The organism is Winogradskyella vincentii (genome assembly GCF_020166345.1).
Taxonomy (GTDB): Bacteria; Bacteroidota; Bacteroidia; order Flavobacteriales; family Flavobacteriaceae; genus Winogradskyella; species Winogradskyella vincentii.
In genome coordinates, this window is the sequence record NZ_JAIUJS010000010.1 from 1 (window position 1) to 90,500 (window position 90,500).

Below are 90,500 nucleotides of genomic sequence, written 5' to 3' on the forward strand. Positions count from 1 at the left end.
AGTTCAACGGCTAGCATTCCCAAAGTTTGCAGCATACGTTCTGCACCAGCTTCATTTTGTGCATAAAGCATACCTGGCATTTGCATAGGCATATCTTCGTCTGCTGGATCTAGGTGATGCATAATTACATCTACAGAACCTGTATATTCTGTACCGTCTTCTTTTACGAAGTTACCGTCAAAGCTAACAGAACTGCCATCATCTGATGTTACAGTTTCCGCATTGCCACTAGATATGGTGCCAGTAATACTAGCCTCTAACAACATAATGGTTACTTTGTTGGTTCCATTAGATGGTACCACGGCACGTGAGCCGTGGATATAGCCTTCCTTCAGGGCTTTTATATAGCCAAAACGCTCTTTAACTGTGGCATTATTAATAATAAATACACCGTTGCTGTCTGTTGTTGCGGTCTCGTTACCTATGGTAATTGTAACACCTTCAATAGGATCTTTGTCATCGTCTATAACGGTTCCCAAGAAGTTTTTGGAGACATCGTTTCCGAAGTATTCCGAAAAATTATCTGGTACGTTTTCCTGTTGTTCACCATCATTCATTGATGGGCCATCATCTTTTTGACAAGACGTAATGGTAAGAAGTGAAAACAACAGTACTAAGAAAAGATTTGGGGACTTTGTAAAGTTTTTCATGATAGTTTGTATTGATTAAGTTTATGTTCTTTGATATATAACAGCTGAACAACAAAAACTCCTACCTACTTAGAATTGTATCTATCCCAAAAAAAAGCCCTCAACAAAAATATTTTGTTGAGGGCTATCTTGTTTATTTTTAAAAATTACAGCCCGAAGGCGTCCTTTACCTTGTCTACATAGTCTAGTTTTTCCCATGTAAATAACTCTACATCCATTGTTACGGATTCTCCATTTGGTTGTTCGAAAGTCTTGCTAACTGTAACGTTTTCCCTTCCCATATGACCATATGCTGCAGTTTCACTGTACATTGGCTGGCGTAATTTAAGTCGCTTTTCTATTGCTGCTGGTCGCATGTCAAAAAGCGTAGCAACTTTTTCTGCAATCTCACCATCAGTTAAATTTAAAGGGCAAGTACCGTAAGTTTCAATAAAAATTCCCATTGGTTCAACTACACCAATAGCATAGGATACTTGTACTAAAACTTCTTCACATAAACCAGATGCTACCAAATTTTTAGCAATATGCCTAGTAGCATAAGCGGCACTTCGATCAACCTTACTTGGATCTTTACCGGAAAAAGCACCACCACCATGAGCGCCTTTGCCACCATAGGTGTCCACAATAATTTTTCTACCCGTTAATCCTGTATCACCATGTGGACCGCCAATTACAAATTTACCAGTAGGATTAATGTGATATTTAATGTCCTCAGTAAATAAGGGTTTAATATGTTCTGGCAATTTTTCAACAACTCTTGGGATTAATATATCCACCATATCCTTTCTAATTTTAGAAAGCATGGCCTCTTCATTGTCAAAATCATCGTGTTGCGTTGATATAACAATAGCTTCAATGCGTTGAGGTGTATTATCATCACTATATTCTATAGTAACTTGACTTTTAGAATCTGGTCTTAAATATGTAATCTCCTTGTTTTCTCGTCTCAGCTCTGCTAATTCCTTTAATATTAAGTGAGAAATATGAAGAGCCAAAGGCATGTAATTGTCCGTTTCATTCGTTGCATAACCAAACATCATTCCTTGGTCACCAGCACCTTGTTCTTCTTTTGCCCCTCTGTCTACACCTCGATTAATATCTTCTGATTGTTCATGGATTGCAGATATGACACCACAAGAATTTCCGTCGAACATGTATTCTCCTTTAGTGTAACCGATTTTATTAATGGTATCTCTAGCAATTTTCTGAACATCTAAATAGGTGTTAGATTTAACTTCACCTGCCAATACAACTTGCCCTGTTGTAACTAAGGTTTCGCAAGCTACTTTAGATTCTGGATCGAAAGCTAAAAAATTGTCAATTAAAGCATCACTGATTTGATCTGCGACCTTATCTGGATGTCCTTCTGATACACTCTCTGATGTAAATAAATACGCCATATATAAATTCTTATGTGTTGATTTGACGTAATTGTTCGGAAAGTTTACACTGTCTTTAGCATTTTTTCCAGAGGTTGCAATCAGTCAAATCATTCCTCTAATTTTGAAGGGCAAAAATACATATTAAAATGTAAACAGAAAACCTTAATTGCTTAAGATACTCTTAAATAAAAACAATTATTTTTACGGTCAATAACAAGTTTATGAGGCAAAGGCTTAGCTACCTTTTTATATTATATTGTTTTTTTGGTTTTTCTCAAGCAGACAAGACTTCTAATACATATTTTGATTTAAATTATTTTTCAGGCAATATTGCGCTTCATAATACCGATATACTTCATTTGATATCCGGCAGACCACAAGGTTTTATCCTTAGTTGGAATAAAAAGACATATGGAGAAGAAGCGTGGGAACAGCGATTTAATTACCCTGATTACGGTACGTCATTCATTTATCAGGATTTAGTTGATGACAGATTGGGTAATAACTTTGGGTTATATGCACATTATAATTTTTATTTTTTTAAGCGAAACCTTACCCTAAGAATTGCACAAGGATTGGCTTATACAACCAATCCCTATGATAAAATTGACAATCCCAAAAATATAGCCTTTGGCACAAGACTTTTAAGTTCAACTTACTTAATGGTTAATTATAAAAAGGAAAACCTATTCAAGCACTTTGGGGTACAAGGAGGTTTATCATTAATACACTATTCTAATGCTAATGTAAAAGCACCAAATACAAGTATAAATACCATTGCATTCAATGTAGGTGTAACGTATAATTTGGCCGAAAATGAAAAGGAATACATAGAGAATTTGGATGAGGAAAAATTTACAGAACCAATTAGATATAATCTAGCCTTTAGATCTGGGATTAACCAAAGTGATATAATAGGAAGTGGGCAATTTCCGTTTTATATTTTGTCAGCTTATGCAGATAAACGATTAAGTCATACAAGTGCTGTTCAGTTTGGGGTAGATGCATTTTTCTCAAATTTTCTTAAAGAATTAATTTATTATCAATCTGTGTCATTTCCAGAAGAAAATGTAAGTGGAGATGAGGATTATAAAAGAGTTGGGCTTTTTGTCGGACATGAGTTATTTATAAACAGAATGTCAATTGAAACACAACTTGGTTATTATGTATATTATCCATTTGATTTTGAAGGCCGAACCTATATTAGAATAGGTTTGAAAAGATATTTTGGAAATAAGTTTTTTGGAGCGATAACATTAAAATCACATGGTGCGAAGGCTGAAGCTGTAGAATTGGGTATAGGTGTTAGATTATGAAAAAAATAGTTTACATATTAAGTCTATTAGTATTCGCTTGTAATAGCGAAGATGCTAATGATTGTTTTCAAACTTCGGGTGACATTATACAGGTGGAAATTGATGTAGCCAGTTTCGATCGAATATTAGTAAATAGAGATATAGAATTAGTCATTAAGGAAGCGCCCGATTTTAAGGTAACAGTAGAAACAGGTGAAAACTTAATTAACGATGTTGAGGTTGAGGTTATTGGAGATAGATTGGTTTTGACAGATAATAATACCTGTAATTATGTTAGAGATTTTGGTATTACAAAAGTTTTTGTGGAAGCACCAAATTTAACTGAGGTTAGGAGTTCAACACAATACGATATTCTATCTGATGGTGTTTTGAATTATGATAATTTGGAATTGTATTCTGATGATTTTTTTGCTCCAGACTCATTTACAAATGGTGATTTTAGATTACAGGTTAATAGTGAAGAACTTAGAATTCTTGTGAACAATATTTCATTTCAATATATATCAGGTGAAGTAAATAAGTTGACAATAATTTATCCAGCAGGTTCTGGACGCTTTGAAGGCGAGGATCTAATCGCGCAAGATGTACAAATTAATCATAGAGGGAGTAATGATATTGTTGTCAATCCACAACAATCTTTAACTGGTCTAATTCGAGGGACAGGAAATGTAATATCTGTTAATGAGCCTCCTTTGGTCGATGTTGAAATTATTTATACTGGAGATTTAATTTTTAATTAGTCAGCTCCCTAAAGAGACTTTCTAAACTCGCATTTTTTTGATTTAACTGTAAAATCTTAAGATCATTATCATGAGCAAAATCGAAAACATGTGATCTCATGTCTTCCTCTGTAGAAAAAGTAATTTCATAAATAAAACCGTTTGGGTTTTTTACTGATTTTACCTTTGGTAATTTCAATAGAAAAGCTTCTTCAACCCTATAATCAAACTCAACAATAACAATTTGTTCTTGTCCGTCCCTCAACTCTTTGAGATATTTATCTGCAACAACTTCTCCTTTATTAATAATTATCACCCTATCGCACATTGCTTCAACCTCTTGCATAATATGTGTAGAGAGAAATACGGTTTTCTCCTTGCCGATAGACTTAATTAAATTTCTGATTTCAACGAGCTGATTAGGGTCTAATCCTGTGGTCGGTTCATCGAGTATTAAAACATCTGGGTTATGCAATAAGGCATTGGCCAATCCAACGCGTTGGCGATAACCTTTAGAAAGCTGCCCAATTTTTTTATGAGCTTCTGGTGTTAACCCTGTGAGTTCAATCACTTCATTTATTCTCGATTTTGGCGTACCGTATACATTAGCATTAAAATCTAAGTATTCTTTAACATACAAATCTGTATATAATGGATTGTGCTCTGGTAAATATCCAACACTTTGCTGCACGTTTTTCTTGTCAATACTAACATCATGACCATTTACCATCGCACTGCCTTCATTTGCATTAATATAGGTAGTTAAGATCTTCATCATAGTCGATTTTCCAGCACCATTTGGTCCTAAAAATCCAACGATTTCAGCATCTTTAACTTTAAAGGAGACATTGTTAAGTGCTTTTTGCTCTTTGTAATACTTGGATATATTAATTACTTCAATAGACATTTTTCAGTTTATTTTTTCAAAAATAGGTATTCTATAATATTGTAGCCTAAATATTGACAATTCTTTAAATCTTGGTATTAATATTCAAAAAAAATGACTCTTATTTTTATTTGTAAAAATATTAATTACTTTAGCATCAGAATTATAACAATGAATACATTTAAAACATATTATAGCTGGTTTTATTTCTTTTTTAGCAAAAGGAACGAGGCTTAGTATGTTTTATTAAAAATATAATTATGAAAGTCTCGATTTGGTCGAGACTTTTTTATTATGAGCAAACCAATAGCAATACAAGGAATTAGAGGGTCATTTCATCACGAAGTGGTTCAGCATTATTTTAATGGTAGCAATAATGTTATTGAATGTATGTCTTTTGATAGTGCTGTGGATAGTTTATTAAATGGTAAGGCGGATGATATTGTTATGGCATTAGAAAATTCTATTGCAGGATCCATATTGCCCAACTATGCTTTAATAGATAAGCACGATCTTAAAATTGTAGGAGAATATTTTTTAGATATTCAGCATAGTTTAATGGCCTTAGATGGACAATCGATTAATGATATTAAAGAGGTTCACTCTCATCCAATGGCGCTTTTGCAATGCAAAGTGTTTTTAAAAAAGCACCCACATATAAAATTAGTTGAGGCAAAGGATACTGCGGATGTTGCCAAACAAATCTCAGAGGATAAGATATTTGGTATTGCGGCTATTGCTAGTAAGAATGCCGCCTTAATGTTTGGTCTAAATGTCTTGGCAGAAAGTATTCAAACCATAAAGCATAATGAGACAAGGTTTGTAATTGTTAAACGTGAACATCCAGAAGTAAACGAAAAGATGCTCAATAAGGCTTCTTTGAAATTTATTTTAGACCATAAGCGCGGTAGTTTAGCCACCATGCTAAATGTAATGAGCGATTGCAAACTGAATTTAACCAAAATTCAATCTTTACCAAAAATAGATACACCATGGAAATATGCCTTTTTTGTAGATGTCACCTTTGAGGAATATAAAGATTATGAAAAAGCAAAATCAATAATCGCATTAATGGCTGATGATTTTAAAATTTTGGGCGAATATAAAAATGCAAGACTATGATTGAAGTAGCAGATCGATTAAAGAATGTAGAAGAATACTATTTCTCAAAAAAATTAAGAGAAGTTGCATTTTTAAAGTCCCAGGGCAAACCAATTATTAACTTAGGTATAGGTAGTCCTGATTTAGAACCACCTCATAAAGCTACCATGGTGCTTCAAGATAGTTTGTTAGATGAAGGAGCTCATAAATACCAGAGCTATCAAGGCTTACCAGAGTTAAGAACTGAAATTGCAAATTTTTATAGAAGTAGGTATAAAGTTAATCTTAGTGCACAAACAGAGGTACTCCCTCTTTTAGGAAGTAAGGAAGGTATAATGCACATCTCAATGGCATTCTTAAATCCTGGCGATGAAGTGTTAATTCCAAATCCTGGGTATCCAACATATGCAGCAGTTACCAAATTATTACAAGCAAAGCCAGTTTATTACGATTTAATTGAAGAAAATCACTGGCTACCAGATTTTATTGCATTAGAGCGTTTAGACTTAAGTAACGTTAAAATTATGTGGATCAGCTATCCACATATGCCAACTGGTGCTAAGGCAACAAATAAGTTTTATGATGAGGTAATTGCCTTTGGGAAGCGTCATGATATATTAATTGTTAATGATAATCCATACAGTTTTGTACTTAATGATAAACCAATAAGTATAATGCGTTATCGTAATGCCAAGGATGTTTGTTTAGAATTAAATTCATTGAGCAAAACCTTTAATATGGCAGGATGGAGAGTCGGCATGTTAGTTGGGAATTACGATTTTGTTCAAGCTGTACTTAAGGTTAAAAGCAATATGGATTCTGGGATGTTCTATGGTGTACAAAAAGGAGCGATTGAAGCACTCAAATGCTCTGATCTTTGGTATGTAAGTTTAAATAGTGTGTACCAACAAAGAAGAGAGTTAATCTGGAAATTGGCAACCGAATTAAACTGCACTTACGATGAGGATTCAGCGGGAATGTTTGTTTGGGCAAAATTGCCACCACATGTTAAATCTGAAGAATTCACAGATTTAATCTTAAAGGAACATTCTGTGTTTATTACACCAGGTACGGTCTTCGGTAGTAATGGAGAAGGATATATTAGATTTTCATTATGTGCCTCAGACGAAATAATTAAAGAAGCAATTGCAAGAGTGTAAAGATTATGAATAATGTTTATGTCATAGGAGTTGGGTTAATTGGAGGAAGTTTTGCTTTAGATATTAAGGCGCTGTACCCAAATTGTACTGTTTATGGTATAGACAATAATGAAGATCATATTCAACAGGCATTAGAATTAGGCGTAATAGATAAAAAAGCTACCATTACAGAATTGAACAATGCGGAAATGGTGGTGTTAGCAATTCCAGTTGATGCTACTTTGAAAGTATTACCAGAGGTATTAGATAATATTTCAGATGAAACTATTGTTTTTGATGCCGGTTCTACAAAAGAGGATATATGTTTAGAGGTAAAGAATCACCCTAAACGCAGAAATTATTTAGCGGCACATCCAATAGCTGGTACCGAGTTTTCTGGACCTAAGGCTGCTATTAAAGGACTATATAAAAATAAAACAAATATCATTTGCGAAGTAGAGGACACAGCGTTTAAGTTACAGGAAAAAGCCCTGAATTTGTTTTCAGATTTAGGCATGAGAATTCGCTATATGAATCCTAAAGCACATGATAAGCATATTGCATATGTATCACATTTATCTCATATAAGTTCTTTTATGCTAGGTAAAACAGTAATAGAAAAGGAGAAGAACGAAAGAGATATTTTTGATATGGCAGGCAGTGGATTTGAAAGTACTGTGCGATTGGCAAAAAGTTCACCAGCTATGTGGACTCCAATTTTTGAGCAGAACAAAACCAATGTAATTGAAACCTTAGATGAATATATTTCAAATTTGAAGCATTTTAAAAAGCTAATGGAAGATGAAGACTTTGAGGCAGTATATAAAGAAATGGAAGAAACAAACCACATAAAACACATATTAAACGGAATAAAATAAAATCTAGAAGAAGAGATTAACAACAAAATGGAAAACAAGAAAGAATTAAGGAATTGGTTAGACGCTTTTAACTTAGATCATCCACTAGTTATAGCAGGACCATGTAGTGCGGAAACAGAAGAACAAGTATTAAACATTGCTCATCAATTAAAGGATAGTGATGCTACCGTATATAGAGCAGGAATTTGGAAACCAAGAACGCGTCCAGGAAATTTTGAAGGTGTTGGTGCCTTAGGATTAAAGTGGCTTCAAAAAGCTAAGCAGGAAACTGGAATGATGATTACAACTGAGGTTGCTAATCCAAACCATGTGGAGCTCGCATTAAATCATGATGTAGATATTCTGTGGATTGGAGCTAGAACCACTGTAAGTCCTTTCATAGTTCAAGAGATTGCAGAAGCATTAAGAGGAACAGATAAGCCTGTTTTAATTAAAAACCCAGTAAACCCAGATTTATCTTTGTGGTTGGGAGCAGTAGAGCGTTTTTATAAGTCAGATGTAAAAAAACTTGGTGTTATTCATAGAGGGTTTTCTACTTACGAAAAAACACGTTATAGAAACAATCCAGAGTGGCAAATCGCGGTAGATTTACAAAACCGTTTTCCTGATTTACCATTAATTCTAGATCCATCACATATTGCAGGTAGACGGGATATAATATTTGATTTGAGTCAGACGGCATTAGATTTAAATTATGATGGATTAATGATAGAGACCCATCACGATCCTGATAATGCCTGGAGTGATGCTGCACAGCAAATTACACCTGAAGCGCTTATTAAATACACCGAAGATTTAAGGATAAGAAAAGAAACTGATGATGATGCTGTTTTTAACAACAAAATTAACACGCTTAGAACAAAGATTGACGTTATTGACCATCAATTAATAGAAATGTTAGGGAAAAGAATGAACGTAGCTGATGATATTGGTCAATTGAAAAAGGATCACAATGTTGCAGTTTTACAATCTAAGCGCTGGAATGAAATTTTAGGTAAAATGATTTTAGAAGGTGAAGAAAAGAATCTAAGTGAAGAATTTGTTTTACGAATGTTTAAAGCAATTCACCAAGAATCGATTAACCATCAAGAAGATATTATTAATCATTAATAATCCTAAAATAAAAGGCTCGCATTTGCGAGCCTTTTTAATGTTATTGGGTAACACGCTTAAATATATATCGAGTAACAAATATTCCCTGTCCATCACCTTTACCTGCATCGCTTTCTGAACTACTTGTAACAAATGCAAGTTCCCAACCTTCTTTGGCCATAGCAACGAGTTTTGAACTTATTACTGCGTCATTAGCCACAATGTTTTGAAATCTAATTCCGCCAAGGTTAAAAAAGTTCAATAGCTTTGTTTCTTCAAAATCCTTAACGCGAATTTCACTGCGCTTAGACTTATTTCTGCCATCTTCGTCCTTATCGCTAGAACGTTCAGAAGTGAATTCGCTATAATCTCTAGCAACATCAGACGAAATTAATCTTGACCTACCTAAACCATTTGGTACAATAGATTCAACACTTGTCACAACTTTATACTCAACTTCAGCATAAGATTTTTCATTGTTGATAAACGAAAATGAAATGAATCCAGCCAGGAGTAAGCCAATAATTAAATTTTTTTGTTTCATAATACCTAATTTAGTTTAAGCTTAAAATTAAAGACTTTTTTCTGTAATTGTTGTTTCTTTGTTATGATTAATAATAACAATGGTCGGAACGGTTTATAAATCTACGGGAAGCTGGTATACAGTTAAAACCAGAAATGGTAAGTTTTACCAATGCAGAATAAAAGGCCGTTTTAGAATTGCCGAAATTAAAAGTACAAACCCAATTGCGGTTGGCGATATTGTACAATTTGAGTTAGAGACTAAAAATAATGAAGATACAGGAGTAATTAATCGGATAGAAGAAAGAAAGAACTATATTATTCGTAAATCGGTTAATCTTTCTAAACAAACCCATATAATTGCCTCAAACATAGATCAGGTCTTTCTCTTAATAACACTTAATAATCCTCAGACATTTACAAGTTTTATCGATCGTTTTTTGGTTACAGCAGAAGCTTATTCGGTGAAAACTATTCTATTATTCAATAAAATTGATACTTATGATGAGGAAGAGCTATTGGAAGTCAAATATTTAGCGTCTTTATACCGTAAAATTGGTTACGAGTGTATTGGTATTTCTGCAACAACAGGAGAGAATGTGGATAAGGTCAAAGCCCTGATGGTTAATAAAGTGAGTATGTTTAGTGGTCATTCCGGTGTTGGAAAATCAACTCTAGTAAATGCGATTGAACCCTCTTTAGATTTAAAAACGAAGGAAATATCAGAGCAGCACATGCAAGGCCAACACACAACTACATTTGCGGAAATGTTCGACCTTAGTTTTGATGCTAAGATTATTGACACTCCTGGAATTAAAGGATTTGGTGTGGTCGATATGGATCCAGAGGAAGTCGGAGATTATTTCCCTGAATTTTTTGCATTCAAACAAGACTGTAAATTCAATAACTGTTTGCATTTAAAAGAGCCAAAATGTGCAGTGAAAGAAGCATTGGAAAACGATGAAGTGTCGTATTCTCGATATAGGAGTTATCTTCAGATTTTAGAAGGAGAAGAAGAGAATTACAGAACTGATAATTGGGATAACTTATGAGGGTAGTTGTTCAAAGAGTTTCAGAAGCTTCTGTTATAATACAAAACGAAGAGGTTGCTTCAATTGGTAATGGATTATTGGTTTTGTTAGGTGTTGTAAATGAGGATAGTGCTGAGGATATTGATTGGTTGTGTAAAAAAATAGTGAATCTTAGGATTTTTCCAGATGAAAAGGGTGTTATGAATACCTCTATTTTAGATGCTGATGGCGATATTATTGTGGTTAGTCAGTTTACATTACACGCTAGTACAAAAAAGGGTAATAGACCAAGTTATATAAAGGCCGCCAAACCAGATATTGCCATACCTTTGTATGAAAAGTTTGTCGAAAGATTAAATGCAGATATAGATAAGCCAATTCAAACCGGAGAGTTTGGAGCAGATATGAAAGTACATCTTGTAAATGATGGACCTGTTACAATAATTATTGATTCAAAAAATAGAGAATAAAATATGAATATTCAGAACGCCCAATTAGAAGTTGATAATTGGATTAAGGAACACGGAGTAAGATATTTTAACGAGCTTACTAATATGGCCCAACTGACGGAGGAAGTTGGTGAAGTAGCACGTATAATTGCTAGGCGATATGGTGAACAAAGTGAGAAAGAAAGTGATAAAGACAAGGACTTAGGAGAAGAGCTTGCTGATGTTGTTTTTGTAGTTTTATGCTTGGCCAATCAAACAGGAATAGACTTGCAAGAAGCTTTTGATAGAAAAATGGACAAAAAAGCAAAACGAGATCACGATAGGCACCATAATAATGATAAATTAAAGTAATTTTATTCCCGCAAAACGCGGGAATCTTTTTTATGGATATTCAAATTTTAAAATCATCAATAAGCAGACAATCTTCAATTGCCATTACAGGTTCTAAAAGTGAGTCTAATCGTTTGTTATTACTACAAGCATTGTATCCAGAAATTTCAATTTCAAACCTTTCTAATTCTGACGACTCAGTATTAATGCAGAAAGCTTTGCAATCAAACGATGAGGTTGTTGATATTCACCATGCAGGCACGGCGATGCGTTTTTTAACAGCATATTTTTCAACACGTGTAGGTAGAGAGACAATATTAACGGGTTCTTCACGTATGAAAGAAAGGCCTATCAGAATACTTGTAGATGCCTTAAAATCACTTGGTGCTGATATTAATTACCTAGAAAACGAAGGATACCCTCCTTTAAAAATCAATGGAAAAAACCTTTCTAAAACTAAAGTGAGTCTTAATGCTAATGTGAGTAGCCAATATATTTCTGCCTTGTTGTTAATTGCCTCAAGACTGGAGAATGGATTAGAGTTAACCTTAGATGGTAAAATCACTTCCGTGCCATATATTAAAATGACACTTGCGTTGTTAAATGAAATTGGTATTGACACAGAGTTTGAAGGAAATCAAATTTTAGTAAAACCGTTTACATCTCCACCTAAAGTTGATAATATCACCGTAGAATCCGATTGGTCATCAGCTTCATATTTTTATAGTATTATTGCCATGAGTGAAATTGGGACGCAAGTTTCATTGTCGGCATACAAGGTAAATTCATTACAAGGTGACTCAGTTTTGTCTCAAATTTATGGTCAATTTGGAGTAGAAACACAATTCGATAACAATACAGTTTTTATAAAAAAAGTAACTAATGTCTCAATCAACACAAAAATTGAGTTAGATCTGAGTAATGCGCCAGATATTGCACAAACTATTTCAGTTACGGCATTCGGACTTGGGTTAGAGTGTTCCTTATCTGGTCTTCATACCCTTAAAATTAAGGAAACAGATCGTTTAGTAGCTCTCAAGGTTGAGCTTGAAAAATTGGGAGCTGAAGTAGTAATTACGGATGCAACGTTGCATTTAAAACCATCAACTAAAATTTTCAGTGATGTTGAAATTGCTACCTACAATGATCATAGGATGGCGATGGCCTTTGCGCCGTTAGGCCTGAAAACTTCTCTAAAGGTTAAAGATGCTGATGTTGTTAGCAAGTCCTACCCTCAATTTTGGGAAGATCTAAAGACTCTAGGTTTTAATTTAAAATAAGTAGCTAATTACTTGACAAGGCCTATGTTGAGATTGTATATTTGCAACTTCAAAAAAACTAGACTTAATTTATGAAATTATCACACTTCAATTTTGACCTTCCCGAAGAATTATTAGCAGAACATCCAGCAGAGCACAGAGATGAATCTAGGCTAATGGTACTTGATAGAGAGAAGCAGACTATAGAGCATAAGCTTTTCAAAGATATTATTGATTATTTTGATGAAGGCGATGTGATGATACTTAATAACACAAAAGTATTTCCAGCACGTTTATTTGGTAATAAAGAAAAAACGGGAGCACGCATAGAAGTATTTCTTTTAAGAGAATTAAATCAAGATCAACGTTTATGGGATGTATTGGTAGATCCTGCACGTAAAATAAGAATAGGTAATAAACTTTATTTTGGTGAAGATGAAAGTCTAGTTGCTGAAGTAATAGATAATACTACTTCGAGAGGTAGAACATTACGTTTTTTATATGATGGATCTTATATGGATTTTAGAAGAAAACTTAATGAATTAGGTCAAACACCTCTACCAAAATATATTAAGAGAGATGTTGAACCTGAAGATGAGGAACGTTATCAAACTATTTTTGCTAAAAATGAAGGTGCAGTAGCAGCGCCAACAGCAGGATTACATTTTTCAAAACACCTGTTAAAGCGATTGGAGATCAAAGGTGTTGATATGGCTGAGGTTACATTGCATGTTGGTCTAGGTACTTTTAATCCAGTAGAGGTTGAGGATTTATCTAAGCACAAAATGGATAGTGAGGAAATTTCTATTGATGAAAGAGCGGCTACAATTGTTAATAGAGGAATAGAGAATAAGAAGCGTGTGTGTGCAGTTGGTACAACATCTATGAGAACAGTTGAGAGTTCGGTTTCTTCAAGTGGAAGATTAAATCCTTATGAAGGATGGACAAATAAATTCATTTTCCCGCCTTATGATTTTAGTATAGCAAATAGTATGATTACAAATTTCCATACACCAAAATCTACTTTATTAATGATGGTATCTGCATTTGCTGGTCACGACTTTATAAAAAAGGCATATGATGAAGCGGTAAAAGAAAAGTATAGATTTTACTCTTACGGAGATGCGATGCTAATTATCTAGTGATACAATATTCAATTTAAAGCCTCTTTTAGAGGCTTTTTTTATTTACGCCAAAACCAGATTACAATTAATTACTTTTGCATTATAAATGGAAACAAAGAAAAAGGACATACGTGCGTTAACGAAAGACCAGTTAAGAGATTTTTTTGTCAAGCAGGGCGATAAAGCTTTTCGTGGCAATCAGGTCTATGAATGGTTATGGCAAAAGTCTGCTCATAATTTTGAGGATATGACAAATATTTCTTTGAAGACTCGTGAGATGCTTCAAGATAATTTTGTTATTAATCATATTAAAGTAGATCAGATGCAACGCAGTTCTGATGGGACTATAAAAAATGCAGTGCGCCTTCATGATGACTTAATAGTGGAGTCTGTTTTAATACCTACACCAAGTCGTACTACAGCATGTGTGTCTTCTCAGGTAGGATGTAGTCTAGATTGTAAATTTTGTGCAACGGCAAGGTTAAAACGTATGCGCAATCTTAATCCAGATGAAATTTATGACCAAGTTGTTGCCATTGATAATGAAAGTAGACTATACTTTAATAGACCATTGAGTAATATTGTTTTCATGGGTATGGGAGAGCCTTTAATGAATTACAATAATGTCCTCAAAGCAATTGATAAAATTACCTCACCTGAAGGTTTAGGTATGTCCCCAAAACGTATTGTTGTATCTACCTCAGGAGTACCAAAAATGATTAAAAAAATGGCGGATGATGAAGTTAAATTTAAACTGGCAGTTTCGCTTCATTCTGCAATTGATGAGGTGCGTACCTCAATAATGCCTTTTAATGCTACTTTTCCACTTCATGATCTTCGAGAGGCACTACAGTATTGGTATTCTAAAACTAAAAATAGAATCACCTATGAATATGTGGTTTGGGATGGTATCAATGATAAAAGGAAAGATGTAGATGCATTAGTTGACTTTTGCAAGTTTGCACCAAGTAAAGTCAATTTAATTGAATATAATCCAATCGATGACGGTGAGTTTCAGCAGGCAGACTCAAAAGCAATAGATATGTATGTGAAAGTATTGGAGTCAAATAATATTACAGTTACCGTAAGACGCAGTAGAGGAAAAGATATTGATGCGGCTTGCGGCCAGCTAGCGAATAAGACATAAAAAAAGCGACTTTTAAAGTCGCTTTTTTATTTTATGTATTGCTATTATTTTTTAGCAACTTTAATCGTTTGGGATTTATCTCCAGACGTAATTTTAACTAAATATAATCCTTGAGGTAAACTCGACAAATTTACGCTTCTATTAACTATATCACTGTTGTTAAAGTTTGCTACTTGTTTACCTAATAGATCATATACTAATACATTATCTATCTCATTTGTAGATTTTATGCTTAATACATCATTTACTGGATTTGGAGAAACACTGAATACTTCAATTTCTTCTTCTTCTACAGATAGCGCAGTGCTAGTTGTAAAACTCCAAACAGGTCCGGCCGTTGTTCCAAAACAATTTACTGAATCTACACTCCAAAAGTATGTTGTATCTAAGGCTAATCCTGTAATAGGATCCCCACTTTCAAAATTGTCAAAAGCTTGTGTTGGAGGATTCGCGGTACCTAAATTTAATGTATAATCAGTACCTGGCACACCTGCCGCCCAAGAAAAATATACTCTATTTCCATCTACATTTACGGAAACATCTGTAGCCATGTCAGCAGGACTTGGTGAACTTGTGGCAGCTGGAGCTGAAGTTTCCGTACAAGCAGAGGTTGTAAAACTCCATACAGGTCCTTGGGTTGAGCCAGCACAATTAACAGCTGTGACATACCAGTAATAAGTTGTGTTTGGTTGCCATGTAAAGTTAATTCCTCCGCCACTATCAAATCCATTAAGTGTTCCAACATCATCACCTGAAGGTGTTTCACCTAATGAGAGATTAAAACTATCTGCAGGATCACCTGTGGTTGCAGCCATCCATTCAAAAGGACTAATATTATTGGTAGTGCCATAATTTATTTCTACACCACTAGCGCCATTTGCAGGTGTCGTTGCCATAGTTACTTGATCAGGTGCATTAACTGTACATTGGAAAACAGAAACATTATCAACATACCAAGCAACAGACCAATTACCTGTCCATCTAAATCGAACCTGAGCATTTGCAACACCTGCTAATTCGGTCGTTACATCAAGATTTATAGCTCCACCTGCATAATTGTCTGCTGAATAATTTGCCACACCAACCCAAGAAGTACCATTGAAAACTTCTACAAATCCACTTCCACCAAAATTTCCCGCAAATAAATGGTTATAAGCTAAAGTTACTGATGTTAGTGCAGAGCAATTGAATACTGGACTTTCTAATGCGGCATCTTCTGCTGTTCCGTTATTGCCATAGGCATCACTATCAAAAGCCGCATAATTTCCTATTGCTCCACCGCCTGAGTATACTAAAGTATTTCCTGCTCCCGCTAGGACAGCTTCACCTCCAGATTCTATTGTCCATATTTCGCCATTACCGGCTATATCATTATTTGTCCAACCTGCAGGAATAGAGGTTCCTGATTCAAAATCCTCGGTTAGAACAGTTTGTCCAAACATTAGACTCACATAAAAGACCAATGTGAATAATAAAGTAATTTTTTTCATAAAGTTATAAGGATTAATTAATAGAAACTAAGTTACAAATTATTTAATGTAGGAAAAGTTAAATCTTTAATAATGATAATTTTAACGATTAAGCGTGTGGTAATTTGTAATTTTACAGTTTTAGCAGAAAGTATAATTTTAGATTTGGCAAAAAGAAGTTTTCAATTAGTTAAATGAAAATCACAGAACAAATAAAGCAACCTATAGCCTATGAAATGGAGCTTTTTGAGCAAAAATTTCAACTTTCAATGGCAAGTAAGGTTGCACTTCTCAATAGAATAACTCATTACATTGTAAACAGAAAAGGAAAACAGATGAGACCTATGTTTGTATTCCTTGTCGCAAAAATGCTTAATAATGGTGAAGTTAGTGAGCGTACATATCGTGGAGCGTCAGTAATTGAGCTTATACACACAGCTACATTGGTACATGATGATGTTGTAGACGATAGTAACAGAAGACGTGGCTTTTTTTCCATCAATGCACTATGGAAAAATAAAATTGCTGTCCTTATCGGGGATTATTTATTGTCAAAAGGCTTATTGCTTTCTATAGATAATAATGATTTTGATCTGTTAAAAATTATTTCAGTTGCAGTTAGGGAAATGAGTGAGGGCGAACTATTACAGATTGAAAAGGCGAGACAACTAGATATCACAGAGGAGGTTTATTACGATATAATAAGGCAAAAAACAGCAACATTGATTGCTGCTTGTTGCAGTTTGGGAGCCGCCTCTGTAAAACCAAATACTCCTCAAGTTGATACCATGAGAAAATTTGGTGAACTTATTGGAATGGCTTTTCAAATAAAGGACGACCTCTTTGATTATGGTGAAGAAAAAATAGGTAAACCAACGGGAATTGATATTAAAGAGCAAAAAATGACATTGCCATTAATACACGTGCTAAACAATTGTAATAAAAAAGACAAGGCTTGGCTTATCAATTCTGTAAAAAATTACAATAAAGACAAAAAGAGGGTGAAACAGGTTATTGTCTTTGTAAAAGAAAATGGTGGGCTAGAATATGCTATTAAGAAAATGAAAAGTTTTCAAGAAGAGGCACTTACGTTATTGGATAGTTATCCTGATTCATCATACAAAGCTTCCCTAAAGCTAATGGTCGAGTATGTAATTGACAGAAAAAAATAATTTTTATACTACTGATAATCAGTAGTTAATAACAAATTCTCAATCTTTTTTTAATTTCAGGCAACCATTTGCATAACTATTGCGTCTTTAATAATAGAAGAGCAATCGTAAAAACCAACATGAAAGTTATACAACTTCATAAAAACGAATCTAAACTCATACATAAGGCTTCAAAAAACAATAGAGAAGCACAGCATTTATTGTATGAACTGCATGCTCCAAAAATGCTTAGTGTATGTAGATACTACATTAAGGATGTACATCAAGCGGAAGAGGTGATGTTAAATGGCTTTTTTAAGGTGTTTAAACATCTTAAATCATTTAAGAATGAAGGTAGTTTTGAAGGTTGGATTCGACGAATTATGGTTAGGGAGGCCATTTCGTTTCTTCGTACTAAAAAAAATATTGAGTTTATTGCTGAGGATGGATATTTAGAAAAGGATTATTCAAATAATATTAAAACCAATATTGAAGTTGCAGAGATACAGCAAGTAATAGACAGTTTACCAGAAGGATATAAGATGGTATTTGTAATGTATGCCATTGAAGGGTATAAGCATCATGAAATTGCAGAATTATTGAATATTTCAGAAGGCACGTCAAAATCACAATTATTCAAAGCAAGACAGATTTTGCAACAAAAGATTAAAGAATTAAATAACACTAGTTATGGCACCAATTAAATTTGAAGAACAATTAAAGGAAAAGCTTGAAAAGCGCACCTTAACACCATCGTCAGACGGTTGGGCCAATCTATCTAATAGATTAGATGCTGACGACAAGAAATCTAAAAGACCTATCTATTGGTGGTTGAGTATTGCAGCTATGCTAGTGATTATGATTGCTATAACAATCCAGGTTTTTAACAAGGATGGGGTTACTGAGATTTCGTCAGAAATCGTAAATGAAGAGTCAAATGAGATTAAGGACAATGAAGATGCTATTCTAATTAACAATGAAGATAACCAATTAGTTAGTGAAGAAGTTTCACCTAAAGAGCAAATACAGGAAGAAGAAAAAACAGAAAATTCTATTATTGATAATAATATTAAGCAATTGGTTGAAAATAAATCAGCGCCTAAAACAAAGTTGGTTTCTAATACAAAAAAGGTAGAAGTCAAAAATCTGGAATTAGAGAGTCATAAAGCTGACATTAACCAAAACATCATTAAAAATCCAGAGATTGATAAAACAGCAGTGGCAGAGGTTATTGAGAACATTAAAGAAACAAGCGCCATACAACTTGATAGAGAAGTAGACTCGTTATTAAAATTAGCGAGTAAACAACTCACAACAAACAAACTAATTAAAGAATCTAGTAAAACAGTTGATGCAAATGCTTTGCTTGAAGAGGTGCAAGATGATATGGGGCAGTCATTTAGAAGTCGTGTATTTGAAGCGCTAAAGGATAGCTATGAGACGGTAAAAACTGCAGTTGCGCAGCGTAACAATTAAAAGAGAATCAAATTAAACAATTATAATCATCAAAAATCGAACAGTTATGAACACAATTACAAGAATTTTCATCCCATTATTAGTATTAGGTATATGTGCCATATCATATGGTCAAACCAAAGAGATTGACAGTGTTAATATAGACTCAATGGAACCAGAATTGGCAAGTCAAACATATAAAAATGAACAAATAGAAAAGCTGAAAAAGCAAAAAGAAAATGTAGAAAAGCAAGAACGCGAATATCTAAAAGAAGACATTGAAAAAATAAATCAACGATTAGACTCTGGTGAGATAACCGCAGAGCAAGCAGAGAATCTAAAGAAAGAGGCGGCTGAAAAAAGAGCAGCAAATATTGCAGATAAGTTGGCTATAATTGATAAGCAGATAGCCATTTATCAAAGAACTGAAAAAGTTTATCAAGTAAGTATGCCGGGATCTGAAGACGACCAGACTATTATCAGAATTGGTGGTGATGACAATACCAGTGAGAGTTTTATTTACATAGGTAAAAAGGACGATGATAAACCAAGAAAATACGACAGAAGAACTACTGAAGATATTGTATTTGCTATTGGTTTTAATAATGCATTAATTGATGGGCAAAGCCTTGACGATTCGCCATATAAACTTGGCGGCTCAGGATTTGTGGAGCTGGGTTACGCTTGGAAAACGAGATTATTTGACAATACAAATTTCTGGAGGGTGAAATACGGATTTTCTTTTCAATGGAATAAATTTGATATGAAGGATAATATGTTTTTGGTAAATAACGATGACCAGATTGAACTGCAAGAATTTCCATTAGATTTAGATAAGGCCAAATTCCGAACTACTAATTTAGTATTTCCAATCCATTTAGAATTTGGTCCATCAAAAAAGATAGAAAGAGACAACTACTTTAGATATTCAACACGTAATCAATTAAAGATTGGGCTTGGAGGTTATGCAGGTCTTAACATTGGTAGCAGACAAAAACTTAAGTATAAGGAGGATGGAGAACGCGTAAAAGATAAGCAAAATGGAGGTTTTGAAGTAAGTGAATTTGTCTATGGGCTTAGCGGTTATTTAGCTTGGGGTGGTACAGCCTTATATGTTAAGTACGATTTAAACCCTTTGTTTAAGGATCAGACATTCGATCAGAACACCATTTCCCTTGGGTTAAGATTTGACATGGATTAAATCAAACAATATTTCAATTTTTAAGCCTTGATCTATATTAAGATTAAGGCTTTTCTGTTGAAGTTTTACTGCGCAATTGATTAAGTTGGGCTAGTTTGACATTCTATATTAATAATGATGGGGATTTAAATCTTTATTAATAATGGGAAATGATCAGACAAGTGTAAATTGTCAGTTCTTCTATCATCTACACATCGATAGCTTTTCACATCTATATTCTTAGTAAGTATATAGTCTATTTTTTTGCTAACAGGTTTTGTAGTATCGAATCCATTAAAAGTACCAATAGGGCCATATGTAGAAGATTCAGCTATTTTGGAACTCAATTTAAACTCTTTTTCTAGAAATTTAATAGGAGATTCAGATGGAAGGCAATTAAGGTCTCCCATTAAAACTATTCTTTTATTTGTCAATTGATTTTTTCTGATATAATCAATTATTAAATCTGCAGATTTTAAACGTGCATTTTCTCCTTTGTGATCAAAGTGAGTGTTAAATACATAAATAATCTGTTTCGTTGATTTTGATTTGAATTTTCCGTAAACAACAATCCTATTTAGGTCAGCATCCCAGCCTTTAGATACTCTATCAGGAGTACTAGATAGCCAAAAAATCTTTTTATCTATTAATTCATACTTATAATTGTTATAAAAAATAGGACATCCTTCGCTCTCAGTGTCTAACCCATCCCTGCCATGACCGATAAACTTGTATCGACCAAGATGGTCAGCAATAAATTTTAATTGATTTGGCATTGCTTCTTGAATACCAATAAAGTCTGGGCTATAGTATTTTAATAGTTTCACGACTCCATTTTTGCGGAGATCCCACCAGTTGTCTCCATCATTTGGAGTATCATACCGTATGTTATAGGACATAATTTTGGTTTGAGCAAAACAGCTTGAGAAGGTTAGTACTAAGCATATAGTAATAATTATGAGTCTAGAATATTTCATTTTATTAAATTACTTGTTGTTTGTCTTTAGATAATTAATTTAAAACAACTTTCTATTCATGTTTTTTTTGAATTGATTTAATCTTCGAATCTTCGAATCTTCGAATCTTCGAATCTTCGAATCTTCGAATCTTCGAATCTTTGAGGAATTACCCAGGTATTTTCTTCCTTATTAATTGTTCCACCCAATTCTTCTTTTACAACTCTGTCAACTATTATCAATCCCTTTTTAGCCATATTTTCAAAAGTGTCAATTCCATTATTTGGGAAGTTTTGTCTTGTTCTGTGGATATTAAATCGATTTGAGAATTGTCTATTGAAAGTTTTTTCTATTCCATCTTTTCCTATCATGAAACCAATTAAACCACCCCAAGTAGCGGTAGGATTGTCAGAGTCCCATCCAGCAAGAGTTCCAATCTTTATAGTACGTTTTAAATCGCCTTCACCATAAAACAAACTTACTAAGCTTGCTGCAAAGTTTATACCAGCAGCAAAGCAACCGTTACAATACAAGTTCTTTGAAGTTATATCGTATCCGTCTTGTTGTTTGACTTGATATCTATAATAAATTGAATCTCTAGTTTGTTCCCATTTAATTCCTGATTTATAAAGTTTTTGAGTGTAATCAAACATCTTTGCTGGATAAGAATTATCATCAAGAAATGCTCGGGCTTCATTTGCCATCCAGTGTATTCTCTTACTCATAGATTTTTCTGTATTTTTTTTTGATGCCAATGAATACATTGAAACATAAAACTTTGAAATATCCTCTGCTTCATTTCTTGCGGTGGTTTGAATAGGTAAATGAGCTATATTGATTGCGACATCAGGTCTTGTAGGAGAGTACAGACCAAAAATCTCAGTAGTTAATTGCGCATCTATCATTTCATAATGTTCATTGTTTGAAGGATTCCCGGTCTCAGGAGGAAGCAAACCATCCCTCATTAAATCAAATGCCTTTTGATTTGATACCCATAAATAATTTTCCTCTTCAGTTTTAATATGTTTTAACCATCCGTCACGTATTTGTTGCGCTGATAAAATATAAGTGTTATTGGTGTTGAGGAGGTATTGATACATGTATTCTATATCCGTATCATCATCCGATCCCCAAATCTTAGATTGATCTTTAAAGACAAAGTCAATAGTGTCTGAAATATCACTAGGTAATCCTTCGCCCCAAATACTAGGTAGATCGGGTTTGCCCCAGTTTGCTCTTGTGTAAAAGTCACCAGTCTTAATTTCACCTATATTACCAATTTTATCCATTTCTGTAACGAGACCGGTCCAATTGGCAATACTCTGGCCAAGCCAAAAACCATGTAATTGATCACAGTATCGAGCACGAGATAAGGAAATGTATTCTTTTTTCTTATTCGTTGAAATAGTCTGGGTTTCCTTATTCTTTATCTCAGTATTGCACGAAAAAAACACAATCAATAAAAATATTATTGTTATAAAGTTTTTCATTATCAAGGCTTATAATTTTGGATAGGATTCTATTTTATTCAATGCGCATGAGTTAAACGAAGTTCGTCGTTTTTTGGGACAAAGTCAAATAAGTTTCTATCTGCTGTTTTCAAAACAAATAGATTATCTTAAATTTACAGACTTACTAAAATCCAAACATTTGATTTCACAAAATACCATATCACAAGTTTTTGAAACTGCTCGCGTAGAAGAAGTGATTGGGGATTTTGTACAACTTAAAAAGGCTGGTAGTAATTTTAAGGGGTTAAGTCCATTTAGTGACGAACGTACACCAAGTTTTATGGTGTCACCAGTTAAGCAAATCTGGAAGGACTTTTCAACAGGTAAAGGTGGTAATGCCGTTACCTTTTTAATGGAGCATGAACATTTTACGTATCCTGAAGCTATTAAATACCTTGCTAAAAAATATAATATTGAAGTAGAGGAGACCCAGCGTACAGACGAGGAAAAGGCAAAGGCTGATGCTCGGGAAAGTTTGTACTTGGTAAGTGAATATGCCAATACCTATTTTCAGAAAATATTACATAAAACCGATCAAGGTCAGGCCATTGGGTTGAGTTATTTTAAGGAACGTGGCTTCACGGAAGAAACCATTAAGAAATTTCAACTTGGATATGCTTTAGATGAGTGGCAGGCATTTACAGATGATGCCTTAAAAAATGGTTATAGTATTGAATTCTTGGAAAAAACAGGCCTTACCATAGTAAAGGAGGAAAAACGATTCGATAGATTCAAGGGAAGGGTAATGTTCCCAATCCATAGTATGAGTGGTCGTATACTTGGTTTTGGTGGCCGAATTTTAGGTAACGATAAAAAGGCAGCAAAATATCTTAATTCTCCTGAAAGCGATATATATCATAAAAGTAAAATTCTTTATGGTCTGTATTTTGCTAAGCAGGCTATTGCTAAAGAAGATAATTGTTACTTGGTTGAAGGCTATACTGATGTTATACAATTTTATCAGACTGGGATTACCAACGTAGTGTCTTCTTCAGGTACGGCCTTAACACCAGAACAAATTAGATTAATTAACAGACTTACCAATAATATTACCGTTTTATTTGATGGTGATGCGGCAGGTATCAGGGCTTCAATAAGAGGTATTGATTTAATTTTGGAGCAAGGTATGAACGTAAAGGTCTGCACGTTCCCAGATGGTGAGGATCCGGATAGTTTTGCCAAGTCTAATACTTTAGAAGAGATTTCGAATTACCTATCTGAAAACGCCAAGGATTTTATACAGTTTAAGGCATCTTTATTAGTCAAGGAGTCTGACAATGATCCAATTAAAAAAGCCGAAACTATTCGTGAAATTGTAAATAGTATCTCAAAAATACCAGATCAGATTAAACGCGAAGTATACATTCAAGAATGTGCTCGGATAATGGATATTAGTGAAGAGGTTTTGTTCAGTACACTCGCTCAGATACATAAAAAAGATGTACAAGAAGCCAATAAGAAGTACAAACAAGAACAAAAAGCATTTGAAGTAGTAAGGAATGAGGATCAGGTTAAGGAGAAGGTAAATGTTCAATATGAATTAGAGCGAAAAATTATTGAGATTTTAATGCTTTATGGAGATAGGACAGAGCAATTTGAAGATTTAGTTTTGAAGGAAGATGAGGTTTCGGGTGATTTAATAATGGAGCCCACAATCCATGAGACTCGGGTTTTTGAAAAAATATATTTAGATCTTCAAGAAGATGAAATGATGTTTTCTAATGAAAGATTTAGGGAAATGTACTACTCAATTATAGATAAACTAAATCAAGAGAACGAATTTTCTACTAAGGACTTTATTAATCAATTAGATCAGGATTCTGCCTCAACAATAACAAGTATATTGATGGAGGACGAAAAATACAACCTTCATGATTGGCATAGAAACAATATCATTCCAAAGGAAAAACAACACACAATATCACAATTAGTGAGCCAGACCATACTAAGTCTACGCTGTTATCTAATCGATCAGAAAGTTGCAGAATATAAAGAAGATACTTTAAGAGAACAGTCAAATTCTCGAGCAATTTTAGAAGACGTTAAAGATTATGTTGGTCTTAAAATGCTTTTATCAAGAAAGCTTGGTAAGGTTATCGGAGGATACGCTACGAAGTAAGATTATGGTGTTTTGCTTGGTGAATTAAATCTACAATATTAGTTACATTCAACTTTTTAAATAATCTCGCTTTATAAGTACTTACAGTTTTTTCGTTTATATCAAGCTCTTGGGCAATTTCCTTGTTTTTTCTACCTATCGAGAGTAGTTTTAGCACTTCAACTTCTCTTGTAGATAATTTTTTAAACAACCTGCTTCTGCTTTTTCGAGTATCCTCATAGCGCAAATGTTTATCCATTTTTTCACTTAACGACACTTCGCCAGCATTTACTTTTCGCACGGCAATTTCTATTTCTTCAACACTTGCTGATTTACTTAAATAACCAGAGGCTCCTGCTTTAATTGTACTGACAGCATAAATTTCTTCAGGCTGATGACTGAAAATTAAAACTCTAACATCTTTATTTTCTTTTTTTATTGCCCTAAGTGCTGTGATGCCATTTAGTTCTGGCAAGTCAATTTCAGAAATGATAACATCAACATCATTTCGTCTAACAAATTCGAAAATTTCTATGCCACTATTTAACGTACCAACGACGTTAAAATCTGGTTTACTGTTTAAAAACAAATCGAGACCTGTTCTTACAATGGGATGACTGTCTACAATCAATATATTTACCATGATAATTGATTTTAGGTTTGGTTAGGGTAATGTCAATAAAATAAGCTAATTAAGGCCCAATATGTCAGAAGATTCGTTAAACAAAAGGTACGAAAAATAAAACATATGGTGCAATTTAATCGTTAAAATGCATAAATCACCTTAAATTAATAGGAATTTCGCAAATTGGTATAGGAATCATCTTGTGTTTGTTCATCGTATTGAAGCGTTTGTAAATCTCAAATGCTTTCTTTTGTCTACCTTCAAAATCAGAGGCTGTTTTTCCTTCATCGTCCATTTTCATAGCCCATTCTAATTCTGGGTAAGAAGCACCAATCTGGTCTTCGTCACTACGTGCATCGCCAAATAAACCATCACTTGGTGCGGCCTTCATAATGGATTCAGGTACTTCCAAATACTCGCCAATTTCATAGACTTCAGATTTTAATAAATCCGCAATAGGACTAAGGTCTACTCCACCATCACCATACTTTGTATAAAACCCTACTCCAAAATCCTCCACTTTATTACCCGTTCCAGCAACAAGCAACCCTAAAAGGCCTGCATGATAATATAACGTCGTCATCCGCAAACGTGCTCTAGTATTTGCCAAAGCCATATCTACTGTGGCTTGATTACCATCCAAACTCACTTCGGTCTTAAACTCTTCAAACACTGGTGTTAAATCCACACGAGTATCCTTTACATTTGGAAAGCGTTTTTTAAGTTGTGCAATATGTTCTTGTGCTCTGCTAACATGACTTGCAGCTTGATGAATTGGCATTTCAATACATAAAACATTTAAACCAGTTTTTGCACATAAGGTAGAGGTAACTGCTGAGTCGATTCCGCCAGAAATACCTACGACAAAACCCTTAACATTGGCATTTGTTGCATAATCCTTTAACCAATTTACAATATGATCAACTACCTTTTCTGTATGCATAATTTTTAGAATATTTTAATATAAAAGAAATGTACCTTTGCACAACAAAAATAACGGAAACGTGTTAGGATTAAAAATGTTTTACCAAATACAAATACGATTTTACATTATTTTAATAGCAACTATGTTTTTAGCGTCCTGTAATGATGATAAAAGCATTGAAAATGAAATTTCTAAGATTGAAATTGATTATACCATTGAACGTTTTGATAAAGCATTTTACAACGCCAAGTCTAAAGACTTACCAAACTTAAAACAGACGTTTCCATTCTTGTTTTCAAAACAAATACCAGATTCGATTTGGGAAAAGAGAATGAACGATACACTTCAAAAAAGTTTATTGTTAGAAGTTAATAAGAAGTTTCCAGATATAAAGGTTGTGAAAAACGAACTGACAGGACTCTTTCAACACTTAAAGTATTACGATAAAACCTTTAAGATACCGCGTGTTATTACTCTAACAAATGACGTAGCCTACAGAGATAAGACAATTGTAACTGATTCCATTACACTAATTGCTCTTGATAATTTTTTAGGTGCAGACCACGAATTTTACCAAAACATTCCAAGATACCTTGCAAGTAATATGGAGAGAGAGCAAATTGCCGTAGATATTGCAAATGGTTATGCAGAGAAATATGTTTATCAAACTAATAGAATGACGCTATTAGATGAAATGATTTATTATGGTAAACTACTATACTTTAAGGATATAGTGATTCCATTTAAATCAGATGCTGAGAAAATAGGATACACTGAAGAGCAGTTAAGTTGGGCAGAAGCTAATGAAGGCCCAATATGGAGCTATTTTGTAGAAAAAGAACTATTGTATAGTACTGATAGTAAGTTACCTGCACGTTTTATTATGGATGCGCCCTTTTCAAAATTCTATTTAGAATTAGATAGGGAATCACCTGGAAGATTAGGTCAGTATATTGGTTGGCAAATAGTTAGGGCATATGCTGATAAGACTGAATTGTCAGTATTTGATATTATGCAAACTGAACCTGAAGAAATTTTTAGAAAATCAAGATTTAAACCAAAAAAATAATGGCAAATACCTTAAAAAGTAAAATTGAACTTAATGTAGAGCTAGATGAAAATCGTGTGCCAGAAAAACTGAATTGGTCGGCACAGGATGGTGGTATTGATAATGAAGAGGCAAAGGCAATTATGCTCTCGGTTTGGGATAGCAATGCGCAAGAGACTTTAAAAATAGACTTATGGACTAAGGACATGCCTGTTGATGAGATGAAATTATTTTTTCATCAGACCTTAGTTACAATGAGCGATACCTTTATGCGTGCTACACATGATGAAAAAATGACTGCAACCATGAAAGATTTTTGCGATTATTTCGCGGAAAAATTAGAGTTAAAAAAGAATTAATTATTCTATCATTGAGTCCCTCTCAGTGTCGTAATATGGTATTGTATTGAAAGACTCAGCGCTTTCAGCATTAGCGTATTCGGGATTTATTCTTTTAAATCTCATAAACTTGCTAGTATCATAAACTTCCCAAATAGTTAAGGCATTAAACTTCCCTAAACGTGTTTTCATGTCTAACTTATTTTGAGCAATCATCTTGTCAACAACTTTTTTATCACCTATGCGATTAATTGTTCTTCCGCTGTTACCATTTTGTATTTTACAAATTATCCAATAACCAGTAACTATAGGTGCTTTTTTAGGTTCAACTTCGATGATTTTACCATTTGCAACAGCTAAACCGTCAAATGATTCATAAGACTTAGATCCTGAGTTGCTAGACAAAGTCGTATTAGATTCTTTAGTTGTTTCTAAAACTTTTGCAGTTGTTGCATCATTAATAGTATTAGTATTTATTTTGGTAGATGCTAATATGGGTTCATGTCTTAAAAGTGTAAGTATAATTAATTTATCACTTAGCTTTACTTCAGTTGTAAATCTGCCTAAAGGAATATCTTTTAGCGGAATTGAAGCCTTGTTGTTTCTTATTGAAATTCGTTTTTCAAATTTGTTATTAAAAAATGAAACAGAGAATATGGTTCTCTCCCCTTCAAGAAGTAAGGTGTCACCAGATTTGTTCAATGAATGTTTTAATTCATTAGCTCTGTAGTTTATGTTTTTTAATAACGTGGAGTTTTGACCATACATAAATGCAGTCAAAAGCAATAACAAAATTGTGTTCGTAGTTTTTTTCATAAGTAGGTGTGTTGAGGGGGCAACCTAAAGCTAAAATATTTAGCCATAGTTGAAAATTATGAGATAAAACTATATACTACATTTGTAGTTGCATCAATATGTAGATAATATGCAAAATTTAAGGTTAATTTACATCAACAGCCGATATATGGTAAAAAATAGGGTATAAAAAATTAAGGTAAATTCAGTCTTTATATTAAAATTCTCCAGAAAATGTATCAGTTAAATAATTCTCAAAATTAGGTTTTTCGGTATTCTTTAAAACGTATTTGGTCCATGCAATCCGTTCGTGATTTATTACTTCTAATTCCCATATACATGGTGCTAAACATTGCCGGAAATTTTTTCGAAATGGCTTAGATTATCGTAATCACTTTTAAAAATTAAAGTATTGAGCATGTTTTTACCAACCCACCAATTAATTAATGAGAAAATACCTTCTGTACCTGCATGTAGAATTAAAAATCCAATGTTTTCATGGTCTGAATTAAAACCATTATTGGTTTTTAGCCATTCAGACAATTGTGATTTTACATGGTCGTAGAATTTAGAGTGATTAAATTCACTTTCTTTAGAAATGGTGTAGATTTTTATTTTCCAACCATCAGTACTAATCAATTCTTTAAATTCTATGTTCCGTTTTTTGTACATTTTATTTCTACTTAATCACCCGATTAATTAATCATTTTGAAGTTCTTAGTTTGAAGAATCATAAACTACTTTACCTCCAAAGATTGTCATTGAAATCTTTGTATCTAGGATGTCTCCTTCATCTACAGTCATTAAATCTTGATTGTAAATGGTAAAATCAGCCAATTTTCCAACTGAAATGGAACCTTTTATATCTTCTTCAAAAGCACCATAAGCGGCATCTAATGTATATGATTTCAAAGCTTGCTCTCGTGTCATTTTTTGTTCAGGTTCATAACCACCTTCTGGTAAACCTTTTAGGGTTTTTCTACTCACACTTGCGTAAAAACTTGCAATTGGATTCAAAGGTTCTACAGGAACATCTGTGCCATTTACAATTGGAACACCACTTTGCAATAATGTTTGCCACATATAAGCGCCTTCTTTAATTCTTTTTTCACCAAGTCTATCGATTGCCCATGGTCTATCTGAAGACATATGTACAGCTTGCATTGCTGGGATTACATGTAATTCTGCAAATCGAGGTATGTCTTCAGGGTGTAAATGTTGAGCGTGTTCAATTCTAAATCTATGGTCCTTTGAAGACTCGGGATATTTGTTAAGTGCTATTTCATAACGATCTAAAATCTCACGATTTGCTCTATCTCCAATAGCATGTGAGCAGACTTGAAAGCCATGTACCAAACCATTTAGAGCAGTTTTCTTTACAAATTCCATAGGCAAAGTTTCATGACCGAAGTGATCTGGTCTATCTGAATATGGCTCTAATAACCATGCGCCTCTTGATCCTAATGCACCATCACAGTTGAGTTTCACAGATCTAATGGTAAAAAGATTATCTTGATCTATCATAGTTCCTTTTTCAAACCATTCATTCAATAAATCTCCATCCCAACCTGTTAACATGGCATAAATGCGTGTTTCCATTTTACCTTCAGCCTTCATTTTATTGTAGAGCTCAATGGTTTCTCTTGGGATACCTGCATCATGAAAGCTGGTAATTCCGTTTTTATGACATGCTTCAACAGCTAAATCGAAGGCCTTAATATCAGATTCTGGAGTTCTTTCAGGTATGTGCTGAGTAATCAAAGACTGAGCACGTTCATTAAATACGCCAGTTGGTTTGCCAGAAGCGTCAACTAATACTTCGCCTCCTTCAACCTCATATTCCTTAACACCATCAATTGATAAATTGATTAAACCTGCGATTTCCATTGCCTTTTCATTAGCAAAACCAGCATGACCACTGGCATGCCTTAGATAAACTGGATTGTCTGGAGAAACTTCACTCAATAAATGATGAGTTTGAAATCCATGTACTGTTTCTGCAGGCATACTGTCCCATTTACTTTGATGCCAGCCTCTACCCGTAATCCACTCACCTGGTTTTGCCAATTTTACACGTTCCGCAACAGCATCTACAATAGCTTGGTAACTTGTTGTATTCATAAGGTCAAGGTTCAGTTCATTATAACCTAAGCCCATAAAATGACCATGACCTTCTATTAAACCAGGAGTCATTGTCTTACCTTCTAAATCTATAAGTTTTGTGTCTTTACCTTTAAATTCTTCGGCTTCCTCAAGACTACCAGTAAATATAATTTTATCGTCTTTTGTTGCAATTGCTTCAACAGTAACTAATGAATCAACTGTATATATGGTTCCTCCAAAAATTAGCATTGTAGCTTTTTGTGAATTATCTTTAGAACAAGACCAAGCAATTAAACAAATAATTAATAATGAAATAGAAATTTTTCGTGTTGACATTTTTAGAATTTTTTGAGATCCTGAAGTTACGATTTTCGGAAATATAATTTGAAAATTAAATCCTTGTACTTTATCGATAATGTTCAAGATTAAATTTTAAGGCGAGTTCAATCCAATATTCTAAATCCTCATCCATATCAAAACCATCAGGTGTTATAAAAATGAACCCCTTCATTGGTCTGCCTGTGAAATCCATTGGCAGGCATTCTGGCTTTTCAATAACTTCAGAATAAGCAGACTCTCCTATTTTCAGCATTAGTAAGCTGTCTCCATATTTTTTATCACATGAGTCCCTCAACACATTTTATTGTTAACCATAAAAACCAATCCACCCATCATTTTTTTACTTAGAAATGGAACCCTTTTAGATTTAATAATATTATGCATTCTTTCTCCTATATGTTCATCATATGCCATATTATTGAATGATATAGTCTAAGTAAATAAATTAGCGTGAGGTTTTTGATTTTCTCGTTTGGTAATACGGAACAGGGTTAAAATATTGTGACGATTCTGAAGAAGAAGCATAATTTCTGTTGAGTAACTGTTCTTTCATAAATTTACTTGTGTCATAAACTTCCCATATTGTCAATTTGTTATTTCTACCTCTGGCCGTTTTGATTTCGGCTTTGTTTTGTGAAATAAGATCAGCAATTAAATCGCCTGATACTATTTTTTTAGTTTTATATGAACTATTACCTGTATTTATTTCTATTTCAATCCAATACTTTTTATTAGACCTTTCAGATGGTTTCTTTAATCTTGTATTTAGAAGTGCCGATGGGCTATAATTATATCCTCTAATGTTATTATCTGTCTGAGTAGTATTTATTTTAATATCAGTCTCTTCATTTTTAATATCTGCAAGTTGCTCTTCATTTTTAAAATTTAAATCTTCAGCTTCGGATTCATTTGGTTGTTGAGTTGATTCCGCAATTTTAATCGGTTCCGCATAGGAAGCCATGTCTTGAGGTATGTTGTCTGTTTCTATAGAAGTGATACTTATACTTTTTAAAGGAGCATCAGATAACATCATAGTTTCACCTACTGCTTCATGCCTTATTAATGTCATTATTATTCGCCTATCGCTTAAGACTACTTCTGTAATATATTTCCCTTGTGGTAAATCATTTATGGCAACCTTAGTTTTATATCTATTAATAGACATTTTTTTTTCATAAAAGCTATTGTAAATCTCAACTTGATAAATAGTCTGTTTGCTTTCTAGAAGTAATGAATCTCCATCTTGATTTAAATCATGTTTTAATTCTTTTGCTCGGAAGTTTACGTTTTTAATAAGACTAGATTTTTGGCCATAAGAGACTAAAATGCTAAACAAAAAAAGAATCACTAAAAAGTTTTTAGACATCACAATTGATCTAATGGATTAAAACAAAGCTATTGTGAGACTTGAGGGATTTTTAGCCTGATTTGAATAAATATAGAATTTCATTACCACTAAAACAAAGCATCAGTGTTTTGTTAATTGATTAATAGTTAAAGTGTGGAATAAATTAGTTGAAGTGTAAATCTAATTTGAATTAAAAAGTATCGGTTTTGATTCACTTTATTTTATAAATTAGCTTATGCGAAAAATTCTATTTGGAGTTGTAATAACACTTATTGTTTTATTTACTTTTAAATATTGCGGTAATAAAAATGAGGATAAAATAACTCTGCAAGAGAATACTTCACTCCTTGAAAAGCAGATAAAAAATATAGGCAAACTCGTAGTGACTGAAGGTCATTTTAGCGAAGTATTTACCTATAAAAATTCTCAGACTTATTTTGGTGATTTATTGGAGGCAAAAAAACAAGCAATTGTAATTGTAAATGCAGATGTTACAGTAAGCTATGATTTATCCCAGATTGAATACAGTATTGATGCTGATAAAAAAACACTTGTTATAAAAAGTGTACCAAAGGAAGAATTAAATATTAATCCAGATCTCGAATATTATGATATTCAAGCTGATTTTTTAAATCAGTTTGAAGCTAAGGATTATAATGAAATCAAGGAAATTGTCAAGAGCTCATTAATGAAAAAAATTGAGAATTCAGAATTAAAAACTAATGCTAAGAATAGATTGATAAGTGAGCTTTCTAAATTTTATATACTCACCAATTCAATGGGCTGGACTCTTCAATATAATGAGGAAACTATTAATTCAATCGAGGGACTTAACAACTTGGGTATAAAACTTTAATTTAAATAAGATTAGCTAAAAATAGCATTCCTAACTTTTGAAATTCCTCCACCATTAATGGCATCAACGCCATTTTGCTTTAGGAATCGAGTTGCACTCGAAGATCTTGCGCCACTGGCACAATATACAACTACAGGTTTATTTGTTTTCTTAATTTCGTCTACACGATAGTTTAGTTCTTGTAGAGGTATATTTAAAGCCGTTTTAATATGGTTTGTATTAAACTCCCTTTCAGTTCTTACATCTAGATAAATTGCACCTTTAGCTATATATTCTGTAAGTTGACTTGTTGATTGTCCGAATAGTGTGCTTAAAATTCCCATGTTGTAATTTTTTGTCAAATATGAGAACTTCCAAGTGCTTTGAACGTAACTAATGTTACATGAGGGATTTATAAAAAATAATTTTCACTTAATTTCGCTAATGAAATGAAGAATAAAATAGAATCTCGAAAAGAGGAAATCATAAGGGTAGCTGCTAAACTTTTTAAGGAAAAAGGATATAGTGCAGTTACGATGCGAGATATTGCAAAAACTATGGGTATTAAAGCAGCCAGTCTGTATAACCATATAAATTCCAAGCAAGATATTCTTAAGGCTATTATCATTTCTCTTGCTGAAAAATTCACGGCTGGTATGCTAGAAATTAAAGGTTCCGGCGAATCTTGTATCAATAAATTAAAAGCCATTATTAAGCTTCATGTAACATTATCTAGTCAGAATATTTATGGAATGGCATCTCTAAACAACGATTGGATGCATTTAGAGGAACAAATGCCTTACTACATTAAGTTGCGATCAGAGTATGAGGATGATTTTAAGAATATTCTAGAGCATGGTATTGGTGAGGGTGAGCTAATAAATGTAAAACCAGATGTAATGATGTTTTCCATTCTAACAACACTACGTTCACTCTATTTATGGATACCAAAAAAAGAGGATATTGATCTCAATGATCTAACAGAAAATCTAAGCCAGATTTTACTAGATGGTATTAACAAATAGTTTAGATATTATTTTTTAACTTTGTTCACTAACTAACAGTTGTTAGTTAAAATTTAGAACAAAGTTTATGGCTCAGTTTTATAATTTAAAAATCAAGGATATTTATAAAGAAACAGATGATTGTTCTGTTCTTACAATTGATGTTCCAGATGCATTAAAAAATGAATTTTCTTTTCATCAAGGACAGCATCTTACCTTAAAAGCAGATATTAATGGAGAAGATGTGCGAAGGTCATACTCATTATGTTCCAGCCCTGTAGAGGATAAGTGGCAGGTTGCCGTCAAGCAAATACTTGGTGGTAAGTTTTCTACCTATGTAAATGAAAGTCTAGATGCTGGTCAAAATATTGAAGTGATGGCTCCAAGTGGTACATTTGGAGTTGATATAGATGAAGTAGCTTCAAAAAACTACTTGTTCTTTGCTGCAGGTAGTGGGATTACACCAATTATATCAATGATTAAAACCCACTTAAAAAGAGAGCCAAATTCAACTTGTAAGCTATTTTATGTAAATAAAACAGCAAAATCCATTATCTTTAAAGAAGAGCTAGAACAGTTGAGAAACACTTATTTTGGACGATTAGAGATATACTATTTTCTGACCCAAGAAAAGCGCGATATAGAGCTATTTAATGGAAGGTTTGATGATGAAAAGATGGATGTGCTGACAAAGATTTTTATTGATATACCAGATACTAGTGAGGTATTTCTTTGCGGACCAGAAAAAATGGTCAACTATGTGAGTAACTATTTAATTGAGGCAGGCTTACCAAAAGAACTGGTTCATTTTGAGTTATTTGTTACGGGTCTCACAGAAGAAGATATTAAGCGACAAGAACGCTTGGCAAAACAAAATGTTGAAGGTGTTGAGGTAACTATAATTGATGGTGGCAAAGAGTTTTTGTTTACCATGACTAAAGATTATGATAATATATTGGATGCTGCACTAAATGCAGGTGCTGATTTACCATTTGCTTGTAAGGGCGGTGTTTGCAGTACATGCAAGTGTGAAGTTAAAGAAGGAGATGTGGAGATGAAAATAAACTATGCTTTAGAGGAAGATGAATTAAAACAAAACTTGGTGTTAAGTTGCCAAGCAGTTCCCACTACTGAAAAGGTTGTGGTAGATTTTGATGTTTAAAATTGAAGAAGAAAAATAAATAAAGACCAATTTAAAATGAGTGAAGATCAAATTAAAAATTTAGAAGCTCAATTCGAAGCACGTATAGAACGTGACGAGAAAATTGAACCTAAAGATTGGATGCCAGAGAAATATCGGAAAACACATATTAGGCAAATTTCTCAGCATGCCCATTCTGAAATTGTTGGGATGTTACCAGAAGGTAATTGGATAACCAGAGCACCTTCTTTAAGAAGAAAAGTAGCATTATTGGCCAAGGTTCAGGATGAAGCTGGTCATGGTTTGTATTTATACAGTGCCTGCGAAACCTTAGGTGTTTCAAGAGATGAATTATACGAGCAGTTGCATACAGGGAAGGCCAAATACTCTAGTATATTTAATTATCCTGCATTGACTTGGGCAGATATGGGTGCCATAGGCTGGTTGGTTGATGGTGCCGCTATTATTAATCAAGTGCCATTGTGCAATACATCTTTTGGGCCATATGCAAGAGCCATGATACGTGTATGTAAAGAAGAAAGTTTTCATCAGAGACAAGGGTTTGAGATTATGCTGAAACTCGCAAATGGAACACCAGAACAAAAGGAAATGGCACAAGACGCTTTAAATCGCTGGTGGTGGCCAAGTTTAATGATGTTAGGACCTACAGATGACAAATCTGTACATACGGCACAATCCATGAAATGGAAATTAAAACGTAAAACTAATGACGAATTACGTCAGCAGTTTATTGATCAAACTGTGCCGCAAGCTGATGTTTTAGGTTTAACAATTCCAGACCCTGATTTAAAATGGAATGAAGACAGAAAGAGTTATGACTTTGGGGAAATTGATTGGGATGAATTTTGGCAGGTTGTTAAGGGACATGGTCCTATGAATAAGGAAAGAATGAAAGCACGTGTTGGTGCATGGGAGCGCGGAAAATGGGTTAGAGATGCGGCAATGGCCTATGCGGAAAAGAAACAAGCAAGAAAAGAAAAACAAGCAGTTTAAAAAATTAAAACTATGTCAACAAAAAACTGGCCACTTTGGGAAATATTCGTAAGAAGTAAAAACGGATTAGAGCACAGGCACTTTGGTAGCTTGCATGCTGCAGATGCAGATATGGCATTGGAAAATGCTAGAGATGTTTATACAAGACGTAATGAAGGTGTAAGTATTTGGGTGGTAGAATCTAAACATATTACTGCTTCCAATCCAGAAAATAATGGAGAATTATTTGAACCAGCACAAGATAAAGTATATAGACATCCTACTTTTTATGATGTTCCAGATGAAGTAAAACACATGTAATGAAAAACGAGAATTTATATAATTATATACTTGGTATTGCTGATAATTCATTGATCTTAGGCCAACGGCTTGGAGAGTTAACAGGTCATGGACCAAATTTAGAAACAGATATTGCATGCACAAATATTTCGTTGGACTTATTTGGACAGGTAAGAAGTTATTTTCAGTATGCAAGTAAAGTAGCAGGCGATGGAAGATCAGAAGATGATATTGCCATGCTCAGAAAAGAAAGAGATTATAAAAATGTGCTATTGGTAGAGCAACCTAATACCAACTTTGCTTATACAATTGCAAGGCAATTTTTATTCGATGCGTATCATTTGGTATTTCTAAGAGAATTGCAAAAAAGTTCAGATTTAACTTTAGCAGCTATAGCTAATAAGTGCATCAAGGAGGTAAGTTATCATGAGCGTTTCTCATCAGATTGGGTAAGGCGCTTAGGTGGTGGTACTGAAGAAAGTAAATCGAAAATGCAAGAAGCGATTGCAGATTTGTGGGTTTATACAGATGAGTTATTTCATCAAACCGTAGCAGATAAGGCAATGGTGGCTGAAGGAATTGGTGTTGACGTTACAAAGCTAAAGGAAGAATACTATAATTATGTAGCTGGAGTATTAGAAGAATCAACTTTAGAAGTTCCTGATATCAAATTCTTCCAAAAAGGTGGTAAACAAGGAATTCATACTGAACATTTAGGATATATATTGGCAGAATTACAATATATGCAACGTGCATACCCAAATATGGAATGGTAAAATGACAACCACAGAACAAAACATTGATAATTCTTTGATAGCAATTCTAGAACAGGTGTCAGATCCTGAAATTCCGGTTTTGTCAATTATGGATATGGGTGTTGTGCGTTCTGCCGTGTTTGAAGATGGTATTGTAAAGGTAGAAATAACACCCACTTATAGTGGTTGTCCAGCGATGGATGTCATTGGAGATGATATAAAAAAAGCTTTAGAAGAGGCTGGGTACAAATCAGAGATCGATTTAATTTTGCATCCTGCTTGGACAACAGATTGGATTACGCCGCGAGGAAGAAAAGCACTGGAAGATTATGGTATTGCAGCACCACTTGAGGCAGAAGCAGATAAGGACGTCTTGTTGCATGGTAAGAAAATTGTAAAATGCACTAACTGTGGTTCTCAAAATACACGATTAGTAAGTCAGTTTGGTTCAACTGCTTGCAAAGCCCAATTCCAATGTGAAGACTGCCAAGAACCATTTGATTATTTTAAATGTTTAAAGTAATGTTAGGATTAAGAACAACAGCTTATATAGTTAAAGATTTAGCCCAAGCAAAAGCATGGTATACCAAAGCTTTTAAAACTGAGCCCTATTTCGATGAATCTTTTTATGTAGGATTTAATATCCAAGGATATGAATTAGGGCTAATGCCAGAGGGAAATGAAACCAATTTGAAAGGAGAAAATGTGTTATCTTATTGGGGTGTTGAAGATATCCAAAAAGAGTTCGAAAGATTAATAGAATTAGGTGCTACCATTCATGAGAAACCAACAAATGTTGGTGGTGAGCTAATGGTTTGTTCTGTTAAAGACCCTTGGAGCAATATTATAGGATTAATATATAATCCATATTTTAAATTACCTGAATAGTATGAATGACTCAATTTTATTGACAATAGAGAATAAAGTAGCACAAATAAATCTAAATAGGCCAGAGGTTTTCAATAGCTTTAATCGTGAGATGGCTTTGAGTCTCCAAGGAATTCTAGATGATTGCGATTCTAATCCAGATGTTAGGGCAATAGTTCTTACTGGAAATGGTAAAGCGTTTTGTGCGGGTCAAGATTTAAAAGAAGTGACTGATCCAGCACTTAATCCTGGATTTAAAAAAATCTTAGAGGAACATTATAATCCAATAATAACTAGAATACGATCAATTAAAAAACCAATTATTGGAGCTGTAAATGGAGTTGCCGCAGGTGCTGGAGCTAATATTGCCTTGGCATGTGATATTGTTGTAGCACACGAAAAGGTTAGTTTTATTCAAGCATTTAGTTTAATTGGATTGGTTCCTGATAGTGCAGGAACTTACTTTTTGCCACGATTAATTGGGTTTCAAAAAGCCCAAGCTTTAGCAATGTTGGGTGACAAGATTTCTGCTGAAGAAGCGGAAAGAATGGGAATGATATATAAATCTGTTCCATTAGAGGCTTTTGACGAAACCATAAATCAATTAGCGAATAAAGTTTCTAATATGCCAACTAAGGCGCTAGGTCTTATCAAAGAATTATTTAATCAATCAATGACCAATTCTTTAGAGGTTCAATTGGCATTAGAGTCCAAATTACAAATAGAAGCAGCTAGTAGTAATGATTATGCTGAGGGTGTCGCTGCATTTATCGAAAAGCGAAAGCCAAATTTCAAAGGAAATTAGTTGGATAAAGAAACACTCATAGAAGTTCATAATAGAATAAAACCCTTTATTCATAAAACGCCTGTTTTAAGTTCTGGTTTAATAAATGAAATGGTTAGTGCTGATATTGTTTTTAAATGTGAGAACTTTCAAAAAATGGGAGCGTTTAAAATGCGAGGTGCAGCAAATGCCATTCTATCACTTTCAGAGGAAGAAAGGGAAAGAGGTGTGGTAACACATTCCTCAGGCAATTTTGCACAAGCAGTTTCTTTAGCAGCTCAAAAGTTAAATGTTAAGGCCTATATAGTAATGCCTGAGAATGCACCTCAAGTAAAGAAAAATGGAGTAAGGACATATCACGGTGAAATCATTGAATGTGAATCAACACCAGAAGCTAGGGAAACTACTGCAAAAAAAATTAAAGAGTTAAAAGGAGCTTCTTTTTTGCATCCTTCAAATCAAGATGAGGTGATTTATGGTAATAGTACTGCTGCGATAGAACTATTGGAAGAGTTTCCTAATTTAGATGTAATTTTAACTCCAATTGGTGGAGGAGGATTAATTGCTGGTACAGCTTTGGCTGCGCATTATTTTTCAAAAAATTGTAGAGTAATAGGTGGAGAGCCAATGGAAGCAGATGATGCATATCGCTCTTTGATCTCTGGTAAAATAGAAACAAATAATAGCTTTCATACAGTTGCTGATGGACTAAGAACGCATTTAGGTGATCGTAATTTTCCTATAATTCAAAAATATGTGGAGAAGATTATCCGCGTCGAGGAGAGTGAAATTGTTGATGCAATGCGAATCATTTGGGAACGGATGAAAATAATAATCGAGCCTTCTTGTGCAGTACCGTTTGCAGCTGTATTAAAAAACAAAGAAGAATTTAAGAATAAAAAAGTCGGTATAATTTTATCTGGCGGTAATGTAGATGTAAAAAATCTACCTTTTTAAAATATTAGAATGAACGTAGGAATTATAGGTTCTGGAACCATGGGAAGTGGTATTGCACAAGTTGCTGCCACGGCAGGATGTTCAGTAAAATTATATGACACCAATATTGATGCACTGCATAAGGCTGAAAATACTTTGGATAAGATACTGTCTCGACTTATTGAGAAAGGTAGAATTGATAGTGCAGAAAAATCAAGAATCCAATCTAATATAGACTATGTCAATAGTTTACATGAACTAGGGAATTCTAATTTAACTATTGAAGCCATAGTTGAAGATTTAGATATAAAGAAAAAGGTATTTGAGCATCTCGAAACCTATGTTTCAGAGGATTGTATTATAGCCTCAAATACATCGAGCTTATCAATTGCATCAATTGCCTCTGCTTTGAAAAAACCAGAACGATGTATAGGTATTCATTTTTTTAATCCTGCACCGTTAATGAAGTTGGTTGAGGTTGTTCCTGCCATACAGACATCTGAAGAAGTGCTCTCCAAGTCTGTGGATGTAATCACAAATTGGAAAAAGACGGTAGCAGTAGCTAAAGATACACCTGGATTTATTGTTAACAGAGTGGCAAGGCCATTCTATGGTGAAGCACTTAGAATATATGAAGAAGGTATTGCTGATTTTGCAACTATCGATTGGAGTTTAAAGACAATTGGTGGATTTAGAATGGGACCTTTTGAATTGATGGATTTCATTGGAAACGATGTTAATTATGCAGTTACAGAATCTGTGTTTACAGCCTTTTACTTTGATTCAAGATATAAACCGTCATTTACCCAAAAACGTCTTGCTGAAGCTGGATATTTAGGTAGGAAATCTGGTAAAGGTTATTACGATTATTCAGAAGGGACTGCTAAACCTAATCCAATAGAAGATAAGACACTTGGTGATAAAATATTCAATCGTGTTCTAGTAATGCTTATTAATGAAGCGGTAGATGCTTTATTTTTAAATATTGCTTCTGCAGAAGATATTGATAATGCCATGACTAAGGGTGTTAATTATCCCAAAGGGTTGTTAGCTTGGGCAGACGAGATAGGAATTGAAAATTGCGTTACTACTTTAGATAGACTTTATGATGAGTATCACGAAGACAGATATCGCTGTAGTCCATTATTAAGGAAAATGCTTAGAGATAAAAAGACATTCTATTAATGAAGGGTGAGGCAATTCCATATAAAATGTTGAGTCAAGATGCTTTTAGCCAATGGTTGGGTATAGAAATCTTAGAGTGTGAGGTTGGTCGTTGCAAATTAGGAATGACCATTAGAAAGGATATGATTAATAGTATGAATAAAGCTCATGGCGGCATAAGCTATTCTTTAGCAGATGCGGCATTTGGATTTGCGGCTAATACACATGGAAAATATGCGGTTTCAATTGAGACTAGTATAAATCATATTGAAGCTGTAAATGAAGGAGATTACTTGGTTGCAGAATCCGTAATTGAAAAGGTGAAGAATAAGCTTGGATTCAATGTTATTGAGGTTAAACGCGAGGAAGAATTAGTTGCGTTATTTAAAGGTATAGTATATAGAACCCAAAAAGATTGGGAAGATTAAAATATGAAGGAAGCATATATTATAGATGGTGTACGTACACCTATAGGAAGTTATAAAGGCACATTGTCTGCTGTTCGTACAGATGATATGGCAGCTTTAGTAATTTCAGAAGTTGTTAAACGAAATCCTAATATCCCAAAAGAGGCTTACGATGACGTTATTATGGGTTGTGCCAACCAAGCGGGAGAAGACAACCGCAATGTTGCTCGAATGGCATCACTTTTAGCAGGTTTACCATATACGGTTCCAGGGGAAACGGTAAACAGATTATGTAGCTCAGGATTATCAGCAATTATACATGCAAATCGTGCTATTAAGTCTGGTGATGGAGATGTGTTTATTTCTGGAGGAGTTGAAAACATGACAAGGGGACCTTATGTCATTGCCAAACCATCTACAGCTTTTGGAGGTGACTCTAAAATGTATGATTCAACTTTTGGGTGGCGTTTTATAAACCCCAAAATGCACCAAATGTATGGTACAGATGGAATGGGTATGACTGCAGAGAATTTAGTAGAGAAGTATAATATTTCTAGAGAGGACCAAGATAAGTTTGCGTTTTGGAGCCAGATGAAAGCTTCAAAGGCTCAAGAAAATGGCCGATTGGCGAAAGAAATAATAACTGTTGAAATTCCACAGCGTAAAAAGGATCCTATCCTATTCTCAAAAGATGAATTTGTAAAACCGAATACCTCAATAGAAGTTTTAGGGAAATTGCGATCTGCTTTTAAGAAAGAAGGTGGAAGTGTTACTGCTGGTAATTCATCAGGATTAAATGATGGTGCGGCTGCAACAATAGTTGCATCAGAAGAAGCAATAAAGAAATATAATCTTAAGCCGCTAGCGAGAATTGTGAGTTCGGCTGTTGTTGGTGTTGAGCCTAGAATTATGGGTATAGGCCCTGTTGAAGCGTCAAATAAGGCATTAGACAAAGCGGGATTAACAATGGATGATATAGATGTAATTGAGCTTAATGAGGCCTTCGCGGCACAGGCATTGGCTTGTACAAGAGCTTGGGGTTTAAAAGACAATGATCCTAGAATAAACCCAAATGGTGGATCTATAGCTATAGGACATCCATTGGGTGTAACAGGAACAAGAATAGCATATTCTGCTGCTTTAGAGCTACATGAGCAACAAAAGAAGTTTGCCTTAGTAACAATGTGTATTGGTGTTGGCCAAGGCTATGCTGCAATTTTAGAACGTGTTTAAAATGAAAAAAATACAACATTACGTACAAGGACATTGGACCACTGGTTCAGAAGAAGGAACACCAATTCTTGATGCAGTTACTGGAGAGGCTTTTGCTTCAGTGGCAATAGAAGGCTTGAATATTCCTGAAATTCTACAATACGGCCGATCTAAAGGTGGTGAAAAGCTTCGTAAAATGACCTTTCAAGAGCGAGGTAATATGCTTAAAAAATTAGCATTATATCTTACTAAAAGAAAAGATGCATTTTATGAATTAAGCTATAGAACTGGAGCAACTAAAGTTGATAGTTGGATAGATATTGAAGGTGGATTTGGTAATCTTTTCGCTAATGCGTCGTTACGTAAATTGTTTCCAAACCAAGCCTTTCATGTAGAAGGTGATCCAATTGATTTATCAAGAGGTGGGCGTTTTATGGCGCATCATATTATGGTACCAAAAAAGGGTGTAGCAGTTCATATAAATGCATTTAATTTCCCAGTTTGGGGAATGTTGGAGAAATGCGCTGTTAATTGGATGGCAGGTGTACCAGCATTGGTCTTACCAGCGCCATCTTCGTCTTATTTGGCAGAAGCTGTGGCAAGAACAATAATTGATTCTGGTATTCTTCCAGAAGGTTCTCTTCAAATTATTAATGGTACTGTAAAAACAATATTAGATACTGTTGAATCTCAAGATGTGGTGACTTTTACAGGATCAGCGCAAACAGGCAAATTGTTAAAAGCACATTCAAGACTTATAGAGGAATCTGTACCTTTTACCATGGAAGCAGATTCGTTAAATGCATCAATATTAGGAGAGGATGCGGTGCCGGGAACTCCAGAGTTTGACTTGTTTATTAAAGAAGTCCGTAAAGAAATGACTGTAAAGGCAGGTCAAAAATGTACAGCGATCAGACGTATTATAGTACCTGAAAACTTAGTTGAGGATGTGCAAATTGCCTTGGGGAATGCACTAGACAAGGTGACAATTGGAGATCCAAGGTTAAAAGAAGTGCGAATGGGTTCTTTAGTTAGTCGTCAACAAGTGCAAGCCGTGAAAGATTCGGTTTATGATTTGGCAAAAGAGGCTGAGATTGTTTATGGCGATTTAGATAAAATTGAAACCATTGGTGCTGATGCAAAAAAAGGAGCCTTTATAAGCCCAATTTTATTGAGATCTGATCATCCATTTAACAGTACAATTGTCCATGAACGAGAAGCTTTTGGGCCTGTAAGTACTATTATGCCTTACAAAACCTTGGATGAGGCTGTGGCTTTAGCGCAAATGGGTAAAGGTTCGTTGGTATCGTCAATTGTGACTTATGATGATAATATTGCAAGAGATTATGTGGTTAATGCAGCAAGTCATCATGGTAGGATTTTAGTGTTAAATAGAGAAAGTGCTAAAGAAAGTACTGGCCATGGTTCGCCATTGCCTTATTTAGTTCACGGTGGTCCGGGTCGTGCTGGTGGCGGTGAAGAAATGGGAGGAATGCGTGGTATAAAACATTATTTACAACGTACGGCAATTCAGGGTTCGCCAACTACAATAACAGAAATTACTGGAATCTATCAACAAAATGCCAAATACAAAAAGGCAGAGCAACACCCATTTAAATACCACTGGGAAGATATTCAGCCTGGTATGTCTTTAAAAACCCACAATCGTACTATAACAGATTCAGACATTGTAAATTTTGCTAATCTTACTTGGGATCATTTTTATGCGCATACAGATATTACATCTTTAGATGGTAGTATTTTCGAAAAGCGGACTGCTCATGGTTATTTTATCATTTCGGCTGCGGCAGGTTTGTTTGTTTATCCAAATAAAGGTCCAGTAGCAGCGAATTATGGATTAGATAGTATTAGATTCTTAAGGCCATTATATCATAATGATACAATTTATGTGCGTTTAACCTGTAAGGAAAAAGTAGATAGAGATGTAGCTTCAGCAGAACATCCAAGTGGTATTGTAAAATGGCATGTAGAGGTTTTCGATGCTAATTTTGAAAACAGGCCAGAAAGCCAAAAGAACGATAAAGACAGTCCTTTAGTTGCAGTTGCTACCATTTTAACTATGGTTCAGAAAAAGCAAGAAACATTTGTTGAAATGACAGATGAAAAAATAAATGAATGTCTATCTAAACTTACTGAAGATACCAAGCCAAAATGGGGAATCATGACACCACAGCACATGATTGAGCATTTAGAATATACTTATAAAATTGCTTCAGGAGAAATTCAAGACTTTGAAGTTTCTACACCAGAAAAGATACTAGAGAAAGTAAAGAATAGTCTTTGGAATTATTCAAAATTCCCTCAGAATTCGCAATTCCCTTTACTTGAAAAGGACACACTCGACTCTTTAAAACACCCAGATTTAGTAACAGCTATTTCAAAATTTAAAGATCAGCGTGAAGCATATATAGAATACTTTAAAGAGAATCCAGATGCGATACTAAATAACATGGTATTTGGAGAATTAAACAGATATGAATGGTATCTTCTGGAACGAAAACATTTGAATCATCATTTTGAACAATTTGGATTAATATAATTATGGCTGAAGCGTACGTAAAACAAACCATAGAAAATGAAGTAGGGTATATTGAGTTTTTTCATCCTGCTCACAATTCACTACCTAGTGATATACTTGCCAGACTAGCAGATACAATAACCGAAGCTGGACAGAATGATAAGATCAAAGTAATTGTTCTAAAGAGTGGAGGGGACAGAACGTTTTGTGCGGGCGCGAGTTTCAATGAACTTATAAGTATTAATGATGAAGCTACAGGTAAAATATTCTTTTCAGGATTTGCTAATGTCATTAATGCCATGCGAAAATGTCCAAAATTCATAATTGGAAGAGTACAAGGAAAAACCGTTGGTGGAGGTGTTGGTCTTGCATCAGCAACAGATTATTGTATGGCAACAAAATTTGCCTCAATTAAATTGAGTGAGCTTAATGTTGGAATCGGACCGTTTGTTGTTGGTCCAGCTGTTGAAAGAAAGTTAGGTTTAAGTGGAATGTCCCAAATAGCAATAGATGCCAATAGTTTTTATTCAGCAGAATGGGCAAAACAAAAGGGCTTATTCACCCAAGTTTATGAGGCAACTGAGGAACTTGATGATGCGGTTAAGGTATTAGCAGAGAACTTATGTAATTACAATACTGAAGCAATGGCGGAGATGAAGACGATGTTTTGGCAAGGCACTGAAGATTGGGATACCTTATTAGCTGAACGTGCTGCAATTAGTGGTCGATTAGTTTTAAGTGATTTTACAAAAGAGACATTGAAGAGGTTTAAGTAATGATTTACAGTTTTCAAGGATATATTCCTGTTGTTCACAATAGTAGCTTTGTACATCCTTTAGCTGCAGTAACCGGAAACGTAATTATTGGTAAAAACTGTTACATTGGTCCTGGTGCAGCTATAAGAGGAGATTGGGGACAAATCATTTTAGAAGATGGCGTTAACGTTCAAGAAAATTGTACTATACATATGTTTCCTGGCAAGTCTATTACCTTGAAAGAAAGTGCTCATGTTGGACATGGCGCCGTAATTCATGGTGCTAACTTAGGTAAAAATTGTCTTATTGGTATGAATACCGTAATTATGGATGATGCTGAAATAGGTGATGAGTCCATAGTTGGTGCAATGGCTTTTGTAAAGGCAGAAACCAAAATACCTAAACGAAGCTTGGTCGTTGGTAATCCTGCTAAAATTGTTAAGCAAGTGAGCGATGAAATGATAGCATGGAAAACAAAAGGAACACAATTATATCAGCAATTACCAGCTGATTGTTATTCTACACTAAAGGAGGTTGAGCCATTACGAAAAGTTCCAGCTGATAGAAAACTTCAAGATGATGTTTACAAAACACTTCGAGAAACCTTTTCTAAAAAGTAATTAAATATTACTCAAATCAATTTCGTTAGTTTCTTTCCCAGTGGACAAGGTGATAAGACTTTGTACATTTCCTAAATAAGGTAAAAGCGTTAATTTAGAAATTATAAAGTGCTCATATGCTTCTATATCTTCAACAACTAATTTTAATAGATAATCGAAGTTTCCACTTACTCGATGGCACTCAATTATTTCAGGAAAGTTATTTATCTCAGTCACAAATTTTTCAAGGTAGCTACGCGTATGTCCTTGGAGTGTAATGCCTATAAATACCGTAAGCTTAAGACCTATCTTTTTATTGTCTAAGACAGCAACATATTTTTTAATATAACCTTCTCTTTCAAGCTTTTTAATACGCTCAAAAACAGGAGATGTGGTCATGCCTAACTCGTCTGCTATACTTTTGGTTGTTCGATTACTATTATGCTGGAGAATACCCAGTATTTGGGTGTCAATTTTATCCAAATTGTATGCCATAAGAATTTTATTTTGTCTAATCAATAAAACTCAAATATAAAAAGAATAAAAAATTAATAAAACTAAAATATAAAGAAAAATATTCTGTTTTAATTCAATTTAAAAGTTTTTAACACAAGAAAATCATGATATTAAGTATCTTTGATGCTTGTAAAAACCATATTCAAATTGGCTAAAATTGAATTTAAAATGCCCAGATTGGGTGAAAGTATAACTGAAGCAGCTATTATCACATGGTTTAAGGATGTTGGAGACCCTATAGAAGAGGACGAAATGCTGTTAGAAGTTGCGACTGATAAAGTTGATTCTGAGGTGCCATCTAATGTTTCCGGTACTATTGAAGAAATTTTGTTTGAAGCCAATGAGGTCATTAAAATAGGTGATACCATAGCTATTATTGAGAGTAATGGTGAGGCTGTGAATTCGAAACCTAAAAAGAGTGTCATCTCCAAAAAACTAGAATCGTCAAAACCTAAGCAAAAGAAGTCTGTAATTAAACCCCAAACCCTTCAACTGCAAAACACGGAAAAGTTTAGTGTTTCAAATTCTAATACATTCTTCTCTCCATTAATAATTTCAATTGCAAAGGAACATCATATAAGTTTTGAAGAGCTGGCTCGAATACCTGCTACTGGTAAGGAAGGTAGATTACGTAAGAGTGATGTATTTCAATATATTGAAGAGGGTAGACCATATAAATTTGCCCAGTCCGTAACTCAAGATCCAACTGCTTATCGAATTCCTCAATTGACTTTTGATAAGGGTAAGGGTAGGATTGTAGAGATGGATCGCATGCGTCAAATGATAGCAGATCATATGGTGTATTCAAAACACACATCACCACATGTAACTGCTTATGTAGAAGCAGATTTGACCAATGTGGTGACGTGGAGAAATGCAAACAAAAAAGTCTTCCAAGAAAAATATGGCGAGAAGCTCACCTTTACACCATTATTTGTAGAAGCAGTCGCAAAAGCGATTAAAGACTTCCCTGATATAAATGCATCTGTAGATGGGAAAAATATCATTATAAAGGAAGATATTAATGTTGGTATGGCAACGGCATTACCAAGTGGTAATTTAATTGTTCCTGTTGTTAAAAATGCGGATTCAAAGAGTTTATTAGAGCTAGCAAAAGACGTAAACCTATTGGCTTCAAAAGCTCGTGAAAATAAATTACAGGGAGATGATATTAAGGGAAGTACTTTCACTATTTCTAATGTGGGAACATTTGGGAGTGTTATGGGTACACCAATAATAAACCAGCCAGAAGTTGCCATTCTTGCTTTGGGTATTATTAAAAAACGCGCAGAAGTTATCGAAACTGAAAATGGTGACGAAATTGCAATTAGAAGTATGATGTATTTATCACTTTCTTTCGATCACAGAGTTGTAGATGGCTTTTTAGGTGGGAGTTTTGTCCGTCGTGTAGCAGATTATTTTGAACAATTTGATATCAATAGAAAAATATAAGTTATGTCTTATTCAATAAATATTACTAAAGTTGAAAAATCTGGTGTAGACCAATTAGATTTTGATAATATTCCTTTAGGAACAACCTTCACGGACCATATGTTCGTTTGTGATTATGAAAACGGAGTATGGGTTAACCCAAGAATAGAACCTTTAAGACCCGTACCAACACACCCAGCGGCAATGGCATTACATTATGGTCAGGCAATTTTTGAGGGTATGAAAGCCTATAAGGATCCAGAAGGTACACCAATGCTTTTTAGACCAGAACAAAATGCCGCTAGAATGAATAAAAGCGCAGATAGAATGGGTATGCCATTATTTCCTGAAGAATTATTTGTGGAAGGCTTAAGGGAGCTTGTCAGTATAGAAAGAAATTGGATACCACCTCAACAAGGAAGTGCATTGTACCTAAGACCATTTATGTATGCGGACGAACCATTTATTGGTATGAGAGCTGCTACCCATTTTAAATTTATAATAATGGCTTCTCCAGCAGGACCATTTTTCAGTAAACCAATAAAATTATGGGCTGAGAATTTTTTCATTAGAGCAGCACAAGGAGGAACTGGAGAGGCAAAAGCAGCAGGCAATTATGCTGCAGCAATAAGACCTACTGAGTTGGCCAAGTCAAAAGGCTATGATCAGGTTTTATGGTTAGATGCTGATGAGCACATGTTTATCCAAGAAGTTGGAACAATGAATATCTTCTTTAAAATAAATGGTGAATTTATAACGCCAGAATTAGATGGTTCTGTATTACATGGAATAACAAGGGCAAGTGTCATAGAGTTATTAAGAGATATGGGCTATAAGGTCACGGAAAGAAAAATTACTATTCTAGAAATTAGAGAAGCTTCAAAAAATGGCGAACTAGAAGAAGCTTTTGGTACTGGTACTGCAGTTGGTATAGCCTATATACAAGAGATAGGTATGGAAGGTGATACGATTCATGTTTCAACCGAAAATCCAGTAGGAGTAAAAGTCAATGATACCCTTAATGCTATAAAAACTGGACTTATAGAAGATAAGTTTGGTTGGATGAGAAAGGTTCAAAATGAACTCGCTTAAATGAAAAAAGAAATATTAAAGAAAGGCTTTGTAAAACTCTGTACGGCCAAGGCAATGACTGAGTTATATGAGGCTAATTTCAAGCAAGTTTCAAAATATGTGCACGCTACATCAAGAGGTCATGAAGCTGTTCAAATAGCTCTTGGATTACAATTGTTACCTCAAGATTATGCATTTCCTTATTATCGGGATGATGCCATGCTGCTTGCGTTTGGTATGAAACCTTACGATTTAATGTTGCAGCTTTTAGCAAAGAAGGATGATCCGTTTTCTGGAGGTAGGTCCTACTATTCTCACCCTAGTCTAAAGGATGATGACAAACCTAAAATTCCGCATCAATCTTCCGCGACAGGTATGCAAGCCATACCCGCAACAGGAGTTGCCATGGGAATGCAGTATAAGGAATTACAAGGATTGAATGATACCTCGATAGAAAACCCCTTAGTGGTTTGTTCCTTGGGAGATGCATCTGTAACTGAGGGTGAAATTGCTGAAGCATTCCAAATGGCTGCTTTAAAACAAATGCCAATTCTTTATCTTGTTCAAGATAATGGTTGGGACATATCTGCAAATGCCGAAGAAACTAGAGCTCAAAATGCATTTGAATATGCCAAAGGATTTCATGGTCTTGATGCTATAAGTATTGATGGAGCAAATTTTATAGAAAGCTACAATGCTTTAGAGGAAGTAATTGCAACGATTAGAAAAGAAAGAAGACCAATTCTGGTGCATGCAAAAGTGCCGCTATTAAATCATCATACTTCTGGTGTACGTATGGAGTGGTATAGAGATGATTTAGATGAAGCTAAATCTAGAGATCCGTATCCAGTTATTAAAAAGCAGTTATTGGATGCTGGATTTTCAAAACAGGAAGTAAAAAAATTAGAAGAATCAGCTTATAAAAAAGTTGATTCTGATTTTAAAAAAGCTTTAAAAGCTGAAGACCCAAAACCTGAAGATTTATTTACACACGACTTTGTGCCAACACCGATTATTGAAGAAAGTGGTGTGCGTGAACCAGAAGGTGCAGAGAGAGTTGTAATGGTAGATTGCGCTTTGTTTGCCGTAGAGGAGCTAATGCGTGAGCATAAAGAGTGTTTGTTATATGGGCAGGATGTTGGTGGTCGATTAGGAGGAGTTTTTAGAGAGGCTGCAACATTGGCACAGAAATTTGGTGACGATCGTGTGTTTAATACACCAATACAAGAGGCATTTATCGTAGGTTCTACAGTTGGAATGAGTGCCGTTGGATTAAAGCCAATTGTTGAGGTGCAATTTGCAGATTATATTTGGCCAGGATTAAACCAGTTATTTACCGAAGTAAGCCGAAGTTGTTATTTAACAAATGGTAAATGGCCGGTGAGTATGATTCTTAGGGTTCCCATTGGGGCATATGGTAGTGGAGGACCATACCACTCTTCATCAGTAGAGAGTGTTGTTACGAATATTAGAGGGATAAAAATTGCTTACCCTAGTAATGGTGCAGATTTAAAGGGCTTGATGAAAGCAGCTTATCACGATCCTAATCCGGTTGTTATTTTAGAACATAAAGGGTTGTATTGGTCTAAAGTGCCTGGTACAAAAACAGCAACTTCAATTGAGCCTGCGGAAGACTACATTCTGCCATTTGGTAAAGCTTGGGTTCTTCAAGAAATTTGGAAACAAGAAGATGTTGAAACACTCACAATTGTCAGCTATGGCATGGGAGTACATTGGGCATACAATGCATCAGGTGAATTGGGATTGAGAGACCAAATTGAAATCATTGATCTCAGAACTTTGTTTCCTTTGGATGAGGATACTATAATGAAATCTGTAAAGAAAACGGGTAAGTGTTTAGTCGTAACTGAAGAGCCTTCAAATAATAGTTTTGCCAGAGCCTTGGCCGGTAAAATTCAAGAAGAATGTTTCAAGTATTTAGATGGGCCTGTTATGGTTATTGGGAGTGAAAATATGCCAGCTATTCCATTGAATTCTACATTGGAAGAAACGATGATACCTTCAACTGAAAAGGTCAAAGCTAAAATTGAGATGATTTTAGATTATTGATTTATTAATCTATAAATAAGTATAGCTGTTCTTTTAGTTAAGGCTTCGAAAGTGTTGAGATTTACAGTTTCCTCTGGAGTATGTGCACCTGAGCCCATTGTACCAAATCCATCTAAACAATCAACATATTCTGCAACAAATGAAGTGTCTGCAGCGCCACGTTTTCCTGGGTCGTAAGCCAATACCTCTCCTTGATTTAAATCCATGCTTACCGTGTTTAATATGGATAATAGCTTTTTATTTCCTTCGGTAGGTCCCATAGCTGGATAGCTATCTGTAAATGAAATTTCTGCTGAGGTCTGTGGTAAGTTATTCTCAACGATAGCTTTCATTTTTGAACGAGCATCTTCTTTTTGTTCTTCGGAAATAAATCGCAGTCCACCTTTTACGACAGCAGTTTGTGATACAACATTACTTTTCCCAAAGGCATTACCTTTGCTGGTCATTTCATCTAATTCCGTAAATGTACCACCAAGTAATACACCTGGGTTAAAAGTAAGGTATTCTTCGCCTTTTACTGAGGTGTAAAACTCATTTAGTATCCGAGACATTTCAAAAATCGCACCTGCTCCAACACGCTCATTAAATATTCCTGACGAATGTGCGCGTTTACCAGAAACTTCTAATTTCCAGCCGGAAGATCCTCTTCTGGCAACAGTCGCATAGTTAAATCCAGTTGAAGTTTCAAAACCTAAGGCGATATCACTTCGTTTAGCTGCGTTCACTAAATCTTTTCTGCTAATACTTAATGGTTTTCCTGTGCTTTCTTCATCACCCGTAAAGGCAACAATAATTTGAGCATCATTCAATAGGTCATTTTCATGTAATGCTTTTAATGCATATAAAATGATAACATCACCACCTTTCATATCATTTCCGCCTGGTGCATGAGCAATACTATCATTTACCATTTTAAATTCTTGGAAAGGACTGTCTGCCTCAAAAACAGTATCTAGATGTCCTATGAGTAATAGTTTTTTTCCTTTATTACCAGATATTTCGGCAAAGAAGTGCCCAGCTCTATTCATTTCTTCTGGCATTTCAATCCATGAAGTTTCAAAATTGATGTCATCAAAAGCATCCTTAAACACCATACCAACTTTCTTAACACCTTCAGGGTTCATGGTGCCACTATTTATATTAACAACTTTCTTTAAAAAGGAAAGTGCTTCTGAATTGTTTTGCTCAATAGAACTTAAAATTTGCTTTTCTGTTTTTGATAGGTTTTGAGCAAATAAAGCGTGCGAGAATGTTATAAAAAGTAAGTAGAGTAATTGCTGAATTTTCATTTTTATTGTTGTTGACTTTATCCTTTAAAGGTAAAAATTAAAATAATTAATGATGAAAAGTCAAATTATAGAATTTGTATCTTTCTATTTTAAAAAATTACAGGTTGTATTCTCATAGTATTTTGCATGTTTAATGTGCTAAAGGAATAAAATCATTGTACTAATAATTTATAGATGCTAACCAAAAAACGATACTCGGTCAAAGACATGGTCCTTTGGACACGAGGAGAAACTTTAATATATCTTTTATATGCCGGTATAATTACTGTATTATACCATGTTTTTGAATTTACTTTTCTAAATGTCCCATGGACACCAGTGGCTTTAATTGGTACAGCCGTTGCCTTCTTAGTTGGTTTTCAAAACAATTCTGCTTATGGTAGAATATGGGAAGCTAGAAAAATTTGGGGAGCAATAGTGAACACCTCTCGAACTTGGGGAATGAAGATTCAAGATATGGTTACTAATGAGTATTGCGATAAGCCTGTTACCGAAGATGAATTGAAGCAGCATAAAACTAAATTAATATATAGGCATATTGCATGGATGACCGCATTGAGATATGCTATGCGTCAAAGAAAATCTTGGGAGACACAGCATCAGGCTAAAACCAATCAAGAATGGCGAGATATGATTCATATACCAGAAGAAGTATCTACACTCGAAGATAATTTATTAATGTATTTATCTGAAGAAGAAAGAACTTATGTTCTGTCCAAAGGCAATAAGCAAACGGCCTTGTTGTATTTACAGTCTAAACATATTAGAGCCTTAAAGGAAAAGGGACTTATTTGGGAATTTGCTTTTCTAGAGCTTGAGAATATTTTAGAATCATTATTTACACATCAAGGAAAGTCTGAGCGAATTAAAAACTTTCCATATCCGAGGCAATACGCGAGCTTATCACTGTACCTTACAAGAGTATTTGCAATTTTATTGCCATTTGGTCTTATTCCTGAGTTTGCTGAAATTGGTCATTCTATGTCAGATAGTTTTTATTTAATTGGAAAATATTTTATTTGGACAGCAGTACCTTTCTGTGCAATTGTATCATGGGCTTTTCATACCATGGAAAGATTGGCAAGAACAGGTGAAAACCCGTTTGAAGGTGGGCCAAATGATGTGCCTATTTCTACGATAGCAAGAGGTATTGAAATTGATTTAAGGCAAATGTTAGATGAGCAACCAGAGGACATTCCTAGTCAGTTCCCAGAAGAAAAAAACGTTCAGATGTAAGCATTAAAAAAGCCTATCTACAGATAGGCTTTGTTCTTAAAAAGATTGTAAGATATATGCTTATATAACTTTTACATTTACTGCATTTAATCCCTTTTTTCCTTCTGTTAAATCGAATTCTACCTTGTCACCTTCCCTTACTTCATCAACTAAACCAGAAATGTGTACAAAATGATCTTTGTCGCTTCCTTCTTCTGTTATGAATCCAAAACCTTTAGAATCATTAAAAAATTTTACTGTACCAGTACTCATATTAATATATATTAAATTAAAGTGCGAAAGTAATCTAATTAATTGATTTTCAAGTATTTTATATTTTTAATTTCAAATTAAAAAGGTAACTGCCTAAGCCTTAACCTAAAGAGGACACTATTAGGTAAGACTTATAATTTATAATCTGATAATGGTTTGGTAAACTTTTCAGGGTCTTCAGCTAAATAATAGCGAGGATCATCAATTGCTTCAACAATAATATCTTCAAAGATTGGACTACCTTTTCGCAACAAGACTTTACAGTCTTGACTCAGGTGCTTTAGTTTTATTTCCTTGCCTTCAGCCTTGTATTTGTTTACCAAGTTGTATATGGCTTCTAATGCTGAATGATCGCTTATACGAGATTCTACAAAATCAATTTCAACTTTATTGGGATCATTTTTGACATCAAACTTAGAATTGAAATTTTGAATTGAACCAAAAAATAATGGACCCCATATTTCATAGGTTTTTGTTCCATCAGGCTGAATACGCTTGCGTGCTCTAATCATTGTTGCGTTTTTCCAGGCAAATACTAATGCAGAAATAATAACACCAGCAATTACGGCAACTGCTAAATCTTTCCAGACTGTAATTGCTGATACTGCTATTAAAACAATAGCATCTGAAATTGGTATTTTTCTCAGTATTCTAAAACTACTCCACGCAAATGTTCCAATCACCACCATAAACATAACACCTACCAACGCCGCAATAGGAATTTGTTCAATTAATGGTGCTCCGAATAATACAAAGCATAACAATGCTATGGCAGCAACGGCTCCTGAGAGTCTTCCACGTCCTCCTGAATCAACGTTGATAATTGATTGGCCAATCATAGCACAGCCACCCATACCTCCAAAAAGTCCATTAAGCACATTTGCTCCACCTTGGGCTATACATTCTCTGTTACCGTTACCTCTGGTTTCGGTTATCTCATCAACTAGATTTAAAGTCATTAAAGACTCAATTAAACCAACAGCTGCTAAAATGAATGCTGTAGATATTATTAAATCCCAGTGACCAGCTAAAGTGCCAAAAAGGCCAAAAATCTGATCTTGAAAAGTAGGTAAGCCACCTTGTAATCCTTCGCCACCACCTTCTCTAATAAAGCTACCTACTGTGCTCATTTCAATTCCACCAAAGATGGTGATACAAGCAACTGCAATTATTGCAATTAATGCCGCAGGAATCTTTTTTGTTAGTTTTGGCAGTCCATACATAATGCCCATGGTTAAGCCTATGAAGCCCATCATTTTCCAAAAAGGAAAATTAGAAAATAGTGCAGAAAACCATTCGGATGTATTGTTTAGAAATGAAATATCTTTTGGTACAGCGTTTGGAAAAAGTCCAAGCTGAGACAAAAATATGACTATTGCCAATCCATTAACAAATCCCATCATTACTGGATGTGGAATTAATCTAACAAATTTGCCTAGTTTAAAAATACCTGCTAATATCTGAATTCCGCCTACAAATAAAAGGGTGATAAAAAGCCATTGTAAACCAAGATTTTCAATTGGCGCTTCTAACGTCATCCCAACCTCGTTTCCTTTCTGAATCAAGTGTACCATCACTACGGCCATAGCACCTGTTGCGCCAGATATCATACCAGGTCTGCCACCAAATAATGCGGTTACTATACCCATCATAAAAGCACCATATAATCCTACCAGAGGATCTACACCAGCGACAAAGGCAAATGCTACTGCCTCTGGAACTAATGCCAGTGCAACAGTTAATCCTGATAATATATCATTCTTTGGGTTTTGAGTAAAATTCTTTCTTGTAGTTTGGCCAAGTATCATAATAGATGTGCTTAAAAGTCGGCAAAGATAAATTATTTAGAATGAAAGCCTAATTTGTATAGCTATCAAAACAAAAAAGCACCAATAATTGGTGCTTTTCAATACTAGTATTTTTAACGTGTTATTTTTCTGGTGGGAATTGCATCAAAGTTTTCTGAACAAATTCCTTAATGCGAGCCTCTTTCTTCTCAACGTTTTTTGTTACCAAATAACCAGTTCCTGAGCCTTGCCAAATTAATTCCTTCTTAGCGTTATCAATTATATCAATGTAAAGCATACCTTCTGTGCTCGTAGAAACTTGGTTGCCGCCCCAGCCAGGACCCCAGCCCCAGCCACCGTAGCCTCCCCAGCCCCAGCCGCCCCAACCCCAGGCATTGTTATAAACATCTACTCTTTGGGTTGATTTGGTGAACATGCTAACTAACATATCTGGATCTTCTGATTTGGTGTAGCCCTTAGCAAGTAATTCAGTCTCAATAGCTCTCAAGATCCTACGTTTGTCTAAGTCACTGATTTCTGCTTTATCAATACCCGGCTTAAAAAAAGCAAAGGTCTTGTATTGGTCAAAATTTGCTTCTCTATCATAATCTGCTGCAACTCTTACAGAGCTACATGATGTTAAAACAAGAGCAAAAACTAAAATGGGGATAAATTTTAATAATTTTTTCATATCACTTTTTTTTAAATTTTTTCCAATAAACTATCATCAACTGGGTTTGGTAATGTTACTTTTAAGTTTGGTTCGGCTACCATAGCTCTTTTAATCGCGAAAATGGCGCCTTCATTTCGTGCCCAACTTCGTCTTGAAATTCCGTTGTTTACGTCCCAAAATAACATTTGTTTTAAACGTCTTGATGCTTCATTAGTACCATCAAGAACCATACCAAAGCCACCATTAATTACTTCGCCCCATCCAACGCCACCACCATTGTGAATACTTACCCAAGTTGCTCCTCTAAAACTGTCTCCAATCACATTATGAATAGCCATATCTGCTGTGAATCTTGAACCATCATAGATATTACTTGTTTCCCTGTAGGGCGAATCTGTTCCGGAAACGTCATGATGATCTCGGCCCAAAATAACTTCACCAATTTCACCTTTTTTAATTGCCTCATTAAATGCCTCAGCAATTTTTACACGACCTTCAGCATCTGCATATAAAATTCTTGCCTGTGAACCCACAACCAATTTATTTTCTTGAGCTCCTTCAATCCACTTTATATTATCGGCCATTTGTTGCTGAATCTCCTTTGGTGAATTCTGCATTATTTTGTTTAATACATCACAGGCAATTTTATCTGTTTTTTCTAAATCTTCAGGTTTTCCGGATGCACAAACCCATCGGAATGGTCCAAAACCGTAGTCGAAACACATTGGTCCCATTATATCTTGTACATAACTAGGATACTTAAATTCTCTGCCTAATTCACAACCGTCAGATAATACATCTGCTCCAGCTCTTGACGCTTCAAGTAAAAATGCATTTCCGTAATCAAAGAAATAAGTGCCTTTTGCTGTGTGTTTATTTATTGCAGAAGCGTGTCTTCTTAATGCTTCTTGTACTTTCTCTTTAAATTTCACAGGATCACTTGCCATCATATCATTGGCTTCGTCAAATGATAATCCAACAGGATAGTAACCTCCAGCCCAAGGATTATGCAATGATGTTTGGTCGCTTCCTAAGTCGATATGAACATTTGCTTCATCAAATTTTTCCCATACATCAACAACATTACCTAAATATGCAATTGAAACGGTTTCATTTTTCTCTTTTGCATGTTCCACTCTATACACCAATTCATCAAGATCAGTAATTTTTTCATCTATCCAACCTTGATCCAATCTAACTTTTGTGATTTTAGGATTTACTTCTGCACAGACTGTGATGCATCCGGCAATATTACCCGCTTTTGGTTGAGCTCCAGACATACCGCCAAGGCCAGATGTAACGAATAAGTTTCCTTTTGATGATTTTCCAATTTTTCTAAATCCGTTTAATACTGTAATTGTGGTACCATGTACAATACCTTGTGGTCCAATGTACATGTAGCTTCCGGCTGTCATTTGGCCATACTGTGTTACACCAAGCGCATTATACTTTTCCCAATCATCAGGCTTAGAATAATTTGGTATCATCATACCATTTGTAACAACAACGCGTGGTGCGTCTTTATGAGAAGGGAATAAACCCATTGGATGACCAGAATACATAACCAGTGTTTGCTCGTCATTCATCTCTGCCAGATATTTCATTGTTAATCTATATTGTGCCCAATTTGAAAAAACACCACCATTTCCACCATAGGTAATTAGCTCATGAGGATGCTGCGCGACTGCATAATCTAAATTATTTTGAATCATAAGCATTATACCAGCGGCTTGTTTAGACTTTGCTGGATATTCATCAATTGGTCTGGCGTACATTTTATAGTCTGGACGCAGTCTATACATGTAAATACGGCCGTAAGTATCTAGTTCATTTTTAAATTCCGGGAGTAATGTTGCATGATGCTTTTTATCAAAATAGCGCAGGGCATTTTTTAAGGCTAATTTTTCTTCTTGATCAGATAAAATAGCTTTTCGCTTTGGAGCGTGATTTATTTTTGTGTCATATGGTTTTTGCTCAGGTAATTGCTCTGGAATTCCCTCCAATATCTGGTCTTTGAATGATGTTTTAGTTGTTTGCATTACTTAGTTTTTAAAGCATCCTTGTTAAAACCGTACGGACAATGTCTGCATCCACTTTCGCAACAATATCCTCTTTTAAGATGATATTGTTCGGTAAAGCAACGGTATCCTTCTGGCGTTAAATAATAATCACCTTCTTCTATTGGGACATATTTCTTCATCTTAAACAAAGATAATGTAAATTGGTGTGATTTTTGAAGTCTATAACTTGTGATTCTAATTTCAAAATATATAGTACCAAGAGGTTATTTAGGAATAACCTTATTTCCTTTTATGTTATTGAAAAACAAAGCGTTATCAAAAAACAGTGTTTTGATTAATCATGAAAAAATTCATTTAAAACAACAGCTGGAATTGTTGGTGATCCCATTCTTTATTTTATATGGATTAGAATTTGTTATTCGTTTAATAAAACACAGAAATTGGCATTTGGCTTACAAAAACATTTCATTTGAAAGGGAAGCATATATAAATGAAAGTAATTTTGACTATATAAGAAATAGGAAGAATTGGAGTTTTATGAATTATTTTTGACAACTATATGCAAGCCAATAAGACTTCAAGAATTCAAGAAATATTACTCAGTAACGACAAGGATATAAGCTTGTTTATAAAACGAGAGGACGAACTACATCCTTTTATTTCAGGAAATAAATATAGGAAGCTCAAATACAATTTAATTGAGGCTAAAAATCAAGAAAAGAATACTATTCTGAGTTTTGGTGGCGCTTTTTCAAATCATATTGCGGCTATAGCATATGCTTCTGAGATTAATGGATTTAATTCGGTTGGTGTTATAAGGGGAGAAGAATTGGTTGATAAAATTGAATCCAATCCAACTTTGAAGTTTGCAAAATCTTGCGGAATGAAATTCTTTTTTGTTAGTAGAGAAACATATAGAAATAAGAATGACCAATCGTTTATTAAAGAATTACAAAATAGATTTGGAGATTTTTATTTGGTACCTGAAGGAGGAACTAATGAACTTGCTATTAAAGGTTGTGAGGAAATTTTGAAACAAGAAGATAGAAATTTCAATTTTATATGTACTTCTGTTGGTACAGGTGGAACAATATCTGGATTGGTAAATGCATCTGATACTAATCAAAAAATATTAGGTTTTCCGGCGTTAAAAGGTGATTTTTTAAAGGAAGATATTCGTAAATTTGCCAATCAAAAAAACTGGGAGTTGATTACCGATTATCATTTTGGTGGATATGGAAAAATAAAGCCAGAATTAATTACGTTTATTAATAGTTTTAAAGACAAATTTGGTATTCCGTTAGATCCAATATATACAGGAAAAATGATGTATGGGATTTTTGATTTGATAGGTAAAGATTTTTTCCCCAAGAATTCTAGAATTCTTGCTATCCATACAGGCGGTTTACAGGGGATAAAAGGTATGAATATTAGATTAAAACAGAAGAACTTACCATTGATTAAAGTATGAAAAAAGGTATAAAATATATTGCTATAATACTTTTTGTTTTTGGTTGTGGGCCAAAAAAGGGGATAGTGACTAAGAAAAAGGACGATAATGAAAAAACAGTAGTAGTTACTTCAGATTCTGAGAAGGACAATGATTCTAATAAAGAATTAGTATCTAAACCACTTAGCTCGGTTGATGCCTACATCTCAAAATATGCGTCTATAGCTAAAGCTGAAATGCAAGAATCAAAAATACCAGCAAGTATAACACTGGCTCAGGGAATTTTAGAATCAGGTTCTGGCAAAGGCAGGTTGGCAGTAGAGGCAAATAACCATTTTGGTATAAAGTGCCATGGATGGAAAGGGGCAAAGATTTATCATGATGACGATAGGTCTCAAGAATGTTTCAGAAAATATCAAAAGGCAGAATTATCATACAGAGATCATTCAGAGTTTTTAACAGGCAGAAAACGATATTCAAAATTGTTTCAGCTAAAACCAGATGATTATAAAGGCTGGGCAAAAGGTTTGAGAGTAGCTGGTTATGCCACAGATAGAAGGTATCCCCAAAAACTCATTAGTTTGATTGAACGCTATGAGCTCTATAGGTATGATGATGAGGTTCTAGGTGGCAAAACACCAAGACGAGTAATGGTAAACAGTGGTATTACATTTCATATAGTAGAGAAGGGAGATACGCTTTATTCGCTTTCTAGACGATATAAAACAACTGTAGACGCTATTAGAGGATTGAATAATTTAGATTCTAATGATTTGACCATTGGTCAAGAGCTTAAAATTCCAAATTAAAATATGTTATATCAAAGAAGTAGTGCACTTTTTAAGGAAGCAAAGACCGTAATTCCTGGTGGAGTAAATTCTCCTGTAAGGGCATTTAATGCAGTTGGTGGTACACCAATTTTTGCGAAAGAAGCCAAAGGTGCTTATGTGTATGATGAAGATGGCAACCGGTTTATAGATTATATTAATTCTTGGGGCCCAATGTTACTGGGTCATGCATTTCCACCTGTTGTAAACGCGGTGATTGAAAAAACAAAACAGGGGACTTCGTTTGGAATGCCAACTGAATTAGAAACCAAGATTGCAAAGTTGGCTGTCTCTATGGTACCAAATATTGACAAGATTAGATTTGTGAATTCCGGTACAGAGGCATGTATGAGCGCAATAAGGTTGGCGAGAGGTTATACTAAAAGAGATAAGATTATAAAATTTGCTGGTTGTTACCATGGCCATAGTGATTCATTTTTAATTGCGGCTGGAAGTGGTGCTACAACATTTGGCACACCAAATAGTCCAGGTGTAACTCAAGGCACAGCAAAGGATACTTTATTGGCAAGGTATAATGATTTATCAAGTGTTGAGGAACTGGTCGATGCCAATACAGATGAAATAGCAGTAATAATAATTGAGCCAGTAGCAGGTAATATGGGTTGTATTCCTCCTAAAGAGGGATTTTTAGAAGGATTAAGAGATATATGCAACGCGAATGGGATCCTTCTCATATTTGATGAGGTAATGACAGGCTTTAGATTAGCAAAAGGAGGAGTACAAGAGCTTAAAGGCGTTGATGCTGATATTGTTTGTTTTGGCAAAGTAGTTGGTGGAGGTTTGCCTGTAGGTGCATTTGCATCTCGCAACGAAATTATGGATGTACTTGCTCCAATTGGGCCAGTATATCAGGCAGGTACTTTAAGCGGAAATCCATTAGCAATGGCTGCTGGTTATGCAATGCTTAAGGCCATTGAGACCGATAAAGGATTGATGAATCGATTAGAAGAGAAAACAAAATATTTGCATACTGGTATAACTGAGGCTTTAAGCAAAAATAATGTTACACATACCATAAATAGAATTGGTAGTATGATTTCAGTACATTTTGCCGAAGATGAAGTTGTAGATTTTGAAACATCTGCTAAGGGTGATAACGACACCTTCAGGGCGTTTTTTCATGGCATGTTAGAAAGAGGTATTTATATTGCGCCAAGTGCCTTTGAAACTTGGTTTATTACAGATGCATTAACATACCAAGATTTAAATGAAACTATCTCTGCTGTTGAAGAGATTGCAAAAACACTATAAAAAAAGCCTTGCAATTTGCAAGGCTTTATGTTTAGTTTTCAACCGAAATTATTCCTTCGGAAATTCTTTGTAACGTAAATATTGCTCTTCAGATAAAATTGCTTGCATTTTATCTTCAAGTAATGAATTAATTTTTTCTCTCACACCTTCTTCTACATTTGCCACATTTTTAAGATCTAAAGTAGCTTGCATATATTCTTTGTATGCCGCATATACTTGGTCTTCTTGTTCTTCATCAAATTTTATGAACTTTCTTAGTTTTTCAGTTATTTCTGATGCTTTTTCATTTACCGTAATAATACTAGTTTGAGCCATCAATGATTGTGATCCAAAAAACATTGCTAGAGCGAAAAAACAAAGGGTGATTACCTTTTTCATGTTGATTAATTAATTATTTGAGCCTAAAATAACAATTTTATTTAATTAAATAAAAAAGTATCGCCTAAGCGATACTTTTTACAGTAAAAAAAGGATTCGACATTATTTTCTTTTGGCGCGTTTGTTTCTTCTTTGGTGTCTTCTAGGTTTCATTTTTTCAAACTTTGCATATTGCTCTTCAGTTAGAATATCCTTCATTTTTTGTTTCATTTCAATTTTACTATCTAACCTTGCATTTTGCATCTTCAAAAATTCTTCTTTTGAAGGTTTACCTTTTTCTTCTTTGTTTTGATGCTCCTCTCTTTTGTTTTGTCTGTCAACTGCTTGCTCAAGGAGAATCGATTCTACTTTCTTTTGTTGCTTATCTGTTAAATCTAGTTTTAACGTCAATTTTTTAGTTTTAAGATTTGCAACTTCTTCAGGAGTCAAATCTTTCATAATTTCTTTCCTGTGGTCATTTCCCTTTCTCTCTTGTCGTCGGTCTTGTGCAGTAGCGCTCAATGTTAAGAATGCTATAGCAATTACTATTAAGTTTTTCATTTTTAATTGTTTTAAGTTACATCCATAAGACTACCTAAAAATGGTTTAGTTTAAATGAAAAAATAGTTTTAACAATAAATTTAACATTAGGCTGTTTTTATAAATGATAGTGTTGTTGGGTAAAGTTCTGAGTCGTCTAATTTGCACTTCAGCCAGGCATAAGAACTCATTACAAAAATATCTTCTTTATAAACGGTCGTCCATGTAAATGCGTTTTCAATTTTGTTTTTCATCTGTTTTGTTGAGAAACCATGTGGATTTTTATAAAACTGCTCTGAAAAGTTTAGGAAGGTTAAAATTCTTGTTTGTTTAATTTCGGTTAGATATTTTTTGTAACGACGTCTAAAGCTTTTCAATCGAGAGTACAATAGATCTTCTTCTTTGAGCTCGATGTAAAGAAGTATTTCTGCAACATTTTTTTTAATTACCCAATCAATACCTGCCTTTTCAATATACCATTGATCTGTATGGTAGAATTTAGATAAAACAGATCTGGTACTAATTAAATCTCCGTTTTGAAAGTAAAACATCAAAAGCGATAAGTGTAAGTCAAGTAACGCTTCAATGTCTTGATGCTTTTTCGAAATTATCTGTTCTACTAATTTAATTGCATTTTGTTGGTTGTTGGTATAATTGAGATTTAAGGCCTCGATCAAAACTTTCTTTAGAATAAAGTCTTTATAATGCTTTCCTTTTTTAAGTAACATGAGTTCTTGCATCTCTTGAAGGAAATTCAAAGACTCTTCAAATTTTTTATTCCTAAAGAGGGTGTTGGCAATGATATATACAATTTGAATTTGATAGTAAAGTTGCTTGTCCGTATCCTTCTTTTGCTTTAAAATGGAATAGCTTTTGAGCACAAAATCTTCAATTTGATAATATTTTGTGGTGACTAAGGCAGAGATGTTGGCAATGGCTAAAATCTGATATAAAGACTTAAAGGATAGGGATTCATTAAGCCCAATATTGTGTTGTTGAAGTATGGTTTGTAATTCAGATTCAAAATCTATAACCTCACCTCTATAATTTATGGAGTTTAATAAGGAAGTTAGCTTAGCATAAACAATATTTAATTGATCTTCTAATTGATGCTTTTTCTGATTTTCACTTTGTTTCATTATGAGTTCTTCTAAGCTTATTTTAGAATAATAGGGAGCATATTGAATTTTTGTGTGGTAGATTTCATTAAGGATAGGGAATAGCGAATTTTCATCAGCAACCTTTTCGGCTTTATCTAATATTCTATAAGCAACATCATAGTTTTTTTGCAGCAAAAAGGTGCGTGAAGCCAAAATGTATTTAATAATCTCCATGTCAATTGAGTTTTCATCCTCAAGATTATTGTTGGCTATAAAATCTATGATGGACTGAAACAATCGTTTCCTTAAAGCGTGATATGCGTTGCATTGCTCTACATTATATAGTTGTCTGCAGATTTCTTTTGAGCTGAGTTCTTCATTGCTCAGCGCTTTAAAAAGTTGAATGTTTTTTGTGTCCTTCCGTTTGTTTTTACTTTCTAAATAAGTAATGAATCTTTGCTGATCGTCGGAGTTGAAAGTATTTATAATTGAATTTAAAGCAATCATTATATCGTCATAAATTATTTATAAATAGCTATAAATATCTGTATAAAATTAATAATAAAATAAAATATATCGTCATAAATAAACAATTATTTGTTTTTAATGCTAACTGAAGTATTGCAATTTTGATTTGTAATTATCAAAACAATTTATATGAAAACTAATGCAGAATTTAAGAAAAGAGTTGGCGTTAAATTAGCCTTGTTTTTTATTGCACTAGTGCTTTTAACAATGTATTCAAAATCTATTTCAAATTACGTTTTAGATACATACAATGATAAGTTAGAGTTGGTAGCTAATCGCACGACAAATAATGTTAACTGGATTAGATACTAGTATGCAACAGAAGCAACTAAATATTGCATTTTTTATTACAACAGGAATATCTGTTGTTGTATTTATATATCTGGTCTTTCTTGGTTATGATGAGGTTAAAACCTTTAAAGATGTGGTAAAGATTATTGGGTCGGTATTGTTCCCAATTCCTTTGCTATTCTTTATAAGATTTATTGTTATTGAACATTTTTTGCCTGAGAATACAGATGAGTACAAAATAAAAAATCAAAAACCAGCTACCATATTACTTGTTGTAACAATTGTTATTGCAATGTTATTGATGCAAATCATAGAATTCTTAACGCAAAAAAAGCTTGAAGATGCCTTGGTTCTTGCACATTTAATCAATTCTACTTCGATAAGCTCTTATGTATTTAATTATTTACTGTATAACAATTTGAAAGCTAATGGTATTTTAAGCGGTATACTCATGGCTCTTGCAATACATATATTTTTCTTCTCCGCTTAATTAAAATGAATATTTAATTGGTGCCACATTTTGTGAGTACATAAAATTACAAACTATGAATGTTATCAAAACACCAAAAAATCAAACAAATTCCGGTAAGAGGGAGTTGTTATTTACGTTTCAAACTATTATTGTAACTGCGTTATTGGCCTTTACTGCAATTGCATTTTTCTTTTACAATCAACTAACGGTTGTAAAAGGCATTAAAGTGATTTTTGCGCCATTTCTATCAGTTGTCCCGCTTTTATTTGTGCTTTCTATATTGAGGGATTTAAGGAAAGGGTTTATAGAAGGTAATTATACAAAAAAACAAATATTAAGATTTGCCCTCCTTACGGTAGGGATTACTGCGGCATTTACTGCAATTACCTTTTTGTTGTCAAAAATAAATGCATTGGAGATTTTATTGGCTGGTATTATTGCAATACTTAGCACAGTATTTTTCTTAAGAAGCAAGATAAAGGATATTCTAGGTATGTCTATTGTAACAGGAATAGCAGAAGGAATTATCGTGTATATGATCTTTTTGTTTTGATGATGGTTAGTTAGTAACCCAAAACCTCGCAGACTGGTTCAGAGCTGCGAGGTTTTAAAGTTTCCATTATGAAAAATTCGCTTACAAAATACCTCATTCAATTTTCAAATTTAAAATTAACTCGTCCAGCTTCGGATAAGGTTAAAATTTTAGAGATTGTCGCCATTGTATTGACTGGCATAGGTAAGTTCATTTTTATGGATTATCTAAACTGGAGATTACCTTTTGTAATCATAGCTGTATTGTTTTGGAGTGGTTATGTGCTTTATCGCTTTAAAAAGAATAGATCGGTTTTAAAAGATTGGGGTTTTAGACTTGATAATTTTAAGTTGGTTCTTAAGATAACTTTACCTTTTGCAATTGCTTCAATAGGTTTGTTTTTTATAATCGGTTATCTGCAAGGAACTATAAACCTTACCTGGCATATTTTTCCGTTATTGATTACCTACCCAATTTGGGGAAGTATACAACAGTTTTTAACTATTGGTTTATTGGCTGGAAATCTTAACGAATTAAAGCGATTAAAGCTTAATAAAAAACTAATTATATTATTGACAGCAGTTTTCTTTTCAATTGTTCATTATCCGTCGATATGGTTAATGATTGGGACTTTTATTTTAGCTCTGTTTTATGGCTATATTTATTTAAAAGCCAAGAACATTTATGTATTGGGATTACTGCACGGTTGGTTGGGAGCTTTGTTTTATTACACAGTTGTAAACCAAGATCCCTTTGTTGATGTATTTATGAAATATTTTTAATATTCAATTTTCACTATCTTGTAAAGAGTAATCTGCTATTATGCCTTATTGGGTTTCAACTGTATTATTAATTTTAGGAATTTACATTGCTATTAGTATTGCCTTGTACTACTTACAAGACTATATGCTTTTTAAACCCGAAAAACTGCCTGAGGATTTTCAGTTTGATTACGAAAATCAAGAAACAAAAGAATATAACCTAGAAACGAGAGATGGTGCTATAATCAACGGACTACGTTTCTTTCCTAAAGGCGAGAGTAAAGGTGTAGTGTTATATTTAAAAGGCAACTCTAAAAGCATTAAAGGTTGGGGCAAATTTGCAGTAGATTTTACCAGACATGGTTATAATGTTTTAATGGTAGATTATAGAGGGTTTGGAAAAAGTACTGGCAAACGATCACAAAAAGCTATTAAAAGAGATTTACAAAAGGTCTACGATAAGATTAAGGAGAGGACATCAGAAGATAGAATAATACTCTACGGGCGATCATTAGGTTCTGGTTTTGCTACAAAGTTGGCTTCATTGAATAACCCAAAAATGCTCATATTAGATGCGCCATATTATAGCCTTACCAAGGTAACTGCCAGGTATGCACCGTTTATGCCACTTTCAGTTTTATTAAAATACCCTTTGCCAACTTACAAATGGTTAAAATATGTACAGTGTCCTATACATATTATTCACGGAACACATGACAAACTGATACCATATAAGTCTAGTGTTAAATTGGCACAAATAAATCCGAAACTCACCAAAATACATACTGTTATTGGTGGTGGCCACAAGAATTTAAATAATTTTGAATCGTATCATAAAATGTTGGATGATATAATAAATAGCCAACCAAAAACTATAGATTTAGAATCAACCAGTATTAATGTCATTCACTCATCAAAAAAGAAAGCTTAAGAGAATATTTGTTGTTCTTTTAGGAGTATATATTATGGTAGGAGCAGCGCTTTATTACTTTCAGGAAAAATTAATGTTTTTACCCACTACATTAAATGAGAACTATGTATACGAGCTTAATTATCCTCATGAGGAATTGTTTTTAAAACCCAGCGATGATGCTTTAATAAATGCTATTCATTATAAAGCTGAGAAGTCTAAAGGTGTTATATTATATTTTCACGGTAATGCAGGTGATTTAAGTCGATGGAGTAAAATTACCGAGTACTTCGTTGAAATGAACTATGATGTTTTGGTAATGGATTATCGTACTTATGGCAAAAGCCAAGGAAAACTTAGTGAAGATGCTTTACATAATGATGCACAATACTGTTACGATTATCTTTTAAAGCAATATTCTGAAGACAAAATCACGCTGTATGGTAGGTCTTTAGGTACTGGTATGGCCTCTAAATTGGCGATTAAGAATAAGCCAAAACAGTTAATTTTAGAAACACCCTATTATAGCATTCTAGATGTGGCAAAACATCGATTCCCGCTATTTCCTATAAAGTCATTGCTACGTTACCATTTTCCCAATTATGAATACGTAAAAAAAGTGAAATGTCCTATAGCCATTATACATGGAACATCTGATAAAGTGGTTCCTTATGAATCTGGTAAAAAACTGTCAGAATTAAATATTGACAACCTGGAATTTATTTCAATTGAAGGAGGAGACCATAATGATCTCGTTCAATTTGAAGACTATCATTTAGCAATTCAAAACTTATTAAAATAAAAAAAGGCTCCAATTTAATTGAAGCCTTTTTTAAAATTTGTTACCAAATTATTTAGGATCTAAAATATCATTTACACGTTCAATTGCGTCTGCAATATGAATTCTACTCATAGAATCAGCACCGCGTGCATTTCTAAGTTGCGAACGAAGAGATTTTAGTTCAGCTCGTACAACTGCTCTTATATCAGATTGACTCACATCTACATTTGTAGCTCTTATAAAGCGTCTAAATTGAGCAGGAACAGGTGGTTGTTCATTCGTCATAATAAACTCCATACGCTCTATATAGGCGCGTTGTAAATTACGTCTATAAATATCTATTTTTCGACCAGTACGTAACTCACTGAATAAACCACGGCGTAAGTCTTTCATCATGTCATATAGACCATAGGCTTGACTTCCGTTAATTGATTCATTTTCTAATAGACGTTGCATTCTGCCAAAGTCCATCATATTGTTAAGCGTGCGAGTTTGAATGCCTCTAACACGTTCTATATGACCTGCACTTTCTATTTTATTGAAGATGTTATTGTCAAGCATCCATTCAGGAGTTGTAAATAATTCATCTTGTAAAAATTGCATTGCTTTTTTCTGATGATCCGTTGATACATGTGTATAAACTGCACCTTCTTGGTCATAAGTCTTATAGTATTCGTAAACACCCCCAATATTAGAAGAAACGTGTCCCATATAACGATTGAATTGGCCAAGAACTTGACCGTACATGGTTTCTAAGTCATCATAATTTTTACCATCTTCTGCCGTCCATTCAATTAAGTTTGGAACAATTCTCTGAAGGTTTTTAATTCCGTAGTCACTTGCCAAAACAGCATCGTCACCTAAATCTTCTGTTTGAGAACTAGGGTCTATTACACCGAATTGCTGTCTTCCAAACCTATACTTCGGATCTCCAGCATGTTCAAGAATCCAGCTGTCAAGAGTTTTCTTTTCATCGTCTGCTGTTTCTGCATCTAAAATAGGTTTGTAACCCCACATAATGGCATATTTGTCATAAGGACCAATGTTTGGCATTAAGGCTACACCTTCATCACCAGGTTGTGCAACATAGTTAAATCGTGCGTAATCCATAATGGATGGTGCCGTCCCGAATTCTTTAGTAAATTCTGGATCACGCAATTTTTCTACTGGATATGCAACACTACTCCCCATATTATGTGGTAATCCTAGTGTATGGCCAACCTCATGTGCCGAAACAAAACGAATTAATCGTCCCATTACTTCATCCTTAAATGCTACACCTCTAGCATCTGGATTGATAGCAGCCGTTTGTACAAAGAACCAATTTCGTAATAATGTCATTACGTTATGGTACCAGTTAATATCACTTTCTAAAATTTCTCCAGATCTTGGGTCGCTAACGTGAGGTCCATTGGCATTTGGGATTGGCGATGCCAAATATCTTACTACTGAATATCTAACGTCTTCTGGAGACCATTCTGGGTCTTCTTCTGGTGTTGGAGGATCCATAGCTATAATCGCATTCTTAAATCCTGCAGCTTCAAAAGCAACTTGCCAGTCTTCAATTCCTTGCTTAATGTATTTGCGCCATTGCTCTGGTGTTGCTCTATCAATGTAATAGATAATTGGTTTTTTTGGTTCAACCAATTCACCACGTTTAAACTTCTCTATATCTTCATCTTTAACTTCTAATCTCCAACGATCTAAATAGCTTATGGTTTTACTTTCTTGAGCATCTAAACCATAATCTACTTGTCCTCTTGCAAACCATCCAACGCGCTGATCGAACATACGACGCTTCATAGGTTCTTTTGGAAGTAAGATCATAGAGTTATTTAATTCTAATGAGATACTTCCTGTGCTAGAATTTGAAGGTGGACGACCTGCGGCATATGTCTTTACATGTCTCGCTTCAATGTTAAGAGGATAACTTTTTACAGATTCAATAAACGATTTATCAGACTCTAATCTTGTGATTCTGTATTGTTGTCTTCTTGACTGAGGATAACCTAATGCTTTAACATCTTTGCTAAATAAAGGTGTTACATCGATCACTGTACTTGTAGAATCTTTGCTATAAGCCTGAATTGGAAATGTAGCTAATACAGGCTCAAAATTTGAGTTTACCACTGCTTCATGAACTGGTAATGAATCTGCGGCAACCACCTGATGAGATACCACTCTTAACACTACCTTTTTACCATTTCTTTGCCAACGTAATACCTGAGTATTTTGTTTTCCACCACCGAAACCAATACCACTAGCAGTCTTCGCTATACGAGTAACCATAAGCATTTCTCTGTCAAATAAAGTATCTGGAATTTCGTAATAATACTTGTCGTCTACAGTATGAACGGTAAATAACCCTTCATCACTTTTAGCGTCTTTAGTAATTACTTTGTTATAAGGTTTTGGATCGTTTTTACCAGGTTTTTTTCCTGGAGGTTTTGCCGCGGCTGTGGCATCTGGAGTTTTTGATTTACTTGCTTTTTCTGCTGTTTTACACGAAAAAGCCATAAAAGCCAATGCTACAAATAGTAGCTTAATGTTTATTTGCTTCACGTTAGTCGGTTTTTTAAAAATTCGCTTGAAAATACGGATTACAAGAGCAATGTCTGTGTTAAAAAACTGACTTTAGTATTTATTTAACGCCAACTACAGGCTGTCTAAAAATTCTTGGATTAATGAAACACCTTCTTCATGCAATAATGTTGTGCCAATAAATGGCATGCTGAAACCTGGATTGATTTCGGAAATTCTAAATGATATACTTTGTTTTCTTTCTACAATATTTGTTTCGCTAAACGGTGTTGAGAAGTCTAAATTTAAGGTGGATTGATCATCACAAAACCCACCAGGAATATGACAGTGCGCACAATTAACTTCAAAGTAGGCTCTAGATCTTTCTTCCATTGAATAGGACGTGTCTTGCCAATTTGGTACACTGTCAACTGAACTTACTTCTGTTATTCCTGTAAGTTGGCCTGTATTTATTAAATTCTGTAGCTGATTAACACCATTTCTGTCAAAATTCAAAGATCTCAGTTTAGGCCCTATTGGCGTTATATTGTCATAACTGCTATGACAGGTAAAACAATCCTGATTTGATGGAATTTCATATTGGGTAGATCTTTCGTTACCTTCAATATCAATCCATGAAATTGGTAATGTACTTCCGCTAGGATCTAATACAGCGTCAGTCTGATCTGCATTCCATTTATAATCTCCAGATTCCCAGATTCCATTGGATTTTATGAGCACTCTTGTTTCTATGATATGTCTGCCCATTGATAAATCACGCTCATCTAAATTGTAATAAAAAGTTTTTGCTATGACCGTGTTATCCGGAAATATTGGAAGTCCGTCACCATTGTACTGCAATGATGTATTATCAGGTAATGCAATTAATCGTTCTTTGTGAGCATAATCTGAAAAAAGAGGTGTGCTTATTTCATATTCGAATGCCTTTGGAGAAATGATGAGATCACTAATGTCACCTGAATAAAGATTTAGTTCAGAAAGATTTGTCTTAAATTCCGCAACTACAGCAGGTGTTTCAACTATAGTCATACCATCATCACTTTCGCAAGAAAAGACGAAAATTAAAACTAATAGGAGGGACGTAAGTTGCTTCATTTTTGGGCCTGATGAAGGTTAATAGTAGAGCGAATTTAACAAAAATGAATAAAAAAGCAAGTTTATTTGGTTGAATGGAAATCTAATCCTTTTAAAAAAGGAACCATAATTATATAGTTCCTTATTAAATGTGGTTGAAAATGTTAGAAATTAGACTATTTCTACAAATAACCCTTCTTCTGTCTTTTCAACTTTGGTTAAGCCTAATTTACTTAGACCTTTTATTCCTTTGTCCCAACCTTTATTGCTCAATCCCGATTGCGATTTTAATTCGGTTAAAGTCATTCGTTTTTCAGACTTTAGGATATCAAATATTGCTTTTTCATTGTCGCTTAATTCCACCTTTTTCTTTTCAGGTTTCATTTGAGGGAAAAACAATACTTCTTGAATACTTTGATTATTAGTTAAGAACATTACTAGTCTGTCCATTCCTATACCCATCCCTGATGTTGGTGGCATACCATATTCTAGGGCTCTTAAAAAATCATAATCTATAAATTCAGTGGCTTCGTCATCACCTTTTTGAGCGAGCTTTAATTGATGCTCAAATCTTTCTCTTTGATCAATAGGATCATTTAACTCAGAATACGCATTTGCTATTTCTTTACCACAAACCATAAGTTCAAATCGTTCGGTCAACTCTGGGTTTTCTCTATGCTCCTTGCACAACGGACTCATTTCTTTCGGATAATCAGTTATGAAGGTTGGCTGAATATAATTTCCTTCACATTTCTCTCCGAAAATTTCATCTATTAGTTTTCCTTTACCCATGGTGTCATCTACTTCAACAGCCATAGATTTTGCAGCCTCTCTGATTTCATCTTCGGACTTTCCGTAAATATCAAATCCTGTAAACTCTAGGATAGAATCACGCATTGTAATTCTTTTGTAAGGTGCTTTAAAGCTAATTTGATGTTCTCCAAACGTTGCGTCTGTAGTACCGTTAACAGCAATTGCACAATATTCTAACAGTTTTTCGCAGAAGTCCATCATCCAATTATAATCTTTGTAGGCCACATAAATTTCCATTGCTGTGAACTCAGGATTATGGGTTCTATCCATACCCTCATTTCTAAAGTTTTTAGAAAATTCATAAACGCCATCAAATCCACCAACAATAAGTCGTTTTAAGTACAATTCATTAGCAATTCTCATGTATAAAGGAATATCTAATGAGTTATGATGAGTTATAAATGGACGTGCCGCTGCACCACCAGGAATTGGCTGTAATATTGGAGTTTCAACTTCAAAATAACCTGCATCATTAAAGAAGTTACGCATAGCATTGAAAAGCTTGGTGCGTTTTACAAATACTTCTTTAACATGAGGGTTAACGGCTAAATCTGCATAGCGCTGACGGTAACGCAACTCAGGATCATTAAACTCATCATAGGTATTTCCCTCTGAGTCTTGTTTTGGTAACGGCAATGGTTTTAAGGCTTTACTCAAAAGGCTGAACTCTTTAACCATAACCGTTTTTTCGCCTACTTGTGTTGTAAATAATTCACCTTCTATACCAATGAAATCACCAATATCTAAAAGCTTTTTATATACATCGTTATATTGTGTCTTGTCTTCATTAGGACAAATTTCGTCTCTATTAAAATATACTTGAATACGACCTTCACTATCCTGTAATTCAGCAAATGATGCTTTTCCTTGAATTCTACGAGACATTAATCTACCAGCAACGATTACTTTTTTGCCTTCTTCGTAATTAGATTTAATCTGTTGAGAAGTATGATTTACCGGAAATAAATCAGCCGGGTATGGATTTATACCTAAGGCTCTAAGTTTGCTTAACTTTTCTCGTCTTACTAATTCTTGTTCTGAAAGTTGCATTCTGTTAATTTTTAAAAGCGCAAAATTAAACTATTTCAAAAGTAGTATGAAATCTTTTAGAATAAATTGCAATCCACCAAAAAATAAAAACTAAAAAATTTATTGAATTATCAATTTTGTAAGGGTTTGTAGTGATAATTATCATGTTTTATTTAGGGTTAATATCGTTATTTTATGCTTCGCTATATGCGGATTTTTAGAAGATTGAAAACAACATAAAGATTACAGAATTAAATAAAACATAATACAATGAAAAATTATTTCATAAGCTTAATAACATTGGTGGTTTTTGGATCATTTTCCTTTGGTCAAGATTTATCACCTTATATAAAAGTTGGGAAATCAACAGGGTCAATAGAAAGTGTAGCGTCTGAAGTTAAGAATGCTTTAAAAACTAATGGTTTTGAGATTTTAGGTACTTATAATCCTTCTGGAAAATCAACACTAAAGGTAATTGCTTTTACAAATTATGCTTTGAAGTCAAAAGCAGTTAAAGTGTCTGACAGAGGGGCACTGGCTGCAGTCTTAAAGGTAGGTTTAGAAAAAAAGGATGGGCAAGTGTATATTTCATACACCAATCCAGATTATCTTTTACGAGCTTATCTCATGGAAAATTTTGAAACTTACAAAACTACATTTGTAAAATTCTCTAAGGATTTAAAAACTGCTTTATCTGGTCTAGGTGATGATTTCACGCCTTTTGGCGGTACCGTTAAGGCTGAAAAACTCAAAAAGTATCATTATAAAATAATGATGCCTTATTTTACAGATCCTGTTGCCCTGCAAGAATATGATTCCTTTGAAACTGGAGTTACTAAAATTCAGAATAATTTATCGGCAAGAAAAGGTAACACAAAATTGGTTTACAAGCTTATTTATCCTGATAAAAAAGTTGCTGTATTTGGTGTTGGTTTGAATAGTAAACAAGAAGGCGAAGCACATTTTCTGCCTAAAATAGGCGAGGCTCATGTTGCTGCATTACCTTATGAAATTATATTACAAGGTAATAAAGCTACAATGCTTCATGGAAAATATAGAATAGCATTGCATTGGCCAGACCTTACCATGGGTACATTTATGAAAATTATGAGTACTCCTGGTGATATCGAAGATGCTTTAGAAGCCGTCTGTGAATAACAGGTAAATAGTACCTGTAGATGATTTTTTTCTACAGGTACTTAGTTTTGTTAATTATTTTTGATGACTTCTAGATTTTCTTTTAGATCCTCATCGTCTGGATGCATTTCTAGAGCAGATTGGAGCACTTTAATAGCTTTATCTTTTTGCCCAGTTGCGCCAAGAGTATTTGCCAAGCTCATGTAAGTTGCAGTCTCATCAGGAAAAAATTTTGTGTTAAGTTCAAAAACTGCGATGGATTCATCAACTCTTTCTGTACCAAAAAGAATGCGTCCGTAAGTATTTAATTCGCCTGTAGTATATACCATGGCTTTATACTTGTCTAAAAGTTTCGCCTCATGTTTCTTTAAACCCTCAATTCCTTCTGATTTTAGAATATTGTCTACAACTGTAACGACATGATAGTAAGACTTATAGCTGTTATTAGTCGTTATATTGAGTATATCTTCTTCCAAATTTTTTATAGGTTCTTCTATTATACGGTTAACTTCTTTCCCGTCTTTGTAGAAAATGATTGTTGGTACACGATGTATGTTTAGACCTTCTTCTTCATGCTGAGGACTCTGTTTGTACAAATTAGCTTCCCTACTTAAGGCCACAACAGTCAATTGATTCATCGGATAATTACATGCTTCTAATATTTTATAAAGTCTAGGTACTTCACGTTGGCTATCGCTACACCAAGTACCCATAAAGAGCATTATCTTATAGTCGCCTAAAATAGTGCTCAATTCCTCTATAATTTTGTTATTTCCTTCGTATTGACTGTGTTCTTCCTTAAACCACGAGGCATAATGTTCGCCTTGTAAACCAGACTTATCTATTTTACCGAGTAAATATGGAGCGTCATCTCCTGTTAGAATCTCGTTATTTAAGTCTTGGGCGCTTAATATGAAGGTGCTCAATATTGCAAAAATTAAAGTTGTAGTTGACTTCATAGAATTAAATAATTTTTTAGATATTGATTAATATAAATTATTTTAATGGAACTACCGTGCCTTTGATTTTTAGAATTTTGTTCCCGCCTTCAGCATCTATATATCCAGAAAAGGAATACAGAGCATATCCAATACCGTAAAGCCAAACAAAGAATAATAAAAACAAATAGCGCATAAAGCGAAACTACATAAAAATAAGATACTTTGAAATAGATAATATCCAAAGTGTAACAACTTATAACACTTTGCGTCATATAGTTACAGATCAATAAAAATCTGTATAGATAAAACAATAGTTAGTTAGTTTGTCATATTGAGTTTGCCAAATTAAAATTGTTTTTTTTCATATTACTTTTTAAAATGTTAGATGTTATATCGGCAAACTCAATGAGACAATTTTTAACTTTTGTTTTGAAGTTTTAATCATCAAATCATCAAACGAGAATATGAGTATTTGGCGTGTTTTACTCTCCATTATTTGCCCACCTTTAGCAGTCTTTGATAAAGGATGTGGATCAATTTTTATAGTATTTTTATTATGGCTTTGCGGTTGGGTTCCAGGCGTTATAGCGGCCTTGGTTATTTTGAATAATCCCGATAGATAATTGCTTATCTTTGCACTCTTAAAATTCATTTTAAGAAGTGGTTATTTTGTTATTTGATAATGAATAAGGATATAAAACTAGAGGATTTAGGTTTAAAAGATTTTAAGGATACTTGGGATTATCAAGAAACTCTTTTTAAGGCAATTTTAGATACCAAAATTAAGAATAGAAGAGAAGATGCTGGATTGGCAACTGACAATCATTTTCTCTTTGTTGAGCATCCACATGTTTATACCTTGGGTAAGAGTGGCGATTTGTCTAATTTACTATTGTCTGAATCTCAATTAACAGAAAAAGGTGCAACCTTTTATAAGATTAATAGAGGCGGAGATATAACATATCATGGCCCTGGTCAAATAGTTGGATATCCGATTTTAGACTTAGATAATTTCTTTACAGATATTCATAAATACCTTAGGTTTTTAGAAGAGATAATAATTCTTACGTTGGCAGAATACGGTTTAAAGACGGAACGAAGTCCTGGTGAAACAGGTGTTTGGTTAGATGTTGGAACACCATTTGCACGTAAAATTTGTGCCATGGGAGTTAGAGCTAGCCGATGGGTAACCATGCATGGTTTTGCTCTTAATGTAAATGCGGATTTGGGTTATTTTGATAATATAATCCCATGCGGAATAAGAGGGAAAGCTGTTACTTCTCTAAATAATGAATTAAAGTTAAAACATGTTGATGAAGAAGAGGTAAAGGCAAAGATTTTGAAACATTTTAGTAACCTCTTTGAAGCAAATTTTATTTAGTGTGTGCAAAAATTAATTTGCCACACTATTGAATGTCTATAAAATCTTGAAGCTATACTTCAAAATCCTTAGTTGGAACTGCATGAAAACCTGTGGTTTTCACTCTTTTCTCTAGATCTTCTACACTGATAAGTTTAGAAACATATACTGTAAACTCTCTAGGGAATACATCCATGTTAACCTTTACGGATTTAATTCCTTCTAAACCAAGAATTCTATTTTTTATACAATCTAAATCCTTTTTTTCTACAGCATTGGTTCCAAAAACTCTGCCGTTTGGTCCAGGTATTATATTATCAGATATTAAGCTCATAATAATTGATTTAATGGTTAATAATCTAATTTTAGAATAAGTAACATTCAGGGACAAAATTGTCTTATGAACTTATTTATCTCCAATTTACAATTCAAATGAAATATATAAATTGATATTGGTCAGTCTTAAGAGAAATTTAAGATAGAATTTGGTGTAATGTTTAGTTAATTAAGCTTCAGCATTAAAAAACACTTTGTAAAAGTGCATTTTTTTCTCTGCATCATAGCCTCTCTCTAAATATTCAGCAGAGGCATCAGGTGCATCAACATCTAGTTTTATTTGAATGTTGGTGTCCAATTTAATTTCGGTCTTAATCTTTTGCTTTTGTTTTTTAAGAACCCGTTCTGAAACATCAAATTGATTTCTGATCAGTACTTTGTTCTCAGCCTCGTAAGCTTTTTTGTAATCTTCAAACAGCTGTATTTGATCCTCTTCATCAAATACCTCTTCCTTAAATGCTTCAATATTTACAATTTCATTTTCTTTAAAGAAGTCTACGGTTTTGGCCAAAAAATTACTCTTCTCTTGTCCGCCAAAATTTGGTTGAATAACCTCCTTTGAAAACTCTCTGCACATTTCAATACAGTTTTTAGTGTGCTGGTTGCTATCGTCTGGATATTTTATGTTTAAAAAGCGCTTTGTCCAATATTGTGTATCGTAAGTATTGTTGTCTACACTTAACACAATATTACCTTCCATATCTGAGGTGTTTAGTATTAAACATCCTTTATCTACCTTTTTCGATTGAATACCTTTTTGTACAAGAATATCGTAATTTCCAGATTCTAAATATGTTTGAAAAAAAGGGACTTTATTTTCTATTTTGAAAACTCCTATCGCATCTGTAAAATAGTCCTCATATTGGATATTTTCAAAATGACATACTAGTACGTCACCAGTTTTAATTTGTGCAGAATTACTTTGTTCATAGAGATGAGATAAGATGTGTTTAGATACCTCAACAAATTCAGTTTCGCCATTGAAAATTTGGTTTGAATAGGTGTTGATTTCATTTAAACCAATATCACTATGGTGATGAAACCTGAAACTTTCAGAGGCGCTTACAAAGGGTTTTAATAAGTAAGGCAACATCAGTTCATATGTTGCTTCATCAAAGTCTACACACTGATCTGAAAACGCATTTTTTGTATCATTGAATTTGTTACCAACCTTATGGATAACACAGGCTTTTAAGGAGGCTTTTTGTCTTTTTATCATTAGAGATTTTTACATCATTAATTTGAGGTGCAATACTACAAAAGGTATAGAACATAAAAGTGAAAACGCCAAAATAAATTTGGCGTTTTCGGACTCGAGGACTTTAGATTTGGTTGCCTTTATATTCAAATGTTGTATAGACTTTTATTAAATATTATTCTTTATGGCACTTTATATTATAAAATTAGTTATTACCTTTTAGATTTAAAAATGAAGGTGTCTAGTTGGGCTTAATAAAGTTTATAGGTTAGAATTGTTTTACTATCACTTAGAGTGACTAATTCTAAATTTATATCGCTATCTAAATTGGTTAAAATTGCTTCTGAAGTTCCGTATATAGGAAAATTTGGAATATGTTTTCCTTGGCTATCAAATAAATAGATTTTTTTGGTTTGTAAATCTGTGGAGGTTACATAAATTTTATCGTTGAGATAGAATATTTCGGGATTGGTATAATCGCCAAAATCTAAATCTACGGTATTAGCTCTAATTTGTAATTTGTTTTCATCTAAAGTAACCAGTGTTTTGCTAGTAGCATCGATGATATGGTTTTCGGATAGATTTAGTTGTTTAGTTGATTTTTCACCTTTTGTGTTGACTTGTATTAACTGGCCTAATGTGTTAGTTGTTGTGAACTTATTTTGATGCAAATAAATCTGATTTTCGGAAAATCTAATTTTATCATTCACTATAATACGATCTGCGCCTCTTCTATTGAGAATCTTAAGTCTTTCACCTGCACCAAAAACAATGAAGTCTTTATTACCAATTCTAAAGTGTTTTGGTTGAGTGATTATTGTACCACTATTGCTCTTGTAATTAAACCCATTTACATTCTTGGCTCTAGTATTATACATTAATAGATTTTTGTCTTGGGTGACTAATAATCTGTAATCTTTTTTCTTGTCGTAATCAAATACAGATAATGGTTGTGTTATGGGATCATTAAATTTTAATGGGAAGGGTCCAACATCTTTACCATTTCTATCTATAACATATACTCTTTTTGAAGTTGCAAAAGCAAGTTGTAGACGACCATTTTTATAAATATCTATTTGCTCAATTTTACCTAAAATATTGTCTTGCAATTTTTTCTTCCATAAAATGTTTCCAGCACTTGATATAAGATAAAGGTTGTTGTTTGCATCTTGTATTGCAATATCCTTGGTTCTATTTAGATGGTTAGTTACAACCTGAGGGCCTAGAATAATATCACCCTCAATGCTAGTATTAAAATTTTCTGCAATTGTGTTAGCACTTCTTTTCCTCTTGAATTTTTGAATAATTCCATTTATATGAGCATAACCGTCTTCATATATATATTGTACCGCATTGGCATCATATCCCTCTAAATTTGAATTAAAAATATCGGATAAATTTTCAGAGTTTTTATAAATAAAAATGGAAGAGTCGTCACTTAAGTTTTCTTGTATGTTTTGAAAAGCTTCAGAATTCGAAAGTGTATTGTTGCTTAAATAATCAGTTATTATTTTTTTTAAAAATTCAACATTGCTAGAGAAAATTACAAAATCATCTTTTGCAAAGAAATAGGATGACTCGTCAAAGGTAATAACGGGCTTAAACTGATATTTAAAAAAGTCTGGTTTACCAAAACTATAGATGTCTATTTCTCTAAATGATTCTTCAAAGCTTTTATCATCAATTGACTCTATTAATAAATCTGTATCCAATGAATGTAGAACTAAAGCATTGTCAATAAGAGCAATTTCATTACTATAAGTTAAAAAAGACTTTAAATTATCAGTACCTATATTGGTTGTATCCTTAGACTTTTTTTTAAGTTTAGAGTAATCATCAAATAGAATGCTCTTTAATTCTCTTGTGTCGCTGGGAGCTATTTGTGAAGAATTTATTTTTTGTGGTAGAGTAGACTTAATTCTAGAAAGTATATTGTTTAACGTATCAGTGTTGGTTACGATACCGTTAAAGGATATGTTACCTGAATTATGATTGATATCAATAACAGCATACTCATCATTCAAAAATTCTGAGAACAACAAATCTGAATATTTGATATTATCACTTTTAAAGATAACAGATGCCAGCGCAGAATTATCAGTTGTTTCAATTAAATCATAAAATTCCGATGATATATCTGTTGTATTTAACCTCGAGTCATAATCTATATTATTCGATCCAATAAACACTCCATTAATATGGTTGTAATAAAAGTCCGTTGAATCAATAATTATTTTAGTTACTTCGGAGTTTTTGATTCCTTCCCGAAGATTACCTGATAAACTATCAGACACAAATAAATCAATTTCACCTTTAGAAAGAATTAGGAATTCCGTCTTGTTAATTGATTTTTCTTTAAAAGCTATATATATAGGAGATGTAAAATTAAATTTCCTTATTACGGATTCTACATTTTTTATGTCCTTATTATATAAGGAATAAAGAATTAGGTTAGACTCCAAACTAATGCTAAAGTCATTTAAAGCATTAACCTTGATAATAAGGTCAGAAGTTTCTGGGATAAAATGAAATGGTTTTAGGTTTTTATCATAATCTTTTTGGCAAGACACTATAAGAAAGCAAACCAAAACATAAAAACAAAAATGTTTCATTAATGCTGTAGGATTAAATTAATATCAAATATAAGAAGTTATAAATCCAATTGATATTGTTCTGGTAATAATCTGAATGATTTTCGATGGTATTTTGTAGGGCCGTACTTTTTAATGGCGTCTCTATGCTCCTTGGTTGGGTACCCTTTGTTTCTTTTCCAATTATACATTGGAAATTCTTCATGTAATTGTTCCATGTACAAATCCCTATAAGTTTTTGCAAGAATAGATGCGGCTGCTATACTTAAATATTTGCCATCGCCTTTAATAATGGTTTTGTGAGGTATGCTTTTGTAAGGTTTAAACTTGTTGCCGTCTACTATTATGTAATTAGGTTCAATATTTAGATTGGAAATTGATTGGTGCATAGCCTTAATTGAAGCATTAAGTATATTGATTTTATCAATTTCAGCTTCAAAGATGTGTTGAATAGAGAAATGGGAAGCTTCTGATTCAATAATAGATTTTAATTGATTTCTATTTTTTTCTGAAAGCTGTTTAGAGTCATTTAATAAGGAGTTGTTAAATGATAAAGGAAGGATAACAGCAGCTGCAGTTACGGGACCTGCCAAACAACCTCTGCCGGCTTCGTCAGTACCGCATTCTAGATCAAAGTTTGAATATTGAATTTTTAAAGGCAAAATGTTAAAGTTTGAACAAAGTTAAAATTTTAACGCAACCCTTTTACACATTATGTATCTTAGTAATAGGTCAAAACCTGTAAACCCCGCGGAAACTTTTAGAATCCGCGATTAATTGATTCGTAATTGAGTTAACATTTTTTTGGCAAAAACACTTGTTTATTTAATATTAAATTAAGATGTTTGCAACTAGACTAACTCAAATAATTGTTTTATGAAATTAAAGTTAACATGGTTATTAACGCTATTCATGGCGTTCGTGATGCAATTTTCTTTTGCACAAGAGAAAACTGTCACAGGTACAGTTACTACAGCTTCAGATGGTTTACCCCTTCCTGGTGCGACAGTAGTTGTAAAGGGTACAGCGAGAGGTACTCAAACAGATTTTGATGGTAAATATACTATTCAAGCTCAATCAGGAGATGTATTAGTCATCTCTTATGTTGCTATGGATCCTACTGAAGTTACTGTAGGTGCAAGTAACGTTTATGACGTAGCTCTTACTGAGAATGCGTTAGAAGAAGTTGTAGTCGTAGGTTATGGTACTACAACGAAAAAAGCCTTTGCAGGTACAGTTACACAGGTTGATTCCGAAAATATCGAGAATAAAAACTTCGCTAACGTAACACAATCGTTAGCTGGTGAGGCATCAGGTGTTCAGGTAATTAATACAACTGGTCAGCCAGGTACTGTTTCTACGGTACGTATTCGTGGTTTCGGTTCTATTAGTGGTAACCGTTCGCCACTTTATGTAGTAGATGGTATTCCAATTACTGCCACAGAGACTTTAAATGCTATTAATCCTACTGATATTAAAAGTACTGTAATATTAAAGGATGCAACAGCTACTGCTATTTATGGTTCTAGAGGATCTAACGGTGTAGTATTAATTACTACTAAGAGTGGTTCTTCTGCTGAAAGCTATATCGAGGTAGATGTTAAGTCTGGTGTTAACACTCAGATTATCGATCGTTACGATACAGTAACTAACCAAGAAGAGAATCTTGAGTTAATATGGGAGGGTCTTAGAAACGGACGTAGAATTAATTTTGGTGAAGATCTTGCTACTGCTAATGCATGGGCAACTGAAAACCTTATTGGTGACACTGGTATTACTGGTGTGCTTCCTTTACGTTATAACATGTGGAATGCTCCTGGCAACCAATTAATCGATCCAAATACTGGAAAGTTTACTGGTGTATCAAGAAAATTCACGCCTGAAAATTTTGAGGATTTAATTATCCGTGACGGTATGCGTTATGAAGCTAACGTAAGATTTGGTGGTGGAGATGAAAAATCTAGATACTTCGTTTCTGGTGGTTTCTTAGATGATAGAGGTATTGCACGTAACTCTTCTTATAAAAGATATTCGGCACGTGTTAACGTATCTTCTCAAATCAAGGATTGGTTAAAAGTAGGTACAAACATTTCATACCTTTATGCAGAACAAAGAAACAGTGCTAATTTAGGTGGTTCTTCTGCAATATTTGAATTTATAGATAAAGTGCCAAGAATATTTGGTGTATTTGCTAGAGATAATAATGGTAACAAAATTCCAGATCCTATATTAGGTGGATTTGTTCCTGATTATGGTGCAATTACTTTTGGTGGTGCTGTTCCTGGTAGACCGTCTTCTGATGGTGTAAGCCCATACGGAAATATGCTTTTTGACTTTAATGGTTATGACAGAAACGAGCTTATTGGTAGTGTAAATCTTGATATTAACATTACTAAAGATTTAAAGTTCGAAACTTCATATAGTTACCAGTATAGAGGAAACATCTTTAAGAGCATGTCAAACCAATTTTATGGTTTTGGTTCTTCAGCTGGTGGTGAGTTATTCCAAAGTAATCAAACAAACGAGACAAGTAACTTCTTACAGTTATTCCGTTATAGAAAAGATTTTGGAAAACACTCAATCGAAGCACTTGCTGCACATGAAAGTAATGAGTTAAGTTTCAAAGTTCAAACTGGTTCTAAGTCTGGTGCTGAGGTTCCATTTGCTCTTGAGTTAACGCAATACATTGTTAATCAAGATCCTGCTGAAGGTTTCCAAGAAGGAAGAACATTAGAATCTTATTTCGGTCAAGTAAATTATGACTTCGACGATAAATACTACTTAACAGGGTCTATCCGTCGTGATGGGTCTTCAGTATTCGCTGATAATAAGTGGGATACATTCTGGTCTGTTGGTGGTGCATGGATTATGTCTAATGAATCATGGTTAGAAGACAGTGATTTCTTAAGATATTTAAAAATTAAAGGATCATTTGGTTTAGCTGGTGATGAGGCTGGTGTAGTTTCGGCAACTGGTCAATATTACAATGGTGTTAACCTATTTGACGTTACAAACTTAGACGGTGGTTTTGCTGTATCTTTAGTTGGTAATATTGCAAATCCTGATATTACTTGGGAAAGAAAGAAACAATTACAAGCTGGTGCTGAATTTACACTTGGAGACATTGTAGATGGTAGTATCGATTGGTATAGAAATGATACAGAGAACTTATTTTTCAATAAGCCTGTAAATCCATCTTCTGGTTCAAATGGACTTTTAGTAAATGATGGTGAGTTAAGAAATACAGGTGTAGAATTTGATTTAAACTTCCATGTTGTAAACAAGGAAAATGTTTCATTAGATGTTGCCGTTAACGGTGCACACTATAACAATGAATTATTAGCATTACCAGATCAAACTCCAGACGAATTTATCAACAGAGCAACTACTGCTCTTCAGGTAGGTCGTTCTATTTTTGACTTCTACATGAGAGAGTATGCTGGTGTAGATCCTGCAGACGGGTTCCCAATGTGGTACGAGTATTTCGATGATTTAAATAACAATGATATTTTAGATCCAGGTGAAGAGATTGAAGCGAATTCATTAGAAGTTCATAAATTTAGAAACCCTGATTCTGATAATTTCAAGAAAAGAGTCACTAAAGAGTATGATACTGCAACAGAGCTTTGGGCTGATAAGTCAGTTATTCCAGACCTTCAAGGTGCATTCAGATTACAAGGTAACATCCATAACTTCACTTACGGTGTTCAGTTTACATATCAGTTTGGTGGTTATGCGTATGATAACAATTATAGAGAATTCTTTGAGCGTGGATTTGCTACTGCTAGTGGTACGTTACACGCAGATATTAGAGATAGATGGCAACAACCAGGTGACATAACTAATGTACCATTATTAGGTAATGGTTCTGTTCCTAACGATGTTGGGCAAAGTGATAGATTTATCATAAGCTCTGACTATATTGCCTTAAACAGTGTTAATATCGGTTATAACTTACCAAGTAAGTTTTTGGACAAAACTGGTATTGATAATGTAAACATATTCTTCTCTGGAGATAACTTATTTATCTCTACTGCAAGACAAGGATATAACCCAACAGTAAGAGAAGCAGGTTTCACAGCTAGAAATATCTATGCGCCACTTTCTTCTTTCACTCTTGGTTTAAGATTGAAATTTTAACTTAAAAAAAAGCGATATGAAAAAAAGTGTTTTAAAATTAATTGGTTTAGGTTGTTTATTGATTGGCCTTCATAGTTGTGAGGAGGACTTCTTAGACCAACAGCCTACTGAATTTATTTCAGAAACTGAATTAGGAGAGGTTGTAAACTTAAATCCTGGATTAGTACAAGGTTCAGTGGATGGTATTTATACAACTATGTTTACCAGTGGTACTGGTGGTACAGGTGGTCATGATGACTTTGGTCAAAAAGCTTATGATATATTCTCTGATATGTTATGTAGTGATATGGCTTTATCAGGTAGTGTTTATGGATGGTATAGAGCTTCTATAACAGAAATGCAAGCTACTCAAGATTTTACGTTTACGGATAACTTCCAAACGTGGTCTTATTACTATAGTCAGATACTAAATGCTAACTTAGCGATGTCAAATTTAGGTGGTCCAGATGCGGATCCTGAAAATCCAGAAGTAAGAGCATTATTAGGTCAATCTTTAGCATCTAGAGCGCATTCATTCTTTATGTTAGCTCAATTGTATGCTGATGATTATTCAGCTGATCAGCCAATCCTACCATTATATGATAGATTAACTGCTGAGACTTTACCAAAGTCTACTCAAGCTGAAGTTTATGGATTAATTGAAAGTGATTTAAACAGAGCTATTGAATTATTAGAAGGATACACAAGAGGTTCTAAAGCTCAGATAGATCAGTCTGTTGCAAAAGGAATTTTAGCTTATGCAATAGCAGCTCAGAGACAAAGATGGGATATGGTTGCGGCATATGCTAACCAAGCTCGTAATGAATCAGGTACTGTTTTAATGCCTCCAACTGCTGATACATTTGGTATCTTAGGTGGTTTTAATGAAGTTGGTAACCCTTCTTGGATGTGGGGAGTTGACATCAATGAAAATTCTGGTGTTGGTCTTGTTTCTTGGTGGGGACAAGTAGATTTCTTCTCTTATAGTTATGCTGCTGTTGGTGATACTAAGGTTATGGACGAAGGTTTATATAATAGTATGAGAGCAGATGATATCAGAAGAGATCAGTTCTTTGCTACACCTGGTGCAAACTACTTACAACCATTATTTAAGCAATATGATGCTGATCGTGTGCCATTTGGTACTTCTACGCAAGTAAAAGCTGATTATGTATACATGCGTCATGCTGAAATGATTTTATTAGAGGCTGAAGCATTAGCTAGACTAGGACAAGATGGACAAGCTAGAACAGTTTTACATTCTTTAGTTGATAATAGAGTTGTAGACCCTTCTTATATAGATGCATTAAGTGGACAGGCGTTAATCGACGAGATCTACATGCAAACTAGATGGGAATTGTGGGGTGAAGGTAAATCTTATTTTGCAATGAAGAGAAATCAAGCAACTATTACTAGAGGTAATAACCACTTGTCTTTCGTTGGAGAATCGATTGCTCATAATGATGACAGATTAACTTTTGAGATCCCTCAAAGAGAGATTCAGGATAATCCGAATATCAACGATCAAAACTAAATAAAATCAAAAAGACTTATCTCAAATGAAGAAAATTTTAAAATTATTAATAGTTGGATGTCTTGTTCTTACTTACAGTTGTGAGGAAGATAAGGATACCCTAACACCTAACTACATAGCTTTCGGAGTTGATGAAATCACTGAGACTGTAGATGTTGGTGAAGGAAGTAAAACAATTGACATTAATATTTATACTGGTAACAAGACTGGATCAGATAGAACATTCAGTTTAACAACTGCTAATTCTACAGCTGATGCTGCAGCTTATTCTGCACCTAGCTCTGTAGTTATTGAAGCAGGAACAAATTCTGCAACTGTTCAGGTGACTGTATTAGAAGCAGGTTTAACATTTGATTTTCAAGAAATCTTGTTAGAGTTCACGCCAACAACAGACATTGATACTATTGCAGAAACAGCTGTAGTTTCAATTAACGCGGCGTTATTGTGTCCACCAGCAACAGCTGGTAATGTTACTATAGAAATAGATACAGATAACTGGCCAGATGAGACATCTTGGGCTGTTACTGATGCGTCTGGTGCTGTAGTTGCTTCTGGAGGACCTTATAATAATCCAGCAGATGACTTTACAACAATTGTTGTGAATGTTACCTTAGGAGCAGGTTCGTACACTATGACATTAAATGATTCATATGGTGATGGTGGTAGTACTTTTAGAGTAATTAATGGTTGTGGTCAAGTATTGGCAACTGATTCCGTTGGTGGCTCTACCGTTTCTGGCACATTTTCTATATAATTATAGGATACTAATTATTACTAAAGACCGTTATTCTAAATAACGGTCTTTTTTTATGGAGTTATTTAATATTTGTTCAACATTAGTTGGTTAATTATTTAATTACATTTGTATCAAAACCTACATAAATAACCTTTGAGAATTAGTTAAATTTAATGTTTGCCAAGAATATTTTTACCATCTTTTTAGTTTTGTTTGTGGTTAATACAATGTATTCGCAAACTAAATTAAGTACTGGGAATGTTAAGAGACCGGATAATCCTTTCGGTGAGGATACATCAGCAGTTAAAAGGGCAAAGGGATTTAAGAATGTGGCCTCTATTGATATGTATCTTCAATTTAATACTGAAGTTGATACATCAATTGTAGATACAACTTTGGTAATCAATAAGCATTACAAGTTTAATTATCTGCAAAGAGACAATTTTGGTTTAATGCCATTTGCTAATATTGGCCAGACCTATAATACCTTAACCTATAATCCAAAGGGTAAAAGTTTAATGCCCTTATTTGGTGCTAGGGCTAGGCATTTTAATTATTACGATTCAGATGATATAAAGTATTATGAAGTACCAACACCTTGGACAAGATTAACTTATAAAACTGCATTTCAGCAAGGTCAAATGTTAGATGCTTTTTTTTCTGTGAATTTATCTAAGCAATTTAATTTTTCTATTGCTTATAAAGGATTAAGATCCTTAGGTAATTATCAGAATGCTCTAACCAGTTCTGGTAATTTCAGATTTACGTCTAATTATAAATCAAAGAATAATCGATATAACGCCAGAGGTCATATCGTAATGCAAGATTTATTGAATCAAGAAAATGGTGGGTTGCAAGATGTAGATCTTGAGAATTTTGAAACTGGTAATGAGGAGTTTTTAGATAGGTCAGTCTTCGATCCTAATTTCGAGAATGCTGAAAATATTCTTGTTGGTAAACGATTTTACTTAGATCACTCATATCAAATTATTAAGAAAAACGATTCATTAGATAGCAATAACTTATACATTAACAATACTATTTCCTTTGAAGATAAGTATTACGATTACACACAAAGTTCATCTGAAACTGATTATTTCGGTGATTCGTTTACTAATGAAATAAAGGATAAAGTGACATTAGAGAATTTTCAAACGAAAATTGGTTTTCTTTATCAAAATGATTTATTGGGAAACCTTTCCTTTAATTTAAACTATACCAATTTAAATTATGGATATAACAGCGTTGTTTTAATTGCAGATGAATTAATACCCAATAGAATTAAGACTAGTTTTATTGGAGTTGATGCTGGTTATTCAAAAGAAATTGGCGCTCTAAAATTACAAGGTACCGCTGGCTTGAATTTGTCTGACGAATTCAGTGGTAATTATATCGATGCTAACCTAACTCTAAAAATTAAGGAAGATATCAGCTTCGGTGGAGGAATAAATATTACGTCTAGACTACCTAATTATAATTATTTGCTTTATCAATCCGACTATATCAATTACAATTGGTATAATCTCGATTCTTTTAAAAATATTAATTCACAACAACTTTCCGTTTATCTAAATTCAGATAAATACTTAAATGCTAAATTAGATATAACTAATATTGATAATTACACCTATTTCAATTTGGATGCTACACTTGATGGCATTAAAGTTATAAGACCAACCCAGTATGATAAATCACTTCAGTATTTGAGATTGAAATTGGAAAAAGAACTTAAATTTGGAAATTTTGCTTTGGACAATACGGTAATGTACCAGAATGTTGTTAGTGATGACGACGTTTTAAACGTACCTGCATTGCTAACCAGAAATACGTTTTATTATTCTAATCAAATTTTCAAAAATGCAATGACATTACAAACGGGTGTTACATTTAATTACTTTACTAAGTATAATATGAATGGATACGATCCCTTACTCGCAGAGTTTTATACTCAAAATGATTCCGAGTATGGTGGATTTCCCCGATTAGATTTTTTTATTAATGCAAAAGTTAGGCAGACACGTATATTCTTAATGGCTGAACATTTTAATTCCGCCTTTACTGGGTTTAATTTTTATTCAGCTCCAAATCATCCTTACAGAGATTTCACAGTAAGGTTTGGATTGGTTTGGGACTTTTTTCTATAATAAAATATTAGCAATAATTATCTAACATCTTGACAGGTAGGCATTTGTTTTGGGCTGTTTTTTTTTTCTGAAAAAAAGGTTGTCAAAGTGCTTGTTATGTAGTTAAAGGGATTTATATTTGCG

General features: G+C 34.0%; 89 protein-coding genes. 56 read left to right on the plus strand and 33 right to left on the minus strand.

Translation table 11 applies throughout. The features are described 5' to 3' along the window. On the minus strand, positions 1–650 hold a 650-nt coding region (locus LBV24_RS13715), incomplete at its 3' end, for a carboxypeptidase-like regulatory domain-containing protein (RefSeq protein WP_224479232.1). A 146-nt stretch (positions 651–796) separates the two neighbouring features. Further along, on the minus strand, positions 797–2,050 hold the full coding sequence (gene metK / locus LBV24_RS13720; RefSeq protein WP_224479233.1) for a methionine adenosyltransferase: 1,254 nt from the start codon (positions 2,048–2,050) through the stop codon (positions 797–799). Between the two features lie 203 nt (positions 2,051–2,253). Between metK and LBV24_RS13725 the strand changes: the two genes are divergently transcribed. Further along, complete coding sequence (locus LBV24_RS13725) at positions 2,254–3,348, plus strand: acyloxyacyl hydrolase (RefSeq protein WP_224479234.1); 1,095 nt, start codon at positions 2,254–2,256, stop codon at positions 3,346–3,348. After that, positions 3,345–4,088 carry a head GIN domain-containing protein gene (locus tag LBV24_RS13730; RefSeq protein ID WP_224479235.1) on the plus strand — a complete coding sequence of 248 codons (744 nt, stop codon included), beginning with the start codon at positions 3,345–3,347 and terminating at the stop codon, positions 4,086–4,088. The genes LBV24_RS13725 and LBV24_RS13730 overlap by 4 nt, the downstream gene beginning before the upstream one ends. On the opposite strand, the gene gldA is transcribed toward LBV24_RS13730, so the two are convergent. After that, positions 4,081–4,974 carry a gliding motility-associated ABC transporter ATP-binding subunit GldA gene (gene gldA / locus LBV24_RS13735; RefSeq protein WP_224479236.1) on the minus strand — a complete coding sequence of 298 codons (894 nt, stop codon included), beginning with the start codon at positions 4,972–4,974 and terminating at the stop codon, positions 4,081–4,083. The genes LBV24_RS13730 and gldA overlap by 8 nt on opposite strands. Before the next feature lie 273 nt (positions 4,975–5,247). On the opposite strand from gldA, the gene LBV24_RS13740 reads away from it, so the two are divergent. Genes LBV24_RS13740 through LBV24_RS13755 form a run of 4 tightly spaced genes read left to right on the plus strand, consistent with a single transcriptional unit; the run spans position 5,248 to position 9,181 of the window. Further along, positions 5,248–6,075 carry a prephenate dehydratase gene (locus LBV24_RS13740; protein ID WP_224479237.1) on the plus strand — a complete coding sequence of 276 codons (828 nt, stop codon included), beginning with the start codon at positions 5,248–5,250 and terminating at the stop codon, positions 6,073–6,075. Then, positions 6,072–7,214 (plus strand): pyridoxal phosphate-dependent aminotransferase, encoded by a 1,143-nt coding sequence (locus tag LBV24_RS13745; RefSeq protein WP_224479238.1) that lies wholly within the window; start codon positions 6,072–6,074, stop codon positions 7,212–7,214. The genes LBV24_RS13740 and LBV24_RS13745 overlap by 4 nt, the downstream gene beginning before the upstream one ends. Positions 7,215–7,219: 5 nt before the next feature. Further along, the gene (locus LBV24_RS13750; RefSeq protein ID WP_224479239.1) at positions 7,220–8,071 is read left to right on the plus strand and encodes a prephenate dehydrogenase; all 852 of its coding nucleotides are present in this window, start codon (positions 7,220–7,222) and stop codon (positions 8,069–8,071) included. A gap of 27 nt (positions 8,072–8,098) precedes the next feature. Beyond that, complete coding sequence (locus LBV24_RS13755; protein ID WP_224479240.1) at positions 8,099–9,181, plus strand: bifunctional 3-deoxy-7-phosphoheptulonate synthase/chorismate mutase type II; 1,083 nt, start codon at positions 8,099–8,101, stop codon at positions 9,179–9,181. 43 nt (positions 9,182–9,224) lie between these two features. Here LBV24_RS13755 and LBV24_RS13760 read toward each other — a convergent pair whose 3' ends face one another. After that, positions 9,225–9,707, minus strand: a complete 483-nt coding sequence (locus tag LBV24_RS13760) for a hypothetical protein (protein ID WP_224479241.1) — start codon at positions 9,705–9,707, stop codon at positions 9,225–9,227. Between the two features lie 79 nt (positions 9,708–9,786). Between LBV24_RS13760 and rsgA the strand changes: the two genes are divergently transcribed. The 6 genes from rsgA (at position 9,787) to rlmN (ending at position 15,025) form a co-directional block, all read left to right on the plus strand. Then, complete coding sequence (gene rsgA, locus LBV24_RS13765) at positions 9,787–10,737, plus strand: ribosome small subunit-dependent GTPase A (protein ID WP_224479242.1); 951 nt, start codon at positions 9,787–9,789, stop codon at positions 10,735–10,737. Further along, on the plus strand, positions 10,734–11,186 hold the full coding sequence (gene dtd / locus LBV24_RS13770) for a D-aminoacyl-tRNA deacylase (protein WP_224479243.1): 453 nt from the start codon (positions 10,734–10,736) through the stop codon (positions 11,184–11,186). Before rsgA ends, dtd begins: the two co-directional genes overlap by 4 nt. Before the next feature lie 3 nt (positions 11,187–11,189). After that, positions 11,190–11,516, plus strand: coding sequence for a nucleotide pyrophosphohydrolase (locus LBV24_RS13775; RefSeq protein ID WP_224479244.1), 327 nt, complete (start codon positions 11,190–11,192; stop codon positions 11,514–11,516). 32 nt (positions 11,517–11,548) lie between these two features. Next, positions 11,549–12,775 carry a 3-phosphoshikimate 1-carboxyvinyltransferase gene (locus LBV24_RS13780; protein ID WP_224479245.1) on the plus strand — a complete coding sequence of 409 codons (1,227 nt, stop codon included), beginning with the start codon at positions 11,549–11,551 and terminating at the stop codon, positions 12,773–12,775. Between the two features lie 71 nt (positions 12,776–12,846). Next, entirely contained in the window at positions 12,847–13,896 is a 1,050-nt protein-coding gene (queA, locus tag LBV24_RS13785; RefSeq protein ID WP_224479246.1) for a tRNA preQ1(34) S-adenosylmethionine ribosyltransferase-isomerase QueA, read from the plus strand. Between the two features lie 88 nt (positions 13,897–13,984). After that, complete coding sequence (gene rlmN / locus LBV24_RS13790) at positions 13,985–15,025, plus strand: 23S rRNA (adenine(2503)-C(2))-methyltransferase RlmN (RefSeq protein ID WP_224479247.1); 1,041 nt, start codon at positions 13,985–13,987, stop codon at positions 15,023–15,025. 44 nt (positions 15,026–15,069) lie between these two features. Here rlmN and LBV24_RS13795 read toward each other — a convergent pair whose 3' ends face one another. Then, on the minus strand, positions 15,070–16,515 hold the full coding sequence (locus LBV24_RS13795) for a T9SS type A sorting domain-containing protein (RefSeq protein WP_224479248.1): 1,446 nt from the start codon (positions 16,513–16,515) through the stop codon (positions 15,070–15,072). Positions 16,516–16,688: 173 nt separating this feature from the next. On the opposite strand from LBV24_RS13795, the gene LBV24_RS13800 reads away from it, so the two are divergent. The 4 genes from LBV24_RS13800 (at position 16,689) to LBV24_RS13815 (ending at position 20,301) form a co-directional block, all read left to right on the plus strand. Continuing rightward, the gene (locus LBV24_RS13800; RefSeq protein ID WP_224479249.1) at positions 16,689–17,666 is read left to right on the plus strand and encodes a polyprenyl synthetase family protein; all 978 of its coding nucleotides are present in this window, start codon (positions 16,689–16,691) and stop codon (positions 17,664–17,666) included. A 119-nt stretch (positions 17,667–17,785) separates the two neighbouring features. Then, positions 17,786–18,349 carry an RNA polymerase sigma factor gene (locus LBV24_RS13805; protein ID WP_224479250.1) on the plus strand — a complete coding sequence of 188 codons (564 nt, stop codon included), beginning with the start codon at positions 17,786–17,788 and terminating at the stop codon, positions 18,347–18,349. Further along, entirely contained in the window at positions 18,336–19,121 is a 786-nt protein-coding gene (locus LBV24_RS13810; RefSeq protein WP_224479251.1) for a hypothetical protein, read from the plus strand. Before LBV24_RS13805 ends, LBV24_RS13810 begins: the two co-directional genes overlap by 14 nt. A 46-nt stretch (positions 19,122–19,167) precedes the next feature. After that, positions 19,168–20,301: a DUF2570 domain-containing protein gene (locus tag LBV24_RS13815; protein ID WP_224479252.1), complete on the plus strand. Its 1,134-nt coding sequence runs from the start codon at positions 19,168–19,170 to the stop codon at positions 20,299–20,301. Between the two features lie 125 nt (positions 20,302–20,426). Here LBV24_RS13815 and LBV24_RS13820 read toward each other — a convergent pair whose 3' ends face one another. Continuing rightward, a complete protein-coding gene (locus tag LBV24_RS13820) occupies positions 20,427–21,179 on the minus strand; it encodes an endonuclease/exonuclease/phosphatase family protein (protein WP_224479253.1) in 753 nt (250 codons plus the stop codon). Positions 21,180–21,334: 155 nt separating this feature from the next. After that, complete coding sequence (locus tag LBV24_RS13825) at positions 21,335–22,726, minus strand: ADP-ribosylglycohydrolase family protein (RefSeq protein ID WP_224479254.1); 1,392 nt, start codon at positions 22,724–22,726, stop codon at positions 21,335–21,337. A 160-nt stretch (positions 22,727–22,886) separates the two neighbouring features. Between LBV24_RS13825 and dnaG the strand changes: the two genes are divergently transcribed. Further along, positions 22,887–24,866, plus strand: coding sequence for a DNA primase (dnaG, locus tag LBV24_RS13830; RefSeq protein WP_224479255.1), 1,980 nt, complete (start codon positions 22,887–22,889; stop codon positions 24,864–24,866). On the opposite strand, the gene LBV24_RS13835 is transcribed toward dnaG, so the two are convergent. Together LBV24_RS13835 and nadE are read right to left on the minus strand one after the other, a co-directional pair. Then, the gene (locus LBV24_RS13835; protein WP_224479256.1) at positions 24,856–25,488 is read right to left on the minus strand and encodes a response regulator; all 633 of its coding nucleotides are present in this window, start codon (positions 25,486–25,488) and stop codon (positions 24,856–24,858) included. The two genes, dnaG and LBV24_RS13835, sit on opposite strands and share 11 nt — an antisense overlap. Before the next feature lie 136 nt (positions 25,489–25,624). Further along, positions 25,625–26,413, minus strand: coding sequence for an NAD(+) synthase (gene nadE, locus LBV24_RS13840; RefSeq protein WP_224479257.1), 789 nt, complete (start codon positions 26,411–26,413; stop codon positions 25,625–25,627). Positions 26,414–26,489: 76 nt separating this feature from the next. Between nadE and gldB the strand changes: the two genes are divergently transcribed. Together gldB and gldC are read left to right on the plus strand one after the other, a co-directional pair. Then, positions 26,490–27,464, plus strand: coding sequence for a gliding motility lipoprotein GldB (gene gldB / locus LBV24_RS13845; protein ID WP_224479258.1), 975 nt, complete (start codon positions 26,490–26,492; stop codon positions 27,462–27,464). Continuing rightward, complete coding sequence (gene gldC, locus LBV24_RS13850) at positions 27,464–27,802, plus strand: gliding motility protein GldC (RefSeq protein ID WP_224479259.1); 339 nt, start codon at positions 27,464–27,466, stop codon at positions 27,800–27,802. Before gldB ends, gldC begins: the two co-directional genes overlap by 1 nt. On the opposite strand, the gene LBV24_RS13855 is transcribed toward gldC, so the two are convergent. From LBV24_RS13855 to LBV24_RS13875, 5 genes are all read right to left on the minus strand, one after another. After that, positions 27,803–28,597 (minus strand): hypothetical protein, encoded by a 795-nt coding sequence (locus tag LBV24_RS13855; protein WP_224479260.1) that lies wholly within the window; start codon positions 28,595–28,597, stop codon positions 27,803–27,805. Between the two features lie 324 nt (positions 28,598–28,921). After that, on the minus strand, positions 28,922–29,248 hold the full coding sequence (locus tag LBV24_RS13860; RefSeq protein WP_224479261.1) for a hypothetical protein: 327 nt from the start codon (positions 29,246–29,248) through the stop codon (positions 28,922–28,924). A 45-nt stretch (positions 29,249–29,293) separates the two neighbouring features. Then, positions 29,294–31,015, minus strand: a complete 1,722-nt coding sequence (locus tag LBV24_RS13865; protein WP_224479262.1) for an amidohydrolase — start codon at positions 31,013–31,015, stop codon at positions 29,294–29,296. A 70-nt stretch (positions 31,016–31,085) separates the two neighbouring features. Next, positions 31,086–31,271: a hypothetical protein gene (locus LBV24_RS13870; protein ID WP_224479263.1), complete on the minus strand. Its 186-nt coding sequence runs from the start codon at positions 31,269–31,271 to the stop codon at positions 31,086–31,088. Between the two features lie 192 nt (positions 31,272–31,463). After that, positions 31,464–32,384 carry a hypothetical protein gene (locus tag LBV24_RS13875; protein ID WP_224479264.1) on the minus strand — a complete coding sequence of 307 codons (921 nt, stop codon included), beginning with the start codon at positions 32,382–32,384 and terminating at the stop codon, positions 31,464–31,466. A gap of 217 nt (positions 32,385–32,601) precedes the next feature. Between LBV24_RS13875 and LBV24_RS13880 the strand changes: the two genes are divergently transcribed. After that, complete coding sequence (locus tag LBV24_RS13880) at positions 32,602–33,222, plus strand: DUF4230 domain-containing protein (RefSeq protein WP_224479265.1); 621 nt, start codon at positions 32,602–32,604, stop codon at positions 33,220–33,222. An 11-nt stretch (positions 33,223–33,233) separates the two neighbouring features. Here the strand turns inward: LBV24_RS13880 and LBV24_RS13885 are convergent, their stop codons facing one another. After that, positions 33,234–33,545, minus strand: coding sequence for a rhodanese-like domain-containing protein (locus LBV24_RS13885; RefSeq protein WP_224479266.1), 312 nt, complete (start codon positions 33,543–33,545; stop codon positions 33,234–33,236). A 105-nt stretch (positions 33,546–33,650) separates the two neighbouring features. Between LBV24_RS13885 and LBV24_RS13890 the strand changes: the two genes are divergently transcribed. The 15 genes from LBV24_RS13890 (at position 33,651) to LBV24_RS13960 (ending at position 46,678) form a co-directional block, all read left to right on the plus strand. Further along, positions 33,651–34,226: a TetR/AcrR family transcriptional regulator gene (locus LBV24_RS13890; RefSeq protein WP_224479267.1), complete on the plus strand. Its 576-nt coding sequence runs from the start codon at positions 33,651–33,653 to the stop codon at positions 34,224–34,226. A 67-nt stretch (positions 34,227–34,293) separates the two neighbouring features. Continuing rightward, on the plus strand, positions 34,294–35,367 hold the full coding sequence (locus LBV24_RS13895; protein ID WP_224479268.1) for a 2Fe-2S iron-sulfur cluster-binding protein: 1,074 nt from the start codon (positions 34,294–34,296) through the stop codon (positions 35,365–35,367). A gap of 36 nt (positions 35,368–35,403) precedes the next feature. Further along, a complete protein-coding gene (paaA, locus tag LBV24_RS13900; protein WP_224479269.1) occupies positions 35,404–36,360 on the plus strand; it encodes a 1,2-phenylacetyl-CoA epoxidase subunit PaaA in 957 nt (318 codons plus the stop codon). Positions 36,361–36,372: 12 nt separating this feature from the next. Next, positions 36,373–36,660, plus strand: coding sequence for a 1,2-phenylacetyl-CoA epoxidase subunit PaaB (gene paaB, locus LBV24_RS13905; protein WP_224479270.1), 288 nt, complete (start codon positions 36,373–36,375; stop codon positions 36,658–36,660). Beyond that, a complete protein-coding gene (paaC, locus tag LBV24_RS13910; protein ID WP_224479271.1) occupies positions 36,660–37,415 on the plus strand; it encodes a 1,2-phenylacetyl-CoA epoxidase subunit PaaC in 756 nt (251 codons plus the stop codon). The genes paaB and paaC overlap by 1 nt, the downstream gene beginning before the upstream one ends. A 1-nt stretch (position 37,416) precedes the next feature. Continuing rightward, the gene (paaD, locus tag LBV24_RS13915) at positions 37,417–37,917 is read left to right on the plus strand and encodes a 1,2-phenylacetyl-CoA epoxidase subunit PaaD (RefSeq protein ID WP_224479272.1); all 501 of its coding nucleotides are present in this window, start codon (positions 37,417–37,419) and stop codon (positions 37,915–37,917) included. Beyond that, positions 37,917–38,282 carry a VOC family protein gene (locus LBV24_RS13920; RefSeq protein WP_224479273.1) on the plus strand — a complete coding sequence of 122 codons (366 nt, stop codon included), beginning with the start codon at positions 37,917–37,919 and terminating at the stop codon, positions 38,280–38,282. The genes paaD and LBV24_RS13920 overlap by 1 nt, the downstream gene beginning before the upstream one ends. A 1-nt stretch (position 38,283) precedes the next feature. After that, entirely contained in the window at positions 38,284–39,066 is a 783-nt protein-coding gene (locus LBV24_RS13925; RefSeq protein ID WP_224479274.1) for an enoyl-CoA hydratase-related protein, read from the plus strand. Beyond that, positions 39,067–40,002, plus strand: a complete 936-nt coding sequence (locus LBV24_RS13930) for a pyridoxal-phosphate dependent enzyme (RefSeq protein ID WP_224479275.1) — start codon at positions 39,067–39,069, stop codon at positions 40,000–40,002. Positions 40,003–40,011: 9 nt separating this feature from the next. Then, positions 40,012–41,166 carry a 3-hydroxyacyl-CoA dehydrogenase NAD-binding domain-containing protein gene (locus tag LBV24_RS13935; protein WP_224479276.1) on the plus strand — a complete coding sequence of 385 codons (1,155 nt, stop codon included), beginning with the start codon at positions 40,012–40,014 and terminating at the stop codon, positions 41,164–41,166. Continuing rightward, positions 41,166–41,573 carry a PaaI family thioesterase gene (locus tag LBV24_RS13940; RefSeq protein ID WP_224479277.1) on the plus strand — a complete coding sequence of 136 codons (408 nt, stop codon included), beginning with the start codon at positions 41,166–41,168 and terminating at the stop codon, positions 41,571–41,573. Before LBV24_RS13935 ends, LBV24_RS13940 begins: the two co-directional genes overlap by 1 nt. Before the next feature lie 3 nt (positions 41,574–41,576). Next, a complete protein-coding gene (locus tag LBV24_RS13945; protein WP_224479278.1) occupies positions 41,577–42,785 on the plus strand; it encodes an acetyl-CoA C-acyltransferase in 1,209 nt (402 codons plus the stop codon). A gap of 1 nt (position 42,786) precedes the next feature. Then, positions 42,787–45,324: a phenylacetic acid degradation bifunctional protein PaaZ gene (gene paaZ, locus LBV24_RS13950; protein WP_224479279.1), complete on the plus strand. Its 2,538-nt coding sequence runs from the start codon at positions 42,787–42,789 to the stop codon at positions 45,322–45,324. A 2-nt stretch (positions 45,325–45,326) separates the two neighbouring features. After that, the gene (locus LBV24_RS13955; RefSeq protein WP_224479280.1) at positions 45,327–46,079 is read left to right on the plus strand and encodes an enoyl-CoA hydratase/isomerase family protein; all 753 of its coding nucleotides are present in this window, start codon (positions 45,327–45,329) and stop codon (positions 46,077–46,079) included. Continuing rightward, entirely contained in the window at positions 46,079–46,678 is a 600-nt protein-coding gene (locus tag LBV24_RS13960) for an acyltransferase (protein WP_224479281.1), read from the plus strand. Before LBV24_RS13955 ends, LBV24_RS13960 begins: the two co-directional genes overlap by 1 nt. On the opposite strand, the gene LBV24_RS13965 is transcribed toward LBV24_RS13960, so the two are convergent. Beyond that, complete coding sequence (locus LBV24_RS13965; RefSeq protein WP_224479282.1) at positions 46,679–47,152, minus strand: Lrp/AsnC family transcriptional regulator; 474 nt, start codon at positions 47,150–47,152, stop codon at positions 46,679–46,681. A 168-nt stretch (positions 47,153–47,320) separates the two neighbouring features. Between LBV24_RS13965 and LBV24_RS13970 the strand changes: the two genes are divergently transcribed. Genes LBV24_RS13970 through LBV24_RS13980 form a run of 3 tightly spaced genes read left to right on the plus strand, consistent with a single transcriptional unit; the run spans position 47,321 to position 51,745 of the window. Beyond that, the gene (locus LBV24_RS13970) at positions 47,321–48,625 is read left to right on the plus strand and encodes a dihydrolipoamide acetyltransferase family protein (protein WP_394371135.1); all 1,305 of its coding nucleotides are present in this window, start codon (positions 47,321–47,323) and stop codon (positions 48,623–48,625) included. 3 nt (positions 48,626–48,628) lie between these two features. Then, positions 48,629–49,696, plus strand: a complete 1,068-nt coding sequence (locus LBV24_RS13975; protein WP_224479283.1) for a branched-chain amino acid aminotransferase — start codon at positions 48,629–48,631, stop codon at positions 49,694–49,696. Further along, a complete protein-coding gene (locus LBV24_RS13980) occupies positions 49,697–51,745 on the plus strand; it encodes an alpha-ketoacid dehydrogenase subunit alpha/beta (RefSeq protein WP_224479284.1) in 2,049 nt (682 codons plus the stop codon). Here the strand turns inward: LBV24_RS13980 and LBV24_RS13985 are convergent. Next, a complete protein-coding gene (locus tag LBV24_RS13985) occupies positions 51,739–53,034 on the minus strand; it encodes a M20/M25/M40 family metallo-hydrolase (RefSeq protein ID WP_224479285.1) in 1,296 nt (431 codons plus the stop codon). The genes LBV24_RS13980 and LBV24_RS13985 overlap by 7 nt on opposite strands. A 174-nt stretch (positions 53,035–53,208) precedes the next feature. On the opposite strand from LBV24_RS13985, the gene LBV24_RS13990 reads away from it, so the two are divergent. Beyond that, positions 53,209–54,270, plus strand: a complete 1,062-nt coding sequence (locus LBV24_RS13990) for a bestrophin family protein (protein WP_224479286.1) — start codon at positions 53,209–53,211, stop codon at positions 54,268–54,270. 60 nt (positions 54,271–54,330) lie between these two features. Here LBV24_RS13990 and LBV24_RS13995 read toward each other — a convergent pair whose 3' ends face one another. From LBV24_RS13995 to LBV24_RS14015, 5 genes are all read right to left on the minus strand, one after another. Further along, a complete protein-coding gene (locus tag LBV24_RS13995) occupies positions 54,331–54,522 on the minus strand; it encodes a cold-shock protein (protein WP_045469316.1) in 192 nt (63 codons plus the stop codon). A gap of 131 nt (positions 54,523–54,653) precedes the next feature. Further along, positions 54,654–56,330 carry a SulP family inorganic anion transporter gene (locus LBV24_RS14000; RefSeq protein WP_224479287.1) on the minus strand — a complete coding sequence of 559 codons (1,677 nt, stop codon included), beginning with the start codon at positions 56,328–56,330 and terminating at the stop codon, positions 54,654–54,656. Between the two features lie 121 nt (positions 56,331–56,451). Further along, entirely contained in the window at positions 56,452–57,000 is a 549-nt protein-coding gene (locus tag LBV24_RS14005) for a DUF4136 domain-containing protein (protein WP_224479288.1), read from the minus strand. Between the two features lie 11 nt (positions 57,001–57,011). Next, a complete protein-coding gene (locus tag LBV24_RS14010) occupies positions 57,012–59,021 on the minus strand; it encodes a urocanate hydratase (RefSeq protein ID WP_224479289.1) in 2,010 nt (669 codons plus the stop codon). Continuing rightward, on the minus strand, positions 59,021–59,182 hold the full coding sequence (locus tag LBV24_RS14015; protein ID WP_181855207.1) for a DUF5522 domain-containing protein: 162 nt from the start codon (positions 59,180–59,182) through the stop codon (positions 59,021–59,023). The genes LBV24_RS14010 and LBV24_RS14015 overlap by 1 nt, the downstream gene beginning before the upstream one ends. Positions 59,183–59,231: 49 nt before the next feature. On the opposite strand from LBV24_RS14015, the gene LBV24_RS14020 reads away from it, so the two are divergent. Genes LBV24_RS14020 through hemL form a run of 4 tightly spaced genes read left to right on the plus strand, consistent with a single transcriptional unit; the run spans position 59,232 to position 62,552 of the window. Further along, positions 59,232–59,555: a hypothetical protein gene (locus LBV24_RS14020; protein ID WP_224479290.1), complete on the plus strand. Its 324-nt coding sequence runs from the start codon at positions 59,232–59,234 to the stop codon at positions 59,553–59,555. Between the two features lie 7 nt (positions 59,556–59,562). Continuing rightward, the gene (locus LBV24_RS14025; RefSeq protein ID WP_224479291.1) at positions 59,563–60,474 is read left to right on the plus strand and encodes a 1-aminocyclopropane-1-carboxylate deaminase/D-cysteine desulfhydrase; all 912 of its coding nucleotides are present in this window, start codon (positions 59,563–59,565) and stop codon (positions 60,472–60,474) included. Further along, positions 60,471–61,262, plus strand: a complete 792-nt coding sequence (locus LBV24_RS14030; RefSeq protein WP_224479292.1) for a glucosaminidase domain-containing protein — start codon at positions 60,471–60,473, stop codon at positions 61,260–61,262. The genes LBV24_RS14025 and LBV24_RS14030 overlap by 4 nt, the downstream gene beginning before the upstream one ends. A gap of 3 nt (positions 61,263–61,265) precedes the next feature. After that, positions 61,266–62,552, plus strand: coding sequence for a glutamate-1-semialdehyde 2,1-aminomutase (gene hemL / locus LBV24_RS14035; protein WP_224479293.1), 1,287 nt, complete (start codon positions 61,266–61,268; stop codon positions 62,550–62,552). A gap of 48 nt (positions 62,553–62,600) precedes the next feature. On the opposite strand, the gene LBV24_RS14040 is transcribed toward hemL, so the two are convergent. The 3 genes from LBV24_RS14040 to LBV24_RS14050 all read right to left on the minus strand — a co-directional run bounded on the left by LBV24_RS14040 (position 62,601) and on the right by LBV24_RS14050 (position 65,056). Further along, complete coding sequence (locus LBV24_RS14040) at positions 62,601–62,930, minus strand: hypothetical protein (protein WP_224479294.1); 330 nt, start codon at positions 62,928–62,930, stop codon at positions 62,601–62,603. Positions 62,931–63,032: 102 nt separating this feature from the next. Next, a complete protein-coding gene (locus tag LBV24_RS14045) occupies positions 63,033–63,470 on the minus strand; it encodes a hypothetical protein (RefSeq protein WP_224479295.1) in 438 nt (145 codons plus the stop codon). Between the two features lie 86 nt (positions 63,471–63,556). Next, on the minus strand, positions 63,557–65,056 hold the full coding sequence (locus LBV24_RS14050; protein ID WP_224479296.1) for a hypothetical protein: 1,500 nt from the start codon (positions 65,054–65,056) through the stop codon (positions 63,557–63,559). A gap of 150 nt (positions 65,057–65,206) precedes the next feature. Here LBV24_RS14050 and LBV24_RS14055 point away from each other — a divergent pair, with 150 nt between their 5' ends. The 6 genes from LBV24_RS14055 to LBV24_RS14080 all read left to right on the plus strand — a co-directional run bounded on the left by LBV24_RS14055 (position 65,207) and on the right by LBV24_RS14080 (position 68,845). Continuing rightward, positions 65,207–65,389, plus strand: a complete 183-nt coding sequence (locus tag LBV24_RS14055) for a hypothetical protein (protein ID WP_224479297.1) — start codon at positions 65,207–65,209, stop codon at positions 65,387–65,389. Between the two features lies 1 nt (position 65,390). Next, the gene (locus LBV24_RS14060) at positions 65,391–65,858 is read left to right on the plus strand and encodes a hypothetical protein (protein ID WP_224479298.1); all 468 of its coding nucleotides are present in this window, start codon (positions 65,391–65,393) and stop codon (positions 65,856–65,858) included. A 55-nt stretch (positions 65,859–65,913) separates the two neighbouring features. Next, complete coding sequence (locus LBV24_RS14065; protein ID WP_224479299.1) at positions 65,914–66,393, plus strand: hypothetical protein; 480 nt, start codon at positions 65,914–65,916, stop codon at positions 66,391–66,393. A gap of 68 nt (positions 66,394–66,461) precedes the next feature. Beyond that, positions 66,462–67,154: a CPBP family intramembrane glutamic endopeptidase gene (locus LBV24_RS14070; RefSeq protein ID WP_224479300.1), complete on the plus strand. Its 693-nt coding sequence runs from the start codon at positions 66,462–66,464 to the stop codon at positions 67,152–67,154. A 40-nt stretch (positions 67,155–67,194) separates the two neighbouring features. Beyond that, positions 67,195–68,064 (plus strand): alpha/beta hydrolase, encoded by an 870-nt coding sequence (locus tag LBV24_RS14075; RefSeq protein ID WP_224479301.1) that lies wholly within the window; start codon positions 67,195–67,197, stop codon positions 68,062–68,064. Further along, the gene (locus LBV24_RS14080) at positions 68,033–68,845 is read left to right on the plus strand and encodes an alpha/beta hydrolase (protein WP_224479302.1); all 813 of its coding nucleotides are present in this window, start codon (positions 68,033–68,035) and stop codon (positions 68,843–68,845) included. Before LBV24_RS14075 ends, LBV24_RS14080 begins: the two co-directional genes overlap by 32 nt. Before the next feature lie 48 nt (positions 68,846–68,893). Here LBV24_RS14080 and LBV24_RS14085 read toward each other — a convergent pair whose 3' ends face one another. The 3 genes from LBV24_RS14085 to lysS form a co-directional block, all read right to left on the minus strand. Then, positions 68,894–71,341, minus strand: coding sequence for a zinc-dependent metalloprotease (locus LBV24_RS14085; protein WP_224479318.1), 2,448 nt, complete (start codon positions 71,339–71,341; stop codon positions 68,894–68,896). A 138-nt stretch (positions 71,342–71,479) separates the two neighbouring features. Then, positions 71,480–72,460 (minus strand): hypothetical protein, encoded by a 981-nt coding sequence (locus LBV24_RS14090; RefSeq protein ID WP_224479303.1) that lies wholly within the window; start codon positions 72,458–72,460, stop codon positions 71,480–71,482. Positions 72,461–72,610: 150 nt separating this feature from the next. Further along, entirely contained in the window at positions 72,611–74,302 is a 1,692-nt protein-coding gene (gene lysS, locus LBV24_RS14095) for a lysine--tRNA ligase (RefSeq protein WP_224479304.1), read from the minus strand. A gap of 249 nt (positions 74,303–74,551) precedes the next feature. Between lysS and LBV24_RS14100 the strand changes: the two genes are divergently transcribed. Beyond that, positions 74,552–75,439, plus strand: a complete 888-nt coding sequence (locus LBV24_RS14100) for a hypothetical protein (RefSeq protein ID WP_224479305.1) — start codon at positions 74,552–74,554, stop codon at positions 75,437–75,439. 50 nt (positions 75,440–75,489) lie between these two features. On the opposite strand, the gene LBV24_RS14105 is transcribed toward LBV24_RS14100, so the two are convergent. Continuing rightward, entirely contained in the window at positions 75,490–76,377 is an 888-nt protein-coding gene (locus LBV24_RS14105) for a thioredoxin family protein (RefSeq protein WP_224479306.1), read from the minus strand. 446 nt (positions 76,378–76,823) lie between these two features. Between LBV24_RS14105 and LBV24_RS14110 the strand changes: the two genes are divergently transcribed. Continuing rightward, entirely contained in the window at positions 76,824–76,982 is a 159-nt protein-coding gene (locus tag LBV24_RS14110; RefSeq protein ID WP_224479307.1) for a YqaE/Pmp3 family membrane protein, read from the plus strand. Between the two features lie 59 nt (positions 76,983–77,041). Further along, positions 77,042–77,740 (plus strand): lipoyl(octanoyl) transferase LipB, encoded by a 699-nt coding sequence (lipB, locus tag LBV24_RS14115; RefSeq protein WP_224479308.1) that lies wholly within the window; start codon positions 77,042–77,044, stop codon positions 77,738–77,740. A gap of 52 nt (positions 77,741–77,792) precedes the next feature. On the opposite strand, the gene LBV24_RS14120 is transcribed toward lipB, so the two are convergent. From LBV24_RS14120 to LBV24_RS14135, 4 genes are all read right to left on the minus strand, one after another. Beyond that, entirely contained in the window at positions 77,793–78,053 is a 261-nt protein-coding gene (locus LBV24_RS14120; protein WP_224479309.1) for a heavy-metal-associated domain-containing protein, read from the minus strand. Between the two features lie 171 nt (positions 78,054–78,224). Beyond that, complete coding sequence (locus LBV24_RS14125) at positions 78,225–79,274, minus strand: nucleoid-associated protein (protein WP_224479310.1); 1,050 nt, start codon at positions 79,272–79,274, stop codon at positions 78,225–78,227. A gap of 230 nt (positions 79,275–79,504) precedes the next feature. Beyond that, positions 79,505–81,865: a ribonuclease HII gene (locus LBV24_RS14130; protein ID WP_224479311.1), complete on the minus strand. Its 2,361-nt coding sequence runs from the start codon at positions 81,863–81,865 to the stop codon at positions 79,505–79,507. A gap of 38 nt (positions 81,866–81,903) precedes the next feature. Next, complete coding sequence (locus LBV24_RS14135; RefSeq protein ID WP_224479312.1) at positions 81,904–82,506, minus strand: ribonuclease HII; 603 nt, start codon at positions 82,504–82,506, stop codon at positions 81,904–81,906. Positions 82,507–82,720: 214 nt separating this feature from the next. Here LBV24_RS14135 and LBV24_RS14140 point away from each other — a divergent pair, with 214 nt between their 5' ends. The 4 genes from LBV24_RS14140 (at position 82,721) to LBV24_RS14155 (ending at position 90,377) form a co-directional block, all read left to right on the plus strand. Beyond that, positions 82,721–85,984, plus strand: coding sequence for a SusC/RagA family TonB-linked outer membrane protein (locus LBV24_RS14140; protein WP_224479313.1), 3,264 nt, complete (start codon positions 82,721–82,723; stop codon positions 85,982–85,984). 16 nt (positions 85,985–86,000) lie between these two features. After that, positions 86,001–87,497 (plus strand): RagB/SusD family nutrient uptake outer membrane protein, encoded by a 1,497-nt coding sequence (locus tag LBV24_RS14145; protein ID WP_224479314.1) that lies wholly within the window; start codon positions 86,001–86,003, stop codon positions 87,495–87,497. Positions 87,498–87,522: 25 nt separating this feature from the next. Next, a complete protein-coding gene (locus LBV24_RS14150) occupies positions 87,523–88,251 on the plus strand; it encodes a hypothetical protein (RefSeq protein WP_224479315.1) in 729 nt (242 codons plus the stop codon). Positions 88,252–88,406: 155 nt separating this feature from the next. Next, the gene (locus LBV24_RS14155) at positions 88,407–90,377 is read left to right on the plus strand and encodes a putative porin (protein WP_224479316.1); all 1,971 of its coding nucleotides are present in this window, start codon (positions 88,407–88,409) and stop codon (positions 90,375–90,377) included. Positions 90,378–90,500 lie beyond the last annotated feature (123 nt).

What these genes read in the sequence shown, in the direction of transcription:
- LBV24_RS13775 (WP_224479244.1), top strand. Translation starts at nt 11,190, where the DNA reads ATGAATATTCAGAACGCCCAATTAGAAGTTGATAATTGGATTAAGGAA.
- LBV24_RS13990 (WP_224479286.1), top strand. Translation starts at nt 53,209, where the DNA reads ATGCTAACCAAAAAACGATACTCGGTCAAAGACATGGTCCTTTGGACA.
- LBV24_RS13920 (WP_224479273.1), top strand. Translation starts at nt 37,917, where the DNA reads ATGTTAGGATTAAGAACAACAGCTTATATAGTTAAAGATTTAGCCCAA.
- dtd (WP_224479243.1), top strand. Translation starts at nt 10,734, where the DNA reads ATGAGGGTAGTTGTTCAAAGAGTTTCAGAAGCTTCTGTTATAATACAA.
- paaZ (WP_224479279.1), top strand. Translation starts at nt 42,787, where the DNA reads ATGAAAAAAATACAACATTACGTACAAGGACATTGGACCACTGGTTCA.
- LBV24_RS13820 (WP_224479253.1), bottom strand. Translation starts at nt 21,179, where the DNA reads ATGTCCTATAACATACGGTATGATACTCCAAATGATGGAGACAACTGG.
- LBV24_RS13940 (WP_224479277.1), top strand. Translation starts at nt 41,166, where the DNA reads ATGAAGGGTGAGGCAATTCCATATAAAATGTTGAGTCAAGATGCTTTT.
- LBV24_RS13870 (WP_224479263.1), bottom strand. Translation starts at nt 31,271, where the DNA reads ATGCTGAAAATAGGAGAGTCTGCTTATTCTGAAGTTATTGAAAAGCCA.
- LBV24_RS13960 (WP_224479281.1), top strand. Translation starts at nt 46,079, where the DNA reads ATGATTTACAGTTTTCAAGGATATATTCCTGTTGTTCACAATAGTAGC.
- LBV24_RS14150 (WP_224479315.1), top strand. Translation starts at nt 87,523, where the DNA reads ATGAAGAAAATTTTAAAATTATTAATAGTTGGATGTCTTGTTCTTACT.
- queA (WP_224479246.1), top strand. Translation starts at nt 12,847, where the DNA reads ATGAAATTATCACACTTCAATTTTGACCTTCCCGAAGAATTATTAGCA.
- LBV24_RS14155 (WP_224479316.1), top strand. Translation starts at nt 88,407, where the DNA reads ATGTTTGCCAAGAATATTTTTACCATCTTTTTAGTTTTGTTTGTGGTT.
- LBV24_RS13890 (WP_224479267.1), top strand. Translation starts at nt 33,651, where the DNA reads ATGAAGAATAAAATAGAATCTCGAAAAGAGGAAATCATAAGGGTAGCT.
- LBV24_RS14040 (WP_224479294.1), bottom strand. Translation starts at nt 62,930, where the DNA reads ATGAAAAAGGTAATCACCCTTTGTTTTTTCGCTCTAGCAATGTTTTTT.
- LBV24_RS13725 (WP_224479234.1), top strand. Translation starts at nt 2,254, where the DNA reads ATGAGGCAAAGGCTTAGCTACCTTTTTATATTATATTGTTTTTTTGGT.
- LBV24_RS13865 (WP_224479262.1), bottom strand. Translation starts at nt 31,015, where the DNA reads ATGTCAACACGAAAAATTTCTATTTCATTATTAATTATTTGTTTAATT.
- gldC (WP_224479259.1), top strand. Translation starts at nt 27,464, where the DNA reads ATGGCAAATACCTTAAAAAGTAAAATTGAACTTAATGTAGAGCTAGAT.
- paaC (WP_224479271.1), top strand. Translation starts at nt 36,660, where the DNA reads ATGAAAAACGAGAATTTATATAATTATATACTTGGTATTGCTGATAAT.
- LBV24_RS13800 (WP_224479249.1), top strand. Translation starts at nt 16,689, where the DNA reads ATGAAAATCACAGAACAAATAAAGCAACCTATAGCCTATGAAATGGAG.
- LBV24_RS13955 (WP_224479280.1), top strand. Translation starts at nt 45,327, where the DNA reads ATGGCTGAAGCGTACGTAAAACAAACCATAGAAAATGAAGTAGGGTAT.
- metK (WP_224479233.1), bottom strand. Translation starts at nt 2,050, where the DNA reads ATGGCGTATTTATTTACATCAGAGAGTGTATCAGAAGGACATCCAGAT.
- LBV24_RS14045 (WP_224479295.1), bottom strand. Translation starts at nt 63,470, where the DNA reads ATGAAAAACTTAATAGTAATTGCTATAGCATTCTTAACATTGAGCGCT.
- LBV24_RS13935 (WP_224479276.1), top strand. Translation starts at nt 40,012, where the DNA reads ATGAACGTAGGAATTATAGGTTCTGGAACCATGGGAAGTGGTATTGCA.
- LBV24_RS13880 (WP_224479265.1), top strand. Translation starts at nt 32,602, where the DNA reads ATGCGAAAAATTCTATTTGGAGTTGTAATAACACTTATTGTTTTATTT.
- LBV24_RS13745 (WP_224479238.1), top strand. Translation starts at nt 6,072, where the DNA reads ATGATTGAAGTAGCAGATCGATTAAAGAATGTAGAAGAATACTATTTC.
- LBV24_RS13860 (WP_224479261.1), bottom strand. Translation starts at nt 29,248, where the DNA reads ATGTACAAAAAACGGAACATAGAATTTAAAGAATTGATTAGTACTGAT.
- LBV24_RS14140 (WP_224479313.1), top strand. Translation starts at nt 82,721, where the DNA reads ATGAAATTAAAGTTAACATGGTTATTAACGCTATTCATGGCGTTCGTG.
- LBV24_RS13945 (WP_224479278.1), top strand. Translation starts at nt 41,577, where the DNA reads ATGAAGGAAGCATATATTATAGATGGTGTACGTACACCTATAGGAAGT.
- LBV24_RS14110 (WP_224479307.1), top strand. Translation starts at nt 76,824, where the DNA reads ATGAGTATTTGGCGTGTTTTACTCTCCATTATTTGCCCACCTTTAGCA.
- rsgA (WP_224479242.1), top strand. Translation starts at nt 9,787, where the DNA reads ATGGTCGGAACGGTTTATAAATCTACGGGAAGCTGGTATACAGTTAAA.
- LBV24_RS14030 (WP_224479292.1), top strand. Translation starts at nt 60,471, where the DNA reads ATGAAAAAAGGTATAAAATATATTGCTATAATACTTTTTGTTTTTGGT.
- LBV24_RS13995 (WP_045469316.1), bottom strand. Translation starts at nt 54,522, where the DNA reads ATGAGTACTGGTACAGTAAAATTTTTTAATGATTCTAAAGGTTTTGGA.
- LBV24_RS14000 (WP_224479287.1), bottom strand. Translation starts at nt 56,330, where the DNA reads ATGATACTTGGCCAAACTACAAGAAAGAATTTTACTCAAAACCCAAAG.
- LBV24_RS14105 (WP_224479306.1), bottom strand. Translation starts at nt 76,377, where the DNA reads ATGAAGTCAACTACAACTTTAATTTTTGCAATATTGAGCACCTTCATA.
- LBV24_RS13875 (WP_224479264.1), bottom strand. Translation starts at nt 32,384, where the DNA reads ATGTCTAAAAACTTTTTAGTGATTCTTTTTTTGTTTAGCATTTTAGTC.
- LBV24_RS14005 (WP_224479288.1), bottom strand. Translation starts at nt 57,000, where the DNA reads ATGAAAAAATTATTAAAATTTATCCCCATTTTAGTTTTTGCTCTTGTT.
- gldA (WP_224479236.1), bottom strand. Translation starts at nt 4,974, where the DNA reads ATGTCTATTGAAGTAATTAATATATCCAAGTATTACAAAGAGCAAAAA.
- LBV24_RS13885 (WP_224479266.1), bottom strand. Translation starts at nt 33,545, where the DNA reads ATGGGAATTTTAAGCACACTATTCGGACAATCAACAAGTCAACTTACA.
- LBV24_RS14050 (WP_224479296.1), bottom strand. Translation starts at nt 65,056, where the DNA reads ATGATTGCTTTAAATTCAATTATAAATACTTTCAACTCCGACGATCAG.
- LBV24_RS14130 (WP_224479311.1), bottom strand. Translation starts at nt 81,865, where the DNA reads ATGAAACATTTTTGTTTTTATGTTTTGGTTTGCTTTCTTATAGTGTCT.
- LBV24_RS13805 (WP_224479250.1), top strand. Translation starts at nt 17,786, where the DNA reads ATGAAAGTTATACAACTTCATAAAAACGAATCTAAACTCATACATAAG.
- LBV24_RS13730 (WP_224479235.1), top strand. Translation starts at nt 3,345, where the DNA reads ATGAAAAAAATAGTTTACATATTAAGTCTATTAGTATTCGCTTGTAAT.
- LBV24_RS14100 (WP_224479305.1), top strand. Translation starts at nt 74,552, where the DNA reads ATGAAAAATTATTTCATAAGCTTAATAACATTGGTGGTTTTTGGATCA.
- LBV24_RS13810 (WP_224479251.1), top strand. Translation starts at nt 18,336, where the DNA reads ATGGCACCAATTAAATTTGAAGAACAATTAAAGGAAAAGCTTGAAAAG.
- LBV24_RS13835 (WP_224479256.1), bottom strand. Translation starts at nt 25,488, where the DNA reads ATGGTAAATATATTGATTGTAGACAGTCATCCCATTGTAAGAACAGGT.
- LBV24_RS14060 (WP_224479298.1), top strand. Translation starts at nt 65,391, where the DNA reads ATGCAACAGAAGCAACTAAATATTGCATTTTTTATTACAACAGGAATA.
- paaD (WP_224479272.1), top strand. Translation starts at nt 37,417, where the DNA reads ATGACAACCACAGAACAAAACATTGATAATTCTTTGATAGCAATTCTA.
- nadE (WP_224479257.1), bottom strand. Translation starts at nt 26,413, where the DNA reads ATGCATACAGAAAAGGTAGTTGATCATATTGTAAATTGGTTAAAGGAT.
- LBV24_RS14010 (WP_224479289.1), bottom strand. Translation starts at nt 59,021, where the DNA reads ATGCAAACAACTAAAACATCATTCAAAGACCAGATATTGGAGGGAATT.
- lipB (WP_224479308.1), top strand. Translation starts at nt 77,042, where the DNA reads ATGAATAAGGATATAAAACTAGAGGATTTAGGTTTAAAAGATTTTAAG.
- LBV24_RS13815 (WP_224479252.1), top strand. Translation starts at nt 19,168, where the DNA reads ATGAACACAATTACAAGAATTTTCATCCCATTATTAGTATTAGGTATA.
- LBV24_RS13975 (WP_224479283.1), top strand. Translation starts at nt 48,629, where the DNA reads ATGTCTTATTCAATAAATATTACTAAAGTTGAAAAATCTGGTGTAGAC.
- LBV24_RS13965 (WP_224479282.1), bottom strand. Translation starts at nt 47,152, where the DNA reads ATGGCATACAATTTGGATAAAATTGACACCCAAATACTGGGTATTCTC.
- LBV24_RS14080 (WP_224479302.1), top strand. Translation starts at nt 68,033, where the DNA reads ATGTCATTCACTCATCAAAAAAGAAAGCTTAAGAGAATATTTGTTGTT.
- LBV24_RS14145 (WP_224479314.1), top strand. Translation starts at nt 86,001, where the DNA reads ATGAAAAAAAGTGTTTTAAAATTAATTGGTTTAGGTTGTTTATTGATT.
- LBV24_RS14075 (WP_224479301.1), top strand. Translation starts at nt 67,195, where the DNA reads ATGCCTTATTGGGTTTCAACTGTATTATTAATTTTAGGAATTTACATT.
- rlmN (WP_224479247.1), top strand. Translation starts at nt 13,985, where the DNA reads ATGGAAACAAAGAAAAAGGACATACGTGCGTTAACGAAAGACCAGTTA.
- LBV24_RS14090 (WP_224479303.1), bottom strand. Translation starts at nt 72,460, where the DNA reads ATGAAGCAACTTACGTCCCTCCTATTAGTTTTAATTTTCGTCTTTTCT.
- LBV24_RS14070 (WP_224479300.1), top strand. Translation starts at nt 66,462, where the DNA reads ATGAAAAATTCGCTTACAAAATACCTCATTCAATTTTCAAATTTAAAA.
- LBV24_RS13740 (WP_224479237.1), top strand. Translation starts at nt 5,248, where the DNA reads ATGAGCAAACCAATAGCAATACAAGGAATTAGAGGGTCATTTCATCAC.
- LBV24_RS14025 (WP_224479291.1), top strand. Translation starts at nt 59,563, where the DNA reads ATGCAAGCCAATAAGACTTCAAGAATTCAAGAAATATTACTCAGTAAC.
- LBV24_RS14065 (WP_224479299.1), top strand. Translation starts at nt 65,914, where the DNA reads ATGAATGTTATCAAAACACCAAAAAATCAAACAAATTCCGGTAAGAGG.
- LBV24_RS14085 (WP_224479318.1), bottom strand. Translation starts at nt 71,341, where the DNA reads ATGGCTTTTTCGTGTAAAACAGCAGAAAAAGCAAGTAAATCAAAAACT.
- LBV24_RS14125 (WP_224479310.1), bottom strand. Translation starts at nt 79,274, where the DNA reads ATGATAAAAAGACAAAAAGCCTCCTTAAAAGCCTGTGTTATCCATAAG.
- LBV24_RS13980 (WP_224479284.1), top strand. Translation starts at nt 49,697, where the DNA reads ATGAAAAAAGAAATATTAAAGAAAGGCTTTGTAAAACTCTGTACGGCC.
- LBV24_RS14015 (WP_181855207.1), bottom strand. Translation starts at nt 59,182, where the DNA reads ATGAAGAAATATGTCCCAATAGAAGAAGGTGATTATTATTTAACGCCA.
- paaA (WP_224479269.1), top strand. Translation starts at nt 35,404, where the DNA reads ATGAGTGAAGATCAAATTAAAAATTTAGAAGCTCAATTCGAAGCACGT.
- LBV24_RS13750 (WP_224479239.1), top strand. Translation starts at nt 7,220, where the DNA reads ATGAATAATGTTTATGTCATAGGAGTTGGGTTAATTGGAGGAAGTTTT.
- hemL (WP_224479293.1), top strand. Translation starts at nt 61,266, where the DNA reads ATGTTATATCAAAGAAGTAGTGCACTTTTTAAGGAAGCAAAGACCGTA.
- LBV24_RS13760 (WP_224479241.1), bottom strand. Translation starts at nt 9,707, where the DNA reads ATGAAACAAAAAAATTTAATTATTGGCTTACTCCTGGCTGGATTCATT.
- LBV24_RS14120 (WP_224479309.1), bottom strand. Translation starts at nt 78,053, where the DNA reads ATGAGCTTAATATCTGATAATATAATACCTGGACCAAACGGCAGAGTT.
- LBV24_RS13755 (WP_224479240.1), top strand. Translation starts at nt 8,099, where the DNA reads ATGGAAAACAAGAAAGAATTAAGGAATTGGTTAGACGCTTTTAACTTA.
- paaB (WP_224479270.1), top strand. Translation starts at nt 36,373, where the DNA reads ATGTCAACAAAAAACTGGCCACTTTGGGAAATATTCGTAAGAAGTAAA.
- gldB (WP_224479258.1), top strand. Translation starts at nt 26,490, where the DNA reads ATGTTTTACCAAATACAAATACGATTTTACATTATTTTAATAGCAACT.
- LBV24_RS13925 (WP_224479274.1), top strand. Translation starts at nt 38,284, where the DNA reads ATGAATGACTCAATTTTATTGACAATAGAGAATAAAGTAGCACAAATA.
- LBV24_RS13825 (WP_224479254.1), bottom strand. Translation starts at nt 22,726, where the DNA reads ATGAAAAACTTTATAACAATAATATTTTTATTGATTGTGTTTTTTTCG.
- LBV24_RS13795 (WP_224479248.1), bottom strand. Translation starts at nt 16,515, where the DNA reads ATGAAAAAAATTACTTTATTATTCACATTGGTCTTTTATGTGAGTCTA.
- LBV24_RS13895 (WP_224479268.1), top strand. Translation starts at nt 34,294, where the DNA reads ATGGCTCAGTTTTATAATTTAAAAATCAAGGATATTTATAAAGAAACA.
- lysS (WP_224479304.1), bottom strand. Translation starts at nt 74,302, where the DNA reads ATGCAACTTTCAGAACAAGAATTAGTAAGACGAGAAAAGTTAAGCAAA.
- LBV24_RS14055 (WP_224479297.1), top strand. Translation starts at nt 65,207, where the DNA reads ATGAAAACTAATGCAGAATTTAAGAAAAGAGTTGGCGTTAAATTAGCC.
- LBV24_RS13780 (WP_224479245.1), top strand. Translation starts at nt 11,549, where the DNA reads ATGGATATTCAAATTTTAAAATCATCAATAAGCAGACAATCTTCAATT.
- LBV24_RS13985 (WP_224479285.1), bottom strand. Translation starts at nt 53,034, where the DNA reads ATGAAAATTCAGCAATTACTCTACTTACTTTTTATAACATTCTCGCAC.
- LBV24_RS13855 (WP_224479260.1), bottom strand. Translation starts at nt 28,597, where the DNA reads ATGAAAAAAACTACGAACACAATTTTGTTATTGCTTTTGACTGCATTT.